Here is a 111,672-nt window from a genome sequence, read left to right on the forward strand (position 1 = left end):
CCGGCGAGGCCAAGGCCGTACCCCAGGCGCTGGCCATGCGCGCCAAGGAACGTCCGCTGCGTATCAGCCTGATGACCGGCGCCAGCCTCGGCAACGACCTCGACAAGCAGCTCACCGAGGCCGGCGTGCTCGCCCGGCGCATGCCGTTCCAGGTCGACAGCACCCTGCGCAAGGCGATCAACGCCGGCGAAGTGATGTTCATCGACCAGCACCTCTCGGAAACCGTCGAGCAGTTGCGCAACCACCAGCTGAAGCTGCCGGACATCGCCGTCATCGAAGCCGCCGCGATCACCGAGCAGGGCCACATCGTGCCGACCACCTCGGTGGGCAACTCGGCGAGCTTCGCGATCTTCGCCAAGCAGGTCATCGTCGAGATCAACCTGGCCCACAGCACCAACCTGGAAGGCCTGCACGACATCTATATCCCGACCTACCGGCCGACCCGCACGCCGATCCCGCTGACCCGCGTCGACGACCGCATCGGCAGCACGGCGATCCCGATCCCGCCGGAGAAGATCGTCGCCATCGTCATCAACGACCAGCCGGACTCGCCATCCACCGTGCTGCCGCCGGACGGCGAGACCCAGGCCATCGCCAACCACCTGATCGATTTCTTCAAGCGCGAGGTCGACGCCGGGCGCATGAGCAACAGCCTCGGCCCGCTGCAGGCCGGTATCGGCAGCATCGCCAACGCGGTGATGTGCGGCCTGATCGAGTCGCCGTTCGAGAACCTGACCATGTACTCCGAAGTGCTGCAGGACTCGACCTTCGACCTGATCGACGCCGGCAAGCTGCGCTTCGCCTCGGGCAGCTCGATCACCCTGTCGCCGCGGCGCAACGCCGACGTGTTCGGTAACCTGGAGCGCTACAAGGACAAGCTGGTGCTGCGCCCGCAGGAAATCTCCAACCACCCCGAGGTGGTCCGTCGCCTGGGCATCATCGGCATCAATACGGCGCTGGAGTTCGACATCTACGGCAACGTCAACTCGACCCACGTCGGCGGCACCAAGATGATGAACGGCATCGGCGGCTCCGGCGACTTCGCCCGCAACGCGCACCTGGCGATCTTCGTCACCAAGTCGATCGCCAAGGGCGGCAACATTTCCAGCGTGGTGCCGATGGTCAGCCACGTCGACCACACCGAGCACGACGTCGACATCCTCGTCACCGAGCAGGGCCTCGCCGACCTGCGCGGCCTGGCGCCTCGCGAACGGGCCCGGGTGATCATCGAGAACTGTGTCCACCCGTCCTACCAGGCACCGCTGCTGGACTACTTCGAGGCGGCTTGCGCGAAAGGCGGCCACACGCCGCATCTGTTGCGCGAGGCGCTGGCCTGGCACCTGAACCTGGAAGAACGCGGACACATGCTGGCCGGCTGAGACTGAACCGTTTCATCCGCAACTATTTCCAGCGCCCGGACGATTAATTCTTCCGGGCGTCTGGACAGGGCAGAAAAAACCACGTAAAAACATATTTCGGCGGCCTTTTCTCTTGCCGCCATCGCAACACGCCGGCTCGGCCCTTCCGCTTTTCCTGCTGTAACACTTCGTTGTTTCTTTCGGTAACGCACTATGACGGTGCAGAGCGGTACAGTTACGCACCGAAACAACCCATACAGTTCGGAAACACACCCCGGTGATCCAACGCAACTCTCCGCAACTGTTCCTATTCTTGTTGACCTGTTAGTCAGATCATATTGCTCAGTTAATCACTAGCAACCTGACTACCCACCACAAGTGGGAAGGATCGACACATCATGGAACGTACCCTCGGTTCCAACACTTTCGACATCGCTCGCTCCAACCGCCGCAGCAGCAGCCTGCTGGGCACCATGAAACTGTGGCAGCGCCGCATCCAGAGCCGTCGCCAGCTGGCCCGCCTGGACTCCCGCCTGCTCGCCGACGCCGGCATCAGCGAAGCCCAGCGCTACGCCGAGCTGAACAAGCCGTTCTGGCGCTAAGCGATACTGTAACGCCCCGGTTCGGCCCAGCCTGAACTGTACCGTAGGCCGCTCCTTACCGAGCGGCCTTCACGTATCTGGAAGAAGCCTTTTCCTCCAGCAGTTCACGGTACAGCTCGCTCCAGCGACGCCCCATCTCTTCGGCGGTGAACAGTTGCCGATAGCGGGCCTCCGCGTTCCTGCCCATTTCCTCCGCCTGCTGCGGATGCTCCCAGAGCCAGCGCATCGCTTGGCGAAACGCGGCCGGCTGGCTGGGCGGCACGACCAGGCCGGTCTCGCCATGGATATTGATGTAGCTGGTGCCGGTGCCGATCTCGCTGGAGATCATCGGCTTGCCGTACATCGCGCCCTCCAGCAGGGAGATGCCGAACGCCTCGGAACGCAGGTGCGACGGAAAGACCATGGCGTAGCTGAGTTGCAGCAGGGCGACCTTGTCCTCGTCGTCCACCCGCCCGAGGAAGTGCACGTTGCGCAACCCCAGCGCCGCGGCCTGGGCATACAGCTCGGCCTGCAACGGCCCGGCACCGACGATCACCACCGGGTAATCGGTGCCCTGCAACGCATCCAGCAGGATATGCAGGCCCTTGTAGTAGCGCATCACCCCGACGAACAGGAAGAACCGCGGCCCGAGTTTCTCTCGCCAGTGCTCCAGACGCTGTGTCGCAGGCTTCGGGTAGCCGCCCTTGTCCAGGCCGTAGGTGATCACCCGGGTCTTTTCTCGGTACTGGCGGAGCACGTCGCTGGTACTGAAGTAGTTGGGCGAGGCTGCGACGATGCGATCCACGCTGTCGAGGAAACGACTCATCAGCGGCCGGTACAGTTTCAACAGGACGCGCTGGCGGATGATGTCCGAATGGTAGGTGACCACGCTCGGCTTGTTCATACCGGTGAGGAAATGCACCAGGTCCATGAACGGCCAGGGGAAGTGGTAGTTGACCACGTCCGCCTCCGCCGCCAACTCGCGGAACTGCTTGAACACGCTCAGGGAAAACCCGGTGGAAGCGAGCTGCAGGTCGAGCCTGGCGCGATGCACCACATGTCCGCCGAAGGGCACGACAGGCGGATGCGGATCGCTGCTCAGGGTCAGGACGTGGTTGTCGATCCCCCACGACCCGCTGCTCTCGCAAAGCTGGAAGATCACCTGTTCGATCCCGCCTACCGTTTCGCTCAGGTAGGTCTTGTAGAAGTGCAGTACCCGCATTCAGCCCTCCACGGCACGACGATAGGCTGCAGCGGTGAGATTCGCGCAACGCTTCCAGGAAAACTGCTCCGCCCGTCGCAGGCCGGCTTCCCGGCAGCACTCCCAGTAGACGGTATCCTCGGTCATGCGGACCAGCATGTCAGATAGCCCATTGGCATCATCCGGGTCAATATAGCTGCCCGCCTCGCCGGCCACCTCCGGCATTGCGGAGAGTCGCGTGAGCAATACTGGCGTGCCGCTGGCCATGGCTTCCAGCACAGGCAGGCCGAAGCCTTCGTAGATCGAGGGGAAGACCAGCGCCCGAGCGCCCGACATCAACTCGGCGACCCGCTCGTCCGGCAGGTAGCCGAGCAGCCGCACCGTTCCCGAAGCCAGCGCCTGGCGCAGTTCGTCGTCGAGCGAGCGACTTTCCCATCCCGGCATGCCGACGATCATCAGCGGAAAACGCTGGCGGACCGCCGCCGGCAGTTGCCCATGGGCGCGCAGGGCCAGCGACAGGTTCTTGCGCGGTTCGAGGGTTCCTACGCAGAGGAAATACCCGCGCGGCACCAGGCCATGCGCGCGCAAGGGCTCGCGCAGGGACTCCCGGTCCCGCGGACGGAACCGCGCGGCATGGCCGAGGGGCGCCACCACGAAGCGCTCGCGCGGCAGGCCGAAATACGCCTGCGCCTCGTCGGCGATCGCCTGCGAGTCGGTCAGGATCAACCGCGCCTTTTCCATCCCGCGCGCCAGCCGGCGTTCTATTTCGCGCAAGCGGGCGGCGGGTTGCGTCGCCGGATAATGCAGGTGGGTCAGGTCGTGCAGGGTCATCAGCATCGGCCCGTCGAAGTCCAGCGGCCAGAGACTGGGCTCATGGTAGAGATCGACCGGCGGCCGACCGCTATCGAAACGCCGCTGCTCCAGCCAGCGTCGTGCCCGGTAGGCTCCGGGCAGGTTGCGCAGCCAGGGCGACAGACGCGAATAGCCGGGCAGCGCCGCCGCCGGCAGGTCGCCGCTCCAGCCCCAGCCATGGAACAGGGAAAACTCTAAGTCCGCGTGCGCCTGCAACGCACCCAGCAACTCGACCAGGTAATGTCCGATGCCGGTCCGCGGCGCCTGGAGAATCCGCGCGTTAACCGCAATCCGCATGTACTGCCTCGCCATGCGCCGGGGCCTTGCCGAGGGCGAGCAGGATCCGCGCGATCAGTTGCCGACTCGCCTCGTGCCAGCCGATCCAGCGCCATTCGCCGACCGGTCGCTCGGCCGGGAACTCGCCCGTGGCTTCGAAGCGGGTGACCAGGTTCGCCAGTGTCTGCGGATCGGCGAGGTCGAAGTAGGCCATGAATTCGCCGCCGATCTCGCGGAACACCGGGATGTCGCTGCCCATCGCCGGCAGGCCGCGCTGCATGGCCTCCACCAGCGGCAGGCCGAAACCTTCCACATAGGACGGGAAGACCAGCGATGCGGCATGGGAGTATGCGTACTCCAGGCTCTTGTCGGAGAGGTCGTTGAACATGAACAGGCGCTTGTTCAGCTCCGGATGCTGCCGCACCCGTTCCACCAGCGCCTCGCACTTCCAGCCGATGCGTCCGGCGATGCACAACCGCGCCTGCGAACCCTGGGCCCAGGCACGCTCGAAGGCATCCAGCAGGTAACCGTGGTTCTTCCGCGGCTCGATGGTGCTGACCATCAGGAATACCGGCGCCTTGGCCTTGAACATGCGCAGCAGATCGGGCTCGACGGAGGCGCCGTCCTCCACCAGGTCCAGCTCCGAACCCAGGTGGAAATAATCGAACCAGCGTTGCGCGACCTTCTCCGGGCCGATGCGCCGCAGCATCTCCGCGCGCACTTCGTCGCGGATGGTCTCGGAAATCGCGACGTAGCCGTCGGCGGTGGCCGCGATCCAGTCGAACCAGTGGTTGAACACCTTGACCAGTCCGGCATCGCAGAATTGCGGATGGGTCAGGGGAATCAGGTCGTAGATCACCGAGACGATGCCCACGCCCTCGCTCTTGAGGCGTTCCGCCAGCGGGAAGAAATCGGCGTGCCAGGAGGAGTCCAGCAAGACCAGTTGGTCGCCGGCCCGATGTTCGAGCGGGGTCGCGCGCACGGGTGCAGGCTGCTGCTTGCCGAGGATGCGGTCGAGCAGGCGCAGCGGAATGCTGAGGAAGGCGAAGGCGAACAGGCGGCAGGCTACATAGAGAAGGCGCCGGGCCCACGGCGAGGAACGGAACGGGCGGCGCTTTTCCAGGGTGCGCTGGCCCAGCCAGAAGTAGTTGGCGGCTCGCTCCACCAGGATGCGCAGGCGTACCAGCGGCGAATGCGGCCGCGGGTCCAGCGGCGCCAGGCTGTGGACCTGATACAGGGTGCCGTCGAGCATTGCCACCGGGATGCACTCCACCGTCTCGTCGGCTTCCGGCAACTCGCGGATGACGTTGCGCACCACCCGCTGAATACCGGAATTGACCTTGGGATGCTCGAACACATAGGTGCATTCGACCAACAGACGCGTCATGGAGTGCTCTCCGCGGAAGTGGGGTCCAGAGCCGCCTCGCCGGAGCGGCTGATATGGGTTTCGGCGCCCAGCCAGGAGCAACCGACGAAGTCTTCCTGGCGGTTGTTGATGACATGGAAGACCAGGCCGTAGTCGCGCCATTCGAAGTTGCGGTCCAGGTGCGAGTCCAGCCGCGACAGGCTCAGCGCCACCGAGTAGTGCCCCTTGCCCAGGCGCATGTCGAAGGCGAAGCGGTAGGTGATGCGCTCGCCGGCCTTCAGGTCGGTGAGCGCCTTGTCCAGGCGGTGGGTATTGATCCCGTACATCGGCTGGCCGAGGCGGTCCTTGATCATGAAGCCGAGGATCAGCCGCTCGATGTCCTGGCGAACCTCGACCTCGACTTCCAGCGTCACCGCCTGGCCTACCTCGACCACCTCCAGCGCGCGCTGCCGCTGGTCGACCATCCGTACGTCGAGGATCGCTGCCTCGCCGGTGCCGGAAATCGTCCGCACCTGGCCGTCGGCGAGCATTTCCTGGCGCACGGTCTGCCCCTCGCGCTCGGCGAGCAGGGCGTTGTAGTAGTCCATCACTTCTTCCGGCCGCCCGCGCATGGCCATCCGTCCCTGCTCCAGGAGGATCGCGGAGTCGCAGATGGACTGGATCGCCGAGCGGTCGTGGGAAACGATCAGCAGGGTGGTGCCGGCCTTGCGGAAACTGCGGATGCGCTCGAAGCTCTTGTGCTGGAAATAGGCATCGCCGACCGACAGGGCCTCGTCGACGATCAGGATGTCCGGCCGCCGGGCAGTCGCCACGCTGAACGCCAGGCGCATCTGCATGCCGCTGGAGTAGGTGCGCACCGGTTGCTCGATGGCCTCGCCGATTTCGGCGAAGGCCTCGATATCCGGCATCAGCGCCTGGATTTCCTCGACCTGCATGCCCAGCAGTTGCCCGGCCATGAAGACGTTCTGCCGGCCGGTGAAGTCCGGGTGGAAGCCCATGCCCAGCTCGAGCAGCGCGGCGACCCGGCCGGCCACGCGGATCTCGCCGCAGGTCGGCTGGGTGGTGCCGGCGATCATCTTCAGCAGGGTGCTCTTGCCGGCGCCGTTGACCCCGACGATGCCGACCGCTTCGCCCGGCTCGATGGTGAACTCGACCTCGCGCAGGATCCAGTGCAGGTGGTGGCGCGAAGGGCTGAAAGGCACCAGCCATTCGAACAACCGGCTCCAGCGATTGGGATACTGCTTGTAGGCCTTGCCGAGGCCGGATACGCGTATCTGTCCCATCAGAGTTCATCCACCATTTCGCCGACCCGCTGGCGGAACAGACGCAGGCCGAGCGCGCACAGCAGCAGCGCCAGCAGGGTGATCGGCAGCAATGAAGGCCAGTCCGGCCATTGCCCGTGGAGGAACAGCTGCTGGTAGCTGCGCATCAGCGCGGTCATCGGGTTGAGTTCGATCAGCGAGCGGATACCCTCGGGCAGGATGCCGATCGGATAGACGATCGGCGTCAGCCAGAACCAGAACTGCAGGCAGATGCCGAACAACTGGCCGACGTCGCGGAAGAACACGTTGAGCACCCCGAGGATCATCCCCAGTCCCGCCGCGAACAGCACCTGGATCGCCAGCAGCGGCACCAGCGCGAGCAATGCCGCGCCCGGCAGGCGCCCGCTGAGGGCGAGAAAGCCGAGGAACAAGGCGAGGATGATGGCGAAATTGACCCCGGCGTTGAGCAGTACGATGACCGGCAGGCAGATGCGCGGGAAGCTGATCTTCTTCAGCAGGTTGGCGTTCTCGATGAACATGCTCTGGCTGCGCGAGGTGATTTCCGCGAACAGGCCCCAGGTCAGCAGGCCGGCGCAGAGATAGACGCTGTAGGCCAGGCCGTCGTCGACCCCCGGCAGGCGCGCGCGCATCACCTGGGAGAAGATCACCGTGTAGACGACGATCATCGACAGCGGATTGAGCACCGTCCACAACGCGCCGAACAGCGACCCGCGGTAGCGTGACTGGAACTCGCGCTTGACGCTGCCGAGAACGAAGCCACGATAGCCCCACAAGGAACGAGACAAGCCAAGAAGCATCAGACCACCCTGCCGTACTGGTCCTCGAAGCGGACGATGTCGTCCTCTCCCAGATATTCGCCGCTCTGCACCTCGATCATCACCAGGTCGATGACCCCCGGGTTTTCCAGGCGATGCCGGTGGCCCGCGGGAATGTAGGTCGACTCGTTGCTGTTGACCAGCCGCGCGCCATCGCCATTGGTGACCCTGGCCATGCCTTGCACCACGATCCAGTGCTCGCTGCGGTGATGGTGCATCTGCAGCGACAAGCGCTCTCCCGGCCTGACCACGATTCGCTTGATCTTGAAGCGCGGCCCCTCCTCGAGGACGGTATAGCTGCCCCAGGGACGGTTGACGGTCCGATGCAGCCGATAGGCCTCGTGCCGCTCGTCCTTCAGCCGCTGCACCACCCTGCGCACCTCCTGGACCCGGTCGGCGCGGGCGATCAGCAGCGCATCGGAAGTATCCACCACGACCAGGTCGTCGACCCCGACCGTGGCGACCAGGCGCCCGTCGCTCTGCACGAAGGTGTTACGGGTGTCGACGAACAGGGTGTCGCCGCTGCCGCGATTGCCCTCTGCGTCCGCGTCGAGCAGCGCGCTCATCGCGCCCCAGGAACCGATATCGCTCCAGTCGAAGGCCGCCGGCACCACGGCGACCCGCGCGGAGCGCTCCATCAGCGCATAGTCGATGGAAATGTCCGGCAGCGCGGCGAAGGCTTCGCCCGCCAGCTCATGCTGGATGCCATCGGCCATCTTCACCGCCGCACTGGCGGCCAGGCAGGCCCTGGCCTGCTCCAGCAGGGCCGGGGCATGCTGCGCCAGTTCGTCGACCAGGGTCGAGGCCGTGAAACAGAACATCCCAGAGTTCCACAGGAAACCGCCACTTTCCACGTAGCGACGGGCGGTTTCCTCATCGGGTTTCTCGACGAAGCGGCGCACCTTGGCCGCCCCCTGCTCGTCCAGCCGGTCGCCCAGCTCGATATAGCCGAAACCGGTTTCCGCTGCGTCCGGCACCACGCCGAAGGTAACCAGGTGCCCGGCGACGGCGAGACGCGCGGCATGCCCCACCGCCTTGCGGAAGGCCTCCTCGTTGCGGATCAGGTGATCCGCCGGCATCACCACCAGTACCGCCGCGTCGCCATGTTCGGCTTGCAGCGCCAGGGCGGCGACGGCAATCGCCGGAGCGGTGTTGCGTCCGGTCGGTTCGAGGATGAAATGTCCCCGATGCCGCCCCAGGCGGGCCGCCTGGAACTGGTCCTTGCTCTGGAAGTAATGCTCGCGGTTGGTCACCGTGACGATTTCGCCATGCCCGGCCAGGAGCCCGGCGGCACGTCGGTAGGTCTTGCCCAGCAGGGTCTGGCCATCGGGCAGGCGCATGAACGGCTTCGGCTGTCCTTCGCGCGACACCGGCCAAAGGCGGGTACCGGCGCCACCGGAAAGCACCACGGGAATCAGCATGGCTTACTCCCGGGAAACGCGTCGCAGGTCCGCCTCGACCATCATCCGGATCAGCTCGTCCAGGCTGGTCCTGGGCTTCCAGCCGAGCACACGCTGGGCCTTGGCCGGATTACCCAGCAGCACGTCGACCTCGGCGGGCCGGAAGAACGCCGGGTCGATCTTGAGGAAGTCGCGGTAGTCCAGGCCCACATGCTCGAAAGCGATCTGGCACATGTCGCGCACGGTGGTAGTGACACCGGTGGCCACCACGTAGTCGTCGGCCTTGTCCTGCTGCAACATCAGCCACATGGCTTCGACGTAGTCCCCGGCAAAGCCCCAGTCGCGCTTGGCGTCGACGTTGCCCAGGCGCAATTCCTGCTGCTTGCCGAGCTTGATGCGGGCCACCGCGTCGGTAACCTTGCGCGTGACGAACTCGATGCCGCGCAGCGGCGATTCGTGGTTGAACAGGATGCCGCTGGAGGCGTGCAGGCCAAAGCTCTCGCGATAGTTGACGGTGATCCAGTGGCCATAGAGCTTGGCCACGCCGTAGGGGCTGCGCGGGTAGAACGGCGTGTTCTCGTCCTGGCGCTCGGCCTGGATCAGGCCGAACATCTCGCTGGTGGAGGCCTGGTAGAAGCGCGTTTCCGGGCTGAACTGGCGGATCGCCTCGAGCAGGTGGGTCACGCCCAGGCCGTCGACGACGCCGGTGGTCACCGGCTGGTTCCAGGAGGCCCCGACGAAGCTCTGTGCCGCCAGGTTGTAGACCTCCTGCGGCTGCGCCTTGATCACCGCGCGCTGCACCGAACAGGCATCGGCCATGTCGCCGTCCTCGTACTGGATATCGCCTTCGATCCCCAGTTCGCGCAGGCGCCAGCGCGTGTCGCTGCTGCGCCGCGCCACCAGGCCGTGGACCCGGTAGCCCTTCTCCAGCAGCAGCTTGGCCAGGTACGCTCCGTCCTGACCGGTGATCCCAGTTACCAGTGCACTTCTTGTCATTCTTCTCGTACCCGTGACTCCCAGTCGGACAGGATCGCCCGCAGGGACTGTTTTATGGTTATTTCAGGCTTCCAGCCCGTGGTGTCATGCAGTCGAGCATGGCTGCCGCGAACCCGCCGCTGTTCCGCCCGGCGCATCCTGGCAGGGTCCTGAACGATTTCCAGCTCGACCTGGGCGATGTCCGCCAGCAGTTCGATCAGCTCGCGAATCTTCTGCTCCTGCCCGGAACAGACGTTATAGACGGCGCCCGCCTCGCCGTGGGAGAGCAGGCGCAGATAGGCTGACAGCACGTCCTGGACATCGAGGAAATCACGGCTGACGTCGATGTCCCCCACTTCCAGCCGATTGGCCTGCAAGCCCTGCTTCATCCGGGCGATCTGCCGCGCGGCGCTGGCGATCACGAAGCTGTCCTTCTGCCCCGGCCCTATATGGTTGAACGGTCGCGCCACCAGCACCCGCCAGCCTTCGGTGATACCCCACTGCAGGCACAGCGACTCGGCCGCCAGCTTGCTGACCGCATAGGGATTGCGCGGGTGGGGGATGAGTTCCTCGTGGATCGGCAACGCCGCCTCGGCCACCTGGCCGTAGACGTCGCCGGAGCTGATGTACAGGAAGGTACCGGAGAAACCCCGCGCCTTAAGCGCCTGGAGCAGGTTCAGGGTGCCAAGGAGGTTGATCTGCAGGGTCCGCGCAGGATCGCGGAAGGCCTCCGGCACGTAGGTCTGCCCGGCCAGGTGGATGACCGCATCCGGCAGCTCCGGCCAGAGGTCGCCCAGCGAATCCGGCTCCAGCAGGTCGTAACGATGCGGTACGGGAAGGAGCGCCCACGGCGTGTGGGCCGCTGCCAGATAAGCTTGAAGATGCTTGCCTACGAAACCGGAGAGCCCGGTGACGAACAGACGCTGAGTCAAGGAAGCGGGCCTTTTATCTGATGCTACGCTCAGCGACGCTCTTCCTAGGAATACGACGTTCCAGAGGTCATGCCGGATAGCGTGTTGTTCTGATTATCGCGCTCCAATCTGTGCCAAGAATGCGCCGATTTCAACCGCTTATTCGTGACCGGTAGGTTCTCATTCGAACGGCATGACGTTTTCTCCGTCAGCCTTCACGTTTTTGCGAAAGGTATGTTTAGAATGCCTCTCGATTTCGTGCTTGACTGCCTCCTGTTCTGTTGATCGAACAGGTCGCGGTCGCGATAACAGAACAAGAACACGATGGGTCGACCAGTCCGCCGGGAAGGCTTCCGGACAACGAAGCAGCGCCTGGCCTCGCTCATCACCACCAAGCTGTCGAACGGGCAGTTTCATCACGAGATGCCATGAATTTCATCCTTTACTCGGATATCAACGAGCGCTCGATCGGCCACAACCTCGGTCGCCCCGAATACAGCTACTACTTCGTCCTCAAGGCCTACCGGCCAATCCTCGAATCGCTGGGACAGGTCCACCTGGTACAGAGCACGGACGAAGTCGACCCGCTCTACCGGCAACTGCATGAACAGGGCGAAGACTGCCTGTTCCTCTCCTTCACCCCGCCGCACAAGGCGGCGCGGGGCCTGCAATGCCCGATGCTGTGCGTGGTCGCCTGGGAGTTCGAGACGATTCCCGACGTGGCGTGGGACGGTGATCCGGCGCAGGACTGGAGCCAGGTCCTGGCCGGCCATGGCGCAGCCATCACCCTCTCCGAGCAGACTGCCCGCGCGGTTCGCCGGGTGCTGGGCGAAGATTTTCCGGTACTGGCGCTGCCGACGCCGATCTGGGAGGACTTCGCCGCGATCCGCCAGCAAGGCGAACGGAATCCGGTCAAGTCCGGCGAGACCCTGCAACTCAAGGGCTGCGTCATCGACAGCCGCCTGCTGGGCCTTTCCGCCGACGGCCTCATCGCACCGATCATGGAAGAGACCGAGGACGAGATCCTCGAGGTCCTCCCCGAGACGCCCGCCGAGCCCGAGCCCGAACCGGTCCCTGAGCCAGAACCAGAGCCAGAGCCGGTTCCTCTCGACTGGAGGCGCCGACTGGTCATCAGCAAGCACTACCTGCTGCTGTGGTACCGGGAAGCCGTCAGCGACCTGGTACCCATACCGGTACGCCGCTGGCTGTTCCGTCACCTGCGCCGGCCGCTGCCGCCCCCACCAACGGCGCTGGAAACGCTGCCGGAGCCATTGCCCCAGGCCATCGAGCCGATACCGCCCGCCGAGCCCGAGCATCCGCCGGCGCTGCTGCCGGACGTCGACCAGCACCAGCAGGTCGTCGTGGACGGGGTGGTCTACGTCTCGGTGTTCAATCCGCTGGACGGGCGCAAGAACTGGCATCACCTGATCACCGCCTTCTGCTGGGCATTCCGCGACACCAGCGATGCCACGCTGGTGCTGAAGATGACCCAGAGCGACCTGACGACCTACCACGTCGAACTGCTCACCCTGCTTTCCCAACTGTCGCCATTCGCCTGCCGGGTCATCGCCCTGCACGGCTATCTCGATGCCGCGGAGTACGCCCGCCTGTACGGAGCCGCCAGCTACTACGTGAACGCCTCGCGCTGCGAGGGCCTGTGCCTGCCGCTGATGGAATTCATGTCCTGCGGCACCCCGGCGATCGCTCCGGACCATTCGGCGATGGCCGACTACATGGACGCCCAGGTGGGCTTCGTGGTCCGCTCCAGCCAGGAGCCCGCGGCCTGGCCGCAGGATTCGCGCCGGTTGTACAGCACCCGGCGCTACCGGCCGAGCTGGGAGTCCCTGAAGGAGGCCTACCTGGAGAGCTACCGGGTAGCCCGGGAACAGCCGGAGCGCTATCGGCAACTGTCCGCCGCGGCCAACCAACGCATGCGCGGCTACTGCGCCGGCGACGTGGTCCGCCAGCGCCTGGAACCCTTCCTTTCCGCCCGCAAGGCAACCCCTGCGCCCGGCGTCGAACTGGCGGCCACCGCCACAGGCAACGTTCCATGCTGATCATCATTCACTCCGAGACCAACAAGACCACCATCCGGCAGAACCTCGGGCGCCCGGAGTACAGCTATTACTTCGTCCTCAAGGAATTCCGTCCGCTGCTGGAAGAGATCGGCCAGGTGGTCGAAGTCAGCGATCCCGACGAACTGGTGGACCGCCTCTACCACGACTGCCGCAAGCGCGGCGAACCCTGCGTCTTCCTCTCCTTCTCGCCGCCCCATCGCACGCCGATCCACCATGCCTGCCCGACCATCCCGGTGTTCGCCTGGGAGTTCAGCACCCTCCCCAGCGAAACCTGGCACGGCGAACCGCGCCACGACTGGCGACATGTGCTGCGCCACAGCGGACGGGCCATCACCCACTCCAGCTTCACGGTCGACGTGGTGCGCGCCGCCATGGGTCGCGACTACCCTGTACTGAGCGTGCCGGCGCCGGTCTGGGATCGCTTCGCCAACCGCGCCTCGCAGCAGGCGGGCCGTCCCGAAGCCCGGGATGTGCGCCTGCGCCTGGACGGCCTGCTGGTGGACAGCCGCCAGCTGGACCTGGCCGTCCATGCCGACCCCGAGCCGTCGGCGGAGGTCCTGGCCCTGCCGGACCGCGCGGCGAAACAGGTCGAGCTGAGCCTCGACGGGGTCATCTACACCTCGGTGTTCAACCCCTACGACGGGCGCAAGAACTGGCAGGACATGATCAGCGCGTTCTGCGCCACCTTCCGCGACGAGCCCGACGCCACCCTGGTGCTGAAACTGACCCACCACAACGTCGGCGAAGCGCTGGCCGACATGCTTCACCACCTGTACAAGAACCAGTCCTACCGCTGCCGCATCGTGCTGATCCACGGCTACCTCGCCGACCCGGACTACGAGCGGCTGGTCGAGGCCACCAGCTACGTGGTGAACACCTCCTACGGCGAAGGCCAATGCCTGCCGCTGATGGAATTCATGTCCAGCGGCAAGCCGGCCGTGGCTCCGCGCAATACCGCGATGATCGACTACATCGACGCCGACAACGCCTTCATCGTCGACTCCTCGGAAGAAGCCACCGCCTGGCCCCACGACCCGCGCGCGGCCTACCGCACGCTGCGCTACATCACCGACTGGGAGTCGCTGTGCCGGGCCTACCGGGCCAGTTTCGAGGTCGCTCGCCAGGAGCCGGAGCGCTACGCACGCATGTCCGCGCATGCCAGCGCCAGCCTCGAACGCTTCTGCAGCCGCAAGCTGGCCGTGGAGCGCCTGCGTCGCTTCCTCGACGAAGCGGCACAAGGCGACCCCGCCGCCTTGCAAAGCATCCCGGCATGATCCGCGCCCTGCTCCAACGCTGGCGTTCCCGTCCCGCTGCGGCGAGCGAACCGGTGTCGCCACGCATGTGCGGTCTGCGCGATGCGGTGCTGGATGGCTGGTTCCGCAGCGAAACCGGCGAACTGCTCGCCGGCTTCGCCATCGGCGCCCAGGACACCCTGCTCGATCTCGGCTGCGGCGAAGGCGTCGCCACCCTCTTCGCCGCCCGCCAGGGCGCTTCGGTGATCTTCACCGACAGCGAGGAGGACAAGGTGCGGAGCCTGGCGCAGCAGGTCGAGGCGGTGGCCCGGCGGCCCTTCACCGGCCTGGTCAGCGACAGCGACCCGCTGCCGCTGCGCGACGCCTGCGCCGACAAGCTGGTGTGCATGGAAGTGCTCGAACACGTGGCCAACCCAGCGCGGGTGATGGACGAACTCGTGCGTCTCGGACGCCCTGGCGCGCAGTACCTGCTGAGCGTGCCGGACCCGGTCGGCGAACACCTGCAGCAGGGCATCGCCCCGGCCGACTACTTCCGGGCGCCCAACCACATCCACATCTTTTCCCGCGACGACTTCGCGCGCCTGGTGCAGGACGCCGGGCTGGTCATCGAGCACCGCCAGGCCAGCGGCTTCTTCTGGGTGATGGGCATGATCTTCTTCTGGGCCAGCGAACGGGCCGCCGGCCGTGAGCTCGGCGGCGCCGTCCGCGACCGTATCCAGCCGCCCTACCCGGCGCTGATGGAAGACTGGGCACGGCTCTGGGAAAACCTCCTGGCCCGTCCCGACGGCCTGGAGATCAAGCACCTGCTCGACCATTTCATGCCCAAGAGCCAGGTGATCATCGCGCGCAAGCCGCTCGACCCCGGATCGTCGCGGACATGAGCGGCAAACGTATCCTCGACATCGAACTGTTGCGCGGGCTGGCCGTGCTCGGCGTGGTATTCCACCATCTGCACGGCAACCTGTTCAGCGGCTCCCCGGCACTGCTGGACGGCATCAACCAGCGCGTCCAGTTCTGGTGGGGCGTGGACCTGTTCTTCGCCATCTCCGGCTTCGTCATCGCCCGCACCCTCATCCCGCAACTGCGCGAGGCGCCCACACGCCAGGCATTCTGGGAACAGGCGCGGTACTTCTGGATCCGCCGCGCCTTCCGCCTGCTGCCCTCGGCCTGGCTGTGGCTGGCGCTGATCCTGGCCTGTTGCCTGCTGCTGAACCGCTCCGGAGCCTTCGGCAGCCTGTCGGCCAACCTCGCGGCGAGCCTCGCCGGTTTCCTCCAGGTCGCCAACTTCCGCTTCGCCGACAGTTTCTACCGCTACGAATACGGTGCCAGCTTCGTCTACTGGAGCCTTTCCCTGGAGGAACAGTTCTACCTCCTGCTGCCGCTGCTGATCCTCTGCCTGCGTCGCTACCTGGGCTGGGCCCTCCTGGCGCTGGTGCTGGTCCAGTTCTTCAGCCTGCGCACGCCGCTGCTGATGGTATTGCGCACCGACGCCCTGGCCATCGGCGTACTGCTCGCCCTCGCCTCCCTGCAGCCTGGCTATGCCCGCTGGAACCCCACCCTGCTGGGCCGCGCCTGGAGCGGGCCGTTGCTGCTGGCCGCCGTGGCCGCGGCCCTGGGCGTGCTGGCCAGCGAAGCGTACAGCCTGGTCACCGTGCGGATCGGCGCCATCGCGCTATTGTGCGGACTGCTGGTGTGGATAGCCTCCTACGACCGCGACTACCTGCTCTCCAACGGGCCGCTGAAGCGCTTGCTGGTCTGGGTCGGCGCGCGCTCCTATGCGATCTACCTGATCCACATCCCGGCGTTCTATCTCAGTCGCGAACTCTGCTTCCGCCTGGGCTGGGACGCCGGCGAGCGGCCCCTGTCGCTGCTCGCCATCAGCCTGGTCCTGATCGTCGTACTCAGCGAGCTCAACTACCGCTTCGTCGAGAGCCCCTGCCGCGACCTGGGCTCCCGCCTGGTCAAGCGCCTGAGCGCCGCCCGCCGCGTCGCCACCACTTCCGGAGCCACCTCATGCTGAACTTCCTCAAGAAGATCGTCTCGCCGCCCAGCCCCGTCGCCGAGCCCATCGCCGCGCCACCCGCCCCTGCGCCGGTCGACCCGTACATGCTCGGGTTGCGCGACGCGGTGCTCAGCGGCTGGTTCAACCAGGAGACCGACGAGCTGTTCAGCGGCTTTCCGATTTCCGCCGAGGACACCGTGCTCGACGTGGGGTGCGGCGACGGCGGCAACGTTCATTTCTGCGCCATGCGCGGCGCTCGCATCATCATCGCCGACATCGACGCGGAAAAGATCGCCAGGACCCGCGAGCGCCTGGCCGATACCCCGGCCCGCGAACTGGAATGCCTGGTCAGCGACTGCGACCCGCTGCCCCTGGCTGACGCCACGGCCACCCGGGTGGTCTCCACCGAGGTCATCGAGCACGTCGACGATCCGCGGCAGTTCCTCGCCGAGCTGGTACGGGTCGGCCAGCCCGGCGCACTCTATCTGCTCAGCGTGCCGCATCCCACGTCGGAAGACCTGCAGAAGGACTTCGCCGCCGACGAATACTTCCGCAAGCCCAACCACATCCGCGTGCTCGGCGAGGAGCAGTTCGCCGCACTGGTGCGCGAAGCCGGCCTGGAAATCCTCAGCCACAGCCGCTACGGCTTCTACTGGTCGCTGTGGATGCTGCTGTTCTGGGAGGCCAAGGTCGATTTCGGCAATCCCGACCATCCCCTCCTCGAACACTGGGCCAGGACCTGGCAGGCGCTGCTCGACTCGCCGCGCGGCCCGGCCATCAAGCAGGCCCTGGACGCCGTGGTCGCCAAGAGCCAGGTGATCATCGCGCGCAAGCCCGCCCAGGCGTAGAACCACCGGAACAGTTCCGCTACAGCCGGGCGGAACAGTTGCCGGGGCCACCGAACTGTTCCGTCCAACTCCCGCGTGGTTGCCCCTGAGCAAGCCAGCGGTCCCGGCGCATCATGAGGTTCCACACCCCGCCCCCATCCCCGGGATGGGAAGGAACGCACGATGAGGACATCCCCGCACCCGCACGCCGGGAGTTCCAGCGGTCTCCCGGCCGCCCATCCACATCTCGCCGCCCTGTTGGAAAAATTGAATTCCTGGCGACAAAACGCTCGATCGCGCAAGCATCTTGCGCAAATGTCCGAACACGACCTCGCCGACCTGGCAATCAGCCCGAGCGAACGCTACGTAGAGATTTCGAAACCTTTCTGGCGCTGAGCCGCTGGTGACGTGGCGCACAGTTGGTTAGTCTCAGCGTTGACACGGCCGCGCGGATGCGGCCGTCTACGCTGACTTCGTTCGGAGCAACTCACATGAAACGTCTGCGCCTGATCGGTGCCGCTGCCCTGCTCGCCTGCGCCTCCAGCGCGTTCGCCAGCAGCTTCGTGGTCACCACGGATACCCTGGTCCGCGCCACCGGCATGACCTCCAATGCCACTTCGGACATCACCAATTCCTTCCGCGACGACAAGATCGTCCTCGAAGCGCGCGACGACGCCGCCAGCTTCGTCGCCAGCCAGGGCGACATCCGCGGTTCGCACCTGGAAGCCGCACTGCGCCACATCCGTGGCAAGCTGCCGAGCCTGGCCGCCAACGACATGCAACTGGCCCAGGCGATCCTGACCATCTGAGTCGCCCGCCCCGCCGCCGCAGCCACCCGGCTGCGGCGATGACCTGGCCGACCGGCCACACTGGCTCCGCGCCGCACATTCCGTTAGCCTTGGCGGCTGTTCCAGTCCTATTCCGCCCAACCCCATGCGTTACCGGTTCTCGTTGCTCTTCTGTTGCCTGCTGGCGCCCGCTGCGCACGCCTTCGATACCACGACGGCGTTTACCGCGAAGTCCCTTTACGTCACCAGCAAGCTGACCAGCACGCCGTTCGAGAACAAATTGTTACGCGATGCCCGGGGCGATGCGGCCAGCTTCGTCGCCAGCGATGGCAGCATCCGTGGTGCGCGCCTGGAAGCGGCGCTGCGCTGGTTGCGTGTCGCGCACCCCGAGCTGGCGGCCAGCGATCAGGAACTGGCCGAAGCAATTCTTGCCCAATAGGCGATCACCACCGTTCCGGAGAACCTCCATGCGCCGTAGCTCCATGCGTCATAGCCCCCTGTTCGCCGCCCTGCTGCTGGCGCTCTGCGCCACGGCCGCGGAAGCACGCTCGGTGGTCGCGACCAGCAATATCATCGTCCGCGCCCTCGACCGCAGCATCGACTTCACTTCCGACACCACCACTTCCGTGCGCGACATGAAAGTGGTCACCGAGGCGCGCGACGACGCCGCCAGTTTCGTCGCCAGCGACGGCGCCATTCGCGGCGCCCAGCTGGAAGCCGCGATGCGGACCCTGCGCAGCCGTCTGCCGGAAGCCCGTGAAGCCTCCGACCAGGTACTTGCCGAAGCCATTCTCGCCCTGTGAGGAAGGCCTGCGCCTGGCTGCTGGCGCTGGCCCTCTGCGGAGCCGGCAACGCGACGGCGGCCCTGCGCCTGAAACTCGACGCGCCTGGGCTGGACCCTGCGCAGCGCGAGGCCAGCCAGCAACTCTTGGACGAAGCCGCGGACAAGTTGCCGCCGGCCTTCCGCGAACGCCTGGACCGCGAGATCGAGGTCGAGTGGCGCGACGACCTGCCCGCCAACGGCATGGGCCAGGCCCGTGGCCCGCAGCGCATCGCGCTGAACCGCAAGTACCTGGCCGATCTCACCGACGGCAGCGCCGCCAGCCGCCAGACCGGGCGCGTGCACGGCACCGAGCGGCGCGAGCTGCTGGCGACCCTGCTGCACGAGCTGACCCACGTCTACGATCGCGCGCGCCTGTGGTCGGCGGAGGAAAAACGCGAGATCCGCCGCTGCACGCGCCAGGAAGAAACCCTCGGCCGGATCGCCCAGCCCACCGATTGCCGCGGGCAGAGCGGTCGCCGCTTCACGCTCTCCGACGACCCGCGCCTGCTCGATCTCGCCGGCTGGCCGCAGCGCGCCGGCCAGCGCGGGCGGCGCGAGGCGCACAATGGCTTCGTACTGCGCAGCCCGGACGTCTACGAGCTGAGCAATCCGCGCGAGTTCGTCGCGGTGAACATGGAGTACTTCCTCCTCGATCCCAGCTACGCCTGCCGCCGCCCGGCGCTCTACCGCTACTACCAGCAACGCTTCGGCTGGGCGCCGGAACACAGCGCCTGTGCGCAGAGCTTCGCCTACCTCAACGCCGGCCGCGACTTCGGCCAGCAGCCGCTGGGCCAGCTCGACCCCGAGCGGGTCTACGAGGTCGACTACCTGCTGGCCGAGGCCAACGACAACCTGGTCAGCCGCTGGGGCCACACCATGCTCCGCCTGGTGATCTGCGCCCCCGGCCGGCCGCGTGGTCCGGACTGCCGGCTGGACCTCGACCAGCATCTGGTGCTGTCCTACCGCGCCTTCGTCGGCGACCTGCAATTGTCCAGCTGGGACGGCCTGACCGGCGCCTATCCGTCGCGCCTGTTCGTCCTGCCGCTGTCGCAGGTGATCGAGGAATACACCAAGGTCGAGCTGCGCAGCCTCGCCTCGGTGCCGCTGAAGCTGGACCGCGAGGAGGTCGCCAGCCTGGTCGAGCGCGCCGCGCAGAGTCACTGGAGCTACGACGGCCAGTACTACTTCATCTCCAACAATTGCGCGGTGGAAACCCTCAAGCTGCTGCGCAGCGGCATCCCCCGGCGACCGCTGCAAAGCCTGGACAGCATCACCCCCTACGGCGTGCTCGAGATGCTGGAGAACCGCAAGCTGGCCGATCCCAGTGTGCTCGACGACCCCAAGGAAGCCCTGCGCCTGGGCTACCGCTTCGACTCCTTCCGCGACCGCTACCAGGCGATGTTCGACGTGCTCAAGCAGCGCCTGCACATTCCCCAGGACAAGGTCGAGGACTGGCTGGCGCTGCCGGCCAGGGAGCGCCAGCCCTGGTTCGCCAAGGCCGACCTGCGCGCCAGCGCGGCGCTGCTGCTGCTCGAGCAGGCCTCGCTGCGGCGCCAGCTGCTGCTCGCCCAGGACGAGTTGAAGCGCCTGTACCTCGGCCATCTGGACAAGCCGGCCGGCGACCAGCGCCTGGAAGTGGCCGGCAAGACCTTCCAGCAGATCCTCGACGACAGCGGCTTCCTCAGTCGTCCGGCGGAACTCCTGGAGGGCGGCTACGGCCTGCCGCAGGCCGCCGAGTGGAAGCACCTGGAAGAGCAGACCCGCGAACGCCAGGCGCGCCTGCGCCGGCTCAGCGACGACCTCGACCGCGAGGTCCGCGCCCTGCTCGATCCCGAGCGCCGCGCCGAGCTGGAAGCCAACGAGGCCAACATCAAGGAGGTCGGCGCGCACCTGCGCGAGCTGCACAAGGCGGCCGGCGGGCTGATGCTGCCCTGAGGGAGGCGCCTGCAGGACGCATGGTCCCGAGCGCTCTTTCAGCGCCTCGCAGACGGCGGATAACGCTCTGCGTTATTCGCCCTACAGGTGCCACCTCCGGTCTTCGCTCACGGGTCGTCCGCTCCGGCGATGAACTCCTCGTCCTCTTCGGGCAACTGCGGGTCGAGGTGTAGCCATGGCAGGCGGCTGCCGACCCAGATGTGCCGGTTGGCGGGGGCGCGCTCGGGATGGTCGAGGCTGGCCACGGTGAAGTCCAGGGTATCGGCGCTGAGCCGGGTGAACAACGCCAGGTTGGCCCCGCAACGCGGGCAGAAGTAGCGCGTGCAGCTGGCCGACGAGGCATATTCCGCCGGTTCGCCCGCCAGCCAGCGGAACGCCGCGCGCGGCACCGTGGCCCAGGTGGTGACGATGCCGCCTGTGGTGCGCCGGCAGATCGAGCAGTGGCAGTGAGCGACATCGTCCAGCGGCGCGGCGACGGCGTAGCGCAGATAGCCGCAATGGCAACCGCCGGTATGGGTCTCGGGCATGGCGAATCCTCCTCGCGGGAGTGCCAGCATAAGCCGGACTTGCCCTGTGCCGCAGCCACCTCGCAAGATGAGCGGATTCCACTATCCGGGGGTGCCCGTGACCGCTCTGCTCTACTCCCTCTGGCCGCTGTTCGCCCTCATCGTCGGCGGTTACGCCCTGCGCCGCTGGGACTTTCCCGGCGAAGCCTTCTGGCCTGCCGCAGAACGCCTGAACTACTTCATCCTGTTTCCCGCGCTGCTGTTCAGCAACCTGGCGACCGCGCCGCTGGACGACCCCGGCCTGGCCCGCCAGGCCCTGGCCGTACTGCTCGGGCTCGGCGTCGCCTGGCTCGCCCTGCTGCTCTGCAAGCGCTGGCGCGGCTGGGACGCCGGGCGCTTCGGCGCCATCGCCCAGGGCGTATTGCGCTTCAACACCTATCTCGGCCTGGCCGCGGTCGGCAGCCTGTACGGCAAGCCGGGCCTGACCCTGGCCGCGCTGATGCTGGCGCTGATGGTGCCGACGGTGAACGTGATGTCGGTCTGGGCGCTGACCGCCGAGCGCGGCATCAGCCTGCGCGCGCTGCTGCTGCCGATCCTGAAGAACCCGCTGATCCTCGCCTGCCTCGCCGGCGCACTGGTCAACCTGGCCGGCGTCGGCCTGCCCGGCGGCAGCGATCGCCTGCTCAACCTGCTGGCGGTGGCCAGCCTGCCGCTGGGCCTGCTGTGCGTCGGCGCGGCGCTGAAACCCCAGGAACTCGGCGGCGAAGTCGCGGCCCTTGGCTGGAACTGCGCGGCGCGGCTGCTGGCGATGCCCCTGCTGGCCTTCGCCATCGCTCGCGGGCTGGGCCTGCCGAGCATGGAAAGCGCCGTGCTGGTACTGTTCTTCGCCCTGCCGACGGCGCCCACCGCCTATGTGCTGACCCGCCAACTGGGCGGCGACGGCCACCTGATGGCGGGCATCATTACCTTGCAAACGCTGCTTTCCGGCGCCACTCTGGTCGGCGTACTCCTCGTGCTGCAAGGAAGCCCATGACGACAGGACGCGTCGCCGCCGCCCTCACGGCGCTCTGCCTGCTCTGCCAACCGGCCTTCGGTTTCATCAAGGTGTTTCCCGAATTCGACGACGAACCCGGCGCCGCCACCTTCTTCTGGGCGGCCGTCACCACCGTCGGCCCGTTCATCGGCAGCACCGTCAGCGCACAGGAGTCCAGCGCTGACGAGGGCGACAAGCTCGTCCAGGCGCGGGACGACGCCGCCAGCTTCGTCGCCAGCGACGGTGCGATCCGTGGCGCGTACCTCCAGGCAGCCTTGCAGGTCCTGCGCCAAGCCCCGGAATACACCGGGTACAGCGACCTGCAACTGGCCGCGGCGCTCCTCGCGCGGCAGCCCTGATCGACCATATATCCGAAATTACCCGCACGTTTCCCGCCGTTATCCAGCGAAAGCTGCCTGAAAGCTTCCCGCCGTAGCATCCGCCCACCACCGGCAGAAGACCGGACACGACGGCGCGCCCACGAGACGCCCGCTTACCCGTACAAAAACAACAATGGTGATTGCCATGCCCCGTTCCGCACACGCCTACAGCCGCACTCCGTCCGCGCGACGCCACCCGCCCGCCGCCTGCTGACCGCACGCCGCACGCCCGTCCGCCGTCTTCCCCGGAGTGAACCCATGCTGACCCTGCTCGCCTTCGCCATGGTGGCGACCTTCATGTTCCTGATCATGACCAAGCGCCTGTCCGCGCTGATCGCGCTGATCCTGGTCCCGATCGCCTTCGCCCTGATCGGCGGTTTCGCCGCCGGCCTCGGCCCGATGATGCTCGACGGCATCCGCACCCTGGCGCCGACCGGCGTGATGCTGATGTTCGCGATCCTCTACTTCGCCATCATGATCGACTCCGGGCTGTTCGACCCGGCGGTGCGCAAGATCCTCCGGCTGGTCAAGGGCGACCCGCTGAAGGTCTCGCTGGGCACCGCGGCGCTGGCGATGATCGTCTCCCTCGACGGCGACGGCTCGACCACCTACATGATCTGCGTGGCCGCCGTACTGCCGTTGTACAGCCGCCTGGGCATGAGCCCGCTGGTGATGGCCTGCCTGATCATGCTCTCCAGCGGCGTGCTCAACATGACCCCCTGGGGTGGCCCCACCGCCCGCGCGGCGAGTGCCCTGCACGTCGACCCGGCGGATATCTTCGTGCCGATGATCCCGGCGATGATCGCCGGGCTGCTGGCGATCTTCGCCATCGCCTGGATCTACGGCAAGCGCGAGCGCGCCCGCCTCGGCGAGCTGCACCTGCCCACCGACCATGAGGACCTGGCGGAGATCAGCGTGTCGCAGTATCCGGAGGCGCGCCGGCCCAAGCTGCTGTGGTTCAACGCTATTCTCACCGTGGTCCTGATGGCGACCCTGATCGCCGGCCTGCTGCCGATGCCGGTGCTGTTCATGATCGCCTTCGGCATCGCCATGATCGTCAACTACCCGTGCATCCAGGAGCAGAAGAAGCGCATCGGCGCACACGCCGAGAACATTCTCGCAGTGGTCTCGCTGATCTTCGCCGCCGGGGTGTTCACCGGCATCCTCTCCGGAACCGGGATGGTCGACGCCATGTCCAAGAGCCTGCTGGCGGTGATCCCGCCGGCGCTGGGCCCATACCTGGCGACCATCACCGCGCTGGTGAGCATGCCGTTCACCTTCTTCATGTCCAACGACGCCTTCTACTACGGCGTCCTGCCGATCCTCACCCAGGCCGCCGCCGAATACGGCATCACCCCGGTGGAAATGGCCCGCGCCTCGATCGTCGGCCAGCCGGTGCACCTGCTCAGCCCGCTGGTGCCCTCCACCTACCTGCTGGTGGGGCTGGCCAAGATCGACTTCGGCGACCACCAGCGCTTCACCCTGAAATGGGCCGTGCTGGTGTGCCTGGCAATCCTCGCCATGGCCCTGCTGCTGGGCCTGTTCCCCCTGTTCAGTAACTGACCGAGACGAGTGACCGCTTCATGGAATGGCTGACCAGCCCGGAAATCTGGATTGCGTTCTTCACCCTGACCGCCCTGGAGATCGTCCTCGGCATCGACAACATCATCATGATCTCGATCCTGGTCGGGCGCATGCCGAAGCACCTGCAGCCACGCACCCGCTTCTTCGGCCTGGCCCTGGCGATGGTGACGCGGATCCTGCTGTTGCTGTCGATCACCTGGGTCATGCGCCTGACCGCCGACCTCTTCCACCTGTTCGGCCAGGGCATCTCCGGACGCGACCTGATCCTGTTCTTCGGCGGCCTGTTCCTGCTCTGGAAAAGCAGCTCGGAGATCTACCAGGGCCTGGAAGGCGAGGAAGAAAGCGGCGATGAACCGAAGGGGTCGGCGGGCGGCTTCATCGGCACCATCATCCAGATCGCGATCATCGACATCGTCTTTTCCCTGGACTCGGTGATCACCGCCGTCGGCATGGTCTCCCACGTGCCGGTGATGGTCGCGGCGATCATCGTCGCGGTACTGGTGATGATGCTCTGCGCCGGCGCCATCAGCGACTTCATCGACAAGCACCCGTCGCTGAAGATGCTCGCCCTGTCGTTCCTCATCGTGGTCGGCACGGTGCTGATCGCCGAAGCCTTCGAAGTCCATGTGCCGAAGGGCTACGTCTACTTCGCCATGGCCTTCTCCCTGGCCGTGGAGGCGCTGAACATCCGCATGCGCGGCGCCGCCGCGCGCAAGCGGGGCGAAGAGCCAGTGAAGCTGCGCAAGGAAGTGCTCGGCGACTGAGCCGCTCAGGCCGGCTCGAAACGCTCGCCGCGGAATACCCGGCGAGCCGCGCCGCGACTGATCCGACCGTGGGCCTGGCGGCGCTCCGCGCGCAGCGCGTCGGCCGCGCTGCTCGCCTGGTCCGCGAGGCGCCGGGCGATCAGCAGGATCGCCAGGCGTTTGTTGGCGTGCTGGCTACGCTGGCTCTGCACCCTGACGCTGATGCCGCTGGCCAGGTGGGTGGCGCGCACCGCCGAGTCGGTGGTGTTGACATGCTGGCCGCCGGGGCCGGAAGAGCGCAGGGTCTCGAAACGGATCTCGCCCTCCAGACTGGCCGGCGGCGCGGCGAAGCGCTCCGCGCCGATGAACCAGTTCTTGCGCGCATGCCTTGCCCGGTAGGGGCTGGGGCAGATCCATTGGATACCGCCGCACCAGCGCTCGGCGAGCGCTTCGGCGGCAGTGCCGCGCCGCCCCAGGAGCAGCGAACGCCAGGTGCGCGGACGCTCGCCGGCCACCTCCTCGATTACCTCGACCTCGACGCCGGCTTGCGCCGCCTCGAGGCACAGCCGCTCGAACGCCTTCGCCACCGCCAGGCAGCATTCCGCCGGCCCCTGGGCCGCGGAGAGTTGCAGCAGGATCATCGGCAGCACTCCCCACGGGTCTTGTAGGTCAGCACCGGCTTCAGGCGAGCGACCAGGCGCAGCAGGCCGGCTTCGAGCAGCGCGCCGACCACCGAGTCGATACCCTTGTAGGCTTCCGGCGCTTCCTCGTAGATCAGTTGGCGGTCGCCACAGATCACCCTGCTGCCAAGGCGCGTACGGCCCAACTGGTCGACGCTGAAGCGCGCCGCCAGACGCTCCCGACACTCGCCGCGCTGCCATTTGCGACCGGCGCCGTGGGCCAGGGAGAACAGGCTCTGCGCGCTCGGCACAGGCTCCACCAGGTAGCTGTAGTCGCCGCGCGAGCCGGGGATCACCAGCACGCCCTGGTCGGCCGGGGTGGCGCCCTTGCGGTGCAGCCAGCCGTCGACGCCATCGACCTGTGCCGGCGCCACCAGGTTGTGGTTGATGTCGAGCAGTTCCAGGCCGTCGCAGCGCAAGCGTTCGAGAATGCGCCGGGCGATGAGCTGGCGGTTACCCTCGGCGAAGCGCAGCGCATCGGCGTGGCGCGCCAGGTAGGCGGAAGCTTCCAGGCTGCCGTCGAGCAGGCCGGCGTGGCCATGCAGGCTGACCTGTTCTTGCAGGATCGCCTGGCCGAGACCGCGCGAGCCACTGTGCACCAGCAGTTGCAGGCGGCCGGCATCGAGGCCGAGGGCGTGCAGGGCGGCCTGGTCGAACACGGTCTCGACCTGCTGTAGCTCGGCGAAGTGGTTGCCGCCACCGATCGTGCCGAGCGCGCGCCAGTGCTCGCGGGCCGGTAGATCCAGGGCTTCGATGCAGTCGCTCCAGGTCTCGTCCAGCGGCAGGTCGAGATTGCCCAGGCGCTTTTCCAGTTTGTCCGCCGATAGCTTGCCGGGGGCCAGGCCGGTTTCCCACAGGGCCATGCCACAGCCGATGTCGTTGCCGACCAGCGCCGGATAGAAGCGACCGACGGAGAAGAACGCCGCGCCGACCGGATAGCCGCGGCCGGGATGCAGGTCCGGGAGACCGACGACGCGGCACATGCCGTCCAGTTCGGCGGTGGTTTGCAGTTGCTGGATCGCCTTGCCTTCGATCCAGGTGCTGTCCGAGGCGATCAGTGCGACGCCCGCGGACAAAGGCTTGATGTAGTTGCCCATAATCCAATCCATGTGATTGAAACGGTAGATCCGGGGGGCAGACCGAAGCCGAGCGGGCACTCGCGGAAGGGCGAAGGGCGTCTAACGGAGAAGTGAAAACCTGGGGAGCGGTGACCGCGGCAGCCGATGACCTCTCGCCGGAAGCTTGCGCGGACGCAAGGGCGGGAATCGTTCAGCGGTGCAGGGGGTCGAGCGGTAGGTTTCGGTGGCCGTTAGGCCAGGCGCAGCCTGCAAAGGGTAGAGAACTGAATCATCGATGTAACCTCCTTTGCGGTGCGTAAGTGGGGGAAATGAAGGGCGAATCCTAGGCGTTTCATTCCCACCGCGCAAGCCCCGGAAAGGCTTCGCGATGGAAATGAGCGGCGCATCACTGCGCCGAAAGAGCCTGCACGGCGCCGGGCACCTCGCTGTTCCAGCGCTGGTAGAGCGCCCGCAGCTCGCCGGACGCCGCCATCTGCCGTACCCGCGCGTCGTAGACCTCGCGCAGGAGCCGGCCGCTGGCGCTGTCGGCGAAGGTCATGAAGGACTCCTTGCCGGGCGGCAGTTGCGCGATCGGGTAGGCGTCGGCCGGCAGATGCGCTTCGCTGCGCTGCTTTTCCAGTTCGTCCGGCTCGTCGAGGAAGAAATCCAGCTCGCCGTTCTGGACCTGCTCGGTGCAACGCTCGGGGCGGACGCACTCGACCAGGGTGAAGTCGCGCTGCTCCGCGGGGATCAGGTTGTAGCTGTGGCGCCAGCCGACGCGCTTGCCGGTGAGGCTGGCGCGGCCGGAAAAGGGCGTCTTCGCCGCATGCATCACGCCGTGGTACTCGATGTCGATCGGCAACTGGGCGTACAGCTTGCCCTCAACGCCGGGGATCTCGCCCGGCACGCCATCGACCATGGAGCCCGCGGTCATCAGCTTGTTGGCGCGGTTCCAGGGCATGTTGATGAATTTCACGTCGAGCCCGTAGGGCGCATAGACCTGCTTCAGCAGGTCCCAGTACAGACCGCTGCCGTCGGCGTTGGTATAGCCTTCCCAGGCCGGCGCGGCGAAGGTCGCCTTGCGGATGTGCGCCTGCTCCAGGCTATCGCCCAGCGCATCGGCCTGAACCACCGGCGCTCCCCCTACCCCGAGCGCCAACACCGCTGCCGAGAGGCAGCCACTGATCCCCGAAAATCGCATCCGCACCACTCCTCTGTATCCCTCTAGACCGGGGCTTTTTAAAAGGTGCAAAGGATACCCTTCCTGTCGGCTAATTCCATGGCCTGTGGCGCAAACGCATGCATCGAACGGAAGGCGAAAAAATCCTCGCCGTTTCCCGGCGCGCACGCTTGAATGAAGGGTAGGCGCCCTGCCGCTCGGGCTGCCGAGACGAACTCCCGCGGGGGGCGCCTGTCCAAATATGACGTTCGTGTTACAACTCGCCTGAACGCTGCCTTTCCATCGTGGCCGTTGGCGCCGTTGTCCGGGCTCCGCGGCGCAACGCACGCGGAACCTGGCGCGAGGTTGGCCATTCGTCGTAGTGCCAGGGGGGCCACGCCATGCTGAAACTGCTCGACCTGCTCTCTGCCGTCGCCCTGCTGGTGTGGGGCACGCATATCGTCCGCACCGGAATCCTCCGGGTCTACGGCGCCGACCTGCGGCGCATCCTCAGTCGCAGCGTGGAAAAACGCCCGCTGGCGTTCGCCGCCGGCATCGGCGTCACCGCCCTGGTGCAAAGCAGCAACGCCACCGCCCTGCTGGCCACCTCCTTCGTCGCCCAGGGCCTGATGGCACTGGCGCCGGCCCTGGCGATCATGCTCGGCGCCGATGTCGGCACCGCGCTGATGGCGCGGGTGCTGACCCTCGACCTGTCGTGGCTTTCGCCATTGCTGATCTTCTTCGGCGTGATTTTCTTCCTCAGCCGCAAACAGACCCGCCTCGGCCAGCTCGGCCGGGTATTCATCGGCCTCGGCCTGATCATCCTGGCGCTCCAGCTGATCGTCGCCGCCGCCGAGCCGATGACCCAAGCCAAGGGCGTCAAGGTACTGTTTTCCAGCCTGACCGGCGACATCATGCTCGACGCGCTGACCGGCGCGTTGTTCGCCATGATTTCCTATTCCAGCCTGGCCGCCGTGCTGCTTACCGCGACCCTCGCCGCGTCCAAGGTGATCTCGCTGAAAGTCGCGCTGTGCCTGGTGGTCGGCGCCAACCTCGGCAGCGGCATCCTGGCCATGCTCAGCGCCACCGCGCAAAACGCCGCCGGTCGCCGGGTGGCCCTCGGCAGCCTGTTGTTCAAGGTCGCCGGCTGCCTGCTGGTGCTGCCCCTGGTGGGGCCGCTGGCGGACTGGATGGATCATTGGCAGTTCAGCACAGCCGAACTGGTGATCGCCTTCCACGTGCTCTACAACGCCGCGCGCTGCCTCGCCTGCCTGCCGCTGACCAACGCCATGGCCAGCTTCTGCACCCGTGTGATGCCCGACCGTGCCCTTCCCGACGACGTCGCCCGGCCGCGCCATCTCGACCCCGCCGCCCTCGACACGCCGAGCCTGGCGCTGGCCAACGCGGTGCGCGAGACCCTGCGCATGGGCGACACCGTCGAGCAGATGCTGAACAATCTGATGCAGATCATCCGCGGCGGCGATCCGCTGCTCGGCAAGGACATCCGCAAGCTCGACGACGACGTCGACGCCCTCTACACCGCGATCAAGCTGTATCTGGCAAGGATGCCGCGCGAGGACCTGTCCGAACGCGACAGCCGGCGCTGGGCGGAGATCATCGAGCTGGCGATCAACCTGGAGCAGGCCGGCGACATCATCGAGCACATGCTCGCCGCCGTGCAGGACAAGAAGACCTCGCGCAGCCGCTCGTTCTCCGACACCGGCCTGGAAGAGATCGGCACCTTGTACCAGCAGTTGGTCTCCAACCTGCGCCTGGGTCTCTCGGTGTTCCTCAACGGCGACCTCGACAGCGCCAAGCGCCTGCGCCGGGCCAAGCAGCGCTTCCGTCTGCAGGAACGGCGCTACGCCCATGCCCATGTCGACCGCCTGCACCAGCAGGTGGTACAGAGCATCGAGACCAGCTCGCTGCACCTGGACCTGATCAGCGACATGAAGCGTCTCAACTCGCTGTTCTGCGCCATCGCCTACGCCGTGCTGGACAATCCAGACGCGCCGAGCAGCGCGGCCGACGAGGGCACTCGGCGGGACGAGGACGACTGGGCCGACGAAGTCGACGACATGACCTCGGCGCCGCTGGCCGAGCCAGCGCTCGCCGAGGAGCGAGCGGAAACGCGCCGTTCGCGACATTAGCCGTTCTGCGGGTAGGTTCGTCATGAAGCATCCGCTATTCTCGGTATTTTCAGTTCCAGGCTCGGCCCATGCGTTCGTTGTCCACCCTGCTGCTGTTCTGCCTGCTCTGCCCCTGGTCGTACGCCGACCAGCGCAGCGAGGTCGAAGCCTTCCAGCTGGAAAACGGCATGGGCGTGCTGCTCAAGCCCACCGAGCAGCACCGACACGTCTCGATCCGGCTGGTGGTGGGGGTCGGTTTCGCCGACTTCTCGTGCCGTGAAAAGCAGCTGCCGCACCTGCTCGAGCACCTGTTCTTCAGCGGCCTGGACGGCGGCGACGAGGCCGACCTGGAAGCCCGCATGCAGGCCCTCGGCGGACAATGGAACGCCTACACCAGCGAAGGCGACACCACCTTCGTCATCGAGGCACCTGCCGCCACCCAGCGGCAGGTCCTAGACCTGCTGCTGGACACCATCACCCGCACCGAACTGGACGAGCCGCGCATCGCCGCCGCCAAGCGAGTGATCGAGCGCGAAGGCGGCGGCCATTACTCGCACCTGCAGCGCTGGCTCGACCGCGAGAACCTGGGCCGTGGCGCCATGGACCAACTGGCGGTGGAACTGGGCCTGGCCTGCTCCCAGCGCGCGCCGCTGGCGCCGCTTGGCGCGGAGCAGCTGGAGCGGCTGCGCAGCGACTGGTACGTACCGGGCAACATGACCCTGATCCTGGTCGGTGACCTCGATCCGCGCCTGCCGGCCTATCTGACCCGGACCTTCGGCACCCTGGAAGACCACGAGCTCCCCGAGCGCCGCGAGCTGCCGGCGGCCAACGGGCATGCCGAGGCCAGGCGCACCCTGATCACCCGGCCATTCGGCGAGGGTGCGATGCTGCACTGGATCTATCCGGAGCCGGACGACGCCGACCCGGACGCCATGGTCCTGCTCCAGGCCTATATGAACGACGCGCTGTACGCCGACCTGCGTGTGCGTCGCGGACTCACCTACGGGCCATCGACCGATCGCCAGGTGTTCGCCAACCAGGGCTTCTTCAGCCTCGACGCGGATGTCGAGCGCAGCGACCTACCCGCCACCGAGGCCGCCCTGCGCGAGTTGCTCGACGGCATCCGCCAGCATGGCCTGGACCCGGGGCGTTTCAAGCGGGTGCAATTCGCCGAGCGCGCCAGGCTGGCCTGGAGCACCCAGGGCAACGCGGCGCTGGCGGACTATTACTGGGGCTCGCTGGCCGACTACGAGGACGGCCATTTCCCCAATGAGGAGCGCCGCCTGGCGAAGGTCAGCCTGCAACAGGCGAACGCGCTGGCGAAGCGGCTGTTCGACGGCGAAGGCTACCTGCGCATCGAAAAGCCGCTATTCGACGACGACATGCTCTACCCATTGCTGCTCGCCGCCGGTCTCCTGGCCAGCGGCCTGCTCTGGTTCGGCCTGCGCCGCCGGCGCGCCTGAGCGGGCTACAGGGCCAGGCGGTGGATGACCTGGGTCGAGTCGTCCGGGTCGCGCTGGCCGACGAAGCCCAGTGCGCAACACAGGTCGCGCATCGCCCGGTTGGCCGCCGAGTCCACCGAATACATCTGGCGGAAGCCGTTGCGCCGCGCCACGTCGATCAGATGGCGCATCAGCACGGCGTCGAGGCCCAGCCCCTGGTAGTCGTCGGCGATGGTTACCGCGCATTCGCACTGCCCTTCCTCGCAACAGGCGGCGTAGCGGCTGATACCGACCTCGCGCAGCTCACCGTCCTCGTGCACCAGGGCAACGAAGGCCATGCTCTGCTGGTAGTCGATGTCCATCAGTTGGTCGAGCAGCGCCGGGCTGGCTTCCTTGATCTCGCCGAGGAAGCGGAAGTGGCGGGTCGCCGGGGACAGCCGGTTGATGAACTGGCGTTCGCGCTCCCGGTCCTCCTCGCGCAGGGGACGGATCAGCACGTGGCGGCCATCGTCGAGGGACTCGACCCAATGGTCGCCCTCCACCGCCGCGAACGCGGAAGACCGGCTGGCATTTTGTACATTGGACATGATGCGATCTCCAGGAAGGGAAGGAAGTCGGTACAACCACTTCCTTCCTGTCTACGCGGTTTGGCGCAGCTCCGGTTGATCGACATCAACGCCGCCGCCGCAGCCCCGGCGGGAGCCGACGCACGGCATGCGGCGAAACGCCTCAGGCGTTGGCCAGCTCGGCCTCGGCGATCTCCTTGCCGCGCCGGCGGAACAGCACCAGGGTGGCGAGCAGCCCCAGCAGCGCCGCGCCACTGAGCCAGATGCCCGGAGCCGCGCGGTTGTCCAGGGTGTGGATCAGCCAGGTGCAGACCGCCGGGGTGAAACCACCGAAGGTCGCCGTAGCCAGGCTGTAGGCGAGGGAGAAACCGGTGGTGCGCACGTCCGCCGGCATCACCTCGGTCAACGCCACCACCATCGCGCCGTTGTAGCTGCTGTAGAGGAACGACAGCCACAACTCGACGCCGAGCAGGCCGGCGAAACTCGGCTCGCGGACCAGCCAGGACAGCGCCGGGTAGGCGGTCAGCAGTGCCAGCGCGGAGGCACCCAGCAACAATGGCTTGCGCCCGATGCGGTCGGAGAACGCGCCCATCACCGGCAGCCAGATGAAGTTGGACAGGCCGATGCACATGGTCACCAGCAGGCTGTCGAGGTCCGACAGTTGCAACTCATTCTTGCCGAAGGTCGGCGTGTAGGCGGTGATCAGGTAGAACGATACGGTGGTCATCACCACCATCGCGGTACCGGCCAGCACTACGCCGAAGTTCTGCCCGATGGAGCGCAGCACCTGCGACAGCGACGGTCGGTGGGTGCGCGCCTCGAACTCCGGAGTTTCCTCCAGCGAGCGACGGATGACGAACAGCGCCGGAACGATCAGGCAGCCGATGAAGAACGGTACGCGCCAGCCCCATTCGCCCATGTCCTGCGGGCTCAGCCACTGGTTGAGGAGCACGCCGAGCAGGCCGGCGAAGACCACCGCGACCTGCTGGCTCGCCGACTGCCAACTGACGAAGAAGCCTTTGCGTCCTGGCGTGGCGATCTCCGACAGGTAGACCGAAACCCCTCCCAGCTCGACGCCGGCGGAAAAACCCTGCAGGAGCCGGCCGAACAGCACCAGCAACGGCGCCGCCACGCCCAGCGTGGCATAGCCGGGAACGAAGGCGATCAGCAGGGTGCCCATGGCCATCAGGCCGAGGGTGATGATCAGGCCCTGGCGGCGGCCGTGGCGATCGATGTAGGCGCCCAGGAACACCGCACCCAGCGGCCGCATCAGGAAGCCGGCGCCAAAGGTGGCGAGGGACAGCATCAGGGAGGCGAACGGGTTGTCGCCGGGGAAGAAGGTCTTGGCGATGGCGGTGGCGTAGAAGCCATACACCATGAAGTCGTACATCTCGAGGAAGTTGCCACTGACCACACGGAAAATGGCGACACCTTTGGATTTATTAGAGGCCATGGGACACACACTCAGGCAGACACGGGGAAGCGGTCCATGGCGGCGTCGATGGCCACGCAGGCGGGTACGTCATCCATCGACCGAGTTGTAACCATATGTGTAAAAACTCCTGTCGAACAATCTAAAATTGCCCGAAAGGTGCGAATGGAAGGGGTTTGAAAGACTGTCGAAAGCTTCGCGACCATCGGTCGGGAAAGCGACGCCTTTTTCCCTGGTCGACCTCCAGAAAGGAGAGCGGAGCCTCTGTCGGGCGAAGGAAACATTCGCCACGCGGCAGCTGTCCTTCGTTCATACCCAGGAAACCCGGCCGGGGTTATGCTGCGCGCCCCGGCCGGCTGGCCGAGCAGCTCCGATCGAGAACCCGCTGGTCCCCATGCCCAACCAACAACGCCCCGTCCTCAAGGCCCGCCTGGAGCAACTGATCGCCCTGGTCGGCGGCCTGATGGCCCGCTATCCGCGCACCATCGCCCTGTTCGGCTTCTGTTCGGGCGTGTTCAGTTTCATCATGGTCGACCGGCAGAAGGGCTTCGCCCAGGTGCTGGCGATCATCATGCTGGTCAGTTGGGTCTGGTTGATCCTCGAGAACCTCCTGCGGGAGACCTTCGCCCGCCGCTTCGGCTGGGAGATCCCGGCACCGCTGCTGCGCTACGCGACCCAACTGATCCACCAGGAAAGCCTGTTCTTCGTCCTGCCGTTCTTTCTCATCACCACCACCTGGAACAGCGGTCAGGCGCTGTTCACAGGGACGCTGGCCGCCGCGGCGCTGATCTCCATCACCGATCCGCTCTACTATCGCTGGCTGTCCAGGCGTCGCTGGGTGTTCCTCGCCTACCACACCCTGACCCTGTTCGCGGTGTTGCTGACCTCGCTGCCGATCCTGCTGCACCTGACCACCCCGGAAAGCTACCGGTTGTCGCTGGGCATCGCCGTCGTGCTGTCCTTCCCCAGCCTGCTCGTGACCTTCCCGCTACAGCACTGGTGGCGCGGCTTCCTGCTTCTCGGCCTGACCCTGGCAGTGGGCCTGGCCGGCTGGTTCGGCCGTACCTGGGTGCCGCCGGCCACCCTGTGGCTGACCGAAGTGGCGGTGAGCAGCCAGTTCGACGACCAGAGCCGCACGCCCGGCGACAGCCTGGAGCAGGTCGGCGCCAGCCAGTTGCGCAGCCAGGGCCTGTTCGCCTATACCGCGATCAACGCGCCGCGCGGCCTCGACGAGCGCATCTATCACGTGTGGATGTTCAACGGGAAGGAGTTCGACCGCATCGCCCTGGATATCCACGGCGGCCGCAAGGAGGGCTACCGGGCCTGGACCCACAAGCAGAACTTCCCCGGCGACCCGGTCGGCCACTGGCAGGTGAAGGTACTCACCGAGGCCGGACAGATGATCGGTACCCTGCGCTTCGACGTCACCCAGTGACGTCGAAGCCTGGCGACTTCAGGCGAAGAACCAGTAGCACACGCCGATGGAGGCGATGACCCCGGCCAGGTCCGCGGTCAGCGCGCAGCCCACCGCGTGGCGCGCGCGCTGCAGGCCGACCGAGCCGAAATAGACGGCGAGCACGTAGAAGGTGGTCTCGGTACTGCCCTGCACGGTGGCGGCGACCAGCGCCGGGAAACTGTCGACGCCGTGGGTCTGCATGGTCTCCAGCAGCATCGCCCGCGCCGCGCTGCCGGAGAACGGCTTGACCAGCGCGGTGGGCAGCGCCTCGACGAAGCGGCTGTCCCAGCCCAGCCCCTCGACCGCCCAGCGTATCCCGCCGAGTACCACTTCCAGCGCCCCGGAGGCGCGCAACACGCCAACCGCGCAAAGCATTGCGACCAGGTACGGCAACAGGTTCCTGGCGACGTCGAAACCTTCCTTCGCCCCCTCCACGAAGCTCTCGTAGACCGGCACCTTCTTCAGCGCGCCGACGATCAGGAACAGCACGATCAGGCTGAACAGCGTCAGGTTGCCCAGCAGCGAGGACAGCTGCGCCAGCGCGGTGGCCGAGAGCGTGCCGAGCACCGCCATGAAGCCGGCCAGCAGCAACGCGCCGGGGATCAGGTAGGCCAGCACCACCGGGTCCCACAAGCGCAGGCGCTGCATCAGCGCCACCGACAACAGGCCGGCCAGGGTCGAGGCGCTGGTGGCCAGGAGGATCGGCAGGAATACCAGGGTCGGATCGGCCGCGCCCTGCTGCGCGCGGTACATGAAGATAGTCACCGGCAGCAGGGTCAGGGACGAGGCGTTGATCACCAGGAAGAGGATCTGCGCATTGCTCGCGGTGGTGCTGCTGGGATTGAGCTCCTGCAACGCCTTCATCGCCTTCAGGCCGATCGGCGTGGCGGCGTTGTCCAGACCCAGGCCATTGGCGGCGAAGTTCAGGGTGATCAGGCCGATCGCCGGATGCCCCGGCGGCACTTCCGGCATCAGCCGGCGGAACAGCGGTCCGAGCAGCACCGCCAGGCGCTCCACCAGCCCGGCCTTCTCGGCGATGCGCAGGAAACCGAGCCAGAGCGTCAGGGTGCCGAACAGCAGGACCATCACCTCGACCGCCAGCTTGGCCATGGCGAACAGGCTCTCCACCATCGCCGCGAACACCGTCGCATCGCCGCCGATCAACCAGCGCGCCAGCGCACTCGCCGCCGCCACCAGGAAAAAACCCAACCACAAGCCGTTCAGCATTCAGAATCCCCCGCGTTGCGCGGATGATAGCGGCGCAGGCGGTGCCGGCGCCAGAAACGCCGAGGCCCCGGACGATGCCGGGGCCTCCTGGGCGGGAAGCCGCCTTATTCGAGGGTGGCCTGCTTGCCCTTGGCTTCGCCGACCGCCTGCCGCAGGTGCGGCAGCGAATCCCAGTAGCGCTGGCCCTTGGCCGCGTCGTACATGCCTTCCCACTTGGAGATGACCAGCACCGCGAGGGCATTGCCGATCACGTTGAGGGCGGTGCGCGCCATGTCCATGATGCGGTCCACGCCGGCGATGAAGGCCAGGCCCTCGAGCGGGATGCCGACGCTGCCCAGGGTGGCGAGCAGCACCACGAAGGATACGCCCGGCACGCCGGCGATACCCTTGGAGGTCACCATCAGGGTCAGCACCAGCATGATCTGCTGGCCGATGGACAGGTCGATGCCGTAGAGCTGCGCGATGAAGATCGCCGCGATGCTCTGGTACAGGGTCGAGCCATCGAGGTTGAAGGAGTAGCCGGTGGGCACCACGAAGCTGCTGATCGCCTTCGGCGCGCCGTAGGCTTCCATTTTCTCGATGATGCGCGGCAGCACGGTTTCCGAGCTGGCGGTGGAATAGGCGAGGACCAGGTCGTCCTTGAAGATGCGGATCAGGCGCATGATCGAGAAGCCGAACATCCGCGCGATCAGGCCCAGCACCACCAGGGCGAAGAAGACGATGGCCACGTAGACCAGGATCACCAGCTTGGCCAGCGGCAGCAGCGAGGCGAAGCCGAAGTTGGCGACGGTCACCGCGATCAGGGCGAAGACACCGATAGGGGCGTACTTCATGATCATGTGGGTGACCTTGAACATGGTCTCGGAAACGCCCTGGAACACCTTCACCAGCGGCTCGCGCAGATCGTTGGGCAGGCTCGACAGGCCGAGGCCGAACATCACCGAGAAGAAGATGATCGGCAGCATCTCGCCACGGGCGATGGCGGCGAAGACGTTGGAGGGAATCAGGTTGAGGATGGTCGCGATGAACGCATGGTCATGCTGCACTTCCTGGGTGGTCTTCTGGTACTGGGAAATGTCCACGGTACCCAGGGTGCTCATGTCGATGCCGGTGCCGGGCTGGAACAGGTTGGCCAGCAGCAGGCCGACGACGATGGCGACGGTGGTGACGATCTCGAAGTAGATGATGGTCTTCAGGCCGATGCGGCCAAGCTTCTTCGCGTCGCCGACGCCGGCGATGCCGACCACCAGCGAGGAAATCACGATCGGCACCACGATCATCTTGATCAGACGGATGAAGATGTCGCCGGCCGGTTGCAGCACGTTGGCGATCCACCAGGCCTTTTCGGCGCTGAAATGGTTGAGCACTGCGCCGACGGCGATACCGAGTGCCAGACCGATCACGATCTGCCAGGCGAGGCTTAGCTTGGCTTTACCCATGTTTCGTCACCCTTAATTCTTGTGGAAGTCGGGAGTCGCTCCAACGGGAGAGTCGCTCCCGACAGGCGAAAGGGCGCAATGATTCATGCGCTCCCCTACCCCGTCTAATGCCGTAAGTGACTGCCCCATGCCGAATCGGCATGAGAAATCACTAATGAAACGTCCGTCCCACAGGAAATTGCCCTTGATTTTCGTACAAGAACAGGGAGCGGAAGGCACTCCGTGCAAGGCCCGGGAGCCTCGTGCCCATCCTGGGAAGTTGAAAGTCGCTCATCATCGCTGCGATGCATGGTCGCAGGACACGCAAGGCCGTCCGGCACGCCATCGCCGGCTGTGGATAAGCGGCATTCTGTGGATAACCGCGCGGTAAAGCCCTTCTGGGAGGGCGCCTCGGAACGCGCGGGCGGTCGATTGTAAAACGACTCCGCCATCCACAGGCATTGATCGATATCAGGGAAGTTCGCGGAGTATCGCTCCGGAAGCCGACGCTCCGCCGGACGGCGGAGCATCGTACCCCTTCTATATATAGAAGCGCGCCGGAAGGCAGCGAGACATCGGTGGCTCCCCTCCGGCGCGTTTTCGCCTGGCCCGACCCCGAAGGAGGTACTCCCTGTACCCCTGGAACCCGCCGGATCGACCTCACCCAGCGCATCCCGGTCCCCTGGCCATGCCCCGCTGCGGGCGGGGCGGTGTCACGCAAGCCCGTTCCGCCTCAGTACCAGTTCGGATCGGCCTTGAGTTGTTCGTCGAGGATCTTCTGTACCGCCGGTTCCGGCTTGCCCAGCCAGCGGAAGCTGGCGTGCTTGCTCGGCGACTTGTCCTGCGGCAGCCCTTCGGGCACCTGCACGTAGAGCCCGTAGGCATGACTCTTGTCCCAATCGAAGGCGACCAGCAGGCGCTGGCCCTTGCAATCGGACTTCTCGCAGAGACCGCCAACCAGATACTTGTCGCCCTGGTCGTCGACGGCATGCATCGGCGTAGCGGTTCCCGAGAGATTCATCACCCAGTCGGGCAAGCGGCTCTCGTCTTCCACCAGGTTCTGCCAGGCCTTGCGGTATCCGGCATCGGTGCTCTGCAGTTCGTTCAAGCGGTATTCGCCGTCCCTGTCGGCCGCCACCGCCAGCGAACTGGCGGCGGCACCGAGCAGCAGTGCGTTCATCAGGTTACGCATGAGTCGCATCGCTTTCTCCTTGGCATCCGGTTAGCCGCGACGGCGTCCGAAGAAGAACGAGACCACGAAGAGCACCAGGAACAGCACGAAGAGGATCTTCGCGATTCCGGTGGCGGCACCTGCGATGCCACCAAACCCGAGGACGGCAGCGATGATGGCGATGATCAGAAAGGTGATAGCCCAACTAAGCATGATGTTTTCTCCTGTGTGCCTTCGGAACTGTCGGTACCGCCTCGGGGCCAGGCCCATCGGGGTAGCGAACCGGCCTGTGTCCATTTTTTCTTCAGGGAGACCGTGACTACCTCATTGCACGCCGCATGCCAGCCTTTCTGAAAAATAAAAACACTTTTAATTCAATAAGTTATAAAACAACCCAGGTAGTCTGCGCAGTTCATCCTGCACGACGCGACAAATTATTCCGGGCGTTTTGCACGATCGGCGCGGTACGCTGTCACATGCAACAGGGAAGCGACCCGGCACCTGCTACCCGGAGCCATCCGTGGAGCCGCCACGGCTTCCCGAAAACCCAAGAACAGCAACATCGGCAGGTTGCACGCCGCCCTGGCCGCCCGGATGGGCGGCGGGGCGCTCTGCAACTTGCATGGGCTTTCCGGGGACTAACCCAGAAGCCGAATGGCAGTGAATTCCCTAGAGGATAAAAAGCAACGATGGAAACCACTTCCGAAAAACAGGGGCGCATCCTGCTGGTCGATGACGAGTCGGCGATCCTGCGCACTTTCCGTTATTGCCTCGAAGACGAAGGCTACAGCGTGGCCACCGCCAGCAGCGCGCCGCAGGCGGAGGCCCTGTTGCAGCGCCAGGTATTCGACCTGTGCTTCCTCGACCTGCGCCTGGGCGAAGACAACGGGCTCGACGTTCTCGCCCAGATGCGCGTCCAGGCGCCATGGATGCGCGTGGTGATCGTCACCGCGCATTCGGCGGTGGATACCGCGGTCGACGCCATGCAGGCCGGCGCGGTGGATTACCTGGTCAAGCCCTGCAGCCCGGACCAACTGCGCCTGGCCGCCGCCAAGCAACTGGAGGTGCGCCAACTGACCGCGCGCCTGGAGGCCCTGGAGGACGAAGTGCGCCGCCAGGGCGACGGCCTGGAATCGCACAGCCCGGCCATGGCCGCGGTACTGGAGACCGCGCGCCAGGTAGCGGCGACCGACGCCAACATCCTCATCCTCGGCGAATCCGGCTCCGGCAAGGGCGAACTGGCACGCGCCATCCACACCTGGAGCAAACGCGCGAAGAAGCCCCAGGTCACCATCAACTGCCCGTCGCTGACCGCCGAACTGATGGAAAGCGAACTGTTCGGGCACAGTCGCGGCGCCTTCACCGGTGCCACCGAAAGCACCCTGGGCAGGGTCAGCCAGGCTGACGGCGGCACCCTGTTCCTCGACGAGATCGGCGACTTCCCGCTGACCTTGCAACCCAAGCTGCTGCGCTTCATCCAGGACAAGGAATACGAACGCGTCGGCGATCCGGTGACCCGCCGCGCCGACGTACGCATCCTTGCCGCGACCAACCGCGACCTGGGCGCGATGGTCGCCCAGGGCCAGTTCCGCGAGGACCTGCTCTACCGCCTCAACGTGATCGTGCTCAACCTGCCTCCCCTGCGCGAACGCGCCGAGGATATCCTCGGCCTGGCCGAACGTTTCCTCGCTCGCTTCGTCAAGGACTACGGCCGCCCCGCCCGCGGCTTCAGCGAAGCCGCCCGCGAGGCCATGCGGCAATACCCCTGGCCGGGCAACGTACGCGAGCTACGCAACGTGATCGAACGCGCCAGCATCATCTGCAACCAGGAACTGGTGGATGTCGACCACCTCGGTTTCAGCGCTGCGCAATCTGCCAGCAGCGCGCCGCGGATCGGCGAATCGCTGAGCCTGGAAGACCTGGAGAAAGCCCATATCACGGCGGTGATGGCCTCCAGCGCGACCCTCGACCAGGCCGCCAAGACCCTCGGTATCGATGCCTCGACCCTGTACCGGAAGCGCAAGCAGTACGGCCTATGAGCATGCCGCTGCCGATGAAGCTCCGGACCCGGTTGTTCCTCAGCATTTCCGCGCTGATCACCGTCTCGCTGTTCGGCCTGCTGCTCGGGCTGTTCAGCGTGATGCAGCTCGGCCGCGCCCAGGAACAACGGATGTCGCACCACTACGCGACCATCGAGGTGAGCCAGCAACTGCGCCAGTTGCTCGGCGACCAGTTGGTCATACTGCTCCGCGAAACCCCCGACGGGCAGGCCCTGGAGCGCTCGCAAAACGACTTCCGACGAGTCCTGGAACAGGGCCGGGCGAATACCGTCGACAGCGCCGAGCAGGCCGCCCTGGATGGCGTCCGCAACGCCTACCTGCAACTGCAGGCGCACACCCCGGCCCTGCTCGAGGCGCCCATGGCCGACAACGACGGCTTCAGCGAAGCCTTCAATGGCCTGCGCCTGCGCCTGCAGGACCTGCAGCAACTGGCGCTGGCCGGCATCAGCGAAGCCGAGACCAGCGCCCGCCATCGTGCCTACCTGGTCGCCGGCCTGCTTGGCCTGGTGGGCGTCGCCATCCTGCTGATCGGTTTCGTCACCGCCCACAGCATCGCCCGGCGCTTCGGCGCGCCGATCGAAACCCTGGCGCGGGCGGCGGACAGGATCGGCGAAGGCGATTTCGACGTGACCCTGCCGATGACCAACGTCGCCGAGGTCGGCCAGTTGACCCGGCGTTTCGGCCTGATGGCCGAGGCCCTGCGGCAGTATCGCAAGACCAGCGTCGAAGAGGTGCTTTCCGGCGAGCGGCGCCTGCAGGCGGTACTCGACAGCATCGACGACGGCCTGGTGATCTTCGACAACCAGGGACGCATCGAACACGCCAACCCGGTCGCGATCCGCCAGCTGTTCGTCTCCAACGACCCCCATGGCAAGCGGATCGACGAAATACTCAGCGATGTCGATGTCCAGGAGGCGGTGGAAAAGGCCCTGCTCGGCGAAGTCCAGGACGAGGCGATGCCCGACCTGGTGGTGGACGTCGCCGGCGAGTCGCGCCTGCTGGCCTGGTCGCTGTATCCGGTCACCCATCCCGGCGGGCATAGCGTCGGCGCGGTGCTGGTGGTCCGCGACGTGACCGAGCAGCGCGCCTTCGAACGGGTCCGCAGCGAATTCGTCCTGCGTGCCTCCCACGAACTGCGTACGCCGGTGACCGGCATGCAGATGGCCTTCAGCCTGCTCCGCGAACGCCTGGACTTCCCCGCGGAGTCACGGGAAGCGGACCTGATCCAGACGGTGGACGAAGAGATGTCGCGGCTGGTCCTGCTGATCAACGACCTGTTGAACTTCTCGCGCTACCAGACCGGCATGCAGAAGCTCGAACTGGCTTCCTGCGACCTCGTCGACCTGCTCACCCAGGCGCAGCAGCGTTTCATTCCCAAGGGCGAGGCCCGCCGGGTCTCGCTGCAACTGGAGCTGGGCGATGAGCTGCCGCGCCTGCAGCTCGATCGCCTGCAGATCGAGCGGGTGATCGACAACCTGCTGGAAAACGCCCTGCGCCATAGCAGCGAAGGCGGGCAGATCCACCTGCAGGCCCGGCGCCAGGGCGACCGGGTGCTGATCGCGGTGGAAGACAATGGCGAAGGCATTCCCTTCAGCCAGCAAGGACGGATCTTCGAGCCTTTCGTCCAGGTCGGACGCAAGAAGGGCGGCGCCGGCCTCGGCCTGGCGCTGTGCAAGGAAATCATCCAGCTGCATGGCGGGCGCATCGCGGTGCGCTCGCAACCGGGCCAGGGCGCGCGCTTCTACATGCTGCTGCCGGTGTGACCGGGGCCGCTCCCGGCAGGCTTTTCCACAGGCCTCAGGAAGTCGGCACCGCCAGCAGCAGGGCGGCGGTTTCCAGGTCCGGCTCGCCATCGAAGCGGGCCGGACGGTATTTCATCTGGAAAGCGCCGATGACGTCGCGGGTGTCCTTCTCCAGATCGCCGGTCTGCGGCACCAGGTAACCGTGCCGCGCCAACTGCTGCTGGAACCAGCGCACATCCGGCAGCTGGCCGTTCAGTTCGGCGAGCCGGCGCGCCAATTCGCCGGGCTTCGGCCAGGGCACCAGGCCGGCGTCGGCGAGGCGCTTCCAGGGGAACAGCGGACCCGGATCGACCTTGCGGCCCGGCGCGATATCGCTGTGTCCGATGATCCGGTCCGGGGTGATGCCGTGGCGCTTGGCGATGTCCTTCAGCAGGGGGATCAGCGCCTGGATCTGTGCTTCGCTGAACGGATACCAGACCCGCCCCTGGGGTGTATCGCGATAGCCCTGGTTGACGATCTCGATGCCGATCGAGGTGGCGTTCAGCCAGGTCCGGCCCTGCCATTCACTGACCCCGGCGTGCCAGGCGCGGCGGTTCTCATCCACCAGGCGGTAGACGGTGGCCGGCTCGTCGTCGCCGATCAGGTAGTGCGCGCTGACGCCGCCGTGGGTGAGGATGCCCAGCGAATGCGGCAGATCGGTGGAGGTGTAGTGGAGGACGATGAACTGGACGCGGCTGTCCTGGTTCGCCGAGGTGTAGTCGGTGTTCAGGCGCGGGCCGCTGGAGCAGCCGGCCAGTAGCGACAGGGTGAAAGCCAGTAGAACGAACGAACGCATGATGACTCCGAAAAAAATGGGCAGCGCGGTCAGGCGGCGATGTGCAACACGCTGCGCAGGTTGTCCAACAGCATATCGACGCTGAGCATGATCAGCAGCATGCCGGCCAGCCGCTCGATGGCGGTCAGCCCGCGCGGGCCGAGGAAACGCTGGAGGAACGCCGCCTGCAGCAGGATCAGCGCAGTAGCGGCCCAGGCCAGCACCACCGCCAGGTAAAGCTCCCACAGCGGACCGTCGAAGGTGGTGCGCAGGGTGATCAGCATCGCCAGCGCCGAGGGCCCGGCCACCGCCGGGGTGGCCAGGGGTACCAGCAGCGGCTCGCCGTCGGGCACTTCGCCGAGCAGCCCTTGGGGCGACGGGAAGATCAGGCGCATGGCGATCACGAACAGGATGATGCCACCCGCGATCCCGGTCGCCTCGCGGGACAGGCCGAGGCCGCTGAGGATGTGCTCGCCGAGGGTGAGGAAGAGCAGCAGCAGGCCCAGGGCGAAGGCCAGCTCGCGAAACGCCACGCGCAGGCGGCGCCCAGGTGCGACGCCTTTCAGCGCGGCGAGGAACACGGCGATGTTGCCGAAGGGGTCGGTGACCAGAAAGATCAGGACGGCGACGCCGAACATATCCATGGGAGTTTCCAGAGCGGGACAGCCGGTCATTCTACCGGGCGGGACCATTCTAGCGAGCCGCGGCAACACCTGCAGGCGAGCCCGTCCCGAGTCGTCGGAATGTGCGCTGGTCGCCCTTCAGGCCACTTCCAGGCGGTCCCGGCCGGCGCGCTTGGCTCGATACAGCGCCTGGTCGGCACGCTCGAAAACCGCTTCGCCGGCCTCGTTGCCTTCGAACGCGGTGATGCCGGCGGAACAGGTGATGCTCAGGGGCTCGCCCTTGAAATGGAACGGACAGGCGGCGATCGCCGCGCGCAGCCGTTCGAGCAGTTGCCGGCCGGCTTCCAGGGACGTGGCCGGGAGCAGGACGACGAACTCCTCGCCGCCGAAACGGGCGATGAAATCGGCCTGCCGCAACCGTTTGCGCAATTCGCCGGCAATGATCTTCAGCACCTTGTCCCCGGCCAGGTGGCCGAAGTCGTCGTTGATCCGCTTGAAGTGGTCGATGTCCAGCACCGCCAGCAGCAGATCGCCGCCGTCCCGGTGCCGGCGCGTCACTTCCTGTTCCAGGCGCTCGCTGAGCGCCGCGCGGTTGGGCAGGCCGGTCAGCGGATCGGTCAGGGCTTTCTGTCGCTGGTCCTCCAGGTGGCTGTGGAACGCCTTGGCATCCTGCTCCATGCTGTTGACCCGCTCCATCAGCGCCTGCAGGCGGCCGGACACCTCCTGTTCGTGCTCGGCCTGTTCGCGCTGGTGTTCGTCCATGGAGGCAAGCAGGCCGTTCAGCCGGCTGTCCACCGCCAGCTTGAGGCTGTTCAGGTCGGTCGCCTGCTGCACGCTGGCCTGCAGGCCACTGACCTGCTCACGCAGCGATTGGTCGAAGCCGCGCGCGTTGTCCAGCACGTCGGTATAGCCGGCGTGGGCGTCGCCCAGGTGGCCGAGGAAGCTTTCCAGGCGCTCGTTGAGTTGCCGCAGGTATTCCTCGAAGTCGCGCTGGCCACTGTCCGCCAGGGACAGCACCAGCACCGCCAGGTCGTCGAGTACCGGCACCAGCTCATACCAGTTCAGGCTGCCATCGATCCGCTCCCGCAGCGCCTCGGCCTGGGGCTGGTGGCTGCTCGGCAGGGACAGACCGTCGAGCAGCCGCAGCAGGCTGGCCTCGATGTGCGGCGCCACCGCGCTGTAGCCGGGCTCCGGTATCGGCGGCGGCAGTTCGTAGGCCTCGTCTACCGCCTGCCCGTCGAGGTTATCCACAGGAGTGGCCGGAGCTTCGGGCGCGCTTTCAACGTCCGCCGGCATTGCGGGCGACGGCTCCGCACCCGCTTCTTCCAGCGTCTCGCTAAAGCTCAGGCCGGCCGGTAGCGGCAGGCTGTCGAGCCAGATTTCCCGGGGCTCATCCAGCAGGATCTGGTTCGGCTCGCCACGCTCGGCGACCCCGACCCAACCCGCTGGCGCGCTTTCGATGGCGGCGACCGTGCGGGCGGGCAACGGCTGCGGCGGACCGCCTGGCGCCTCGTCGTGCTCGGCGACCGGCAGGGACGGCGCGGCCGCCGCCGGTTGGATCGGTGTATTGCTTGCCGCCACAACGGACGGCACCGATGCGCTCGGCTCCGCGGTGGTTTCCGACTCCTTGCCGCCGAACAGGCGTTGCAACAGGCTCGGGCGACCGTCTTCGGCATCGCCGCCCTTGCGCTCGGCCAGCGCCTGGCGTTGCAGCCTGCTCAGCTCGCTGAGCAGGATCGGAATCTCGCGCGACTGCCGGGCGCGCTCCTCGATATCGCGGGCGAACTGCTTCAGCGGCTTGCGCAGTTCCCGCGGCAGGTCCAGGGCCAGCAACTGCTGGGCCAGTTCGCCGAGAGCATCGATGTTCTGCTGGGTGCGTTGCTGGCGGCGCTGTTCGGAGTCGAGCACGGCCTTTTCCAGGCGCGGAATCAGGCCCGACAGGCCGGCGTCCATGTCGTCGCGACGGAGGATCTCGCGCAGCTCCTTCATGCACTGGTCGACCGCCTTGTCGCTGCCTTCGGCCGCCAGACTGCTACGCACCAGGCCGCGACGCAGCAGGTCGATCCGGGCATCCCAGCGCCGTTGCAGGCGCTCCTGCTGCTCGATGTTCTCCAGGTACTTGTCTTTCCAGCGCTGGACGTCGTCGCGACTCATGGCGGACTCCCGGCATCCCCGCGCACGACCAAGGCCTTGTCGCGCAGGTTGTCCGGCAGGCGAATCTCCACCGATACCGGCAGATGGTCGGAGATCGGCTGGTCGAGCACGTCGACCCGCTCGAGAGCGAGATCGGAACTGAGCAGGATATGATCAAGATTGCGCTGCGGCCGCCAGCTGGGAAACGTCGCCTCGACCTGCGGCGCCATCAGGCCGAGGTCGCGCAGGGGCGAGTTTTCCAGAAGATCGACGGCGTGGGTGTTCATGTCGCCCATCAGCACCTGGTGGCGGTAGTCGCCGATCAGCTCGCGGATATAGGCGAGCTGGCGGGTGCGGGTGCGAGCGCCGAGAGCGAGATGCATCATCACTACCACCAGCGCGTCGGCGCCTTCGCCAAAGCGCACGAAGATCGCGCCGCGTCCCGGCGGACCGGGCAACGGATGATCTTCCAGCAGGGTCGGCCGCCAGCGGCTGAGCAGGCCGTTGCTGTGCTGGGCGATACGCCCGAGGTTGCGGTTGAGCTGCTGGTACCAGTAGGGGAACGCCCCCAACTGGGCCAAGTGCTCGACCTGATTGACGTAGCCGGAACGCAGGCTGCCGCCGTCGGCTTCCTGGAGGGCGACGAGGTCGTAGTCGGCGAGCAGTTCGCCGATCCGCTTCAGGTTGGTCGCCCGCCCCGCGTGGGGCAGCAGGTGCTGCCAACCGCGGGTCAGGTAGTGGCGGTAGCGCTCGGTGCTGATACCGACCTGGATGTTGAAGCTGAGAAGGCGCAGGCGGCCGTCGTCGGGCAGCTCCCGCGAATCGTCACAGGAGGGGTTCACTCGCGGGTCGCAGCTGCCTGCGACCCGAGGTTCACGCTGCCAGCGGCGCAACATGCCGAATCACCTTGCCTACTTCTTGGCCGCTGCGCGCTCTTTCTCGATCAGGTAGTCGGCCAGCTTGAGGGTTTCCTCCGGACCACCGGCGGAGCCGATGTCGAAGCGGTATTTGCCATTGACCACCATGGTCGGTACGCCGGTGACCTGGTAGGCCATCGCCAGCTTCTTGGCCTTTTCCATCTGGCCCTTGATGGCAAAGGAATTATAGGTGCTCAGGAATTTTTCCTTGTCCACGCCCTTGCCGGCGAGGAAATCGGCCATTTCTTCCGGAGTGGCGAGCTTCTTGTGCTCCTTGTGGATCGCCTCGAACACGGCGTTGTGTACGTCATGCTCGACACCCATGCTTTCCAGGGTCAGGAACATCTGCCCATGGACGTTCCAGATACCGCCGAACAGGGCAGGCAGGCGCACGAAATGGACATCTGCCGGCAGCTTCTCGCTCCACGGCACGATGGTCGGCTCGAACGCGTAGCAATGCGGGCAGCCATACCAGAACAGTTCCACCACTTCGATCTTGCCCGGCTGGGACACCGGCACCGGGCTGCTCAGCTCGACGTATTCCTTGCCGGCGGTATAGTCGTCGGCCTGGGCGGCCATGCCGAACAGGCTGGCCATGGCCAGCATGGCGGTGAGAATCAGGTTACGCATCGTTCACTCCTAGGCGAGGTCAGTGCCGCTCTCCGGCCGGGTTCGGCCCGGTCAGTTCGACCGGGGGGAGCGGTCACGGGTTCCAGCATTGTAGCGATGGCGGACGCAAAAAAGGGCAGCCGAGGCCACCCTTTTTCATACATCTTTTTTGCCGTGCTACGCAGCGATCAGTGCAGACCCTGGATGTAGCTGGAAATCGCGGCGATGTCCTTGTTCGACAGCTTGGCGGCGATGGACTGCATGATCTTGGTGTCGCCGTCGTTGGTGCGGGTGCCTTCGCGGAAGTCGGTCAGCTGCTTGGCCACGTAGGTCGCGTGCTGGCCGCCCAGGTGCGGGAAACCGGCGGTTGCGATGCCGACGCCGCTCGGGGAATGGCAACCGGTGCAGGCCGGCATGCCTTCGGCGATCTTGCCGCCGCGGAACAGCGCTTCGCCCTGGGCCACCAGGTTCGGATCGGCCATGCCGACGCTCATCTTCTGGCTGGCGAAGTAGGCGGCGATGTCGGCCAGGTCCTGGTCGCTGAGGTTGGTCAGCAGCCCGGTCATTTCCAGCACGGTACGCTTGCCGTCCTTGATGTCATGCATCTGCTTGAGCAGGTAACGCTCGCCCTGGCCGGCCAGTTTCGGGAAGTTCGGCGCCGGGCTGTTGCCATCCGCACCGTGACAGGCGCCGCACACCGCGGCTTTCGCCTGGCCCGCGGCGGCATCGCCAGCGGCATGGGCAAGGCCGGTCAGACCCAGGGTCAACAGCAGACTCACGAGAAGTTTGTTCATCAGCTAATCCAATTACGGCTAAGGGTGAAAGATAGTGGGCTTCGGCTACTTCTTCACCATCCACTGGATGGTTGCCTGGTAGTCTTCGGCACTGCAGTCGGTGCACAGGCCGCGGGGCGGCATGGCGTTGAATCCGTTGGTCACATGCTGGACCAGGGTCGGCATGCCCTTGGCCAGCCGCGGCTCCCAGGCGGCATGGTCGCCCTTTTTCGGCGCCATCGGCAGCTGGCCGTCGTGACACGCGCCACAGGTCCGGTTGAACACTGCTTCCGGGTCCTGCGCCGCCTGCGCCGTAACGGCCACCGCAACGACTGTCGCTGCGAGCAGCAGTTTCTTCATGATCGTCCTCATCAGGGGGAACGCCCGCGTTCTACCGCGCGGAAAATGCTCTGTCCGTTCCCGCGCGCGCTCGACCCTGGGGGATAAAGCGCACACAAAATCCGCGGCATTATATACTTCCGATACCGAAACGGAAACGAAACAGCCCCCCGCGACACCGAGTCGCACCCCTGTGGATAACCCATGTCAGAGAAGAACCCCATCGTCGGCCTGTGCCAGAAGGCCAGCTTTCTCATCAGTGCCGCCCAGGTCGACCAGTGCCCCCCCGACGAAGGCCTGGAAGTCGCTTTCGCCGGGCGCTCCAATGCCGGCAAGTCGAGCGCGCTGAACACCCTCACTCACGCCAACCTGGCGCGCACCTCGAAAACCCCGGGACGTACCCAACTGCTCAATTTCTTCGTCCTGGACGACTCGCGGCGCCTGGTGGACCTGCCCGGCTACGGCTACGCGAAGGTGCCGATCCCCCTGAAGCAGCACTGGCAGCGCCACCTGGAAGCCTACCTGAGCAGCCGCGCAAGCCTGGCCGGGGTGTTCCTGATGATGGACATCCGCCACCCGCTCACCGACTTCGACCGACTGATGCTGGATTGGGCCCAGGCCAGCCAGCTACCGATCCATGTACTGATGACCAAGGCCGACAAGCTGGCCTTCGGCGCGGCCAAGAACGCCCTGCTCAAGGTACGCCGGGAAGTCCAGCAAGGCTGGGGCGACGTCGCCACCCTGCAACTGTTCTCCGCGCCCAAGCGCCAGGGCGTCGACGAGGCGCAAATGGTCCTGGCGCAATGGCTGGGCCTGCTGGACGAGGAACAAGAGGCGTTCGAGGAAGCCTGAATTCCAGGCAAAAAAAACCCCGAGCTTCGTATGGGGAGGGGGAAGTTCGGGGTTCAAGTCCGGACCGCTAGGGCGGGGTCCAGGAATCTGCCAACACTAAACACTGCAAAGGAGCATCGAAGGGCTCAAGAAGCCATTCGTGTGTTCTGACTGTCGGCAAAACGGGAAAGTTCAGCGCACCGCGAAAAACTTTTCCACGGCACCCTCACCGGGCACTCCGGACCTGCTCGCAAGGCCCGCCACACGGGCCTCGCAACCGTTCATCAGTGGGCTTCGTCCCAGTTCGAACCGACACCCGCCTCGACCACCAGCGGTACGTCCAGGGTCGCCGCTCCGCTCATCAGCGGGCGGATTCCCTCGCACACCTGCTCGACCAGCTCCTCGCGCACTTCCAGCACCAGTTCGTCGTGCACCTGGAGGATCACCCGGGCATCGAGGCCGCTTTCCTGCAGCCAGTTATCCACAGCGACCATGGCGCGCTTCATGATGTCCGCCGCGGTGCCCTGCATCGGCGCGTTGATCGCGGTGCGCTCGGCGGCCTTGCGCATGGCGCCGTTCTTCGAATGGATCTCCGGCAGGTACAGGCGACGGCCGAACAGGGTTTCGACGAAGCCCTGCTCCGCGGCCTGGGCGCGGGTCCGTTCCATGTACGCCAGGACGCCGGGGTAGCGGGCGAAGTAACGGTCGATGTAGGCCTGGGCCTCCTTGCGCTCGACGCCGATCTGCTTGGCCAGGCCGAAGGCGCTCATGCCGTAGATCAATCCGAAGTTGATCGCCTTGGCGCTGCGTCGCTGGTCGCCGCTGACGTCTTCCAGCGGCACGCCGAAGACTTCCGCCGCGGTGGCGCGGTGTACGTCCAGGTCGTGGCGGAAGGCATCCAGCAGGCCATCGTCCTTGGCCAGGTGGGCCATGATCCGCAGCTCGATCTGCGAGTAGTCCGCGGCCAATAGCTTGTAGCCCTGCGGCGCGACGAACGCCTGGCGGATGCGCCGGCCCTCCGCGGTACGGATCGGGATGTTCTGCAGGTTCGGGTCGCTCGACGACAGCCGCCCGGTAGCCGCCACCGCCTGGTGGTATGAGGTATGGATGCGTCCGGTACGCGGGTTGATCTGCTCGGGCAGGCGGTCGGTGTAGGTGCTCTTGAGCTTGCTCATGGAGCGGTACTGCATGATCACCTTGGGCAGCTCGAAGTCCTGCTCGGCCAGTTCGGCGAGCACTGCCTCGGCGGTGGACGGCTGGCCGGTCGCGGTCTTGCTCAGAACCGGCAGGCCGAGCTTGTCGTAGAGGATCGCGCCGAGCTGCTTGGGCGAACCGAGGTTGAATTCCTGCCCAGCCAGGTCGTATGCCTGGCGCTCCAGGGCGACCATCTTCTCGCCCAGTTCGCGGCTCTGGATGCCCAGCAGGTTGGCGTCGACCAGCGCGCCGTTGCGCTCGATCCGCGCCAGCACCGGTACCAGCGGCATCTCGATGTCGGTCAGGACCCTGGCCAGGGACGGGATCGCCTCCAGCTTCTGCCACAGGGCCTGGTGCAGGCGCAGGGTCACGTCGGCGTCCTCCGCCGCATAGGGCCCGGCCTGTTCGATGGCGATCTGGTCGAAGGTCAGTTGCTTGGCGCCCTTGCCGGCGATGTCCTCGAAACGGATGGTGCTGTGGCCGAGGTACTTCAGGGCCAGGCTGTCCATGTCGTGGCGAGTGGCGGTGGAGTCCAGCACATAGGACTCGAGCATGGTGTCGTAGGCTACGCCCCGCAGCGCGATGGGGGTGCTGGCATTGGCCAGGACATTGATGTCGTACTTGGCATGCTGGCCGACCTTGAGCTTCTTCGGATCCTCCAGCAGCGGTTTCAACGCACGCAGCACCGCGTCACGGTCCAGTTGCTCCGGAACGCCCATGTAGCTGTGGGCCAGCGGCACGTAGGCGGCCTCGCCCTCCTTCACGGCGAAGGACACCCCCACCACCTGCGCCTGCTGGGCGTCGATGCTGGTGGTCTCGGTATCGAAGGCGATCAGCTCGGCCTCCTCCAGCTTCTTCAGCCAGGCGTCGAATCCGGCCTGGTCGAGCACCACGTCGTAGTCGACCTCGGCCTGGATAGGCGTTTCCGCCTCGCCGTTCTCGCCGGCCTCCTTGGCCTCGCGCAGGAGGTCGTCCAGCCAGTTCTTGAACTCCAGCTCGCGGTACAGGGCGATCAGCGCTTCGCGCTGCGGCTCGCCGGGATACAGCTTGTCGATCTCCACGTCCAGTTCGACGTCGGTCTTGATGGTCGCCAGTTGATAGGACAGGAACGCCTGCTCGCGATTTTCCTCGAGCTTCGCCGGCAAGCCCTTGGCGCCGCGGATCGGTAGCTCGGGCACCTTGTCCAGGCTGGCGTAGAGCACCTCCAGGCCGCCACCGACACCGGTCAGCAGGCCCAGCGCGGTTTTCTCGCCGACACCCGGAACGCCGGGGATGTTGTCGACCTTGTCGCCCATCAGGGCGAGGAAATCGATGATCAGCTCAGGACCGACGCCGAATTTCTCTTTCACGCCATCCACGTCGAGGCGGCTACCGGTCATGGTGTTGACCAGCGTAATGTGCCCGTCGACCAGTTGCGCCATGTCCTTGTCGCCGGTGGAAATCACCACCGGGCGGTCAGCCGCGGCGCTGCTGCGCGCCAGGGTGCCGATCACGTCGTCGGCCTCGACCCCCTCCACGCACAGCAGCGGCAGGCCGAGGGCGCGGACGCTGGCATGCAGCGGCTCGACCTGGACCCGCAGGTCGTCGGGCATCGACGGCCGGTTGGCCTTGTACTCGGCGAACAGCTCGTCGCGGAAGGTCGGGCCCTTGGCGTCGAAGACCACCGCGAACGGGCTGTCCGGGTACTGCTTGCGCAGGCTCAGGAGCATGTTCAGCACGCCCTTCACCGCACCGGTGGGCTTGCCGGTCGAGGTGGTCAGCGGCGGCAGGGCATGGAAGGCGCGATACAGGTACGAGGAACCGTCCACCAGGACGAGGGGCGCTTGGCTCATGAGGGGAATCAACCTTTTCCGGAGACCAGGGCGTGTAGAATGAACCCTGGACGATTCGATAAAGGAGCAAGGTTACCATGCGTACGCTGAACCGCTTGATGCTCGCCGGACTGCTGGCGTTCGCCCCGCTCGTCGCGATGGCGGCGGACGACGACGCGCCCTCCGGCGAGCCCGACGTAACCATCCGCCAGGAGGGCGACAAGACCATCCAGGAATACCGCGTGAATGGCTTCCTCTACGCCATCAAGGTGGTTCCCAAGCATGGCAAACCCTATTTCCTGGTCCGCGCCGACGGCAGCGATGGCAACTTCATTCGCTCCGACCAGCCGGACAAGCTGATTCCACAATGGGAGATCTTCAGCTGGTGATGTGCATTTCCAACCTGGCGAGGCCGCGCTGACATGTCGGTGTTCACCCCACTCGAACGCTCGACCCTGGAAGCCTTCCTCGCCCCCTACGACCTGGGCCGCCTGCGGGATTTCCGTGGCATCGCCGAAGGCTCCGAGAACAGCAACTTCTTCGTCAGCCTGGAACACGGCGAGTTCGTCCTGACCCTGGTCGAGCGCGGCCCGGTGCAGGACCTGCCGTTCTTCATCGAACTGCTCGACGTGCTCCACGAGGACGGCCTGCCGGTGCCCTACGCCCTGCGCACCCGCGACGGCGAGGCCCTGCGCCGTCTCGAAGGCAAGCCGGCGCTGCTGCAACCGCGCCTGGCCGGCCGCCACGAGCGGCAGCCGAACGCCCACCACTGCCAGGAAGTGGGCGATCTGCTCGGCCACCTTCACGCCGCCACCCGCGGGCGCATCCTCGAACGCCCGAGCGACCGTGGCCTGCCCTGGATGCTGGAACAAGGTGCCAACCTCGCCCCGCGACTACCGGAACAGGCCCGCGCCCTGCTCGCCCCGGCCCTGGCGGAGATCGCCGCGCTGGATGCCGAGCGTCCAGCGCTGCCGCGCGCCAACCTGCATGCCGACCTGTTCCGCGACAACGTGCTGTTCGACGGCCCGCACCTGGCCGGCCTGATCGACTTCTACAACGCCTGCTCCGGCTGGATGCTCTACGACCTGGCGATCACCCTGAACGACTGGTGCTCCAATACCGACGGCAGCCTGGACCCGGCCCGCGCCCGCGCCCTGCTCGCCGCCTACGCCAACCGCCGGCCGTTCACCGCGCTGGAAGCCGAGCACTGGCCGAGCATGCTGCGGGTCGCCTGCGTGCGCTTCTGGCTGTCGCGACTGATCGCCGCCGAGGCGTTCGCCGGACAGGACGTGCTGATCCATGATCCGGCGGAGTTCGAGATACGCCTGGCGCAACGGCAGAACGTGGAGATTCATTTGCCGTTTGCGTTGTAGGCAGGAACCACAGGAGCACGGCCGTCCTGCGGCCGTTCGCCCTTCAAAAACCATGCGGTTCGGCGTCTCGGAGTGAGGCCGAGCCGACATCCTGTCGAGGCTTCGTCGTTCAGCCCACCCCCGGCCCGGCCATCCTGGCCGGTCGTTCGCCCTTCAAAACGCATGCGGTTTGGCGTCTGGGGTGAAGCCGAGCCGACATCCTGTCGAGGCTTCGTCGTTCAGCCCACCCCGGCCCGGCCATCCTGGCCGGTCGTTCGCCCTTCAAAACGCATGCGGTTCGGCGTCTTGGGTGAGGCCGAGCCGACATCCTGTCGAGGCCTCGTCGTTCAGCCCACCCCCGGCCCGGCCATCCTGGCCGGTCGTTCGCATTGAAAAACGCATGCGGTTCGGCGTCTTGGGTAAGGCCGAGCTGACATCCTGTCGAGGCTTCGTCGTTCAGCCCACCCCCAGCCCGGCCATCCTGGCCGGTCGTTCGCATTGAAAAACGCATGCGTTTTTCAAGTGCTCACCCACATTTCGAGTGTCCGCAGTTGAGGCAGGTGGCGCAGCCGTCCATCTGTACCACCGCCATGCTGTTGCACTTGCCGCACAGTTGCGCGCCGGCGGGGAAGCCTTCGCCCGGCTCGACCTTGCTGGTGCCCTGGGCGGCCTCGTAGGCGGCGCGTTTTTCCGCGAGGAAAAGGCGCTGTTCCTCGTCCAGTTCAGGGCCACGCAACAAGCCGATGGCCGTCAGGTGGCGCTCCAGCACGCCGCCGATCTCGGCGACGATGGAAGGCATGTAGATGCCGCCTTTCTTCAGGTAGCCCCCGCGCGGGTCGAATACCGCCTTGAGTTCCTCGACAAGGAAGGTACAGTCGCCGCCCTTGCGGAAAACCGCGGACATGATGCGGGTAAGTGCGACGATCCACTGGAAATGATCCATGTTCTTCGAGTTGATGAAGATCTCGAAGGGACGCCGCTGCTCGTGCGCCGTGCCCGCATTGAGGACCATGTCGTTGATGGTCACGTAGAGCGCGTGCTCGAACAGCGGCGACTTGATCTTGTAGGTGGCGCCGATCAGGGTATCCGGGCGCTCCAGGGTCTCGTCCATCTGCACCACCGACGCGGCTTCCGCGGCGGCGGCAAGGGCCTGCTCCTCGGCTTCGTTGACGACCTTGAAGCCCTTGATCTTCTGCGTGATCTTGACTGCTGACATATCGATTCCCCCGGCCTCAGTACTTGCCGTAATAGCCTTCTTTCAAGGCGTCGAAGAGGTTGGCGGCGGTATGGATCTCACCGTCGTACTCGACCTGCTCGTTGCCCTTGAACTCCACCACGCTGCCGTCCTCCAGTTCGAAGCGGTAGCGGGTCTTCTCCAGGTCGGACTCCTTGACCAGCACGCCCTGGAACGCCTCGGGATTGAAGCGGAAGGTGGTGCAGCCCTTGAGTCCCTGGTGCCAGGCGTAGCGGTAGATGTCCTTGAAGTCCTCGAACGGGTAGTCGGTGGGCACGTTGGCGGTCTTGGAGATCGACGAATCGACCCACTTCTGCGCCGCCGCCTGGATGTCCACGTGCTGCGCCGGGGTGACGCTGTCGGCGGTGATGAAGTAGTCCGGCAGGCGTCGCGCCGGGTCGTCGCTGTCCGGCAGGGCCTGGGCGTTGACCAGGGTCCGGTAGGCCAGCAGCTCGTAGCTGTAGACCTCGACCTTTTCCTTGGTCTTGCGGCCTTCGCGGATAAGGTTGCGCGAATAATGGTGGGCGAAGCTCGGCTCGATACCGTTGGAGGCATTGTTGGCCAGGCTCAGGCTGATGGTCCCGGTCGGCGCGATGGAGCTGTGGTGGGTGAAGCGCGCGCCGGTTTCAGCCAACGCCTCGATCAGTTCCGGAGCATGTTCGGCGACCCGCTGCATGTAGCGGGAATACTTGGCGTGAAGCACGCTGCCGCGGATGCGGTCGCCGGCCTTATAGCCATCGGCGGCCATTTCCGGACGCTTGCGAAGCATTTCCGCAGTGACTTCGTAGTCCTGCGCCAGGATCGGCGCCGGGCCCTTCTCCCTGGCCAGCTCCAGGGCCACTTCCCAGCCCACCAGGGCCATTTCCCGCGCCACTTCCTCGGTGAATACGCAGGCCTCGGGACTGCCGTAGCGCAGCTTGAGCAGGGTCAGGGTCGAGCCCAGGCCGAGGAAGCCCATGCCATGCCGGCGCTTGCCAAGGATTTCCTGGCGTTGCTGTTCCAGCGGCAGGCCGTTGATTTCCACCACGTTGTCGAGCATCCGGGTAAACACCCGCACCACTTCGCGGAAACGGTCCCAGTCGAAGCGCGCCTCGTCGCCAAATGGCTGCTCGACGAAGCAGGTGAGGTTGACCGAGCCGAGCAGACACGAGCCGTACGGCGGCAGAGGCTGCTCGCCGCAGGGGTTGGTGGCGCGGATCGCCTCGCACCACCAGTTGTTGTTCAGTTCGTTGACCCGGTCGATGAGGATGAAGCCCGGCTCCGCATAGTCGTAGGTGGAGACCATGATCATGTCCCACAGGTGGCGGGCGCGGACCTGGCCGTAGACCTTGCAGGCGACCAGCCCGTCGGCGCGCTGGACGTAGTCGTCCTGGATCGGCCATTCGCGCCAGACCACCGCGTTGGGGTCGTCGAGGTCGATCTCGTCGCGCTCCTTCACGTGCACCGGGAATACCAGCGGCCAGTCGGCGTCCTGTTCCACCGCCTGCATGAACTGGTCGGTGATCAGCAGGCTCAGGTTGAACTGGCGCAAGCGCCCGTCCTCGCGCTTGGCGCGGATGAATTCGCGGACGTCCGGGTGGCTGACATCGAAGGTGCCCATCTGCGCGCCGCGGCGGCCGCCGGCGGAGCTGACGGTGAAGCACATCTTGTCGTAGATGTCCATGAACGACAGCGGCCCGCTGGTGTAGGCACCGGCACCGGAAACGTAGGCGCCGCGCGGGCGCAGGGTGCTGAACTCATAGCCGATGCCGCAGCCGGCCTTGAGCGTCAGGCCGGCCTCGTGGACTTTCTCGAGGATGTTGTCCATGGAGTCCTGGATGGTTCCGGACACGGTGCAGTTGATAGTCGAGGTGGCCGGCTTGTGCCCCAGGGCGCCGGCGTTGGAGATGATCCGGCCGGCCGGGATGGCACCGTTGCGCAGGGCCCAGAGGAAGCGCCCGTACCAGTGTTCGCGGGAGGCCTTTTCCTCGACATCGGCAAGGGCGCGGGCGACGCGTTGCCAGGTACCGTCGACGCTGGCATCCACCGGCGTACCGTCCTTGCTCTTGAGCCGGTACTTCTTGTCCCAGATATCCTGCGACGCGTCCTGCAGGGCGATGGTCCCGCGTTCGGTGCGGGGACTGCGTGCGTCTGTCTTGGCCATCCGCTGATTAACCTCCCGATGGTTGTTGGGGCGTCCGAAGCCGGCCACCGTACGCAACATCTAGTTATCCGTACCTGACGGGAATCAATATCTTGTGTCAGGCAGCAACAGACAACCTTAGTCATCGGGACGCCGCGCGCAAGAGGGCGCGGCCATCGGTCACGGGTTTTCAGAGCTTTTCCAGACAGCCGGCAAATTCGCCTGCCAGGTTGTTCAGAAGATTCTCATAGCCGTTGGCGTCCACGCTCACGTTCACGCCCAGGTCGTCCAGTTCGGCCAGGCGCACCGGCAGGCCTTCGCTGAGGGTGTCGGCCAGCCGCGGTCGAAGCGGCGGCTCGCTGAAGATGCAGGCCGGACCGGCGGCCTTCAGCTGGGCGCGCATGGCGGCGACATGGCGTGCTCCCGGCTGGACCTCCGCGGATACCGCGAACACGCCGGTATGGCGCAATCCGTAGGCTTCCTCGAAATAGTCGAAGGCTTCATGGAAGACGAAGAAAGGCTTGCCGGCAAGCTTGCCCAGGCGTTCGCGGAGTTTGCCGTCGAGCCCGCCGAGGCGCTCCTCGAAGGCCTTCAGGTTGGCCCGGTAGCGCCCGCCGTTGGCCGGGTCGACCTGGGCCAGGTCCTCGGCCATCCGCGCGGCGATGGTGCGGGCGTTGGCCGGCAACAGCCAGAGGTGGGCGTCGAGCATGCCGGGACGATGGTCATGGTCGTGCTCGTCGTGCCCGGCATGCTCCTCTTCCTCGAAATTGACGAACTTGCGCAGGTGCATGCCCGGCAGGTCCTGCACCGCGACGCTGGCGCCCTGGCGGCCGGCGAGCACCTTGGGCAGGAAGTTCTCCAGGTCCGGGCCGATCCAGTAGAACAATTGCACCTCGCGCAGCCGCCGTACGTCGGAAGGACGCAGGGCGTACTGGTGCGGCGAGGCGCCCGGCGGCAGCAGTACGTCCGGCTGGCCGACGCCGTCCTGGATGGCCGCGGCGACCAGTTGCAGCGGTTTGATGCTGGTCAGCACGCTGACCTCGGCGCGCGCCGGCGAAGCCAGCAGGAACAGGGCGAAGCAGGCGGACAGCAGGGCAAAGGGACGCAGGGTCACGGCGGCACTCACATGAAAGGTGGTTAGCGGGTAATATAATAACGTCTCTACCCTCGAGCGTCGCAGCCCATGTACAAGATTGCGCCCAAGACCCCGCTGGCCTGCCAGCCCCATGACCACAGCCAGTGCGTCAGCACCGCGCTGGCCGAGGCCGATGCGCTGTGCGCGCGCCAGGGCGTACGCCTGACCGAATTGCGGCGGCGCGTGCTGGAGCTGGTCTGGCAGAGCCACAAGCCGCTGGGGGCCTACGATATCCTCGCGGTGCTCAGCGAAACCGACGGCCGCCGCGCCGCGCCGCCGACCGTCTACCGCGCGCTGGACTTCCTCCAGGAGAACGGCCTGGTGCACCGCATCGCCTCGCTCAACGCGTTCGTCGGCTGCAACAACCCGGAGCACAGCCACCAGGGCCAGTTCCTCATCTGCCGCACCTGCCACACCGCGATCGAGCTGGAACAGCCGGATATCAGCCGGGCCATCGTCGCCGGAGCGAACAGCGTCGGCTTCGCCGTTGAAAGCCAGACCGTCGAGGTGGTCGGCCTCTGCGGCACCTGCCGGGACCAGAAGGACGCCTGATGGACAACGCGCTGGTGCGGCTGACCCAGGTCGGCGTGTCCTTCAACGGCCAGGCGGTGCTGAGCGATGTCGACCTGGCCATCGAGCCCGGCCAGATCGTCACCCTGATCGGCCCCAACGGCGCCGGCAAGACCACCCTGGTACGCAGCGTGCTCGGCCTGCTCAAGCCGCACGTCGGCGAGGTCTGGCGACGGCCGCGGCTGACCATCGGCTACATGCCGCAGAAACTCCACGTCGACGCCACCCTGCCGCTCAGCGTACTGCGCTTCCTCCGCCTGGTACCCGGGGTCAGGCGCGAGCAGGCGCTGGCGGCGTTGCGCGAGGTCGGCGCGGCGCACGTGCTGGAGCGCCCGCTGCAAAGCATTTCCGGTGGCGAACTGCAACGCGTGCTGCTGGCCCGCGCTCTGCTGCGCAAGCCCGAGCTACTGGTGCTCGACGAGCCGGTGCAGGGCGTCGACGTCGCCGGCCAGGCCGAACTCTACCGCCTCATCGGCAAACTGCGCGACCGCTACGGCTGCGGTGTGCTGATGGTCTCCCACGACCTGCACCTGGTGATGAGCGCCACCGACCAGGTGGTCTGCCTGAACCGCCATGTCTGCTGCTCAGGGCACCCCGAGCAGGTCAGCGGCGACCCGGCCTTCGTCGAGCTGTTCGGCCAGGACGCTCGCAGCCTGGCGATCTACCACCACCATCACGACCACGCCCACGACCTCCACGGCGAGGTGGTCAAGGCCGGTCCCGGCGCCTTGCCTCCAGGCACCCGCTTCACTCCTGTCCACAAGCACGGCCCCGACTGCAACCATGGCTGACTTCCTGCTCAACGCCCTCCTCGCCGGCCTCGCCCTGGCCCTGGTGGCTGGCCCCCTGGGCTCCTTCGTGGTCTGGCGGCGGATGGCCTATTTCGGCGATACCCTGTCCCACGCCGCACTGCTCGGGGTAGCCCTGGGTTTCCTCCTCGATGTCAGCCCGACCCTGGCTGTGACCGTCGGCTGCGTGCTGCTCGCAGTGCTGCTGGTGACCCTGCAGCAGCGCCAGCCGCTGGCCGCCGACACCCTGCTGGGCATCCTCGCCCACAGCACCCTGTCGCTGGGCCTGGTCACCCTGAGCTTCATGAAGGAAGTGCGGGTCGACCTGATGGCTTACCTGTTCGGCGATCTGCTGGCGGTAAGCGCCAGCGACCTGCTGTGGATAATCGCCGGCAGCGCGCTGGTCCTGGCACTGATCTGCTTCCTCTGGCGGCCGCTGCTGGCGATCACCGTGCACGAGGAACTGGCGAAGGTGGAAGGCCTGCCGGTCGGAGCGATCCGCCTGGCGCTGATGTTGCTGATCGCCATCGTCATCGCCGTGGCGATGAAGATCGTCGGCGTACTGCTGATCACCTCGCTGCTGATCATTCCCGCCGCCGCCGCCCAGCGCCATGCCCGCAGTCCCGAGCAGATGGCGGTCGGCGCCAGCCTGCTGGGACTGGTCGCGGTGTGCGCCGGCCTGGCCCTGTCCTGGTTCAAGGATACCCCCGCCGGCCCCTCGATCGTGGTCAGCGCCGCCGGCCTGTTCCTGCTGAGTTTTGTCCTGCCCCGCCGCACGGTGTAGAATCTGGCGATTTTTTGACCAAACGAGAACCCGCAGGAATGATGTCGTCCTTCTTTCGCCTGCTGTCCGTCCTGGCGGCGGCGCTGCTGGTCAGCGCCTGCCAGGGCAATGCGTCGTCGCAACCGACGCCGGTGGTCGCGCCCCAGGCGCAGCCCGCCGATCCCTACGCCGAACTGCAGCAAACCCTGGCCGCCGGCAAGCTCGAACAGGCCGAGCAACAATGGCTGGCCCTGCGCAGCGCAGCCGCCGGCGACGAGCGAGTCGAAGCGTTCCGCCGCCAGTTGGCCGAGGCCTACATGCAGCGCGGGGAAACCGCGCTGCGTCAAGGAGACCTCAACACCGCCACCAGCGCCCTCGGCCATGCCCGCGGACTGATGCCCAAAGCGCCGGCGCTGACCGCCGGGCTGGACGGTGCGATCAACCGCGCCAAGGTCGATCCCGCCCGCGCCGAGCAGGCCCGACGCATGCAGCAGGCGGCCCAGCAGCAGATGCAGCAGATCATCCAGACGCCGCCCGGCGGCGAGCTGAAGCCGCTACCCGGCGCTCCCCACCTGATCGATCCGCAAGCGGCCAGCAGCGCCGTGCCCCTGCCGATGCTCGACGGCACCGGCCAGGGCGGCCTCGGTGCGGTGCTCGACGCGGTGGCCGCGGATGTCGTCGCCTACCGTTGCAGGGTGCATATCGAAGTGCGCCGGGACAGCGACTATCCGCTGGTTTCCGACCAGCTCCTGGCGCGGGTGAAGAAGCTCTCACCCGATTTCGACCTGCATCTCAGCCATGTCGTACAGGCCGACAAGCCAACCCGATTGATACTTACCCCCCGGAATTGAGACCGGTCCTGCCCCGGCCGCAGCAGAAAGCGCTTGTCGGGAGCGCACCAGACGCTTATTCCATTTCAATGATTTTTCATCACCAATAAATATTAATAATGCATAAGAAAGCAAGGTAAAATGCTCGGTTTAGCTGACCGCCCATGCTTCCCGCCAAGCCCGTGCTCCAGCCGTAACAGCATCGCCGCACCCACAAGGTTCGCCCAGTGATCGAATTCCACGACGTCCACAAGACCTATCGAGTTGCCGGTCGGGAAATCCCCGCCTTGCAACCGACCCGCCTGAACATCCAGGCCGGGCAGATTTTCGGCCTGATCGGCCATTCCGGTGCCGGCAAGAGCACCCTGCTGCGCCTGATCAACCGCCTCGAGGAGCCCAGCGGCGGCCGCATCCTGGTCGAGGGCGAAGACGTCACCGCCCTCGACGCCGAAGGCCTGCGCCGTTTCCGCCAGCGCGTCGGGATGATCTTCCAGCACTTCAACCTGCTGTCCTCGAAGACCGTCGCCGACAACATCGCCATGCCCCTGCGCCTGGCCGGCGGCTTCAGCCGTGCCGAAGTCGATGCGCGGGTCTCCGAGCTGCTCGCGCGGGTCGGCCTGTCCGACCACGCGCGCAAGTATCCGGCCCAGCTCTCCGGCGGACAGAAACAGCGCGTCGGCATCGCTCGCGCCCTGGCCTGCCGGCCGAGCATCCTGCTCTGCGACGAGGCCACCAGCGCCCTCGATCCGCAGACCACCGCCTCGGTCCTGCAACTGCTGGCGGAAATCAATCGCGAGCTGAAGCTGACCATCGTCCTCATCACCCACGAGATGGACGTGATTCGCCGTGTCTGCGACCAGGTCGCGGTCATGGACGGCGGCGCCATCGTCGAGCAGGGCGATGTCGCCGATGTCTTCCTCCATCCGCAGCACCCGACCACCCGCCGCTTCGTGTTCGAGGCCGAACGGGTCGACGAGGACGAGCGCCACGACGATTTCGCCCACGTGCCGGGTCTCATCCTGCGCCTGACCTTCCGCGGCGAAGCCACCTATGCGCCGCTGCTGGGCACCGTGGCGCGGCAGACCGGGGTCGACTACAGCATCCTTTCCGGACGCATCGACCGCATCAAGGACACGCCCTACGGCCAGCTGACCCTGGCCCTGGTCGGCGGTGACCTGGAAGCCGCCATGAGCCAGTTGAACGCCGCTGACGTACATGTGGAGGTACTGCGCTGATGGACTTCTTCGAAACCATGAGCTTCGCCAACATCGACTGGTACGAAATCTGGCTGGCCAGCGTCGACACCTTCTGGATGCTCGGCGGTTCGCTGCTATTCACGGTGGTCCTCGGCCTGCCCCTCGGCGTCCTGCTGTTCCTTACCGGGCCACGGCAGATGTTCGAGCAGAAGGCGGTCTACACCCTGCTCTCGCTAGTGGTGAACATCCTCCGTTCGTTGCCGTTCATCATCCTGCTGATCGTGATGATCCCGCTGACCGTACTGATCACCGGTACCTCGCTGGGCGTCGCCGGGGCCATCCCGCCGCTGGTGGTGGGTGCCACGCCGTTCTTCGCGCGCCTGGTGGAAACCGCGCTGCGCGAGGTCGACAAGGGCATCATCGAGGCAACCCAGGCGATGGGCGCCAGCACCCGGCAGATCATCTGGAACGCCCTGCTGCCGGAAGCCCGGCCGGGCATCATCGCCGCCATCACCGTCACCGCCATCACCCTGGTCTCGTACACCGCGATGGCCGGAGTGGTCGGCGCCGGCGGGCTGGGCGACCTGGCGATCCGCTTCGGCTATCAGCGCTTCCAGACCGACGTGATGGTGGTCACGGTGGTGATGCTGCTGATCCTCGTCCAGATTCTGCAAACCGTGGGCGACAAGCTGGTGGTGCACTTCTCGCGCAAGTAAGCTTGCCGGCCAAGCCCAAAACCCTGAGCGCCGCGGTTATCCACAGCCGCCAGGAACACCTCGAAAGGAGTTGAAGATGAAAAAACTGCTTGCTGCTTTCTCCGCTGTCGCGGCGCTCGGCCTCACCGCCGCCCAGGCCGCCGAGTCCCTCACCGTCGCGGCCACCCCGGTGCCGCACGCGGAGATCCTCAACGTGGTCAAGCCGCTGCTGGCCAAGGAAGGCGTGGACCTGAAGATCAAGGAGTTCACCGACTACGTGCAGCCGAACGTGCAGGTCTCGGAAAAGCGCCTGGACGCCAACTTCTTCCAGCACCAGCCGTACCTCGATGAGTTCAACAAGGCCAAGGGCACCGACCTGGTCGCCGTGACCGGCGTACACATCGAGCCGCTGGGCGCCTACTCGAGCAAGTACAAGAAGCTCGACGAACTGCCTTCCGGCGCTACCGTGGTGATTCCCAACGACGCCACCAACGGCGGCCGCGCCCTGCTCCTGCTGGACAAGGCCGGGGTGATCAAGCTCAAGGACAACAAGAGCATCACCGCCACGCCGAAGGACATCGTCGACAATCCGAAGAACATCAAGATCCGCGAACTGGAAGCCGCGACCCTGCCGCGCGTGCTGACCCAGGTCGACATGGCGCTGATCAATACCAACTACGCCCTGGAAGCCAAGCTGAACCCGACCAAGGATGCGCTGGCCATCGAAGGCAGCGACTCGCCCTACGTGAACATCCTCGTCGCGCGGCCGGACAACAAGGACAGCGACGCCATGCAGAAGCTGGCCAAGGCCCTGCACAGCGCCGAGGTCAAGCAGTTCATCCAGGAGAAATACAAAGGCGCGGTGGTACCGGCGTTCTGAGCCAAGCCGCGTAACCGCCCCTGGAAAAAGCCCGGTCTTCGACCGGGCTTTTTCGTTTCCGTCCCGGCCGTACGTCTGCCTGCCGTGCCACGACAGAGGTCATTCGGCCGTTTGCGGGAAATGTAGTGAAAAAAACATTCCGTCACATATTGAACAATCTGAAAAATTCACTACACAATCGACCCACCTTCGAGGATGCCCCATGCAAGAACTAAAACAACGCCTGGCCTCCCCGCCCGCCGAACTGACGCCCGCGGAGCGCAAGGTGGTGCGTGCCCTGCTCGATGACTACCCGCGCCTCGGCCTCGGTCCGATGACGCGCCTGGCCCGGCACGCCGGAGTCAGCGACCCGACGATCATGCGCCTGGTGAAAAAGCTCGGCTTCGCCGGCTACGGCGACTTCCAGGAAGCGCTGCTGGCCGACGTCGACGACCGCCTGCGCTCGCCGCGCACCCTGCTCGCCGAACGCCGCGAGCGGATGGGCCGCGACGACACCTGGGCGCGCTACCTCGACCAGGCTGGCCAGAGCCTGCAACAGACACTCGGCCTGACCCGCCCCGATGACATCCAGCGCCTCGCCGACTGGCTGCTCGACAGCCGCCTGCGCGTGCACTGCCACGGCGGACGCTTCAGCCGTTTCCTCGCCGGCTACCTGGTCACCCATCTGCGCCTGCTGCGCCCGCAGTGCCGATTGCTCGACGACGGCGCCCTGCTCCCCGACCAGCTCTACGACCTCGGCCGCCAGGACCTGCTGGTCCTGTTCGACTATCGCCGCTACCAGAGCCAGGCCCAGCACGTGGCCCAAGCCGCCAAGGCACGCGGCACACGGCTGGTGCTGTTCACCGACATCTACGCCTCGCCGCTGCGCGAACACGCCGACCTGATCGTCAGTTCGCCAGTGGAATCCGCCTCGCCCTTCGACTCGCTGGTGCCGGCCATGGCCCAGGTCGAGGCACTGGTAGCGACCCTGGTGGCGCGCATGGGCGCGCCGCTCGACGAACGCCTGGAGGGCATCGACCAGCTCCGCAACGCGTTCAGCAGTCATATTCTGGAGGAATGACCCGATGTTCAGCCTGCCCCACCACTCGCCGCGCGACCTGCCATTCGGCCGCCGGCAGACCGCCATCCTCTTCGTCGACATGCAGCGTGCCTGGGTCGAGCCGGGGCGCGACCCGCACGTCGATCCGCAGGCAGCCGGTTACTTCTACGAGCGCGTGCAGAACCAGGTGATCCCCAACCAGCAGCGCCTGCTCAGGGCCATGCGCGCAGTGGACGAGAACGTCCTGCACACCGTCATCGAGAGCCTCACCGCCGATGGTCGCGACCGCTCGCTGGATCACAAGCTGTCGGAGATGCACCTGCCCAAGGGCAGCCCGGACGCCAGGGTGATCGACGCCCTGGAGCCGACCGCCAACGAGATCGTGCTGCCGAAGACTTCTTCCGGCGTTTTCAACTCCACCGCCATCGACTACGTACTGCGCAACCTCGGCACCCGCCACCTGATCGTCTGCGGGGTGGTCACCGACCAGTGCGTGGACATGGCCGTGCGCGATGCCGCCGACCGCGGTTACCTGGTCACCCTGGTCGAGGATGCCTGCGCCACCCATACCCCGGAACGCCACCAGGCCTGCCTGGAAGCGATCAAGGGCTACTGCTGGATCAGCGACACCGAGACCGTCCTGCAACGCATCGCCGCCCTCGGCCGGAGCAACCTGTGAACCGCCTGCAGCCGGTACGCCTGGTCAGCTTCGTCACCACCGACCTGGCCGGCATCACCCGCGGGCGTTCGCTGCCCCTGGCGACCCTGGAGGAGCAATTGGCCAGCGGTTGCGGCTGGGTACCGGCGAACAGCTCGCTGACCCCGCAGGACCTGATCGACGAGAGCAGCCCCTGGGGCAGCCACGGCGACCTGCGCTTGCTGCCCGACCCGAACAGCCGGGTGCGCGTCGAGCAGGGTCCCGACGCCGCTGCGCCGGCGCTCGACTACCTGCACGGCAACCTGGTGGAAACCGACGGCACGCCGTGGCCGGCCTGCCCGCGCAGCCTGCTGCGGGCCGAGGTGGAACGCTATCGCGACAGCGGCCTGCAGGTCATCGCGGCGTTCGAACACGAATTCAGCCTGCTCGGCCTGCCCGGCGAGCGTCCGGCCGCGGCGTTTTCGCTGCAGGCCCAGCGTGCCGCCGGGCAGTTCCCCGGCTGGCTGGTCAGCGCCCTGGCCCAGGCTGGCACCGAGCCGGAGATGTTCCTCCCCGAATACGGCCAGCGCCAGTACGAGGTCACCTGCCGCCCGGCGCAGGGCGTGGCCGCCGCCGACCGCGCGGTGAACGTCCGCGAGGTCACTCGCGAAGTGGCGCGGCAGATGGGCCTGCGTACCTGCTTCGCACCGCTGCCGGCACCCGGCGCGGTGACCAACGGGGTGCACCTGCACCTGAGCCTGCAACATGCCGACGGCAGCCCGCTGCTGTACGAGCCCGGTCGACCCAACGATCTCTCCGAACTCGGCGAGCACTGGGCCGCCGGCGTGCTCGCGCACCTGCCAGCGCTGTGCGCGCTGACCGCGCCTACCGCCGCCTCCTACCTGCGCCTGAAACCCCACCACTGGAGCGCCGCCTACGCCTGCCTGGGACTGCGCAACCGCGAAGCGGCGCTGCGCATCTGCCCGGTGGTGAGCGTCGGCGGCAAGCCGCTGGGCAAGCAGTACAACCTGGAATTCCGGCCGATGGACGCCACCGCCTGTCCGCACCTGGCGATGGCCGCGGTGCTGATCGCCGGCCGCCTGGGCATCGAACGACGCCTGCCGCTGCGCGCCCTGGCCGATATCGATCCGCACGGCCTCAGCGACGAAGAGCGCCAGGCCCGCGGCATCCAGGCCCTGCCGGCGACCCTCGGCGATGCGCTCGACTGCCTGCAGCGCGACGAGACGCTCTGCGCCGAGCTGCCAAAGCCGCTGCTGGACACTTACCTCGCCATGAAGCGCCACGAACTGGCACTGACGGCGGGCCTTTCCGACGACGACCTGTGCCGCCACTATGCCGAGCTTTACTGACAACCCCGAACTCGGCATCTACCAGCTGCCACCCTACCGCCTGCTCAACCCCGAAGGGCGCAGCCCGGTGGTCCTGGTCTGCGAGCACGCCAGCCGGCACATCCCGCTGGAGTTGCAGCGCCTCGGCCTGGACCAGGCCGCGGCGGAAGAACACATCGCCTGGGATATCGGCGCCCTGGCGCTGGCCGAAGAGCTTTCCCGGCGGCTCGACGCGCCATTGCTGGCGGCCGGCTACTCGCGCCTGCTGATCGACCTGAACCGACCGCTGGAGGCACCCGACAGCATTCCGCCGCACAGCGAGATCTACCCGGTTCCCGGCAACCGCGAGCTGTCCGAGACGGTGCGCCGCTATCGCCAGGATTGCCTGTTCCATCCGTTCCACCAGCGCCTGACGCAACTGCTCGACGAGCGCCAGGCCGCCGGCGTGCCGACCCGCGTGGTCGGCGTGCACAGTTTTACCCCGGTGTACCACGGCAGACCCCGCCCGCTGGTTGCCGGGGTGCTTTATCGCAACGCCGGCGCCTACGCCAGGCGCATCCTCGACGGTTTGCGCCGGCACGGCCTGGAAGTCGCCGGCAACCAGCCCTATGCGATCGACCCGGCGGAAGACACTACCGTTCCGGTGCATGGCGACGCACGCGGTCTGGAAGCGGTGCTGCTGGAGATCCGCAACGATGGATTGCGCATGCCGGATGCGGTGTACGCCTGGGCCGAGCGTCTGTATCCCTGGCTCTGATGCGATGACCGGCGCCGCCGGTCGCCAACAACGAGAAAGAGGCCCGCTTCGCGTGCGGCGCCGATAACGACAATACGCTGCCTTTTCCCGAGGAGCCCGTCATGGCCATCGAACAGTTCGGATACCGGCAACAGCTGCGCCGCAGCCTGTCCCTGAGCGACCTGATCATCTACGGGATGATCTTCATGATCCCCATCGCCCCGTTCGGGGTCTACGGCTGGGTCCATGCCGACGCCCACGGCATGGTGCCGATGGCCTACCTGGTGGGCATGCTGGCGATGCTCTTCACCGCCCTCAGCTACGGAGCCATGGCCAAGGCCTTTCCGATTGCCGGCTCGGTGTATTCCTACGCCCAGCGCGGCATCCACCCCCATGTCGGCTTCATCGCCGGCTGGGTGCTGCTGCTCGACTACCTGCTGATCCCGCCGCTGCTCTACGTGTTCAGCGCGCTGGCGCTGAACCACTTGTTCCCGGCGATCCCCAAGCTGGCCTGGATGCTGCTGTTCCTGGTCTCGGCGACCCTGGTCAACCTGCGCGGCATCACCTTCGCCGCCCGCGCCAACCTGTTGTTCCTGATCGGAGAGCTGGTGGTGCTGGCGATCTTCCTGGTGGTCGGCTACCAGGCGCTGGAAGGCGGCCTGGGCAACGGCCGGCTGACCCTCGAACCGCTGTATCGCCCGGAAGCCTTCGATCTCGGCCTGGTGATGAAGGCCGCCTCGATCGCCGTACTGTCGTTCCTCGGCTTCGACGCCATCTCCACCCTCGCCGAGGAGGTCAAGGGCGATCCCGCCCGGCAGATCGGCCGCGCCGCGCTGATCGCGCTGTTCATCATGGGCGGCATCTTCATCGCGCAGACCTGGCTGGCCACCGACCTCGCCGCCGGGATGAACTTCAAGTCGGCGGACACCGCCTTCTACGAGATCGCCGAAGCGGCCGGTGGCCAGTGGCTGTCGATGCTGACCGCGGTAGCCACCGCGCTGGCCTGGGGTGTCACCGTGTCGATCACCTCGCAGGCAGCGGTCTCGCGCCTGCTCTACTCGATGGCCCGGGACGGCAGGCTGCCGCGCGCGCTGGCCAGGGTCCATCCGCGCTACCAGACGCCGCACGTCAGCCTGTACCTGGTGGCGGTGCTGTCGCTGGGAATCGGCTGGGCCTTCCTCGACGCACCGGACGTGCTCACCTCACTGGTGAACTTCGGTGCCCTCACCGGCTTCTGCCTGCTGCACCTGAGCGTGATCAACCACTACTACCGCCGCCAGCGCTCCGGCCAGTGGTTGCGGCATCTACTGTTCCCGCTGGTGGGCCTGGCGATCATCGCCTACGTGCTTTACAGCATGAGCCTCGACGCACAGTTGCTCGGACTGGCCTGGATCGCGGTGGGGCTGGTCTACCTGGCGTTGCTGCAACGCGGCGGGCGCCAGGCACCAACGGAGTTGGCGAAGGATCTCTGACGCCTCGCGAGGGCTGGTTCAGGCCGGCTCTTCGCCGACGAAATCGCTGCGGCTGAGGCCATGCCGCAGCATCTTTTCGTTGAGTGTCCGGCGCGGCAGTTGCAGCAACTCCATCACCGCCTTGATATCCCCGCGGCACTGGCCGAGCGCCTGGCGCAGGCACTCCGCCTCGAAGGCTTCCATGCGTTCCGCCAGCCCCGAGGTGAGGCCGCCGCCTTCCTCGGCGTCCCCACGCTCCAGGCCGAGGACATGACGCTCGGCGGCGTTGGCCAGCTCGCGTACATTGCCCGGCCAGTCGTGGGCCATCAGCCGCGCCAGTTCCGCCGGCGCGGCGGGCTGCGGCTCGCGGCCGAGGCGCTGGCTGGCAACGCTGGCGAAATGTTCGAAGAGCAGCGGGATGTCCTCGCGACGCTCGCGGATCGGCGGCAGGCGCAGCTCGGCGACGTTCAGGCGATACACCAGGTCCTCGCGGAAGCGTCCGGCACGTGCTTCGGCCAGCAGGTCGGGCTTGGTCGCGGCAATCACCCGCAGGTCGACGTGGATGCTCTGGTTCGAGCCGAGCCGCTCCAGTTGCTGCTCCTGCAGGACGCGCAGCAGCTTGACCTGCTGCGCCAACGGCATGCTTTCGATCTCGTCGAGGAACAGGGTGCCGCCATGGGCATGCTCGAGCTTGCCGATGCGCTTGCCCTGCGCGCCGGTGAACGCACCGCTCTCATGACCGAACAGCTCGCTCTCGAACAGTTGCTCGGGAATCGCCGCGCAGTTCAGCGCCACGAACGGCTTGTCGGCGCGCGGCCCGAAGTCGTGCAGGCAGCGGGCAACCAGTTCCTTGCCGCTGCCGGTCTCGCCACGGATCAGGACGTTCACCGGGGTCGGCGCCAGGGCCAGAACCTGCCGGCGCAACGCTTCCATCGGCTTGGACACGCCGAGCAGACGCGCATCGACCTGGTCCTTGAGACTGGCCTGCTCCTTCAGGCGCCGGTTCTCCAGCACCAGGCGGCGCTTTTCCAGCGCGCGCCGCAAACTGCCGAGCAGGCGCTCGGGCGTGAAGGGTTTCTCGATGAAGTCGTAGGCACCCTGGCGCATGGCCTCCACCGCCATCGGCACGTCGCCGTGCCCGGTGACCATGATCACCGGCAGGTCGCGATCGACCGCCTGCAGGTTGGCGAGCAGTTGCAGGCCGTCCATGCCGGGCATGCGCACATCGCTGATGACCACCCCGGCGAAGGACTTGTCCAACGCTCCCAGGCATTCCTCGGCGCGCAGGCACAGGCGCACCTCGAAGCCGGACAGCTCCAGCCATTGCTGCACCGCTTCGCGGATCGTCGCTTCGTCGTCGACGAAGATCACCTGGTCGCTCATGTCGTTACGCTCGTGTCATCGGGGGCCGCCGGCAGGATCAGGCTGAACACCGCTCCCGCCTCGGCATTGGCGACCTGCAGGCGGCCGCCGAGTTCGTGGACGATCCCATAGGATACCGCCAGGCCGAGGCCGAGTCCCTCTCCCACCGGCTTGGTGGTGAAGAACGGATCGAAGACGCTGCCCAGGTGCTCGGCGGGAATCCCGCCGCCGTTGTCGGCGACGCTCAGCACCCAGTCGCCGCCAAGCCGTTGCAGGGCCAGGCGGATCCATGGCCGCTCCTGGCCGGCAACGGCATCCAGGGCGTTGCGCAGCAGGTTGACCAGCACCTGTTCCAGGCGGATCGCGTCACCCATCACCCAGGCCGGCCAGAGCAGCGCCTGCTCGATCTCCACCCGTTCGGCGCGGATTCGCGGCAGCAACAACTGCTGCGCCTGTTCGACCACGTGACCCAACTCGATACGCTCGCGCAGGCCGCCGGCGCTCTTGCGCGCGAAGGTCTTCAGGTGGCCGGTGAGCGCGGCCATGCGTTCGAGCATCTGGTCGATGCGCGGCAACGCCTGGCGCGCCTCGTCGTGGCGTCCGGCGTCGAGCAGCAGGCGCAGGCTGGCCAGTTGCATGCGCTGGGCGGTGAGCGGCTGGTTGATCTCATGGGCCAGGGCTGCCGACATCTGCCCCAGGGCGGCCAGCTTGGCCGCCTGCACCAGGCCGTCCTGCGCGGTACGCAGGTCGGCGGTGCGCTGCTCGACCAGGCGCTCCAGCTCCTCCCGGCTACGTTGCCGCAGGCGGGCGATACGCCAGCGCTGGTGCAGGAACAAGCCGAGGAAGACCAGCGCCAGCCAAGTGCCGGCGGCGGCCAGGCGCGCGGTGGCGACGTCGTCCTGGATGCTCGCGGTGTCGCGCAGCAAGTGGAGGGTCCAGCCGTCGTTGGGCAGGTCCAGCGATTGCCAGAGGTAGTCCTTCTCGCCGTCGGCGCTTTCCACCCGCGCCAGACGGCTGTCTTCGCCGTAGCTGCGCAAGGTCTGGTGGCGCAGGGGTATCAGGGGCTGGCGATCGTATTGCCGGGTCTCCGCCAGTTCGAAGCGGTCCACGGTATCCAGCGGTTCCAGTTCGCGGTAGCGCCAACCGGCGTGGTTGGCGAGGAACACGATGCCCTTGGCGTCGCTGGCCAGGACCAGGTCGGGGGTCTGGTTCCACTGCCGTTCCAGATCGGGAAACTCCAGCTTGACCACGATTGCGCCCAGGAAGCTGCCGTCCTCGGCGCGCACCGCGTGGGACAGGAAATAACCGGGAATCCCGCTGATCACCCCGACCGCATAGAAACGTCCGGAGCCTTGGGCGATGGTCTGGCGGAAATAGGGACGGAAACCGTAATTGTGGCCCACGTAGCTGGTCGGCAGGTTCCAGTTGCTCGCCGCCACGGCCAGCCCGGTACGGTCGAGCAGCTCCAGGGTGGAGGAGCGGGCGGCCAGGTTGATGCTTTCCAGCTTGAGGTTGAGGCGCTGCTGCAACTCGCCGTCGATCGGCCCGGCCAGCGCCGCGCGCAGATCCGGATCCAGCGCCAGTACCGCCGGCAGGCTGCGGAAGCGTTCGATCAGGGTCTGCAGCGAGCCGGCGTAGAGGTCCAGCTGCTTGCGCACCTGTTCGCCCTCGGCGCGTAGCGCCTGCTGTCGCGCCTGGCGACCCGCCCAGTCCATGGACAGCAGCAGGCCGCCGAGCAGCGGCAGCAACAGCAGGAACAGGCGCAGCGGACGGGACAAGGACATCGGCGGATCGAAACGGCGGCGGGAAGCGGCGACGATAGCACGGCGCCCGGTTACACTGCGCGCCGTACGAGGAGTCTGCCCATGTCGCTATCCCCCTGGTCCCATTCTTGCTCGGCCGGTTTCACCCTGCGCGGCTGGCGCAGCGAACCGAGCGGCAAGCCGTTGCTGCATTTCCTCCATGGCAACGGCTTCTGCGGCCGCACCTACGAACCGATGCTGCGTCTGTTGGCGGAGGATTTCGACCTCTGGCTGTGCGACATCCAGGGCCACGGCGAAAGCGACCATGGCGGCCGCTTCCACGGCTGGAACCGCAACGCCGAGATGGCGGTGGAGGCCTTCGAGGCCGGGCGCGGTCCCTATGGCGATGTCCAGCGACTGGCCTGCGGGCACAGCTTCGGCGGCGTCCTCAGCAGCCTCGTCCTGGCCCGCCATCCCACCCTGTTCGCCCGCGCCGTGCTGCTCGACCCGGTACTGTTCACCCCGGCGATGATCGGCGTGATGGCACTTTCCGAGACCCTCGGCCTGCAATTGCGCGGCAGCCTGGCGAAGAAGGCGCGCCTGCGCCGCAGCCAGTGGCCCGATCGCGCAGCCGCCTACGCCGGCTTGCGCGGCCGCGGTATCTTCAAGGGCTGGACCGACGAGGCGCTGTGGGCCTACGTGGAATATGCGCTGAAGGAGAGCGACGGCGGAGTCGAGCTGAAGTGCCGGCCAAGCCGCGAAGCGGAGATCTTCAGTTCCTTCCCCAGGCGGCTGTGGCCGTCGCTGGGCAAGATCATCACGCCGACCCGCGTGCTCTACGGTGACCGCACCTACCCTTTCGTCGCCAAGTCGGTGGCGCGCTGGTGCTCGCTCAACCCCCAAGTCAGCGCCCACGCGGTGGTCGGCGGCCACTGCTTCATGCAGGAAGACCCGGCCGATGCCGCCGAACGCGTACGCGACTTTCTCCTGCCCAATCCATGAACGCTCCTTCCGTGGGGAATCCGGCGCTCATCCATCGGTCCCAGGGAGGATGACCCCACAGGACCGAGCCATGCGCCCTCTCCTCTTCAGTGCCCTTCTCCTGCTTTCCGGGCATACCCAGGCCAGCGAATGGAACGACAGCCAGGCCGTGGACAAGCTATTCGGCGCGGCCGGGGTGAAAGGCACCTTCGTCCTCTACGATGTGCAGCGGCAGCGCTATGTCGGCCATGACCGGGAGCGCGCGGAAACCCGCTTCGTTCCCGCTTCCACCTACAAGGTGGCGAACAGCCTGATCGGCTTATCCACAGGGGCGGTTAGATCCGCCGACGAGGTTCTTCCCTATGGCGGCAAGCCCCAGCGCTTCAAGGCCTGGGAGCACGACATGAGCCTGCGCGACGCGATCAAGGCATCGAACGTACCGGTCTACCAGGAACTGGCGCGGCGCATCGGCCTGGAGCGGATGCGCGCCAATGTCTCGCGCCTGGGTTACGGCAACGCGGAAATCGGCCAGGTTGTGGATAACTTCTGGTTGGTGGGACCGCTGAAGATCAGCGCGATGGAACAGACCCGCTTTCTGATCCGACTGGCGCAGGGAGAATTGCCATTCCCCGCCCCGGTGCAGTCCACCGTGCGCGCCATGACCCTGCTGGAAAGCGGCCCGGGCTGGGAGCTGCACGGCAAGACCGGCTGGTGCTTCGACTGCACGCCGGAGCTCGGCTGGTGGGTGGGCTGGGTGAAGCGCAACGAGCGGCTCTACGGCTTCGCCCTGAACATCGACATGCCCGGCGGCGAGGCCGACATCGGCAAGCGCGTCGAACTGGGCAAGGCCAGTCTCAAGGCTCTCGGGATACTGCCCTGACGCTCTGCCGCCTCAGTCGCCGACCTTTTTCTGCCGGGACTGCCGCCACTCGTCGAGGCGAATCACCTCGGCGCTATGCACCGGCGGGTTGTCGACCTCGGCGGCCGCCTCGAAGCGATGCGGGGCCAATTCGATGGCGCCGAGGTGATAGCCATACATGACGATGCGCCCGGCGTAGCGTTCCTCGCCGCTGACGGTGAATTCGAAACCGAACTCGCGGCTCAGCCGCCACTGACCACGGTGGTCACGGGCCAGGCGCAGGCGCCGGCGCGCGACATTCTCGTCGAGCAGTTCCACGCCCTGATTGGCGCAATGCTGCTTGGCCAGCAGCAACGCCCGCTCGCGCACGCCATGGGCGCGCCACCACCAGGCTGCGGCGGCGCCCAACAGGAGCATGACGAAAAGGTTACCCAGGGTCACGAGCGGAATCCGGTGTAGGGGGACGGCCAGCTTACCCGTTCTCCCGGCAGGCAGCGAGTGGGGGGTGTTTTCGCCATGTGAATTAGCCCCCATACTGCGCCGACTCAGCTGTAGGAAGTCGTCTCATGCCACGTACACCCCACCTGCTCGCCATCCAGTCCCATGTGGTCTTCGGCCACGCCGGCAATGCCGCGGCGGTGTTCCCGATGCAGCGCATCGGAATCAACGTCTGGCCGTTGAACACGGTGCAATTCTCCAACCACACCCAGTACGGTCAATGGACCGGGCAGGTGCTGCCGCCGGAGCAGATTCCGGCGCTGGTGGACGGTATTGCCGGCATCGGCGAACTGGGCAACTGCGACGCGGTGCTGTCCGGCTATCTCGGCAGCGCCGCCCAGGGCCGCGCCATTCTCGATGTGGTGGCACGGATCAAACAGGCCAACCCTCGGGCGTTGTACCTCTGCGACCCGGTCATGGGCCACCCGGAAAAAGGCTGCATCGTGGCCCCGGAAGTCAGCGACTTCCTGCTGGAAGAAGCCGCCGCGGTCGCCGACTACCTGTGCCCCAACCAGTTGGAGCTGGACAGCTTCTGCGACCGCCAGCCGAACTCCCTCGCCGACTGCGTGGAAATGGCACGGAGCCTGCTGGCACGCGGTCCCAGGGCAATCCTGGTAAAGCACCTGAACTATCCGGGCAAGTCCGGCGACACCTTCGAGATGCTGTTGGTGGCCGCCGATCAGGCCTGGCACCTGCAGCGCCCGCTGCTGGCCTTCCCGCGGCAACCGGTCGGAGTCGGCGACCTGGCCTCGGGGCTGTTCCTCTCTCGCCTGCTGCTCGGCGACGACCTGCGTAACGCCTTCGAATTCACCGGCGCCGCGGTCCATGAAGTGCTGCTGGAAACCCAGGCCTGCGGCAGCTACGAGCTGGAACTGGTGCGGGCGCAGGATCGGATCGCACACCCAAGGGTTCGTTTCGACGCAGTGCGCCTTTAGTCTCCGCCCCTGTGGGTGAAAATCATCCACAGGCGGCTCAAAGAACGTATTTCCCCAACATCAACCCACCGACCACCATCACCGCCATCAGCACGAAAGCCATGCCCAGACGCCGCTCTATCAGGGTCTTCAGGCGTGGGCCAGCCCAGAACAGCAAAGCGCAGGTAGCGGCGAAGCGCAGGCTGCGGGCGACAAGGCTGAGGCCGACGAACAGCCAGAGGTCGAGCTGGGTCACTCCGCTGGTAATGGTGATCACCTTGTACGGCAGCGGCGTGAAGCCGCCGCCCAGCAGCACCATCAGCCAGCCCAGTTCGTTGTAGCGTTCGGCGACCTGTTCGAAGTTCTCCAGCAAGCCATAGAACGCCAGGATCGGCATGGCCACGCTCTCGAACAGCAGCAAGCCGATGAAATAGCCGGCGATGCCGCCCAGCACCGAGCTGATCGCGCAGATCGCCGCGTAGCGCCAGGCCTTGGCCCGGTTGGCCAGGACCATCGGCACCAGCAAGGCGTCCGGCGGAATCGGGAAGAACGAGCTTTCGGCGAAGGTCACCCCGCCCAGGGCCAGCTCCGCGCGGGGATGGCCGGCCAGGCGCAGGGTCCAGTCGTAGAGACGGCGCAACATGTCAGGCCGACTGCGGCAGCGGTGCGTCGGCGCCGCGCTCGTCACGGTCGAGTCCCAGGCGATGGACCATGCCGCAGGCGATCTCGCGCTCGCCCATGATCACCAGGTTGGCGCCGTTCTGCTCCAGGTAGTCCACCTCGGCGTCGAAATGCGCCCGGGCGACGATGTCCAGCGGCGGGTTCACCGCGCGGGCGTGGCTGGCGATCTGCCCGGCCTCGAAGCCGTTGGGAATGGCGATCAGCAACCAGCGCGCCTCGGCGATGTTGGCCAGTTCCAGCACGCCGGGACTGGCGGCATTGCCGAGGACCACGCTGTAGCCCTGTTCGCGCAGTTCGTCGGCCTTGTCGCGCTTGTCCACCACTACCACGAAGGGCGTCCCGGCGGTGCGCAGGCGAGCGCTGACCAACCCGCCAACCCGGCCATGACCGATCAGCACCGCATGCTCGCGCTCCAGGATCGGCGGCGGCAGGTCCTGCGCCGGCATCTCGCGGACCCCGCCAGCGGCCTCCGCCAGGCGCTGCTCCTTGCGTTGCTGCAGGCGATCGATGGCGATGAACAGCAGCGGATTGACCAGGATCGACAGGATCGCCCCGGCCAGCACCAGGTCGCGGCTCTGCTCCGGCACCAGTTCGAGGCCAATGCCCAGGCCGATGAGAATGAAGGAAAACTCGCCGATCTGCGCCAGGCTGGCGGCGATCACCAGTGCGGTGCTGTTCGGATGGCCGAAAGCGCGGACGATCAGGTAGGCGGCCACCGACTTGCCGAAGACGATGACCAGGAAAGTGGCCAGGACCGTCAGTGGCTCCTGCAACAGGATCATCGGATTGAACAGCATCCCCACCGAGACGAAGAACAGCACCGCGAAAGCGTCGCGCAGCGGCAACGAGTTCTCCGCCGCCTCGTGGCTGAGCTCGGACTCGTTGAGAATCATCCCGGCGAAGAAGGCACCTAGCGCGAAGGACACCCCGAACAGCACCGCCGAGCCATAGGCGATGCCCAGGGCAATGGCCAGCACGGCCAGGGTGAAGAGCTCCCGCGAACCGCTGGCGGCGATCCTCTCCAGCACCCAGGGCACCACCCGGCGACCGCCGAAGATCATCAGGGCGACGAAGGCGGCGACCTTGCCCAGGGTAATCAGCAGCGGCCAGAGCAGACCGGCGTCGCCGCCGTCGGTCTTGCCGCCGAGGGTGCCGGCGAGCGCCGGCAGGAGCACCAGGGTCAGGACCATCGCCAGGTCCTCGACGATCAGCCAGCCGATGGCGATCCTGCCACGCTTGGTGTCCAGCAACTGGCGCTGCTCCAGGGCGCGCAACAGCACCACGGTACTGGCCACCGACAGGCTCAGGCCGAATACCAGGCCGCCGCCGAAGCTCCAGCCGAGCAGCTTGGCCAGGCCGATGCCAAGCAGCGTGGCGACGCCGATCTGCACCAGCGCCCCGGGAATGGCAATGGCCTTCACCGAGAGCAGGTCCTTGAGCGAGAAGTGCAGGCCGACGCCGAACATCAGCAGGATCACGCCGAGTTCGGCGATTTCCTGCGACAGCGCCTGGTCGGCGACATAACCGGGAGTGAACGGCCCGGCCAGGACGCCCGCGAGCAAGTAGCCGACCAGCGGCGAAATGCGCAGGCGATTGGCCAGGGCCCCGAAGAGGAAGGCGAGGACGAACCCCGCGGCGAGTGTAGTGAGTAACGGCGTATGGTGCATCAGGACTCCCGGCAACACGGGGAACGCGTCCTCCGCGGCCTGGCCGGCGGACGACGACGTTCGAAATGGATCACGGACCCGCGCCCGTGACGGCAAGGCGGAAAGGTTTTCCGCCAACGGAGCCGGGCAGAGCGACCGGCCCATGGCATTCGAGCGACCCGACGGCGGCTATGGTTCCTGGCGAAACCCGGCGCTATACCGACAGGTTAACCCGTTGACGTTGCTGGAGTTTTAACAGGCACGCCGGTTTCTTATCAAGAAATGTCAGGAATTGACGCCAGCAGAGGCAAACTTCTGCGTTTTCTTATGAAAAGCTGCGAAAATTCGCGAAACGGCATCAGGTCCGAAGCGGGCTCGACCGGACACCGGCAGCCTTCTTCAACCGTCTTCGCGAATCGCCTGGTAGCGGGCCTCCAGCTCCGCGCGCAGCTGGCGGCGTTGCTGGGCCTGGGCGAAGCGGCGCTTCTGCTCGGCGGTTTCCAGCTCCAGCGGACGGACGGCCACCGGCTTGCGCTCGTCATCCAGGGCGACCATGGTGAAGAAACAGCTGTTGGTATGACGCACGGACTGCTCGCGGATGTTTTCGGTGATGACCTTGACGCCGATCTCCATGGAAGTCCGCCCGGTGTAGTTGACCGAAGCGAGGAAGGTCACCAGTTCGCCGACATGCACCGGCTCGCGGAAGATCACCTGATCCACCGACAGGGTCACCACGTAGCGACCGGCATAGCGACTGGCGCATGCATAGGCGACTTCGTCGAGATACTTCAGGAGGGTACCACCATGGACATTGCCGGAGAAATTGGCCATGTCCGGGGTCATCAGCACGGTCATCGACAGTTGGTTGTTTCCGGGTTGCATAGCGCTTTTTCTCTCATCAGGACGGGCGGGGGACACCATAGACGCAAACGAAGACGGCAGCGGCCACAAATTTTCAATCGTCATGATCGAAATCGCGCCGGGTCGTGCAGACATCCGCGGGCTTTTCTAGACTGGCCCTTTTCCACCGGGAATCGCGCCAATGCCTGCCGCCATTCGCATCCTTCTCCTGGCCCTGGCCGTGCTTGCCGGCATCGGTGCCGCTGCCATCCAGGCCGAGGATACGCCCTGCGCCACAGCCGCGGAATGCAACACGCGCGGCACCCAGGCTTATCGACAGGGGAGTTATCCACAGGCGCTGGACGCCTTCGCCTGGCAATTGCGTCTGGCCGAGCGCCAGGAACAGGGCGGAGCCGACTCGGAACAGGCGCTGAACAATCTCGCGCTGACCAGCCTCAAGGCCGGACAACCGGGACGCGCCCGCGCCTGGATGAACCTGGCGCTGGATCGCGGCTACAGCGGCAAGGCCACGCGCCACAACCTGGAACAGGTTGCCCTGAAAGTCGACTATCCGTCCCTCCAGGGCCTCGCCGGGCACTACCTGCGCTACGCCGGGCAGGCCGAATGGGAAAGCCTGCAGATCGAACCGGTGAAGGGCGGCTACCAGGCGAGCTTCGCCCTGATGCGCATCGGCAATCCGGAGAAACTGTTGGAATATGGGCCCGCGGCGGTCGGCGAGTTGTCCGGTCGGCTGGAGGGGCAAGGCGCCCTCTACCGACTGCGCAGCGAAGGCCTGGGCGCCGGCTGCAGCCTGCTGGTATGGCAGGAAGGCATCGACCTGCGAGTGGTGGAGAGCCTTGGCGGGGACTGCCAGGGTTACGGCGGCATGGGCATCGCCGCCGCCGGTAACTGGGTGAAGATATCCAGTCAGGCCAGGGACGACTGAAACTTTTCCACAGGCCGCTCCAGCGGAGCGACCCGTGGAAAATCCACTCAGCGGCCAGCGGACAGGCCGAAGTCCACCGCCAGGTCGGCGCCCGTGATCGCTTCGGCCTGAGGGCCGCAGAGATACCAGACCAGCTCGGCGACTTCTTCCGGGCGGATGAAGCGTGCCGCCTTGCCCTGTGGATAATCCTTCAGCAGCGCGCGCTTGTAGCCATCCGGATTGCCCATCCCATAGCGTTCGGCCTGGTAGTCGAGCATCGGCGTGGCGATATCCGCCGGCGACACGGCGTTGACCCGCACGCCCTGCTCGGCCAGTTCCAGCGCCAGGGTCTTGCTCAGCATGGTCAGCGCCGCCTTGCTCGCGCAATACGCCGCCGAACCCCGGTAGGCCTGGCGTCCGGAGTCGCTGGAGATGTTGACGATGCTGCCCTGGTTTTCCTTCAGGTAGGGTATCGCGGCCTGACACATGTAGAAGGAGGCCTTGAGGTTGACTCCCAGGACCAGGTCGAAATCCTCCTCGGTGAAGTTTTCCACAGGCCCCTCGCGCCAGACGCCCGCGGCATTCACCAGGGCGTCGAGACGTCCGGTACGGGCGAGAATCTTCGACATCAGGGTATGGCAGTTATCCGCGCTGCGCAGGTCGGCGACCCCGCTGGCGTCCAACGGCACCTGCGCGTTCAGCGCGTGCAGGCCCTCCTTATCCACATCCGTGGCGGCGATGCGCCAATGACTCTGGGCGAAACGCTTGGCGATTGCCCGGCCCAAGCCGCCGGCTGCACCAGTGATAAGAACGACGGGCGTGCTCATCTGCTTTTCCTTACTCCTGTGCCGCGTGGAAAACACCGACGGCCAATCGGCCGCCCGCTTCAATGACTGACCGGCAACGCCGGCAGCCGTTCATTCAGGCCTGGTTGAGATACCAGCGCCAGTCCTGCTCGCCGACCTCGCCCATGAAGGCACGGTATTCGGCCTGCTTGATCGCCAGGTAGATCTTCAGGAAATCCTCGCCGAGCGCCTCGCGCGCCCAGGCCGAGCCCTCCAGCGCGCGCAGCGCGGTCAGCCAGTCGCTCGGCAACGCCTGGGTGGCTTGAGCGTAGCCGTTGCCAGTGATCGGCGCACCGGGGTCGAGTCGCTCGCGAATACCCAGGCGCACCGCCGCGAGCAACGCCGCCGCCGCCAGGTAGGGATTGGCGTCGGCGCCGCAGATGCGGTGCTCGATGTGCCGGCTGGACGGCGAGCCGCCGGGAACCCGCAGCGACACGGTGCGGTTGTTGATTCCCCAGGTCGGCGCCAGCGGCGCGTAGCTGTTCGCCTGGAAGCGGCGGAACGAGTTGGCGTTCGGACAGAACAGCGCCAAAGACTCCAGCAGGCACGCCTTCATTCCACCGATGGCCTGGCGCAGCAGCGGGGTCCCGGCCGGGTCCTCACTGGCGAACAGATTGTTGCCAGCGGCGTCGGCCAGGCTGACGTGCAGGTGCAGGCCGTTGCCGGAAAGATCGGCGAACGGCTTGGCCATGAAGCAGGCCTGCAACCCATGGCGATTCGCCACGCCCTTGACCAGGCGCTTGTAGCGCACGCCTTCGTCGATCGCCTGGAGCGTGTCGAAGCGATGCTGCAGGGTAATTTCCACCTGCCCCGGCGCGTACTCCGAAATCGCCGTGCGCGCCGGCAGGCCCTGGGCCTCGCAGGCGGCATACAAGTCATCGAGGAATGGCTGCAACTGCTCCAGCTCGTAGACGCCATAGACCTGGGTCGCCCGCGGCCGCTGGCCATTCATCTGCAACGCCGGCAACGGCCGGCCGTCGCTGTCGCGTTCGCGGTCGAGCAGGTAGAACTCCAGTTCCACCGCCATCACCGGGTGGAAACCCTCCGCCTGCAGGCTGTGGATAACCCGCTGCAGCACATGCCGGGGATCGCCCGCCGCGGCCGGTAGCCCGAACTCGGGATGCATGCTGACCTGCACCTGTCCGGTCGGTGACCGCCGCCAGGGTTGCAGGGTCAGGCTGCCGGGCAGCGGGAAGGTCCAGCAATCGGCATCGCCGACGTCCCAGACCAGGCCGGTCTCCTCGACGTCATCGCCATTGATGGTCAGGCCGAGGATGGTGCTCGGCAGCGGCCGCCCGCTTTCGTAGACCGCCAGCAGCTCGTCGCGATGCAGCAGCTTGCCGCGCGGCACGCCGTTGGCGTCGATCAGGAACAGCTCGATGCTGCGCACCTCGGGGTGTGCGGCGAGGAACTCGCGGGCTTCCCGCGGATCGGCGAAATGCATCTCAGGCCTCCCGCGCGCCGGGTATGGCGAGCAGCTCGCCGAGCGCCTCGTCGAGGCTGGAGAGCAGGCGGTCGACATCTTCTTCGCGAGTGTCCGGGCAACACAGGGTCATGTTGTGGAACGGCGTGATGAGGATGCCGCGGTTGATCAGATACAGGTGCAAGGCCATCTGCAGGCTGTCGTGGAACGCCGCCTCGGCGGCCGCGCCGTCGCGTGGGGGTTGCGGGCAGAACTGGAACTCGCTGCGCGCGCCGAGCTCGGTCACCGACCAGGCCAGGCCGTACTTGTGGATAATCCTGCGGAAGCCCTCGGCCAGACGCGCCGCCAGGGACAGCATGTGGGCGTAGGCGGTATCGGTCATCACCTCTTCCAGGTTGGCGCGCATACAGCGCATCGCCAGGGCGTTGGCCGACAGCGTGGTACCCATGCCGCTGTGGCCGTGGCCTTCGCTCTGCTCGCTGGCACGTGCCCTGGCCAGTTGCATGGCGCTGGCCATCGCCGCGCTGCAACCATACACCGAGCACGGTACGCCGCCGGCGATCGGCTTGCCGAGGGTGATGAAGTCCGGCTCGAGCTTCCAGGCGCGGGTACAGCCGCCAGGACCTGTGGAGATGGTGTGGGTCTCGTCGATGATCAGCAGCGTGCCGTGACGACGGGTCAGCTCGCGCAGCTTCTGGTGGAAGCCGGGTTGCGGCAGGACCATGCCGATGTTGGTCATCGCCGGCTCGCAGAGCACGGCGGCCACGTCTTCGCTGGCCAGCGCCCGCTCCAGGGCCTGGAGGTCGTTGAACGGCACCGCGCGGCTGAACTGGGTGAGGTCGTGGGCCTGGCCGAGCAGGCCGGAGCGATGCACGGTGCGGCCGTCGCGGCAGCGAACCAGGGTGTCGTCGACCGTGCCGTGGTAGCAACCGTCGAATACCAGCACCACCTTGCGACCGGTGATCGCACGCGCCCAGCGCAGGACGAAGCGGTTGGCGTCGGTAGCGGTGGTCGCTACCTGCCAGAACGGCAGGCCGAAGCGCTGCGCCAGCAGCTCGCCTGCGACGATGGCATCCTCCCCCGGAAGCATGGTGGTCAGGCCGTTCGCGCCCTGCTCGGCGAGCGCCCGGGCGATCGGCGCCGGAGAATGGCCGAACATGCTGCCGGTATCGCCCAGGCAGAAGTCCACGTAGGCGTGGCCGTCCACATCATGGAAACGCGCGCCGTGGGCACGCTCCACGAACAGCGGACAGGGTGTCGACCAATCGCTCATCCAGTGCATCGGTACGCCGTCGAACAAGGCGCGCCGGGCTCGCTCGGCGAGCGCGACGGACTGTGGATTCTGCGCAAGGAAACGTTGCTGCTCGCGGGCCATGAAGGTTTCCACGGCGGCTTCGGCGATGCCACTGGCGGTCATTTCGAACACCTCGTTTTTTATTTCGCACAACTTTCATTTGTGATCACAAAAAAGTCAATACAGTATTTGAAAGCACTGATAATCTGTTTTCCATGTCAATTTTGTGATCACAAAAATGAATGACTTTTCGAAGTGGACAGGTCAGGTCGCGCTCATCAGCGGCGCCGGCAGCGAACTCGGCATCGGTTTCGCCATTGCCCGGCGGCTGGCCCGCGAAGGCGTGCGCCTGCTGATCACCGCCAGCAGCGAGCGGATTAGGCAACGAGCGGAGGAACTGAGCGCATGTGGTCACGACGTGCGCGCCGCGAGCGCCGACCTGACCGACGAAGCCCAGGTGCAGGGCCTGCTGGACTGGGCCGAAGCCCAGTGGGGACGGGTCGACATCCTGGTGAACAATGCCGGCATGGCCCAGTTGGACAGCGCGGAGCCCTTCAGCGCAGTGGAAGCGACCTCGCTGCGGGATTGGCAACTGTCCCTGTCGCGCAACCTGACCAGCGCTTTCCTGCTCACCCGCGGCCTGCTGCCGGGCATGCGCGAGCGCGGCTACGGGCGGATCGTCAACGTCGCCTCCACCACCGGAACCCGCGGCAGCAACCCGGGCGAAGCCGCGTATAGCGCGGCCAAGGCCGGTCTGGTCGGCTGGAGCATGGGCCTGGCGCTGGAGGTGGCGAAGAGCGGCATCACGGTGAACAGCGTCGCGCCGGGCTGGATCGCCACCGCCTCGAGCACCGCCGAAGAACGCCAGGCCGCCCTGGCCAGCCCCAGCGGACGTGCCGGCCGGCCCGAAGAGGTGGCCGCCGCGGTGGCCTTCCTCGCCTCGCCCGAAGCCAGCTTCGTCAACGGCGAACTGCTGGTGGTGGATGGCGGCAACTGCCTGATCGAAAACAAACGGAGCTGAACATGCGCAACTGCAGCCTGACGCTTTCCCAGCTTCCGGCGCCACCGGCGACCCGGAGCTGACCATGGCCGAGAATCTCCAGGAACGACTCTACCAACGACTGCGGGAAGACTTGCTGGCCGGACGTTTCCAGCCCGGCGAGCGACTGAAGATCCGCGACCTGGCGAACCAGTGGGGCACCAGCCCGATGCCGGTTCGCGCCGCCCTGCAACGGCTGGTGGCGGAAGGGGCGCTGGAGGGCGAGGCACAACGCTCGCTCAGGGTGCCGCTGATGACCCGCGAGCGTTTCCTGCAGATCCTCCAGGTGCGCCTGTCCCTCGAAGGGCTGGCGGCCGAAAGCGCCAGCGGCCGGCTGGACGAGCAGGCACTGGAAGGACTCGAAGGTTGTCTGCGGCGAATGGAGGACGCCTTGCGCCGACGCGAGGTACAGGCCTACCTGGAAGCCAATAGCGAATTCCACCTGACGCTCTACCGCGCCTGCGGCAACCCGGTGCTGCTGCGTCTCATCGAGACGCTCTGGCTACAGGTCGGGCCGTTCTTCAACCGGCTGTTCACCGAGGCCGACCTCTCCCTACGTCTGAACGATTTCCACGAGGACGCCCTGGACGCGCTACGCCGCGGCGACGGCCCGGCCGCGCGCGCGGCGATCGAACAGGACCTGGCCTACTTCGGCCAGTACCTGCTGAACCTCCTGGAGCTGGAGGCCCGGCCACGAAAGCGACACCGTTCCGGCGAGCACGCCTGACGGGAGATAAGCGCCGCTACTGCGGGCGAATGGTGCGCACATTGTCCTTCTTGATCAGGATGGTGTCGCCATTCAGCTGTTCGAACTCGTAGTAGTCATTGTATTTGTCGTAATCCGACTGATCCTTGACCAGGACCTCGCTGCCATCTTGCAAAGTGACCACCGCCTGGTTGGCGCAACCCGCCAGGCTGGTCAGCAGCAATGCAGCGAACAGAGCTTTGAACTTCATAGAATCTCCACACGGGGCAGCGCACTTGCCTACATCCGGAGCGACAAGTGCGGAATTGCCCTTGTGACCGTCGCAATCGAGGGAAATTCCTTAGCGCAGCGGCGCTTTGTCGGAGACGAAGCGCCGACGGCGACGCGCAGGGCCTCCAGGCAGCCTCGCGCGACGTCGGGAAGTCAGCCGCAAAGGCGCGTTGCAGAGCCTTTGCGGCGGTTCAGGCTCAGCTCTCCAGCCAGACGTCGCGAGCCCAGACCCACACCGAATCCCAGCTTTCATCGGTGAGGTCGCCATCGGCCCAGAGCACCACCTCGCCGTCCTCCGCCACGCAGTAGTAGCTGCCGTCGTCCTCGCAAAGCGGGATCAGCTCGCGCGGAACGCCCAGGTCCCAGGCAGTGGCCGCCACTTCGGGCAGATAGGTGTGCGAGTGCGGATCGGTCACGGTCACCGGCTCCAGGCGGCCGTAGACCACATCGCTGACCAGCAGGAGGAATTCGCGGAACTCGGCGGGAATGCCGATCAGCAGCTCTTCCTCGATTTCCACCAGCAGTTCTTCTTCCGGCAGTTCCAGGGGCACCGGAACCGGTTCGTTGAGTTCACGCAGTTTTTCGATGACGTCTTCCACGACAGGCTCTCTCGCAACGGGTGGCGCGCTTTTTATACAGTAGCCGCACCGAGCGCAAGACAAGTGTCGCGGCTGGCCTTCGGCCATGGCGCCGGACGAATGGTCGGTCAACCCGCCAACGGAGATGAAAAAACCCCCGTTCCCTGGCGGAAGCGGGGGGTTCGGCGGCCCCCGAAGGGACCGCAACCACTCGGGATCAGTTCTGCCGGATACCGGCCACCAGCCATGGCTGGTTCTCGCCCTGGGCGCGCTCCATCCGCCAGCTTTCGCTGAAGGCTTCGCCCTGGTCGAAGCGCGAGGTCTTCGACACACCGCTGAAGGTCAGGGTGGCGATGGTCTTGTCGGCCTGGTCGTCGACGCCGTCCAGTTGCACGACCAGGTTGTCGATGTAGGTGGACTGGTAGGCGTCGCCGATCTCGGCGCGCTCCTGCTTCAGCCATTGCAACATCTGCGGGGTGACGAACTCGGCGATCTTGTCCATCTCGTTGGCATCCCAATGCTGCTGCAGGGACATGAAGTGTTCGCGAGCGGCACCGACGAAGCGCTCCTCGTTGAACCAGCTCGGCGCGTTGATCACCGGGCTCGGCGCAGCGGCAGCAGCGGCGGCGCCACCGAAGATCGGCGCCTGGGCCGGCATTTCGCGCTGCATCGGCGCGTGCCCGGCCATCGCAGGCTGGCCCTGGTTCTGCTGGCGCCGGCGAGCGGCGATGAAGCGGAAGGCAATGAAGGCCACCAGGGCGATCAACAGGATGTCGAGCATCTGGATGCCCTCGAAGCCGTCGCCCATGAACATGGAAGCGAGCAGGCCGCCCGCGGCGATACCGGCCAGCGGGCCGAGCCAGCGCGAAGCACCGCTGGCGGCAGCGGCGGGACGAGCGGCGTTGGGGGCGGCAGCAGTGGCGTTCGGCGCAGTGGCCGGCTGCGCCTGGCGGGTCTGGTGGCTGGGTGCCGAGCCGAGGCTCTTGCCGCCGCCGAAGCGCTTGGCATTGGCATCCAGGCTGACGGTCAGCGCCAGGCAGAAGGCGAGGGCGATGCTGAGAACACGCTGCATTGTAGTCTTTCTCTCTTGGGGGAATCGACGCGCGCCATGTTGCGGCGGTACGGGCGACAGGACCAGCCGGATTTTGTTTCGGGCTATTGCTCCCCGGCCGCCGTTTTTTCGCCCGCCGCGTCTGGCTCGCGGGTCGGCGCCAGGGTACACCTTCGTTGCCGGGGACGACAGGCATGCACGCGGATCGGCGCGCGAAGATCCGCCCGGCGACCCGGGAAGCACAACGCAGAGCCTCGCCGAAACGTCTGTTACAGTTTTTTTCAGCCCACCGATCAAGCACTTGCGGATGCTAGTCTGCGGGTCTGCGAGGCCGCCCGGTCGCCGCGTCTGCCGACCCATTCCCCGAGCGAGGACCGCCGCCATGCATGCCGTCGATTTCATCCAGGACCTCGCCGTGATCATGCTGGTGGCGGGTGTGGTCACTATCCTCTTCCACCGCCTGCGCCAACCGGTGGTCCTTGGCTACATCGTCGCCGGCTTCATCATCGGCCCGCACACCCCGCCCTTCGGACTGATCCACGACGAAGACACGATCAAGACCCTGGCCGAACTCGGGGTGATCTTCCTGATGTTCTGCCTCGGCCTGGAGTTCAGCCTGCGCAAGCTCTTCCAGGTCGGCGCCACGGCGTTCATCGCGGCGTTCCTGGAAATCGTCCTGATGATCTGGATCGGCTTCGAGATCGGTCGCTTCTTCGAGTGGAGCACCATGGACTCGCTGTTCCTCGGCGCGATCCTGGCGATCTCCTCCACCACCATCATCGTCAAGGCGCTCGGCGACCTGAAGATGAAGAACGAGCGCTTCGCCCAACTGATCTTCGGCGTGCTGATCGTCGAGGACATCCTCGGCATCGGCATCATCGCCCTGCTGTCGGGAATCGCCGTGAGCGGTTCGGTGGAAACCGGCGAGGTGTTCTCCACGGTCGGCAAGCTCAGCCTGTTCATGATCGTCGCGCTGGTCGTCGGCATCCTCCTGGTGCCACGCCTGCTGGCCTACGTGGCGAAGTTCGAGAGCAACGAGATGCTGCTGGTCACCGTGCTCGGCCTGTGCTTCGGCTTCTGCCTGCTGGTGGTGAAGCTGGAATACAGCATGGTGCTCGGCGCCTTCCTGATCGGCGCGATCATGGCCGAGTCGCGCCAGTTGGTGCAGATCGAACGATTGATCGAGCCGGTCCGTGACATGTTCAGTGCGATCTTCTTCGTCGCCATCGGCCTGCTGATCGACCCGAAGATCCTCGTCGAGTACGCCTGGCCGATCGCCCTGATCACCGTCGCGGTAGTGCTCGGCAAGATGTTCTCCTGCGGCATGGGTGCGTTCATCGCCGGCAACGACGGACGCACTTCGCTGCGGGTCGGCATGGGCCTGTCGCAGATCGGCGAGTTCTCCTTCATCATCGCCGCCCTGGGCATGACTCTGAAAGTCACCAGCGACTTCCTCTACCCGGTGGCGGTAGCGGTCTCGGCCATCACCACCCTGCTCACCCCGTACCTGATCCGCGCCGCCGACCCGCTCTCGCAGCACCTGGCCAACGCCATGCCGCAGCGCATGGCGAGGATCTTCGGCCACTACGGCGACTGGCTGCGCAGCATCCAGCCGCAGGGCGACCGTGCGGTGCTGGCGGCGATGATCCGGCGCATCTTGCTGCAGGTCGGGGTGAACCTGGCGCTGGTGATCGCGATCTTCCTCGCCGGCGGTTATTTCGCCGATACGCTTTCCGCCTGGATGAGCCAGTGGGTCGCCTACGACGGGCTACACAAGGCATTGATCTGGGGCGGCGCGCTGCTGGTCTCGCTGGCCTTCCTGATCGCCGCGTACCGCAAGCTCAAGGCCCTGTCGATGCTGCTGGCCGAACTCGGGGTCAAGCCGGAGAAAGCCGGACGCCATACGGCGCGGGTACGTCGGGTGATCTCCGAGATAATCCCGCTGCTGTCGCTGGCCGGCATGATGGTGCTGCTGGCGGCGCTCAGCTCGAGCATCCTGCCGCCGGGCGAGTTGCTGGTCGTAGTGGTGCTGGTCGCCGGCCTGGTGATCGCAGTGCTCTGGCGCTGGCTGATCCGCGTGCATTCGCGGATGCAGATCGCGCTGATGGAAACCCTCGACCAGGAAAAGGGCAGCCACTGAGAGCCAAGCGATCCCGGCCTGCCGTCGAATCGGCGGATAACCACGCTGCGGTTATTCGCCCTCGCCTGCACCTGGTGTCGCTATCGGACCCTTTGCCCTGAAGGATCGGCGGATTTCCGCTTATCCACTCTCCCGGTCGGCGGACTCCCGCTCGGCCAAGACCACCCCGCTCCTCTTCCAACCCAGTCCCCACGCGGCTTTCCCGCGTTGGCACGGCACCTGCTATCGAGCCATCCAATACGTCGCCCTCGCGATGTGCCGGTGTGCTGCGCCCTGATCAGCACATCCAAGACAACAACGAAAAGAGGAAACACGATGGAAAGCGCCAACGCCATTTCCGCGTCTGCCCAGCCCCGCACCACTTCGCAACGCATCAAGTCGATCTTCAGCGGTTCCGTCGGCAACCTGGTCGAGTGGTACGACTGGTACGTCTACGCCGCCTTCTCGCTGTACTTCGCAAAGGCATTCTTCCCCCAGGGCGACATGACCGCCCAACTGCTGAACACCGCAGCTATCTTCGCTGTGGGCTTCCTGATGCGCCCGATCGGTGGCTGGCTGATGGGTATCTATGCCGACCGCAAGGGCCGCAAGGCGGCGTTGCTGGCCTCGGTGCTGCTGATGTGCTTTGGCTCGCTGATCATCGCCCTGACCCCCAGCTATGAAACCATCGGCGTCGCCGCGCCGATCCTGCTGGTGGTCGCGCGCCTGCTCCAGGGCCTGTCGGTCGGCGGCGAATACGGCACCTCCGCCACCTACCTGAGCGAGATGGCGAACAAGGAACAGCGCGGGTTCTTCTCCAGCTTCCAGTACGTGACCCTGATTTCCGGCCAGCTCATCGCCCTGGCGGTGCTGATCGTCCTGCAACAGACCCTGACCGTAGAACAACTGGAAAGCTGGGGCTGGCGCGTCCCCTTCTTCATCGGCGCGCTGTGCGCAGTGGTGGCGATGTTCCTGCGTCGCGGCATGGAAGAGACCGAGTCCTTCTCGAAGAAGAAGGAAGAGCCGAAGGAAAGCCTGCTGCGCACCCTGCTGCGCCACCCGAAGGAAGTGCTGACCGTGGTCGGCCTGACCATGGGCGGCACCCTGGCCTTCTACACCTACACCACCTACATGCAGAAGTACCTGGTGAACACGGTAGGCATGAGCAAGACCGATTCGACCATGATCTCGGCTGCCACCCTGTTCCTCTTCATGCTGCTGCAGCCCATCGTCGGCGCCCTCTCCGACAAGATCGGCCGGCGGCCGATCCTGATCGCCTTCGGCGTACTCGGCACCGTCTTCACCTACCCGATCCTCAGCACACTGCACAGCGTCGACAGCTGGTGGGGAGCGTTCTTCCTGATCATGGCGGCGCTGGTGATCGTCAGCGGCTACACCTCGATCAATGCGGTGGTGAAGGCCGAACTGTTCCCCACCGAGATCCGCGCCCTGGGCGTCGGCCTGCCGTATGCCCTGACCGTGTCGATCTTCGGCGGCACCGCCGAATACGTTGCCTTGTGGTTCAAGAGCGTCGGCCTGGAGAGCGGCTTCTACTGGTACGTCACCGCCTGTATCGCCTGCTCGCTGCTGGTCTATGTGTTCATGAAGGACACCCAGAAGCACTCGAAGATCACGACCGATTGATTGAGCCTCGTGCTCATGGCCCCGACACACTCCGGGCCTTTTTATCCACAGGACGGCGACCTTCGGGTCGCCGTCCTGCTTTTTGGCGCGGCAACCGACTCCCCCACACCCGCCGACTGTTGGTCTACGGCACGGCATCCCGACCGGAGCCCTAGGGCGCGCAACGCCGGCGGCGTAATCCTCCGGTGTCCCTGCGTTCCACGGCGGATAACCGCAAGCGGTTATTCGCCCTGCGGCTCGTCATTCCGGCGGGGCTGGAACCTTGGCGCGCAAACGCCGATCTCCTCGCGTTCCCACGGTGGAACAGCGCAAGGGGCCTGCCGTCCCCAGGCAGCGAAGCCCCGTCTGCGAGACCTACCGGGAATAAAAAAACCGCGCTCGAAGGCGCGGCTCTTTTCGTTGTCAGAGAACCGCCTCAGCGGCGCTTCTCGATCTTGAAGAAGAACATCTTGGTCGCCTGGCGGGCGACAATCTTGCCACCACTGACACGCGGCTCGAAACGCCACTTGGCCATGGCCTGGCGCACTTCACGGTCGAACATGCGCGACGGCACCGACTCCAGCACCTGGATGTCGTCAATGCGGCCATCGCTGGTGATGGTGAACAGCACCTTCACCCGGCCTTCGATACCCCGGGCCTGGGCCATCCGGGGATAGATCGGAGGATCCATGCGCAACGGCTTGATGTCACTGTCGTTGAGGCTGCCGCTGGGCAGGCCGGCCGGACCTTGCGAGCCGCTGGGCGCGGTCTGCGCGCCGGGCGTGCTCTGCCCGACGGTAGGTGCGGGCGGCGGCGGGGCGGCGCTGGACGGGCTGGGCTGGCTGGATGCCTCCGTGCTCGGCTCGGGTTCCGGCTTGGGTTTGGGTTCCGGCTTCGGCTTGGCCTTGGGAATGGCGTTTTCCACCGGTTTGGGCTTGGGTTTCGGCTTGGGCTTGGGTTTTTCCACCGGCTTCGGCTTCGGCGGCTCCGGCTTGGGTTCCTCGATCTTCGGCGGCGTCGGCTCCGGCGCGGCAGCCGGCGGCTGCGGGGTCGGCTCGGCCTTCTTCTCGAGCTGGACGAAATTCACCTGCATGGTCTTCGGCAGTTCGCCGTGGCCAAGGTTGAGTTCGGCCGGGGTCGGCATCACCCACACCAGCGCACCGATGATCGCCACATGCATCGCCACCGCCGCGCCGGAGGACAACCACCAGCGCGACTTGGGCGGCTCGCCGGGGACGTCTTCGGGATCGCTGCCATGGGCGTAGGGGATCAGCACTTCCTCGACCGCCACTTCCTCGTCGCGGCGCGCGCCGGAGCAGTCCACCACGCGCAGGTTGGGTTCTCCGCGCTGGGCATTCACGCATGGCAGGGACTCGCTTTCGTCTCCCTGGGCGGGAGCGGTGGGGTGGTCTTCGGCGAGCGCGGCCAGCGAAAAACGGTCAGGCGACCGTGAAGGCTGTGGCGACATGAGGGCGACCTGCGGAGAAGTGAAAGGTAAGGAAGTAGAGTCTTCTGATAATTATTATCATTCAGTCGCGTCCTCAGGGCAACCTTGGCGGATCATTCCGCGACCATCCGACACGCCAGGAACGCCTCTTCGAGCGCCTCTTCATCCGCGCCTGCGGCGAGGATCAGTTCCAGCCGATTATCCCGCCGCCACGAGGACTTGCCCCAGTTATCCACAAACGGCGCGGCATTCGCTGCATACCAACCGTCCGCGCAATGCAGCACCGCCTTGGCCCGCCGCAGTCCGGACAAACGGTTCAGCCAGGCGTCCACTGCGGCCCGATCGAAACGCACCGACGGCGCCAGCCGCCAGCCGATGGCGAACTGGCCGTCCTGCTCGCGCACGGCGCGCAGCGGTCGCTCGGCGGGCAGCACCGTTCCCAACTGAGCAGGCGCCTCCGGCAGGGCCGCCCAGGTCGTCGCGCTACCTTCCCCGGCAACGCTGGTCGGCAGATCGCGCAATGCCAGGTGACCGCGCACGCTCCAGCGCAACGGCAGGACCGGCAGGCGCGCGCGCACAGCGCAGCGCTGCGTCGCGTCGAGCGTTTCGGATTTGTTCAGCAGCAACATGCCAGCCGCTTCCAGCGCCTGTTCCTGTGCCTCCGGCAGCGGTTGGCCGGAGGCCAGCGCGGCGGCATCCAGCACCACTACCAGGGGTTGCAGGGCCAGGACGCCGGACCAGGGAGGAGCCTGCAGCTGTTTCCACAGCGCCAGCGGATGTCCCAACCCGGAGGGTTCGATGAACAGCCGGTCCGGCCGTGCCCGACGCAACAAGCGACCGAGCCCCACCTGGAACGGCACGCCATTGACGCAGCAGAGGCACCCGCCCGCCACCTCGCCGATGGCCACGCCGTCGACGTCCGTGGCCAGCAGCGCGGCATCCAGGCCGATCTCGCCGAACTCGTTGACCAGCACCGCCCAGCGCTCGCCCGCCGGCTTCTGCGCCAGCAGCGAGCGGATCAGGCTGGTCTTGCCGGCCCCCAGGGGGCCGCCGATCAGGTGTGTGGGTATCTCTCGAAGCATCTGCGCAACCGGAATGTGAAAGCCTGTGGATCAATGCGGTCCTTGCCTGCGGGGAGCCAGGCCCCGTGCTAGAGTCGCGCCCGTCTGCAATGGAGTCCTCGCATGCGTCCGTTCCTGTTCTTCCTGTCCTGCCTGCCGGGCCTGGCCCTGGCCGAAGCCTGCATCGTCCATAGCCAGGCGAAGAATCTCGACGTGAAGGTCTGCCAGCAGAACCGCAGCATCCCGGCCAAGCTGTTCCGCGAAGGCTTCTGCCAGCCACAGCTGCAGGGCCAGAAGGTCGAGGTGACGTTCGCCGAGGAGTGTCCGACGGGCGCCTTCGGTGTCTGCCGCGACGCCAGGGTACCCAACGCGCCCTATCGGCAGGACATCTTCTACTACGGCATCGCGACCGACGCACGCTACCTGGAGCCGTTCTGCGCCAGCCAGAGCCAAGGTCGCTGGGAAGAGCCTAGCGCCGCGAAAAAGCCCTGAGCGCGTCATCAGCCTGTCACAGCGTCAGGGCTAAATGGGAGTCGGGTACCTCAGCACCCTTCGTCCCCATCCCCAAGGTAGGACGACTTTTTGGTGATAGGCCATCTGCGGATGGCCTTTTTTTATTCCTCGAAAGACACTTGTCCACAGGCTCAGGCAAGCCAGTCCAGGGTCAACAGCAGGCGCGCCAGCCCGGGCTCCGCTCGCGGCGAGCGATGCACCAGCCCGGCACCTTCGTTACCCTCCCAGCGTTCGCCCTTGAGCAGCGCCACGTCGCCCGTGGACAAGCTGTGTATAAGCTGTTCATCGACAACTTCCGCCTGCGCTCCGCCAAGCAGCCGACGGTCCAGGCCGGACTCGTCCAGCCATTCGCTGGCGGCGCCCTGGTAGGTGGTGACCAGCCGCAGCGGCACGTGGTCGACGTGGAAACGCGGGCACATCGGTTTATCCAGAACGCGCAGGCGCAGGCCGATACGCCGCGCCCCGGTCAGGCAGGAGAAGGCCTCGACCAGCCAGCCCAGGTCGTCGAGGAAATCGGTTTGTCCCGGCAGTTGCTGCGCGTCGAGCAGGCCGTCCAAGACGGGTAGCCGTTCCTCTTCCATCTCCAGCGTCTGGCTCAGCGCCAGTCCCGGCCGGTTGCGCACCAGGGCGGCGGCGAAGTCGCGCAGCGCCGGGCTCAACCGGCGTGTCCAGACCGCCAGGTTGACGCCCTCGCGAAGCACCTCGGCCAGCACCTGGGGGTCGTCATCGAACGCCTGGCACGGCAACGGTTTTTCCTGCGGCAGTGCGCTCATGCGGCGTGCCCCCAGTCCTCGAAGGGGTCGTCCAGGCCCTGCCAGCCGGGGATGCCCAGGTTCATCTCGGCGTCATCCAGCAGGCAGGCGTCCAGGGCTGCGCGCAGGGCCGCGAAGTCCAGGTTCTGACCGATGAAAACCAGCTCCTGGCGACAGTCGCCGACGCCTTCCTCCCAGTGCCGCATGATCGCCCGCAGGCCCTCTTCGTCCTGTGGCCACTGTCCGGTCGGCACGAAGCGCCACCAGCGGCCCGCCAGGCCGTAGCGCATCAGGCCGCCGGCCTGCGACCAGCTGCCGGCCTCGCGGGGCCGGCTGGCGAGCCAGAAGAAGCCCTTGGAGCGCAGCAGCCGCCCCTGCTTCAGCGGATTGTGCAGGAAGGCGTGGAAGCGCGCGGGGTGGAACGGCCGGCGCGCCCGGTAGGCCATGGAGGCGATGCCATATTCCTCGGTTTCCGGCAGGTGCTCGCCGCGCAGTTCCTTCAGCCAGCCCGGCGCGGACGCCGCGCGATCGAAATCGAAGCGACCGGTATCGAGGATCTTCGCCAGCGGCACCTGACCCATCACCATCGGCAGGATCTCCGCCTCGGCATTGAGCTGGCGCAGGATCGCCAGCAGTTCCTCGCGCTGCTCGCTGGAGATCAGGTCGATCTTGCTGACCAGGATCACGTCGGCGAATTCGACCTGGTCGATCAGCAGGTCGGTGATCGAGCGCTGATCCTCCTCACCGAGGGTTTCGCCACGACTGGCCAGGCTGGCGGCCTCCTGGTAGTCGCGGAGAAAATTCATCCCGTCGACCACCGTGACCATGGTATCCAGTCGCGCCACGTCGGACAGGCTGCGGTCCAGCTCGTCGCGGAAGGTGAAGGTCTCGGCCACCGGCATCGGTTCGGAAATCCCGGTGGACTCAATCAGCAGGTAGTCGAAGCGGCCTTCCCGGGCGAGACGGCCGACCTCTTCCAGCAGGTCTTCGCGCAGGGTGCAGCAGATACAGCCGTTGCTCATCTCCACCAGGCGTTCTTCAGCGCGGTTCAGGCTGACATCGCGCTGGACCTCGCTGCCATCGATATTGATTTCGCTCATATCGTTGACGATCACCGCAACCCGTCGGTTCTCGCGGTTCTTCAGCACATGGTTGAGCAGCGTGCTCTTGCCGGCGCCGAGAAAGCCGGACAGCACGGTGACAGGTAGGCGTTGGTTCACGGTTGGTAACCTCTTCAGTTGTGCCGCACGTGGCGTTCGCGCTTCTCCTGGCGCTCTTTCGCCTCGATGCAGAGGGTGGCGGTGGGACGCAACAGCAGGCGGCGCAGGCCGATCGGCTCGCCGGTTTCCTGGCACCAGCCGTAGTCGCCGCGGGCCAGGCGCTCCAGCGCTTCGTCGATCTTGTCGAGCAGCTTCTTCTCCCGCTCCAGCAGGCGAAGTTGCCATTGCCGCTGTTCCTCGCGGGAAGCCAGGTCGGCCTCGTCGCTGGGGCGTTCGAGATCGCGCAGCTCGCCGAATTCGCCTTCGATGCGCGCCTGAAGTTCCTGGCGCTGACGCAGCAACAGGTCGCGGAAGAAGTCCTGCTGGGTTTCGTCCATGTAGGCAGCGTCGGGCTGGGCAAGCAGTTCCTGTTCGGTCATGGGCTGAACCTGGGAAATTTAAAACGTTATACTATAACAATTAACACCACAATCGATGGCCCGCCAATCGCCTTCCGGCTACCCTGGGCCCACGTCATCCCGGGATCCACCGATGCGCCGCGTCCTCCGCCTTTACTGCCTGGCCCTCCTGCTGCTCGCTCCGGCGGCACAGGCGCAGGGCTTTCTTCCCGGCACCCGCCCGGCGGAATGCGCCTACCTGCGTACCGTTCTGGCCTGCATGGATCGGCTGGGCAACCACTACAGCGTCGCCACCGGCGGCAACGACACCTGGCTGCGCGGCTACGACGCGGCGAGCGGACGACGCTGGGCCCAGACCAATACGCGCTACGGGCGCCTGACCTTCTTCAGCGGCATCGCCAGCGATGGGGAAATCTGGGTCGGCCTCAGCCGCAACATCGGCTGGACCAGCATCAGCCGCCTGAGCAGTTCATCGGGCCAGCGCCAACGCCTGACCTGCGGGCGGGTCAGCGGCTGCAGCGAAGGCCCTAGCCGGGAGGCTGCGCGCTGAGCGCCGCCAGGTAGCTGCCGGCGGGAGGGCGTTGCCGGAAGTAGCCCTGCACGCCAGCGAAGATCGCCTCGGCCAGGCGCTGGCGATGGCGTTCGTCCATCAACCGGCGACAATCGCCGCGATTCGAGATGAAGCCGGTCTCCACCAGGATCGAAGGGATGTCCGGCGACTTGAGCACGGCGAAGCCGGCCTGCTCGACACGCTTCTGGTGCAGCGCGGTGACGTCCGACAACTGGCCGAGAACGCTGTGGCCGAGGTCCAGGCTGCTGGCGATGGTCGAACTCAGGGCCATGTCGAGGATCACCCCGGCGAGTACCTTGTCGCGGCCCTGTAGCGGCAGGTTGCCGCTGTTGCCGATCAGGTCGGCGCCGTTCTCGCGCTCGGCCATCCAGCGCGCCATGGTCGAGCTGGCGCCATGCTCGGAGAGGGCATATACCGACGCGCCGGAGGCGGTCAGTCGCGGCGCCGCGTCGGCGTGCACCGAAACGAACATGTCGGCGTTGTAGCGCCGGGCCACTTCCGGCCGCTTGCGCAGCGGGACGAACACATCGCCGTTGCGCACCAGGCGCGCCTTGAAGCCTTTCTCACGGTCGATCCGCCGCGCCAGCAGGCGGGCGATGGCCAGCGCCACGTCCTTTTCGCGCTCGCCCTTGCTACCGACCGCGCCGGGGTCCTTGCCGCCATGGCCGGCATCGACCACCACGAGGATGTCGCGGCCCGTCGAGGGTAGCGGGCGGGCCAGCGCCAGCATTGGCTCGGGGGGCGCCGCCAGCGCCTGTGGATATAGGTCTAGGACCAGGCGATGGCCCTTTCCCGCCTGCGGTTCCAGGGCGAAGCTGCGCGGCCTGACCGCTTGGCGCAGATCGAGGACGATGCGCGTCCCGCCGCCACCCAGTTGGCCACTGCGTATGGCGCGCACGGGGCCGTCCAGCGGTAGCTCGGAGAGCGTTGCGAGCAATTGCGCGTCGGGCAGGTCGAGGATCAACCGCTCGGGGGCCTGCAGGGAAAAGGTTCGATAACGCGGCGGGCCGTCCAGTTCCAGCACCAGGCGCCAGCTTTCCGAGGAATTCCAGGCCCGGGCCTGGCGGATTCGTACATTGGCGCTGGCGGCCAGGAACGGCTGGAGGGCCAGGCCGGCGAGCAGGCTTTGCAGGAGACGACGGCGCTTCATCGACGAAATACCCGATTGCAAGGGTCGGCATTAGCTAATACGTTATATTATAACATTCAAGCCATTTCCAGGCCTTGCCTACCCTTCTTCGAGTTCTCCATGAATGCCTTGACGCTTCCCGATATCGCCCGCCAGACCACCACCGCCGATCTTCCCCTGGACTGGGTCGGCATGCAGGGCATCGCCCTTCCCGTGCAGATCGGCGGGCAGAGGGTCGCCGCCGAAGCCGATGCCGGTGTCAGCCTGGACGACCCGCAGGCCCGCGGCATCCATATGTCGCGCCTCTACCTGGCGCTGGCCGAACTGGAACAGGGCGAGCTGGACCTTTCCTGCCTGCGCGCCGTCCTGCAACGCTTCCTCGACAGCCACGCCGGCCTGTCGCGTCGCGCCTACCTGCGCCTACGCCTCGCGCCGCTGCTGCGGCGTCCGGCGCTGGTCAGCCCGCTGAGCGGCTGGAAACGTTATCCACTGGTGCTGGACACGCGCCTGGAAGGCGATGACTTCCAGGCCGAAGTCCATCTCGAGCTGACCTACTCCTCGACCTGCCCCTGTTCGGCGGCACTGGCCCGGCAATTGATCCAGGAGCGCTTCGACCAGGACTTCGCCGGACAGCCGCTCGATCATGCCAGCGTGCTCGCCTGGCTCGGCAGCAGCGCCGGCATCGTCGCCACCCCGCACAGCCAGCGCAGCAGCGCGCACCTGCGCATCGGCCTGGCGGAAGACTGCATCGGACTGCCCCTGGAAGAGCTGGCGGATCTCGGCGAAAGCGCCCTCGGCACCGCGGTGCAGACTGCGGTGAAACGCGCCGACGAGCAGGCCTTCGCCCTCGCCAACGGGCAGAACCTGATGTTCTGCGAGGACGCGGTGCGCCGGCTGCACCGCGCCCTGCAGGGTTATCCACAGGCGAGCCGGTTCTCCATACGGGTCGTCCATGCGGAAAGCCTGCATGCCCATGACGCCGTCGCCGAAAGCCATTGGCAGCGAGGTGCAGCATGATCCGCAAGAATCCCTCCGGCGACCTGCCGGTGATCGACGAATCGGCCTATGTGGACAAGACCGCGATCATCTGCGGCAAGGTGATCATCCAGGCCAACGTCTTCGTCGGTCCCTACGCAGTGATCCGTGCCGACGAAGTCGACGCCGACGGCGGCATGCAACCGATCGTGATCGGCGCCAACTCGAACATCCAGGACGGCGTGGTGATCCATTCCAAGTCGGGTGCCGCGGTGACCATCGGCGAGCACAGCTCCATCGCCCACCGCTCCATCGTCCACGGTCCTTGCGAAGTCGGCGACCGGGTCTTCATCGGCTTCAACAGCGTGCTGTTCAACTGCCGGGTCGGCGATGGCTGCGTGGTCCGCCACAACGCGGTGGTCGACGGCTGCGACCTGCCAGCGGGTTTCTACGTACCGTCCACCGAGCGCATCGGTCCGCGCACCGACCTGGCGAGCATGCCGCGGGTCAGCGTTTCCGCCAGCGAGTTCTCGGAAGACGTGGCGCGCACCAACGTCGACCTGGTACGCGGCTACAAGTCGCTGCAGAACGAGTTCTGAACATGCAAAGCCTGCTGATCCGCAATGCCCGGATGGTCAACGAGGGGCAGGTACGCGAAGGCGATCTGCTGGTCCGCCACGGTCGCATCGAACGCATCGCCGGCTGCCTGGAAAACTGCGGCGCCAGCCGGGAGATCGATGCCGCCGGACGCTACCTGCTGCCGGGAATGATCGACGACCAGGTGCACTTCCGCGAGCCGGGTTATCCACAGAAGGGCTCGATCGCCAGCGAATCCCGCGCCGCCGTGGCGGGCGGCATCACCAGTTTCATGGACATGCCCAATACCCGCCCGGCGACGCTGAGCCTCGAAGCGCTGGCGGAAAAGAAGCGCCTCGCCGCCGCCCATAGCGTGGCCAACTACGGTTTCCACTTCGGCGTCAGCCGCGACAACCTCGACACCGTGGCCGCCCTCGATCCACGCGAGGTCGCCGCGGTGAAGGTGTTCATGGGCGCCTCCACCGGCGACATGCTGGTGGACGACCTGCCGACCCTGGAGCGCCTGTTCGCCAGCGTTCCGACCCTGCTGCTGAGCCATTGCGAAGACACGCCGCGGATCGAAGCCAACCTGGCGCGCTGGCGACAACGCTTCGGTGAACGTATTCCGGCAGCCGCCCACCCGCGCATTCGCGACGCCGAGGCTTGCTACCGTTCCACCGCCCTGGCGGTGGAACTGGCGCAACGACATGGCACGCTGCTGCATGTCCTGCACTTATCCACAGCGCGTGAACTGGCCCTGTTCGAGGACAAGCCGCTGTGCCAGAAACGCATCACCGCGGAAGTCTGCGTCCACCATCTGCTGTTCGACGACAGCGACTACGCCCGCCTCGGCCATCTGCTCAAGTGCAACCCGGCGATCAAGAGCCGCGAGGACCGCGACGCCCTGCGCAGGGCGCTGGCCGGCAACCGCCTGGACGTGATCGGCACCGACCACGCGCCGCACGCCTGGGCCGAGAAGCAGCAGGCTTATCCACAGGCGCCGGCCGGCCTGCCACTGGTCCAGCATGCGTTGCCGGCACTCCTGGAGCTGGTCCGCGAAGGCTGGCTGTCGCTGGCCACCCTGGTGGCGAAGACCAGCCACCGGGTCGCCGAACTGTTCGCCATCGCCGATCGCGGTTTCCTCCGCGAAGGTTACTGGGCCGACCTGGTGCTGGTCAGCGAACTGGAGCACCCGGCGCTGGCCAGCGCCATGCCGCTGCTGTCGCGCTGCAACTGGACGCCGTTCCGCCACCGGGCATTCCACCATCGGATCGATACCACCATCGTCTCCGGGCAACTCGCCTGGCACGCGGGACGCCTGTCCGACGATTGCCAGGGACTGCCCCTGCGGTTTTCCCGCTGAAGTCTTGTCCACAGCCTGCTGTGGATATCCGTTAGCCCACGGCCCTAGCGCAGGGCTTTCACCGCCGCGCCAAGGAAGGCATAGGTCTCCTCCTCGCGATCGTCCATCTCCGGCTTCGGCCAGGCGCTCCAGACCACCGCCACGATCTTCTCCTTGCGGTTGATGTAGAGGTACTGGCCGAAGATGCCCTGGGCTTCGAAGGCCCCGCCGTCATGCTCGGGCAGGGCCTTGGCGCCCACCGGGAAGGTCCACCACTGGTAGCCGTAGCCGAGCGCGTATTCGCCATCGTAGAGCTTGCCCGGGGCCAGGTGGGAAGAAGCCTCGACGCGACTGGCACGATCGACCCAACCTTCGGGGAGGATACGTTCGCCATCGATCACCCCGTCCTCGAGGACGAACTGGCCGAAGCGGCCATAGTCGCGCAGGGTCGCGCTCAAGCCGCTGCTGCCGATCTCTTGCCCGGCCGGCGATTCCAGTTGCCAGAAGCCGTCGCTCTCCATGCCCATTCGCGCCCAGATCCGCTCGGACAGGTAGTCGCTCACCGGAATGCGGGTCGCCGCGTGCAGCAGCTCGCTCTGCAGGTGCGACTCGCCGGTGCTGTAGGTGAAGTGGGTACCGCTCGGGTACTGCCGCGGCAGACTCGCCAGCAGCCGCAGGATGCCACCGGGACGTTCGGCGAGCTGGGCGTCGAACATCTGCCGGCGGTCGGACTTCGGATCGCGATAGGTCTCGTTCCAGCGGACCCCGGAACTCATCTGCAGGACCTGCTCCACCGTCACCCCCTGGTAGGCGGAGCCGGCCAGGCTCGGCAGGTACTTGTCCACAGGCTGGTCGAGAGCCAGCAGGCCCTGCTGCACGGCGGCGCCCACCAGGGTCGCGGAGATCGACTTGACCACCGAGAACGAGGTCCAGCGCGTGCGTTCGTCGTTGCCCAGGCCGTAGCGCTCCAGGGCGACCTTACCATCCTTGAGGACCAGCACCCCGCCAACGCGGTTGCGCCGCATGAAATCGTCGACGCCGTATTCCTCGCCGCCGATCCGGTAGCGCGGCGCGATGGCCACACCCGCCGGCAGCGGACGGACCTTGGTCCCCTTGTGGATAACCCGGGTCGGATAGACCTTGTCCATGTTCCGGTAGGTGTCCGGCTGGTATTCCGGGATCAGTTCATAGAGATCGGCGGCACGGCCGATCCGCGGGTTTTCCACAGCCGCGTCGGCGCCGGCCGAGCCGCTTGCCGAGACGAACAGCGCCAGCAGGGCCGGCCGGAAGACTGATATACAGCTACGCATGGACGTTTTCCTTATGACCGGAAGCAGCTCCGGCTTCGTCGTTTTTATGGATGTGGACTGGCGTCTCACGGTTATCCACAGGACGTTCAGTCGCTCGGGTCCCGTATCGGACACGCCCAGAGTTCGACCGCCGGGCGCTCAGGGTCCGGCGGACCGATCCAGCGCGCCAGCGCATCGCAGCGCCCCTGACGGCAGATCCGGTAGTCGCCGGCCTCCGGTGTGCGCCCCAGCCGCAACGGTTGCAGCGGCGGCACCCCACGGTGGTAATGCCAGGCGCCGTCACGCAGCACGGCGCCCTCGGGAATCTCCATCCCCGCCCCGCTGCCCCGCACCCGGGCCTCTTCCAGCAGCAGGCCGCGCTCACTCAGGCGATAGTCTTCTTCCCAGAGCACCTTCTCGACCGTGTGTTGCCAGGCCAGGGTGAACGACTGCAGCGGCAGCGTCGCCCAGACGCTGCCGGCCATGCCCAGACACAGCGCGATCACGCCACCGCCTCGCGCGCACGCTGGCGCCAGAGGTGCCAGCCGATCACCAGCGCGCCGAGGACGAAGCCCAGCTCGTCGCTGATCGGCAAGGCCAGGACCAGGCTGGCCCCCGCGGCGAACGCCACCAGGCGCTCCCACCAGGCCAGCGGCCCCTGCAGGTAGCCGATGGAAGCCATGCCCCACAGGCCGATGGCCAGCACCGCCTTGCAGGTGACATAGAGCGTCGCCCCCCAACCGCCTTCCTGCAGCATCAGCGCCGGGGAATACACCGCCATGAACGGCACCACGAAACCCGCCAGGGCGATGCGCACCGCCCAGAAGCTGATCTTCAATCCCCTTTCCTTGGCGATCGGCGCGGCCGCGAAACAGGCCAGCGCCACCGGAGGGGTGAGGTCGGCGAGGATGCCGAAGTAGAAGACGAACATGTGCGAGACGATCAGCGGCACCCCCAGTTCCAGCAGCGCCGGCGCGGCGATGGAGCTGGTGATGATGTAGTTGGGGATGGTCGGGATGCCCATTCCCAGGACCAGGCAGGTGACCATGGTCAGGACCAGCGACAGCAGCAGGTTCTCCCGTCCCAGGTCGAGCACGTAGCTGGCGAAGGTGGTGGCGATGCCGGTCAGCGAAATCACCCCGATGATGACTCCCACCAGGGTGCAGGCGATGCCCACCGGGATCGCATGTCGCGCACCTTCGGCGAGGGCGCGGACGCAGATGCGCAGGGTTTCCCGGCCGCCACGGACGAACCAGCAGGCCAGGGCCAGGGCCGCGATCACGACGAAGATCACTCCGATGCCGAGGCGGAAGAACCCCGCGCAGAGCAGCCCCAGCGCCACCCAGAAGGCGATGCGCAGGCCGAGCGAGGACACCCGCAGGATGATCGCCGAACCGAGGATGACGATGGCGGTCAGCGCCAGGCCGATGGTTCCGGAGAACAGCGGCGTGCGCCCGGAGAACAGCAGCGCGATCAGCACCAGCAACGGAATCAGCAGGAACCAGCGCTCGCGGACGGCACCCCAGGCGCTGGGACACTGATCGCGCGGCAGGCCCTTTAGATCGGCCCGGCGGGCCTCGAGGTGGACCATCCAGTACACCGAGCCGAAATACAGCAGGGCCGGGATCAGCGCCGCCTTGGCGATCTCCACGTAGGGGACGTTGATGGTCTCGGCCATGATGAACGCCACCGCCCCCATCACCGGCGGCATCAGTTGGCTGCCCATGCTCGCGGTCGCCTCGACGCCGCCGGCGAACGCCGGCTTGTAGCCGAAACGCTTCATCAGCGGGATGGTGAACTGTCCGGTAGTGACCACGTTGGCCACGCCGGAGCCGGTGATGGTGCCCATCAGCGCCGAGGAGAATACCGAGACCTTGGCCGGCCCGCCGACCCGGTGACCGAACAGGCCCATGGCGAAATCGGTGAACAGGCGGATCATGCCGGCCTGCTCGAGGAAGGCGCCGAACAGGATGAACAGATAGATGTAGGTGGCCGATACGTAGGTCGGCGTGCCGTAGAGACCTTCGGTACCGAACGACAGCTGGTTGACGATCTGGTCGAAGCCGTAGCCGCGGTGGGCCAGGTCGCCCGGCAGGTGTTCGCCGAACAGGCCATAGGCAAGAAACAGCGCGCAGATGATCGGCAAGGCGATGCCCATCACCCGTCGCGCCGCCTCGAAGACCAGGACGATCAGCACCACGCCGACGACCATGTCGGCCTGGGTCAGCTCTCCGGAGCGCTGGATCAGGTCGCCCTCGAAAACCCACTGGTAGACCGCCGTGCCCAGGCCGGCCATGCCCAGCAACCAGGCCAGCGGCTGCCAGGGGCGACCTATGCCGAAGGCGGGATAGCTGATGTACACCACCAGCAACAGCAGTCCGACGTGCATTGCCCGCAGGACCTGGGTGGAAATCAGGGGAAAGGCCGCGGTGACGACCTGGAACACGGAAAAGGCCAGGGCCACGGCGAACAACGCGCGCGGCCAGTTTTCCGCCTCAAGATGCAGCCCGTTCTGATGATCGCTCATGCATCGACTCCCTACAGCCGGAAACGCGGGGAACCCGGTCCGCCGCACGGACCGGGGCTACGGAGAAACGGGCCTCACTCGGGCAGTACGCCCTTCTCCTTGTAGAAGCGCTCGGCGCCGGGATGCAGCGGAATCGGCAGGTTCTTCGCCGCCTTGTCCAGGGCGATGTCCTTGGCGGCAGCATGGGCGGTGACCAGGCGCGGCAGGTTGTCGAACATCAGCTTGGTCATCTGGTAGGCGAGCTCGTCGCTGACCCCGGAGTGGCTGACCAGGATATTGTCGATCGCCACCGTCGGCACGTCCTGCTCCTGGCCGTCGTAGGTGCCGGCGGGAATGCTCGCGGCGTGGTAGGCCGGGCTGTCGATCTTCGCCACCACGTCCGCCGGGATCGCGACGAAGGTGATCGGCATGGTCGAGGCCAGGTCGCGGATGGCCGCCATGCCCAGGCCGGAGGATTGCAGCGTAGCGTCGAGCTGGCGGTTCTTGATCAGCTCCACCGACTCGGCGTAGGGCAGGTACTCCACCTTGCCCATGTCCTCGTAGCTCAGGCCGGCGGCCTTGAAGATCGCCCGGGCGTTCAGCTCGGTACCGCTCTTGGGCGCGCCCACCGAAATGCGCTTGCCTTTCAGGTCGGCCAGGGTCTTGATGCCCGAGGCTTGGCTGGCCACTACCTGGATATAGTTCGGATAGGTATTGCCGATAGCCCGCAGCTTCTTCAACGGCGCCTTGAAGCCGGCGTCGGCGACCCCGTTCCAGGCGTCGGCGACCGAGTCGCCCAGCGCCAGCGCCAGTTCTCCACGCCCGGCCTGCAACAGGTTGAGGTTCTCGACCGAAGCCTTGGTGGCCTGCACCGAGGTTTTCGCGCCCTGGATATCGTGCCCATAGATCTGCGAGAGGCCGACCCCTATGGGGTAATAGACCCCGCTGGTGCCGCCGGTGAGGATATTGATGAAGGTCGGCGCGGCAAAGACCGCGGTACTGAAGGTCACCGTTGCGGCAAGCGTGAAAAGACCGAAGCGTCTGCTCAGCGACATGGGAAGTCTCCTGTTCTTATCGTTGTTGTCGCGCTGTCGCGGAAGCGTCCCGGCTTCCTTCGACCGCGCAGGACTTCGTGCAGACTAGACCGCCCCGCCACGCAGGACAATCAGCAAGGACCGATTGCGCGACCGGCTCCGCAAGGGAGCCGGTCGCCGGCGTTCAGGCGTACAGGTCGCGCCGCGACCAGGGCAGCTCGTGGGAGCCATCCTCGTGGGGGCGAATGGCGAGGATCTGGTGCAGGTTGATCCAGCCGCGCTTGAAGCCGTAGGCGCATCCGGCCAGGTACAGCCGCCAGATCCGCAGGGTTTCCTCGGGCACCAGGCGAGCCGCCTCCTTCAGCCTGGCTTCCAGGTTGGCGCTCCAGAAGTCCAGGGTCCGGGCGTAGTGCAGACGCAGGCTTTCCACGTCGACTACTTCCAGCCCGGCTTCGCTCATCCGCGCCACCGCCAGCGACAGGTGCGGCAGCTCGCCGTGGGGAAACACGTAGCGATCGATGAAGTCGCCGGCCCCCTTGCCAACCGGGCGGCCGTCGGTGTAGCGCGAGGTGATGCCGTGGTTCATCACCAGGCCGCCGGGACGCACCGCATCGTACAGTTGCTGGAAGTACAGCCCCAGGTTGGCGTGCCCGACGTGCTCGAACATGCCGACGCTGACCACCTTGTCGAAGCGGCCATCGCGCGGCAGGTCGCGGTAATCCAGCAGCTTGAGGGTGACCCGGTCCTCCAGGCCTTCGGCCTTGACCCGCTCCCGGCCGAGCGCCAGCTGCTCCTTGCTCAATGTGATGCCGGTGACCTCGACGCCGAACTCGCGAGCGGCCAGGCGCGCCAGCCCCCCCCAACCGCAACCGACATCGAGCAGCTTCTCGCCCGGCTGCAAACGCAGCTTGCGGCACAGGTGACGGAGCTTGGCCAGTTGCGCGGTGGCGAGGTCTTCCTTGCCGGTCTCGAAATAAGCGCAGGAATAGACCATTTCCGGATCCAGCCAGAGCTGGTAGAAGTCGTTGGACAGGTCGTAGTGGTAATGGATGGCTTCGGCGTCGGTGTCCTTGTCATGGCTTTCGCGAACCGGCGGCGCGCCGCCATCGGGTTCGCCGAGCGCTTCGCTGAGGGCATCGCCGATACCGATGACCTGGCTGATCGGTCCTTCGATGTCGAGACGCTTCTCGACGTAGGCCTTGCCCAGCGCATCGAGGCTGGGATGGGTGATCTCGGTTAGCAGCGAGGGGTCGCGAATGACCATGGTTACCTGTGGATCCGGCCCCAGATCGAACGCCTGAGCATCGCCGATGCGGATCCGCAACGGCAGTTGCAGGGACAGCAACTCAGAGGGGAGCTGTGCAATCATGCCAAACCTCCTGGTCACAAGACGGGAACACTATAGTCCAGTACCTGATAGAGTTTTGCTATCGACTACTTAGCCTCCTATCTATCGATGCAAAACCCCTGAGCACTCCGATTCAGGTTAGCAGCCAGTCTGCCCATGGATAGTTGACAGTTCTGATATACAAACTTTCCCTTGCTGCAATAACGGAATGACGCATACACCCTGTCAAAGGAAGCGGAAGCGACATAAGGAATGCCGATGAACGAGACCGTATCCCTCGAAACACGCGAAGTACGCTTTCTCTCCGTGTTCGACTTCGACGGTACCCTGACATACCGAGACAGCTTCGTGCCCTTCCTGCGTTTCGCCTTCGGCAACCGGGTGTTCGTCCGCCGCATGCTGCGCATGGCAGGACCCAGCCTGGCCTATCTCTGCCGGCGTATCGACCGCGACGACCTGAAGGCGCGCCTGATCGCCACCTTCCTCACCGATGTGCCCGTACATGTGCTGGAAGAGCGGGCGCTGGCCTACCAGAACCGCTTCTGGGAAACACTGATGCGTCCCCACGCATTGACCGCGGTGGCCGACCAGGTCAGCAGCGGCAGCACCGTGACCATCTGTTCCGCCTCCCCTTCGCTGCTACTCAGGCCGTTCGCCGAGAAGCTCGGCGTGCACCTGATCGCCACCGAGCTGGAAGTGGTAGACGGCGTACTGACCGGCAGGATCGTCGGCCGCAACTGCCGGCGCGACGAGAAAGTCTGCCGCCTGGAGCGGCACTACGGTCCGCTGACCCAATACTCCCTGCGCGCCTGGGGCGACTCGCGCGGCGATACGGAACTGCTGGCGGCGGCGCTGGAGCGCTTCTGGAAACCGTTCCGCTGACCGGTTGCCGGACATGGTCTGATCCGAGTATCAATCCAAAGTGGGAGCGAACGTCGCCATATCCGGCAGGAGTGCAAAATTCGGCTAACGTTCCGGTAGGATAGTTTCTCCAGCACTCCCCAGCCCCGAGCGGATTCCGGGGAGAGCCGCTTGAGGCGATACGCCGAAGCCTTCTTCGAAATCGTGCACTGGCCCCCAGAATCTCCCTCCGTTCTCTTCTTTTCTCCCCGCCGTTCCCGCACCAGCCACACAACCATCCCCTCCATAGCCCGAGCGGTTCAGCCCTGGCGCCGGCTCCGCGAGCCGGCGCCCCCTTGGCGTTCGTCCGCTCATTCAGCCAAAGAGAACATCATGAACCAGAAAATTTCCCCGCCTTCACAGAAGCTCGACGGCTTGTTCCTGCTGGCCCTGTCGATGGCCGTGTTCTTCATCGGCGTGACCGAGTTCATGCTGTCCTCCATGCTCGGGCCGCTGGCGCAGGCGTTCCACACCACCACCAGCGGCGCCGCCTGGCTGATCTCCAGCTACGCGTTCTCCTATGCGATCGCCGCGCCGTTGCTGGGCTACTTCTCCGACCGCATGCAACGCAGGAAGCTGCTGCTGCTCGCCCTGATCCTCTTCGCCGTCGATACCCTGGCCATCGTCATCGCCCCGACCCTGGAAATTGCCGTTGTCCTGCGGGTAATCGGGGGCATCGCCTCGGCAATCATCATCCCGACCACCTTCGCCCTGGTCGCGGAGGTGGTCGCCCCGCAAAGACAGGCCGGTGCCATGGGCCAGGTGATGCTCGGCATGACCCTCGGCATTGCCGCCGGCCCGGCACTGGCCGGCCTCCTCTCGGACTTCTTCGGCTGGGCGACGCCCTTCCTGATGGTCTCGTGCGGTTGCGTGCTGGTCTTCCTGATGGCGCGCCAGCGCCTTCCCGTGCAAGCCGTGGCACCGCGCGCCGAGGGCCACGCGCTGGGCTGGTGCAGGCAATGGAGCATCCTCAGGCCACTGATCGCCAAGGGGGCCTGGAACGGCACCGGGGTCGCCGGCCTGCTTCTCTCGGGAGAGGTGCTGCGCCAGCGCTACGGCTTCAGCACCGCGCAGATAGGCGTCAGCATCGCCGCCTTCGGCGTGGGCCTGGCCGTGGGCAACCTCGCCGCGGGTTACCTGCGGCGCTACCTGAAGCGCGACGAAGACATGCTCCTGCTGGTGCTGGCGCTCCTGGTGCTATCGATGTCGACCTTCATGCTCCTGCCGCTACCGTTGCCCGTGGCGCTCTTCTGCCTGGGCGCCTGGGGCACCGCGCTGGGCCTGGGCGCGCCGGCGGGCACGGTGGTACTCGCCTCGCGCTCCGGGCCGGACAAGGGCATGGTGCTGTCGTTCGCCGAGACGTTCAACAACATCGCCATTCTCGCCAGCGTGCCCCTGGCTGTGCGACTGCTGGAGCTGAAGGGGCCGCCCACCACCCTGTGGGTATTGGGCATCGGCCTGGGGATCGGCGCCTGGTTCACCGTGCTGGACTGGTTCGCCAGCCGCAGGAGCGACGAGGCGCTGCCGTTGCGCGATTGACGGCGGGCGTCGCGATCGCCGGGGCCGCATGCCTGCCCCGGCTTCTCGGGTACGCGGCCGGCGTTACTCGACGGTGACCGACTTGGCCAGGTTGCGCGGCTGGTCGACGTCGGTGCCCTTGAGCACGGCGACATGGTACGAGAGCAATTGCAACGGGATGGTGTAAAGGATCGGCGAGAGCACGTCGCCGATGTGCGGCATGCCCACCACATGGGTGCCCTCGCCGGCCTCGATGCCCGCGCCTTCGTCGGCGAACACCACCAGTTCGCCGCCGCGGGCGCGGACTTCCTGCAGGTTCGACTTGAGCTTCTCCACCAGCTCGTTGTTCGGCGCCACGGTAACCACCGGCATGTCGCTGTCCACCAGCGCCAGCGGGCCATGCTTGAGTTCGCCGGCCGGGTAGGCTTCGGCATGGATATAGGAAATTTCCTTGAGCTTCAGCGCGCCTTCCAGGGCCACCGGGAACTGCGCGCCACGGCCGAGGAACAGGGTGTGGTGCTTCTCGGCGAATAGCTCGGAAACCTTCTCCACCGTCCGGTTCATCGCCAGCGCCTCGCCCAGCCGGGTCGGCAGGCGACGCAGTTCGTCCACCAGCTCGGCTTCGACGCCATCGGCCAGGCGCTTCTGCACCTGGCCGATGCCCAGGGTCAGCAGCAGCAGGGCGACCAACTGGGTGGTGAAGGCCTTGGTCGAGGCCACGCCGATTTCCGGGCCGGCCTGGGTCAGCAGGGTCAGGTCGGATTCGCGCACCAGCGAACTGGTGGCAACGTTGCAGATCGCCACGCTGGAGAGGAAGCCCAGCTCCTTGGCGTTGCGCAGGGCAGCCAGGGTGTCGGCGGTCTCACCGGACTGGGAGATGGTGACGAACAGGCAATCCGGCTGCACCGCGACCTTGCGGTAGCGGAACTCGCTGGCAACCTCCACCTGGCAGGGAATCCCGGTCAGGCTTTCCAGCCAGTAACGGGCGACCATGCCGGCGTGGTAGCTGGTACCGCAGGCGACGATCTGCACGTTGCGAACCTTGGCGAACAGCTCCGCCGCCTGCGGGCCGAAGCTTTCCACCATTACCTGGTTCTGCCCGAGGCGGCCTTCCAGGGTGCGCTGCACGACGCTGGGCTGCTCGTGGATTTCCTTGAGCATGAAGTGCCGGTACTCGCCCTTGTCGGCGGCTTCGGCGCCTTCGTGGTACTGCACGGTCTCGCGCTGCACGTCGTTGCCCTGGACATCCCACAGGCGCACGCTGTCGCGACGGATCTCGGCGATGTCGCCTTCTTCCAGGTAGATGAAGCGATCGGTCACCTGGCGCAGCGCCAGTTGGTCGGAAGCGAGGAAGTTCTCGCCAAGCCCGAGGCCGATCACCAGCGGGCTGCCGCTGCGGGCGGCGACGATGCGGTCCGGCTGCGCCGCGCTGATCACTGCCAGGCCATAGGCCCCGTGCAATTCCTTGACCGCGTCCTTCAGCGCCAGGGTCAGGTCGCCGATGGACTGCAGCTTGTGATGCAGCAGGTGGACGATGACCTCGGTGTCGGTCTGCGAGGTGAACACGTAGCCCAGGCCCTTGAGCCGCTCACGGAGAGGTTCGTGGTTCTCGATGATGCCGTTGTGCACCACCGCCAGTTCGTCGCTGGAGAAATGCGGGTGGGCGTTGCCTTCGGTTGGCGCGCCGTGGGTCGCCCAGCGGGTATGGGCGATGCCCAGGCGGCCGAGCAGCGGCGTACCGGCCAGGCCTTCCTCCAGGCTGGCGACCTTGCCGACCCGGCGGCAGCGCTGCAGCCTGCCTTCGTTATCGAAGACCGCCACGCCGGCGCTGTCGTAGCCGCGATACTCGAGGCGCTTGAGGCCTTCGATGAGGATGGGGGTGATGTTGCGCTCGGCGATCGCGCCTACGATTCCACACATGGGGTCTTTCTCCTTTCAGGGCTCGACCGGGGCGCAGATCAGCGTGACGCCCCGGGCGGTTATCTTTTCGCGCGCGGAAGGTTCCAGGCGCTCGTCGGTAATCAGGGTATGGATGCTGCTCCAGGGCAATTCCTGGTTGGGAATGCGCCGACCGACCTTGTCGGCCTCGGCCATGACGATCACCTCGCGGGCGACCTCGGCCATCACCCGGCTCAGGCCCAGCAATTCGTTGAACGTGGTCGTCCCGCGTTCGAGATCGATGCCGTCGGCACCGATGAATAGTTGGTCGAAGTCATAGGAACGCAGCACCTGCTCGGCAACCTGCCCCTGGAACGACTCGGAATGCGGATCCCAGGTCCCCCCGGTCATCAGCAGCACCGGCTCGTGCTCCAGTTCGCGCAGGGCGTTGACCACGTTCAGTGAGTTGGTCATCACCACCAGGCCCG

The 111,672-nt window shown here is 66.3% G+C and carries 105 protein-coding genes (2 of these 105 cut by a window edge); 51 read left to right on the top strand and 54 right to left on the bottom strand.

The genetic code is table 11. The features are described from left to right. Nucleotides 1–1,379, top strand: partial view of an acetyl-CoA hydrolase/transferase family protein gene (locus tag ACM0M4_RS30350; protein ID WP_003096875.1) — the 3' portion only. Its footprint begins 115 nt before the window's first position; only the last 1,379 of its 1,494 coding nucleotides appear in the window; its start codon lies beyond the left edge, outside the window; its stop codon occupies nt 1,377–1,379. A gap of 377 nt (nt 1,380–1,756) precedes the next feature. Beyond that, nucleotides 1,757–1,960, top strand: coding sequence for a DUF1127 domain-containing protein (locus tag ACM0M4_RS30355; RefSeq protein ID WP_003096877.1), 204 nt, complete (start codon nt 1,757–1,759; stop codon nt 1,958–1,960). Nucleotides 1,961–2,015: 55 nt separating this feature from the next. Here ACM0M4_RS30355 and wbpZ read toward each other — a convergent pair whose 3' ends face one another. From wbpZ to rmd, 8 genes are read right to left on the bottom strand one after another with little or no spacing between them, the layout of a single operon-like run. Continuing rightward, nucleotides 2,016–3,161, bottom strand: coding sequence for a D-rhamnosyltransferase WbpZ (gene wbpZ / locus ACM0M4_RS30360; protein ID WP_054375665.1), 1,146 nt, complete (start codon nt 3,159–3,161; stop codon nt 2,016–2,018). Further along, the gene (locus ACM0M4_RS30365; protein WP_003122346.1) at nt 3,162–4,289 is read right to left on the bottom strand and encodes a glycosyltransferase family 4 protein; all 1,128 of its coding nucleotides are present in this window, start codon (nt 4,287–4,289) and stop codon (nt 3,162–3,164) included. It lies immediately after the preceding gene. Continuing rightward, nucleotides 4,273–5,655 (bottom strand): glycosyltransferase family 4 protein, encoded by a 1,383-nt coding sequence (locus ACM0M4_RS30370; protein WP_003096882.1) that lies wholly within the window; start codon nt 5,653–5,655, stop codon nt 4,273–4,275. The genes ACM0M4_RS30365 and ACM0M4_RS30370 overlap by 17 nt, the downstream gene beginning before the upstream one ends. Next, entirely contained in the window at nt 5,652–6,917 is a 1,266-nt protein-coding gene (locus tag ACM0M4_RS30375) for an ABC transporter ATP-binding protein (protein ID WP_003102571.1), read from the bottom strand. Before ACM0M4_RS30375 ends, ACM0M4_RS30370 begins: the two co-directional genes overlap by 4 nt. Beyond that, nucleotides 6,917–7,714 carry an ABC transporter permease gene (locus ACM0M4_RS30380; RefSeq protein WP_003096887.1) on the bottom strand — a complete coding sequence of 266 codons (798 nt, stop codon included), beginning with the start codon at nt 7,712–7,714 and terminating at the stop codon, nt 6,917–6,919. The genes ACM0M4_RS30375 and ACM0M4_RS30380 overlap by 1 nt, the downstream gene beginning before the upstream one ends. Beyond that, nucleotides 7,714–9,153, bottom strand: a complete 1,440-nt coding sequence (locus tag ACM0M4_RS30385; protein ID WP_023131414.1) for a mannose-1-phosphate guanylyltransferase/mannose-6-phosphate isomerase — start codon at nt 9,151–9,153, stop codon at nt 7,714–7,716. The genes ACM0M4_RS30380 and ACM0M4_RS30385 overlap by 1 nt, the downstream gene beginning before the upstream one ends. A gap of 3 nt (nt 9,154–9,156) precedes the next feature. Then, entirely contained in the window at nt 9,157–10,128 is a 972-nt protein-coding gene (gene gmd / locus ACM0M4_RS30390; RefSeq protein WP_003096890.1) for a GDP-mannose 4,6-dehydratase, read from the bottom strand. Further along, nucleotides 10,125–11,039, bottom strand: coding sequence for a GDP-6-deoxy-D-mannose reductase (gene rmd, locus ACM0M4_RS30395; protein WP_003114107.1), 915 nt, complete (start codon nt 11,037–11,039; stop codon nt 10,125–10,127). The genes gmd and rmd overlap by 4 nt, the downstream gene beginning before the upstream one ends. A gap of 407 nt (nt 11,040–11,446) precedes the next feature. Here rmd and ACM0M4_RS30400 point away from each other — a divergent pair, with 407 nt between their 5' ends. From ACM0M4_RS30400 to ACM0M4_RS30445, 10 genes are all read left to right on the top strand, one after another. Beyond that, nucleotides 11,447–13,075: a glycosyltransferase gene (locus ACM0M4_RS30400; protein ID WP_004351836.1), complete on the top strand. Its 1,629-nt coding sequence runs from the start codon at nt 11,447–11,449 to the stop codon at nt 13,073–13,075. Then, complete coding sequence (locus ACM0M4_RS30405) at nt 13,069–14,370, top strand: glycosyltransferase (RefSeq protein WP_003125903.1); 1,302 nt, start codon at nt 13,069–13,071, stop codon at nt 14,368–14,370. The genes ACM0M4_RS30400 and ACM0M4_RS30405 overlap by 7 nt, the downstream gene beginning before the upstream one ends. Beyond that, nucleotides 14,367–15,230, top strand: a complete 864-nt coding sequence (locus ACM0M4_RS30410; RefSeq protein ID WP_009316023.1) for a class I SAM-dependent methyltransferase — start codon at nt 14,367–14,369, stop codon at nt 15,228–15,230. The genes ACM0M4_RS30405 and ACM0M4_RS30410 overlap by 4 nt, the downstream gene beginning before the upstream one ends. After that, complete coding sequence (locus ACM0M4_RS30415; RefSeq protein ID WP_003146824.1) at nt 15,227–16,369, top strand: acyltransferase family protein; 1,143 nt, start codon at nt 15,227–15,229, stop codon at nt 16,367–16,369. Before ACM0M4_RS30410 ends, ACM0M4_RS30415 begins: the two co-directional genes overlap by 4 nt. Next, nucleotides 16,363–17,199: a class I SAM-dependent methyltransferase gene (locus ACM0M4_RS30420; protein WP_003118464.1), complete on the top strand. Its 837-nt coding sequence runs from the start codon at nt 16,363–16,365 to the stop codon at nt 17,197–17,199. The genes ACM0M4_RS30415 and ACM0M4_RS30420 overlap by 7 nt, the downstream gene beginning before the upstream one ends. Before the next feature lie 162 nt (nt 17,200–17,361). Further along, the gene (locus ACM0M4_RS30425; protein WP_003096905.1) at nt 17,362–17,574 is read left to right on the top strand and encodes a DUF1127 domain-containing protein; all 213 of its coding nucleotides are present in this window, start codon (nt 17,362–17,364) and stop codon (nt 17,572–17,574) included. A gap of 95 nt (nt 17,575–17,669) precedes the next feature. Next, on the top strand, nt 17,670–17,987 hold the full coding sequence (locus ACM0M4_RS30430; RefSeq protein WP_003096907.1) for a DUF2388 domain-containing protein: 318 nt from the start codon (nt 17,670–17,672) through the stop codon (nt 17,985–17,987). Nucleotides 17,988–18,111: 124 nt separating this feature from the next. Next, nucleotides 18,112–18,405, top strand: a complete 294-nt coding sequence (locus ACM0M4_RS30435; RefSeq protein WP_003096909.1) for a DUF2388 domain-containing protein — start codon at nt 18,112–18,114, stop codon at nt 18,403–18,405. Nucleotides 18,406–18,448: 43 nt separating this feature from the next. After that, a complete protein-coding gene (locus ACM0M4_RS30440) occupies nt 18,449–18,769 on the top strand; it encodes a DUF2388 domain-containing protein (RefSeq protein ID WP_003114112.1) in 321 nt (106 codons plus the stop codon). Then, nucleotides 18,766–20,724, top strand: coding sequence for a DUF4105 domain-containing protein (locus ACM0M4_RS30445; protein ID WP_003110363.1), 1,959 nt, complete (start codon nt 18,766–18,768; stop codon nt 20,722–20,724). The genes ACM0M4_RS30440 and ACM0M4_RS30445 overlap by 4 nt, the downstream gene beginning before the upstream one ends. A 107-nt stretch (nt 20,725–20,831) precedes the next feature. Here ACM0M4_RS30445 and ACM0M4_RS30450 read toward each other — a convergent pair whose 3' ends face one another. Then, the gene (locus ACM0M4_RS30450; protein ID WP_003102545.1) at nt 20,832–21,251 is read right to left on the bottom strand and encodes a GFA family protein; all 420 of its coding nucleotides are present in this window, start codon (nt 21,249–21,251) and stop codon (nt 20,832–20,834) included. Between the two features lie 67 nt (nt 21,252–21,318). Here ACM0M4_RS30450 and ACM0M4_RS30455 point away from each other — a divergent pair, with 67 nt between their 5' ends. From ACM0M4_RS30455 to ACM0M4_RS30470, 4 genes are all read left to right on the top strand, one after another. Beyond that, nucleotides 21,319–22,263 (top strand): AEC family transporter, encoded by a 945-nt coding sequence (locus tag ACM0M4_RS30455; RefSeq protein WP_003096914.1) that lies wholly within the window; start codon nt 21,319–21,321, stop codon nt 22,261–22,263. Next, on the top strand, nt 22,260–22,622 hold the full coding sequence (locus ACM0M4_RS30460; RefSeq protein WP_033999531.1) for a DUF2388 domain-containing protein: 363 nt from the start codon (nt 22,260–22,262) through the stop codon (nt 22,620–22,622). The genes ACM0M4_RS30455 and ACM0M4_RS30460 overlap by 4 nt, the downstream gene beginning before the upstream one ends. Nucleotides 22,623–22,901: 279 nt before the next feature. Beyond that, nucleotides 22,902–24,206 (top strand): CitMHS family transporter, encoded by a 1,305-nt coding sequence (locus ACM0M4_RS30465; RefSeq protein WP_003096918.1) that lies wholly within the window; start codon nt 22,902–22,904, stop codon nt 24,204–24,206. 20 nt (nt 24,207–24,226) lie between these two features. Then, on the top strand, nt 24,227–24,991 hold the full coding sequence (locus ACM0M4_RS30470) for a TerC family protein (protein WP_003096920.1): 765 nt from the start codon (nt 24,227–24,229) through the stop codon (nt 24,989–24,991). A gap of 5 nt (nt 24,992–24,996) precedes the next feature. Here ACM0M4_RS30470 and prfH read toward each other — a convergent pair whose 3' ends face one another. From prfH to ACM0M4_RS30485, 3 genes are all read right to left on the bottom strand, one after another. Continuing rightward, nucleotides 24,997–25,611: a peptide chain release factor H gene (gene prfH / locus ACM0M4_RS30475; RefSeq protein ID WP_033999533.1), complete on the bottom strand. Its 615-nt coding sequence runs from the start codon at nt 25,609–25,611 to the stop codon at nt 24,997–24,999. After that, nucleotides 25,608–26,747, bottom strand: coding sequence for an RNA ligase RtcB family protein (locus tag ACM0M4_RS30480; RefSeq protein ID WP_003121369.1), 1,140 nt, complete (start codon nt 26,745–26,747; stop codon nt 25,608–25,610). Before ACM0M4_RS30480 ends, prfH begins: the two co-directional genes overlap by 4 nt. A 367-nt stretch (nt 26,748–27,114) precedes the next feature. Then, entirely contained in the window at nt 27,115–27,915 is an 801-nt protein-coding gene (locus tag ACM0M4_RS30485; RefSeq protein WP_003121370.1) for a substrate-binding periplasmic protein, read from the bottom strand. Nucleotides 27,916–28,268: 353 nt separating this feature from the next. On the opposite strand from ACM0M4_RS30485, the gene ACM0M4_RS30490 reads away from it, so the two are divergent. Both ACM0M4_RS30490 and ACM0M4_RS30495 read left to right on the top strand, forming a co-directional pair. Next, nucleotides 28,269–30,017 (top strand): Na/Pi cotransporter family protein, encoded by a 1,749-nt coding sequence (locus ACM0M4_RS30490; protein ID WP_003096931.1) that lies wholly within the window; start codon nt 28,269–28,271, stop codon nt 30,015–30,017. A gap of 68 nt (nt 30,018–30,085) precedes the next feature. Then, nucleotides 30,086–31,459, top strand: a complete 1,374-nt coding sequence (locus ACM0M4_RS30495) for a M16 family metallopeptidase (protein WP_003096933.1) — start codon at nt 30,086–30,088, stop codon at nt 31,457–31,459. 5 nt (nt 31,460–31,464) lie between these two features. Here the strand turns inward: ACM0M4_RS30495 and ACM0M4_RS30500 are convergent, their stop codons facing one another. Further along, a complete protein-coding gene (locus ACM0M4_RS30500; protein WP_003096934.1) occupies nt 31,465–32,025 on the bottom strand; it encodes a GNAT family N-acetyltransferase in 561 nt (186 codons plus the stop codon). Nucleotides 32,026–32,167: 142 nt separating this feature from the next. Beyond that, the gene (locus tag ACM0M4_RS30505; RefSeq protein ID WP_003096941.1) at nt 32,168–33,457 is read right to left on the bottom strand and encodes an MFS transporter; all 1,290 of its coding nucleotides are present in this window, start codon (nt 33,455–33,457) and stop codon (nt 32,168–32,170) included. 373 nt (nt 33,458–33,830) lie between these two features. Between ACM0M4_RS30505 and ACM0M4_RS30510 the strand changes: the two genes are divergently transcribed. Then, entirely contained in the window at nt 33,831–34,871 is a 1,041-nt protein-coding gene (locus tag ACM0M4_RS30510; protein WP_003458299.1) for a DUF5924 family protein, read from the top strand. An 18-nt stretch (nt 34,872–34,889) separates the two neighbouring features. On the opposite strand, the gene ACM0M4_RS30515 is transcribed toward ACM0M4_RS30510, so the two are convergent. The 4 genes from ACM0M4_RS30515 to ACM0M4_RS30530 form a co-directional block, all read right to left on the bottom strand. Then, nucleotides 34,890–36,119 (bottom strand): nucleoside recognition domain-containing protein, encoded by a 1,230-nt coding sequence (locus ACM0M4_RS30515; protein ID WP_054375664.1) that lies wholly within the window; start codon nt 36,117–36,119, stop codon nt 34,890–34,892. A gap of 104 nt (nt 36,120–36,223) precedes the next feature. Then, on the bottom strand, nt 36,224–37,558 hold the full coding sequence (gltP, locus tag ACM0M4_RS30520) for a glutamate/aspartate:proton symporter GltP (RefSeq protein ID WP_003096956.1): 1,335 nt from the start codon (nt 37,556–37,558) through the stop codon (nt 36,224–36,226). Between the two features lie 712 nt (nt 37,559–38,270). Beyond that, nucleotides 38,271–38,738 carry an inhibitor of vertebrate lysozyme family protein gene (locus tag ACM0M4_RS30525; RefSeq protein WP_003114119.1) on the bottom strand — a complete coding sequence of 156 codons (468 nt, stop codon included), beginning with the start codon at nt 38,736–38,738 and terminating at the stop codon, nt 38,271–38,273. A gap of 21 nt (nt 38,739–38,759) precedes the next feature. Beyond that, entirely contained in the window at nt 38,760–38,921 is a 162-nt protein-coding gene (locus ACM0M4_RS30530; protein ID WP_003096961.1) for a DUF1328 domain-containing protein, read from the bottom strand. Nucleotides 38,922–39,397: 476 nt separating this feature from the next. Between ACM0M4_RS30530 and algB the strand changes: the two genes are divergently transcribed. Both algB and ACM0M4_RS30540 read left to right on the top strand, forming a co-directional pair. Further along, nucleotides 39,398–40,747, top strand: coding sequence for a sigma-54-dependent response regulator transcription factor AlgB (algB, locus tag ACM0M4_RS30535; RefSeq protein ID WP_003102840.1), 1,350 nt, complete (start codon nt 39,398–39,400; stop codon nt 40,745–40,747). Further along, a complete protein-coding gene (locus ACM0M4_RS30540; RefSeq protein WP_003458303.1) occupies nt 40,744–42,531 on the top strand; it encodes a KinB sensor domain-containing domain in 1,788 nt (595 codons plus the stop codon). The genes algB and ACM0M4_RS30540 overlap by 4 nt, the downstream gene beginning before the upstream one ends. Nucleotides 42,532–42,565: 34 nt before the next feature. Here the strand turns inward: ACM0M4_RS30540 and ampDh2 are convergent, their stop codons facing one another. From ampDh2 to ACM0M4_RS30575, 7 genes are all read right to left on the bottom strand, one after another. Continuing rightward, nucleotides 42,566–43,345, bottom strand: a complete 780-nt coding sequence (ampDh2, locus tag ACM0M4_RS30545) for an N-acetylmuramoyl-L-alanine amidase AmpDh2 (protein ID WP_054375663.1) — start codon at nt 43,343–43,345, stop codon at nt 42,566–42,568. Nucleotides 43,346–43,374: 29 nt separating this feature from the next. Continuing rightward, nucleotides 43,375–43,968 (bottom strand): MarC family protein, encoded by a 594-nt coding sequence (locus ACM0M4_RS30550; RefSeq protein ID WP_003102836.1) that lies wholly within the window; start codon nt 43,966–43,968, stop codon nt 43,375–43,377. A 117-nt stretch (nt 43,969–44,085) separates the two neighbouring features. Next, nucleotides 44,086–46,101, bottom strand: a complete 2,016-nt coding sequence (gene dgcP, locus ACM0M4_RS30555; protein ID WP_017148697.1) for a diguanylate cyclase DgcP — start codon at nt 46,099–46,101, stop codon at nt 44,086–44,088. Further along, nucleotides 46,098–46,976 carry an endonuclease/exonuclease/phosphatase family protein gene (locus ACM0M4_RS30560; RefSeq protein ID WP_003096975.1) on the bottom strand — a complete coding sequence of 293 codons (879 nt, stop codon included), beginning with the start codon at nt 46,974–46,976 and terminating at the stop codon, nt 46,098–46,100. The genes dgcP and ACM0M4_RS30560 overlap by 4 nt, the downstream gene beginning before the upstream one ends. Before the next feature lie 15 nt (nt 46,977–46,991). Beyond that, nucleotides 46,992–47,627, bottom strand: a complete 636-nt coding sequence (gene dsbA, locus ACM0M4_RS30565; RefSeq protein WP_003096976.1) for a thiol:disulfide interchange protein DsbA — start codon at nt 47,625–47,627, stop codon at nt 46,992–46,994. Between the two features lie 167 nt (nt 47,628–47,794). Continuing rightward, nucleotides 47,795–48,400 (bottom strand): c-type cytochrome, encoded by a 606-nt coding sequence (locus ACM0M4_RS30570; RefSeq protein WP_003102831.1) that lies wholly within the window; start codon nt 48,398–48,400, stop codon nt 47,795–47,797. Between the two features lie 45 nt (nt 48,401–48,445). Then, a complete protein-coding gene (locus ACM0M4_RS30575) occupies nt 48,446–48,739 on the bottom strand; it encodes a c-type cytochrome (protein WP_003096979.1) in 294 nt (97 codons plus the stop codon). Between the two features lie 183 nt (nt 48,740–48,922). Here ACM0M4_RS30575 and yihA point away from each other — a divergent pair, with 183 nt between their 5' ends. Continuing rightward, nucleotides 48,923–49,570, top strand: coding sequence for a ribosome biogenesis GTP-binding protein YihA/YsxC (yihA, locus tag ACM0M4_RS30580; RefSeq protein WP_003118456.1), 648 nt, complete (start codon nt 48,923–48,925; stop codon nt 49,568–49,570). Nucleotides 49,571–49,833: 263 nt separating this feature from the next. Here yihA and polA read toward each other — a convergent pair whose 3' ends face one another. Further along, nucleotides 49,834–52,575: a DNA polymerase I gene (gene polA, locus ACM0M4_RS30585; RefSeq protein WP_003118455.1), complete on the bottom strand. Its 2,742-nt coding sequence runs from the start codon at nt 52,573–52,575 to the stop codon at nt 49,834–49,836. A 77-nt stretch (nt 52,576–52,652) separates the two neighbouring features. Here polA and ACM0M4_RS30590 point away from each other — a divergent pair, with 77 nt between their 5' ends. Together ACM0M4_RS30590 and ACM0M4_RS30595 are read left to right on the top strand one after the other, a co-directional pair. Next, nucleotides 52,653–52,943: a DUF2782 domain-containing protein gene (locus ACM0M4_RS30590; RefSeq protein ID WP_003096984.1), complete on the top strand. Its 291-nt coding sequence runs from the start codon at nt 52,653–52,655 to the stop codon at nt 52,941–52,943. Between the two features lie 33 nt (nt 52,944–52,976). After that, nucleotides 52,977–53,927 carry a homoserine kinase gene (locus ACM0M4_RS30595; RefSeq protein ID WP_003114124.1) on the top strand — a complete coding sequence of 317 codons (951 nt, stop codon included), beginning with the start codon at nt 52,977–52,979 and terminating at the stop codon, nt 53,925–53,927. A 505-nt stretch (nt 53,928–54,432) separates the two neighbouring features. Here ACM0M4_RS30595 and ACM0M4_RS30600 read toward each other — a convergent pair. From ACM0M4_RS30600 to ACM0M4_RS30610, 3 genes are all read right to left on the bottom strand, one after another. Beyond that, nucleotides 54,433–55,122: a hypothetical protein gene (locus ACM0M4_RS30600; RefSeq protein WP_003096987.1), complete on the bottom strand. Its 690-nt coding sequence runs from the start codon at nt 55,120–55,122 to the stop codon at nt 54,433–54,435. Nucleotides 55,123–55,138: 16 nt separating this feature from the next. Further along, entirely contained in the window at nt 55,139–57,343 is a 2,205-nt protein-coding gene (locus ACM0M4_RS30605; RefSeq protein ID WP_003146829.1) for an adenosylcobalamin-dependent ribonucleoside-diphosphate reductase, read from the bottom strand. Between the two features lie 109 nt (nt 57,344–57,452). Then, a complete protein-coding gene (locus ACM0M4_RS30610) occupies nt 57,453–58,376 on the bottom strand; it encodes a zinc ABC transporter substrate-binding protein (RefSeq protein WP_023129368.1) in 924 nt (307 codons plus the stop codon). Between the two features lie 69 nt (nt 58,377–58,445). Here ACM0M4_RS30610 and zur point away from each other — a divergent pair, with 69 nt between their 5' ends. The 12 genes from zur (at nt 58,446) to ACM0M4_RS30670 (ending at nt 69,352) form a co-directional block, all read left to right on the top strand. After that, nucleotides 58,446–58,949 (top strand): zinc uptake transcriptional repressor Zur, encoded by a 504-nt coding sequence (gene zur, locus ACM0M4_RS30615; RefSeq protein ID WP_003096992.1) that lies wholly within the window; start codon nt 58,446–58,448, stop codon nt 58,947–58,949. Next, nucleotides 58,949–59,758 (top strand): zinc ABC transporter ATP-binding protein ZnuC, encoded by an 810-nt coding sequence (gene znuC / locus ACM0M4_RS30620; protein ID WP_003099732.1) that lies wholly within the window; start codon nt 58,949–58,951, stop codon nt 59,756–59,758. The genes zur and znuC overlap by 1 nt, the downstream gene beginning before the upstream one ends. Next, nucleotides 59,751–60,539, top strand: a complete 789-nt coding sequence (gene znuB / locus ACM0M4_RS30625) for a zinc ABC transporter permease subunit ZnuB (RefSeq protein WP_003096998.1) — start codon at nt 59,751–59,753, stop codon at nt 60,537–60,539. Before znuC ends, znuB begins: the two co-directional genes overlap by 8 nt. A gap of 41 nt (nt 60,540–60,580) precedes the next feature. Next, complete coding sequence (locus ACM0M4_RS30630; RefSeq protein ID WP_003122325.1) at nt 60,581–61,369, top strand: PA5502 family lipoprotein; 789 nt, start codon at nt 60,581–60,583, stop codon at nt 61,367–61,369. Between the two features lie 206 nt (nt 61,370–61,575). Beyond that, complete coding sequence (locus ACM0M4_RS30635; protein ID WP_003097002.1) at nt 61,576–62,583, top strand: methionine ABC transporter ATP-binding protein; 1,008 nt, start codon at nt 61,576–61,578, stop codon at nt 62,581–62,583. Continuing rightward, the gene (locus tag ACM0M4_RS30640; RefSeq protein ID WP_003097004.1) at nt 62,583–63,260 is read left to right on the top strand and encodes a methionine ABC transporter permease; all 678 of its coding nucleotides are present in this window, start codon (nt 62,583–62,585) and stop codon (nt 63,258–63,260) included. The genes ACM0M4_RS30635 and ACM0M4_RS30640 overlap by 1 nt, the downstream gene beginning before the upstream one ends. A gap of 76 nt (nt 63,261–63,336) precedes the next feature. After that, nucleotides 63,337–64,119: a MetQ/NlpA family ABC transporter substrate-binding protein gene (locus ACM0M4_RS30645; RefSeq protein ID WP_003097007.1), complete on the top strand. Its 783-nt coding sequence runs from the start codon at nt 63,337–63,339 to the stop codon at nt 64,117–64,119. Between the two features lie 202 nt (nt 64,120–64,321). Then, nucleotides 64,322–65,179, top strand: coding sequence for a transcriptional repressor QapR (qapR, locus tag ACM0M4_RS30650; RefSeq protein ID WP_003099726.1), 858 nt, complete (start codon nt 64,322–64,324; stop codon nt 65,177–65,179). 4 nt (nt 65,180–65,183) lie between these two features. Next, nucleotides 65,184–65,837, top strand: coding sequence for an isochorismatase family cysteine hydrolase (locus ACM0M4_RS30655; protein WP_003099724.1), 654 nt, complete (start codon nt 65,184–65,186; stop codon nt 65,835–65,837). Continuing rightward, nucleotides 65,834–67,165 (top strand): glutamine synthetase family protein, encoded by a 1,332-nt coding sequence (locus ACM0M4_RS30660; RefSeq protein WP_003121385.1) that lies wholly within the window; start codon nt 65,834–65,836, stop codon nt 67,163–67,165. Before ACM0M4_RS30655 ends, ACM0M4_RS30660 begins: the two co-directional genes overlap by 4 nt. A 67-nt stretch (nt 67,166–67,232) precedes the next feature. After that, on the top strand, nt 67,233–67,901 hold the full coding sequence (locus ACM0M4_RS30665) for an N-formylglutamate amidohydrolase (protein ID WP_221345570.1): 669 nt from the start codon (nt 67,233–67,235) through the stop codon (nt 67,899–67,901). A 101-nt stretch (nt 67,902–68,002) separates the two neighbouring features. Further along, complete coding sequence (locus ACM0M4_RS30670; RefSeq protein WP_003099715.1) at nt 68,003–69,352, top strand: APC family permease; 1,350 nt, start codon at nt 68,003–68,005, stop codon at nt 69,350–69,352. An 18-nt stretch (nt 69,353–69,370) separates the two neighbouring features. Here ACM0M4_RS30670 and ACM0M4_RS30675 read toward each other — a convergent pair whose 3' ends face one another. Both ACM0M4_RS30675 and ACM0M4_RS30680 read right to left on the bottom strand, forming a co-directional pair. Continuing rightward, nucleotides 69,371–70,714, bottom strand: coding sequence for a sigma-54-dependent transcriptional regulator (locus ACM0M4_RS30675; protein WP_003099712.1), 1,344 nt, complete (start codon nt 70,712–70,714; stop codon nt 69,371–69,373). After that, nucleotides 70,711–72,477 (bottom strand): sensor histidine kinase, encoded by a 1,767-nt coding sequence (locus ACM0M4_RS30680; RefSeq protein WP_023129367.1) that lies wholly within the window; start codon nt 72,475–72,477, stop codon nt 70,711–70,713. The genes ACM0M4_RS30675 and ACM0M4_RS30680 overlap by 4 nt, the downstream gene beginning before the upstream one ends. Nucleotides 72,478–72,558: 81 nt before the next feature. Here ACM0M4_RS30680 and poxA point away from each other — a divergent pair, with 81 nt between their 5' ends. Further along, nucleotides 72,559–73,437 carry an alpha/beta hydrolase PoxA gene (gene poxA, locus ACM0M4_RS30685; RefSeq protein WP_023131422.1) on the top strand — a complete coding sequence of 293 codons (879 nt, stop codon included), beginning with the start codon at nt 72,559–72,561 and terminating at the stop codon, nt 73,435–73,437. Nucleotides 73,438–73,507: 70 nt separating this feature from the next. Then, entirely contained in the window at nt 73,508–74,296 is a 789-nt protein-coding gene (locus ACM0M4_RS30690; protein ID WP_034081711.1) for an OXA-50 family oxacillin-hydrolyzing class D beta-lactamase OXA-937, read from the top strand. 12 nt (nt 74,297–74,308) lie between these two features. Here the strand turns inward: ACM0M4_RS30690 and ACM0M4_RS30695 are convergent, their stop codons facing one another. Next, complete coding sequence (locus tag ACM0M4_RS30695) at nt 74,309–74,809, bottom strand: DUF3301 domain-containing protein (RefSeq protein ID WP_079741896.1); 501 nt, start codon at nt 74,807–74,809, stop codon at nt 74,309–74,311. 32 nt (nt 74,810–74,841) lie between these two features. On the opposite strand from ACM0M4_RS30695, the gene pdxY reads away from it, so the two are divergent. Continuing rightward, nucleotides 74,842–75,708: a pyridoxal kinase PdxY gene (gene pdxY, locus ACM0M4_RS30700; protein ID WP_009316037.1), complete on the top strand. Its 867-nt coding sequence runs from the start codon at nt 74,842–74,844 to the stop codon at nt 75,706–75,708. 37 nt (nt 75,709–75,745) lie between these two features. On the opposite strand, the gene ACM0M4_RS30705 is transcribed toward pdxY, so the two are convergent. The 3 genes from ACM0M4_RS30705 to ACM0M4_RS30715 form a co-directional block, all read right to left on the bottom strand. After that, entirely contained in the window at nt 75,746–76,330 is a 585-nt protein-coding gene (locus ACM0M4_RS30705) for a YqaA family protein (RefSeq protein ID WP_003114135.1), read from the bottom strand. A 1-nt stretch (nt 76,331) separates the two neighbouring features. Next, nucleotides 76,332–78,035 carry a YbaL family putative K(+) efflux transporter gene (ybaL, locus tag ACM0M4_RS30710; RefSeq protein ID WP_003114136.1) on the bottom strand — a complete coding sequence of 568 codons (1,704 nt, stop codon included), beginning with the start codon at nt 78,033–78,035 and terminating at the stop codon, nt 76,332–76,334. A gap of 378 nt (nt 78,036–78,413) precedes the next feature. Next, nucleotides 78,414–78,896: an acyl-CoA thioesterase gene (locus ACM0M4_RS30715; RefSeq protein WP_003097040.1), complete on the bottom strand. Its 483-nt coding sequence runs from the start codon at nt 78,894–78,896 to the stop codon at nt 78,414–78,416. Nucleotides 78,897–79,056: 160 nt separating this feature from the next. Here ACM0M4_RS30715 and ACM0M4_RS30720 point away from each other — a divergent pair, with 160 nt between their 5' ends. Beyond that, nucleotides 79,057–79,800, top strand: coding sequence for a hypothetical protein (locus tag ACM0M4_RS30720; protein ID WP_023129365.1), 744 nt, complete (start codon nt 79,057–79,059; stop codon nt 79,798–79,800). Between the two features lie 47 nt (nt 79,801–79,847). Here the strand turns inward: ACM0M4_RS30720 and ACM0M4_RS30725 are convergent, their stop codons facing one another. From ACM0M4_RS30725 to ACM0M4_RS30735, 3 genes are all read right to left on the bottom strand, one after another. Further along, on the bottom strand, nt 79,848–80,606 hold the full coding sequence (locus tag ACM0M4_RS30725) for an SDR family NAD(P)-dependent oxidoreductase (protein ID WP_003097046.1): 759 nt from the start codon (nt 80,604–80,606) through the stop codon (nt 79,848–79,850). A gap of 94 nt (nt 80,607–80,700) precedes the next feature. Continuing rightward, entirely contained in the window at nt 80,701–82,068 is a 1,368-nt protein-coding gene (locus ACM0M4_RS30730) for a glutamine synthetase family protein (protein WP_023129364.1), read from the bottom strand. 1 nt (nt 82,069) lies between these two features. Continuing rightward, nucleotides 82,070–83,464 (bottom strand): aspartate aminotransferase family protein, encoded by a 1,395-nt coding sequence (locus tag ACM0M4_RS30735; protein ID WP_010792435.1) that lies wholly within the window; start codon nt 83,462–83,464, stop codon nt 82,070–82,072. Nucleotides 83,465–83,579: 115 nt separating this feature from the next. Here ACM0M4_RS30735 and ACM0M4_RS30740 point away from each other — a divergent pair, with 115 nt between their 5' ends. Next, the gene (locus ACM0M4_RS30740) at nt 83,580–84,362 is read left to right on the top strand and encodes an SDR family NAD(P)-dependent oxidoreductase (RefSeq protein ID WP_003099690.1); all 783 of its coding nucleotides are present in this window, start codon (nt 83,580–83,582) and stop codon (nt 84,360–84,362) included. Nucleotides 84,363–84,426: 64 nt separating this feature from the next. Continuing rightward, nucleotides 84,427–85,107: a GntR family transcriptional regulator gene (locus tag ACM0M4_RS30745; protein WP_003097059.1), complete on the top strand. Its 681-nt coding sequence runs from the start codon at nt 84,427–84,429 to the stop codon at nt 85,105–85,107. Between the two features lie 16 nt (nt 85,108–85,123). Here the strand turns inward: ACM0M4_RS30745 and ACM0M4_RS30750 are convergent, their stop codons facing one another. The 3 genes from ACM0M4_RS30750 to ACM0M4_RS30760 form a co-directional block, all read right to left on the bottom strand. After that, entirely contained in the window at nt 85,124–85,336 is a 213-nt protein-coding gene (locus ACM0M4_RS30750; RefSeq protein WP_003097061.1) for a YgdI/YgdR family lipoprotein, read from the bottom strand. A gap of 217 nt (nt 85,337–85,553) precedes the next feature. Further along, nucleotides 85,554–85,955, bottom strand: coding sequence for an SMI1/KNR4 family protein (locus ACM0M4_RS30755; protein ID WP_003099687.1), 402 nt, complete (start codon nt 85,953–85,955; stop codon nt 85,554–85,556). 196 nt (nt 85,956–86,151) lie between these two features. Further along, nucleotides 86,152–87,006 carry a Tim44 domain-containing protein gene (locus ACM0M4_RS30760; RefSeq protein WP_003099685.1) on the bottom strand — a complete coding sequence of 285 codons (855 nt, stop codon included), beginning with the start codon at nt 87,004–87,006 and terminating at the stop codon, nt 86,152–86,154. A 361-nt stretch (nt 87,007–87,367) separates the two neighbouring features. Between ACM0M4_RS30760 and ACM0M4_RS30765 the strand changes: the two genes are divergently transcribed. Continuing rightward, nucleotides 87,368–89,125, top strand: a complete 1,758-nt coding sequence (locus tag ACM0M4_RS30765) for a cation:proton antiporter (RefSeq protein WP_003099684.1) — start codon at nt 87,368–87,370, stop codon at nt 89,123–89,125. Nucleotides 89,126–89,440: 315 nt separating this feature from the next. Beyond that, the gene (locus tag ACM0M4_RS30770) at nt 89,441–90,748 is read left to right on the top strand and encodes an MFS transporter (RefSeq protein ID WP_003097074.1); all 1,308 of its coding nucleotides are present in this window, start codon (nt 89,441–89,443) and stop codon (nt 90,746–90,748) included. A gap of 415 nt (nt 90,749–91,163) precedes the next feature. On the opposite strand, the gene tonB1 is transcribed toward ACM0M4_RS30770, so the two are convergent. Further along, on the bottom strand, nt 91,164–92,195 hold the full coding sequence (tonB1, locus tag ACM0M4_RS30775) for an energy transducer TonB1 (protein ID WP_023129363.1): 1,032 nt from the start codon (nt 92,193–92,195) through the stop codon (nt 91,164–91,166). A gap of 92 nt (nt 92,196–92,287) precedes the next feature. Further along, nucleotides 92,288–93,256 carry a CobW family GTP-binding protein gene (locus ACM0M4_RS30780; RefSeq protein ID WP_003099680.1) on the bottom strand — a complete coding sequence of 323 codons (969 nt, stop codon included), beginning with the start codon at nt 93,254–93,256 and terminating at the stop codon, nt 92,288–92,290. Between the two features lie 102 nt (nt 93,257–93,358). Here ACM0M4_RS30780 and ACM0M4_RS30785 point away from each other — a divergent pair, with 102 nt between their 5' ends. Next, the gene (locus ACM0M4_RS30785) at nt 93,359–93,727 is read left to right on the top strand and encodes a hypothetical protein (protein WP_003099679.1); all 369 of its coding nucleotides are present in this window, start codon (nt 93,359–93,361) and stop codon (nt 93,725–93,727) included. A gap of 152 nt (nt 93,728–93,879) precedes the next feature. On the opposite strand, the gene ACM0M4_RS30790 is transcribed toward ACM0M4_RS30785, so the two are convergent. The 3 genes from ACM0M4_RS30790 to dksA are packed head-to-tail and all read right to left on the bottom strand — an operon-like array spanning nt 93,880 to nt 96,139. Beyond that, a complete protein-coding gene (locus tag ACM0M4_RS30790) occupies nt 93,880–94,521 on the bottom strand; it encodes a DUF1826 domain-containing protein (protein ID WP_003099676.1) in 642 nt (213 codons plus the stop codon). After that, nucleotides 94,518–95,720, bottom strand: coding sequence for a zinc metallochaperone GTPase ZigA (gene zigA, locus ACM0M4_RS30795; RefSeq protein WP_003099674.1), 1,203 nt, complete (start codon nt 95,718–95,720; stop codon nt 94,518–94,520). Before zigA ends, ACM0M4_RS30790 begins: the two co-directional genes overlap by 4 nt. Nucleotides 95,721–95,734: 14 nt before the next feature. Then, nucleotides 95,735–96,139 (bottom strand): RNA polymerase-binding protein DksA, encoded by a 405-nt coding sequence (gene dksA, locus ACM0M4_RS30800; protein WP_015649887.1) that lies wholly within the window; start codon nt 96,137–96,139, stop codon nt 95,735–95,737. 112 nt (nt 96,140–96,251) lie between these two features. Here dksA and ACM0M4_RS30805 point away from each other — a divergent pair, with 112 nt between their 5' ends. Next, a complete protein-coding gene (locus ACM0M4_RS30805) occupies nt 96,252–96,668 on the top strand; it encodes a hypothetical protein (protein WP_003099671.1) in 417 nt (138 codons plus the stop codon). Here the strand turns inward: ACM0M4_RS30805 and ACM0M4_RS30810 are convergent. Continuing rightward, entirely contained in the window at nt 96,646–97,839 is a 1,194-nt protein-coding gene (locus ACM0M4_RS30810) for an N-acetylmuramoyl-L-alanine amidase (RefSeq protein WP_003114144.1), read from the bottom strand. The two genes, ACM0M4_RS30805 and ACM0M4_RS30810, sit on opposite strands and share 23 nt — an antisense overlap. Before the next feature lie 99 nt (nt 97,840–97,938). Here ACM0M4_RS30810 and folE2 point away from each other — a divergent pair, with 99 nt between their 5' ends. From folE2 to ACM0M4_RS30825, 3 genes are read left to right on the top strand one after another with little or no spacing between them, the layout of a single operon-like run. After that, nucleotides 97,939–98,835, top strand: coding sequence for a GTP cyclohydrolase FolE2 (gene folE2, locus ACM0M4_RS30815; RefSeq protein ID WP_003099665.1), 897 nt, complete (start codon nt 97,939–97,941; stop codon nt 98,833–98,835). Continuing rightward, nucleotides 98,832–99,392 carry a hypothetical protein gene (locus ACM0M4_RS30820; RefSeq protein ID WP_003099663.1) on the top strand — a complete coding sequence of 187 codons (561 nt, stop codon included), beginning with the start codon at nt 98,832–98,834 and terminating at the stop codon, nt 99,390–99,392. Before folE2 ends, ACM0M4_RS30820 begins: the two co-directional genes overlap by 4 nt. Nucleotides 99,393–99,394: 2 nt before the next feature. Continuing rightward, entirely contained in the window at nt 99,395–100,732 is a 1,338-nt protein-coding gene (locus ACM0M4_RS30825; protein ID WP_003097095.1) for a dihydroorotase, read from the top strand. 44 nt (nt 100,733–100,776) lie between these two features. On the opposite strand, the gene ACM0M4_RS30830 is transcribed toward ACM0M4_RS30825, so the two are convergent. The 5 genes from ACM0M4_RS30830 to cfaB all read right to left on the bottom strand — a co-directional run bounded on the left by ACM0M4_RS30830 (nt 100,777) and on the right by cfaB (nt 106,909). Beyond that, the gene (locus ACM0M4_RS30830; RefSeq protein ID WP_023129362.1) at nt 100,777–102,021 is read right to left on the bottom strand and encodes a serine hydrolase domain-containing protein; all 1,245 of its coding nucleotides are present in this window, start codon (nt 102,019–102,021) and stop codon (nt 100,777–100,779) included. A gap of 86 nt (nt 102,022–102,107) precedes the next feature. Further along, nucleotides 102,108–102,506, bottom strand: coding sequence for a DUF1850 domain-containing protein (locus ACM0M4_RS30835; protein WP_003099655.1), 399 nt, complete (start codon nt 102,504–102,506; stop codon nt 102,108–102,110). Next, nucleotides 102,503–104,527: a TRAP transporter permease gene (locus ACM0M4_RS30840; RefSeq protein ID WP_003099653.1), complete on the bottom strand. Its 2,025-nt coding sequence runs from the start codon at nt 104,525–104,527 to the stop codon at nt 102,503–102,505. Before ACM0M4_RS30840 ends, ACM0M4_RS30835 begins: the two co-directional genes overlap by 4 nt. Nucleotides 104,528–104,601: 74 nt before the next feature. Continuing rightward, nucleotides 104,602–105,561 (bottom strand): TAXI family TRAP transporter solute-binding subunit, encoded by a 960-nt coding sequence (locus ACM0M4_RS30845; RefSeq protein ID WP_003097103.1) that lies wholly within the window; start codon nt 105,559–105,561, stop codon nt 104,602–104,604. 163 nt (nt 105,562–105,724) lie between these two features. Then, nucleotides 105,725–106,909: a C17 cyclopropane fatty acid synthase CfaB gene (gene cfaB / locus ACM0M4_RS30850; protein ID WP_003099645.1), complete on the bottom strand. Its 1,185-nt coding sequence runs from the start codon at nt 106,907–106,909 to the stop codon at nt 105,725–105,727. Between the two features lie 237 nt (nt 106,910–107,146). Between cfaB and ACM0M4_RS30855 the strand changes: the two genes are divergently transcribed. Both ACM0M4_RS30855 and ACM0M4_RS30860 read left to right on the top strand, forming a co-directional pair. Next, nucleotides 107,147–107,770 (top strand): HAD-IB family phosphatase, encoded by a 624-nt coding sequence (locus ACM0M4_RS30855; RefSeq protein WP_003099642.1) that lies wholly within the window; start codon nt 107,147–107,149, stop codon nt 107,768–107,770. Between the two features lie 351 nt (nt 107,771–108,121). Beyond that, a complete protein-coding gene (locus tag ACM0M4_RS30860; protein ID WP_023129361.1) occupies nt 108,122–109,327 on the top strand; it encodes an MFS transporter in 1,206 nt (401 codons plus the stop codon). Nucleotides 109,328–109,390: 63 nt separating this feature from the next. On the opposite strand, the gene glmS is transcribed toward ACM0M4_RS30860, so the two are convergent. Both glmS and ACM0M4_RS30870 read right to left on the bottom strand, forming a co-directional pair. Then, nucleotides 109,391–111,226 (bottom strand): glutamine--fructose-6-phosphate transaminase (isomerizing), encoded by a 1,836-nt coding sequence (gene glmS, locus ACM0M4_RS30865; RefSeq protein ID WP_003097120.1) that lies wholly within the window; start codon nt 111,224–111,226, stop codon nt 109,391–109,393. 15 nt (nt 111,227–111,241) lie between these two features. Continuing rightward, nucleotides 111,242–111,672: the 3' portion of a DeoR/GlpR family DNA-binding transcription regulator gene (locus ACM0M4_RS30870; protein ID WP_009316056.1), read on the bottom strand. Its footprint extends 343 nt past the window's final position; the window shows 431 of its 774 coding nt (coding positions 344–774); its start codon lies off the right edge, out of view; its stop codon occupies nt 111,242–111,244.

Source organism: Pseudomonas sp. 18-147, assembly GCF_051048045.1.
GTDB lineage: Bacteria > Pseudomonadota > Gammaproteobacteria > Pseudomonadales > Pseudomonadaceae > Pseudomonas > Pseudomonas aeruginosa.

What these genes read in the sequence shown, in the direction of transcription:
- ACM0M4_RS30355 (WP_003096877.1), top strand. Translation starts at nt 1,757, where the DNA reads ATGGAACGTACCCTCGGTTCCAACACTTTCGACATCGCTCGCTCCAAC.
- wbpZ (WP_054375665.1), bottom strand. Translation starts at nt 3,161, where the DNA reads ATGCGGGTACTGCACTTCTACAAGACCTACCTGAGCGAAACGGTAGGC.
- ACM0M4_RS30365 (WP_003122346.1), bottom strand. Translation starts at nt 4,289, where the DNA reads ATGCGGATTGCGGTTAACGCGCGGATTCTCCAGGCGCCGCGGACCGGC.
- ACM0M4_RS30370 (WP_003096882.1), bottom strand. Translation starts at nt 5,655, where the DNA reads ATGACGCGTCTGTTGGTCGAATGCACCTATGTGTTCGAGCATCCCAAG.
- ACM0M4_RS30375 (WP_003102571.1), bottom strand. Translation starts at nt 6,917, where the DNA reads ATGGGACAGATACGCGTATCCGGCCTCGGCAAGGCCTACAAGCAGTAT.
- ACM0M4_RS30380 (WP_003096887.1), bottom strand. Translation starts at nt 7,714, where the DNA reads ATGCTTCTTGGCTTGTCTCGTTCCTTGTGGGGCTATCGTGGCTTCGTT.
- ACM0M4_RS30385 (WP_023131414.1), bottom strand. Translation starts at nt 9,153, where the DNA reads ATGCTGATTCCCGTGGTGCTTTCCGGTGGCGCCGGTACCCGCCTTTGG.
- gmd (WP_003096890.1), bottom strand. Translation starts at nt 10,128, where the DNA reads ATGACAAGAAGTGCACTGGTAACTGGGATCACCGGTCAGGACGGAGCG.
- ACM0M4_RS30400 (WP_004351836.1), top strand. Translation starts at nt 11,447, where the DNA reads ATGAATTTCATCCTTTACTCGGATATCAACGAGCGCTCGATCGGCCAC.
- ACM0M4_RS30405 (WP_003125903.1), top strand. Translation starts at nt 13,069, where the DNA reads ATGCTGATCATCATTCACTCCGAGACCAACAAGACCACCATCCGGCAG.
- ACM0M4_RS30410 (WP_009316023.1), top strand. Translation starts at nt 14,367, where the DNA reads ATGATCCGCGCCCTGCTCCAACGCTGGCGTTCCCGTCCCGCTGCGGCG.
- ACM0M4_RS30415 (WP_003146824.1), top strand. Translation starts at nt 15,227, where the DNA reads ATGAGCGGCAAACGTATCCTCGACATCGAACTGTTGCGCGGGCTGGCC.
- ACM0M4_RS30420 (WP_003118464.1), top strand. Translation starts at nt 16,363, where the DNA reads ATGCTGAACTTCCTCAAGAAGATCGTCTCGCCGCCCAGCCCCGTCGCC.
- ACM0M4_RS30425 (WP_003096905.1), top strand. Translation starts at nt 17,362, where the DNA reads ATGAGGACATCCCCGCACCCGCACGCCGGGAGTTCCAGCGGTCTCCCG.
- ACM0M4_RS30430 (WP_003096907.1), top strand. Translation starts at nt 17,670, where the DNA reads ATGAAACGTCTGCGCCTGATCGGTGCCGCTGCCCTGCTCGCCTGCGCC.
- ACM0M4_RS30435 (WP_003096909.1), top strand. Translation starts at nt 18,112, where the DNA reads ATGCGTTACCGGTTCTCGTTGCTCTTCTGTTGCCTGCTGGCGCCCGCT.
- ACM0M4_RS30440 (WP_003114112.1), top strand. Translation starts at nt 18,449, where the DNA reads ATGCGTCATAGCCCCCTGTTCGCCGCCCTGCTGCTGGCGCTCTGCGCC.
- ACM0M4_RS30450 (WP_003102545.1), bottom strand. Translation starts at nt 21,251, where the DNA reads ATGCCCGAGACCCATACCGGCGGTTGCCATTGCGGCTATCTGCGCTAC.
- ACM0M4_RS30455 (WP_003096914.1), top strand. Translation starts at nt 21,319, where the DNA reads ATGAGCGGATTCCACTATCCGGGGGTGCCCGTGACCGCTCTGCTCTAC.
- ACM0M4_RS30460 (WP_033999531.1), top strand. Translation starts at nt 22,260, where the DNA reads ATGACGACAGGACGCGTCGCCGCCGCCCTCACGGCGCTCTGCCTGCTC.
- ACM0M4_RS30465 (WP_003096918.1), top strand. Translation starts at nt 22,902, where the DNA reads ATGCTGACCCTGCTCGCCTTCGCCATGGTGGCGACCTTCATGTTCCTG.
- ACM0M4_RS30470 (WP_003096920.1), top strand. Translation starts at nt 24,227, where the DNA reads ATGGAATGGCTGACCAGCCCGGAAATCTGGATTGCGTTCTTCACCCTG.
- prfH (WP_033999533.1), bottom strand. Translation starts at nt 25,611, where the DNA reads ATGATCCTGCTGCAACTCTCCGCGGCCCAGGGGCCGGCGGAATGCTGC.
- ACM0M4_RS30480 (WP_003121369.1), bottom strand. Translation starts at nt 26,747, where the DNA reads ATGGGCAACTACATCAAGCCTTTGTCCGCGGGCGTCGCACTGATCGCC.
- ACM0M4_RS30490 (WP_003096931.1), top strand. Translation starts at nt 28,269, where the DNA reads ATGCTGAAACTGCTCGACCTGCTCTCTGCCGTCGCCCTGCTGGTGTGG.
- ACM0M4_RS30495 (WP_003096933.1), top strand. Translation starts at nt 30,086, where the DNA reads ATGCGTTCGTTGTCCACCCTGCTGCTGTTCTGCCTGCTCTGCCCCTGG.
- ACM0M4_RS30500 (WP_003096934.1), bottom strand. Translation starts at nt 32,025, where the DNA reads ATGTCCAATGTACAAAATGCCAGCCGGTCTTCCGCGTTCGCGGCGGTG.
- ACM0M4_RS30505 (WP_003096941.1), bottom strand. Translation starts at nt 33,457, where the DNA reads ATGGCCTCTAATAAATCCAAAGGTGTCGCCATTTTCCGTGTGGTCAGT.
- ACM0M4_RS30510 (WP_003458299.1), top strand. Translation starts at nt 33,831, where the DNA reads ATGCCCAACCAACAACGCCCCGTCCTCAAGGCCCGCCTGGAGCAACTG.
- ACM0M4_RS30515 (WP_054375664.1), bottom strand. Translation starts at nt 36,119, where the DNA reads ATGCTGAACGGCTTGTGGTTGGGTTTTTTCCTGGTGGCGGCGGCGAGT.
- gltP (WP_003096956.1), bottom strand. Translation starts at nt 37,558, where the DNA reads ATGGGTAAAGCCAAGCTAAGCCTCGCCTGGCAGATCGTGATCGGTCTG.
- ACM0M4_RS30525 (WP_003114119.1), bottom strand. Translation starts at nt 38,738, where the DNA reads ATGCGACTCATGCGTAACCTGATGAACGCACTGCTGCTCGGTGCCGCC.
- ACM0M4_RS30530 (WP_003096961.1), bottom strand. Translation starts at nt 38,921, where the DNA reads ATGCTTAGTTGGGCTATCACCTTTCTGATCATCGCCATCATCGCTGCC.
- algB (WP_003102840.1), top strand. Translation starts at nt 39,398, where the DNA reads ATGGAAACCACTTCCGAAAAACAGGGGCGCATCCTGCTGGTCGATGAC.
- ACM0M4_RS30540 (WP_003458303.1), top strand. Translation starts at nt 40,744, where the DNA reads ATGAGCATGCCGCTGCCGATGAAGCTCCGGACCCGGTTGTTCCTCAGC.
- ampDh2 (WP_054375663.1), bottom strand. Translation starts at nt 43,345, where the DNA reads ATGCGTTCGTTCGTTCTACTGGCTTTCACCCTGTCGCTACTGGCCGGC.
- ACM0M4_RS30550 (WP_003102836.1), bottom strand. Translation starts at nt 43,968, where the DNA reads ATGGATATGTTCGGCGTCGCCGTCCTGATCTTTCTGGTCACCGACCCC.
- dgcP (WP_017148697.1), bottom strand. Translation starts at nt 46,101, where the DNA reads ATGAGTCGCGACGACGTCCAGCGCTGGAAAGACAAGTACCTGGAGAAC.
- ACM0M4_RS30560 (WP_003096975.1), bottom strand. Translation starts at nt 46,976, where the DNA reads ATGTTGCGCCGCTGGCAGCGTGAACCTCGGGTCGCAGGCAGCTGCGAC.
- dsbA (WP_003096976.1), bottom strand. Translation starts at nt 47,627, where the DNA reads ATGCGTAACCTGATTCTCACCGCCATGCTGGCCATGGCCAGCCTGTTC.
- ACM0M4_RS30570 (WP_003102831.1), bottom strand. Translation starts at nt 48,400, where the DNA reads ATGAACAAACTTCTCGTGAGTCTGCTGTTGACCCTGGGTCTGACCGGC.
- ACM0M4_RS30575 (WP_003096979.1), bottom strand. Translation starts at nt 48,739, where the DNA reads ATGAAGAAACTGCTGCTCGCAGCGACAGTCGTTGCGGTGGCCGTTACG.
- yihA (WP_003118456.1), top strand. Translation starts at nt 48,923, where the DNA reads ATGTCAGAGAAGAACCCCATCGTCGGCCTGTGCCAGAAGGCCAGCTTT.
- polA (WP_003118455.1), bottom strand. Translation starts at nt 52,575, where the DNA reads ATGAGCCAAGCGCCCCTCGTCCTGGTGGACGGTTCCTCGTACCTGTAT.
- ACM0M4_RS30590 (WP_003096984.1), top strand. Translation starts at nt 52,653, where the DNA reads ATGCGTACGCTGAACCGCTTGATGCTCGCCGGACTGCTGGCGTTCGCC.
- ACM0M4_RS30595 (WP_003114124.1), top strand. Translation starts at nt 52,977, where the DNA reads ATGTCGGTGTTCACCCCACTCGAACGCTCGACCCTGGAAGCCTTCCTC.
- ACM0M4_RS30600 (WP_003096987.1), bottom strand. Translation starts at nt 55,122, where the DNA reads ATGTCAGCAGTCAAGATCACGCAGAAGATCAAGGGCTTCAAGGTCGTC.
- ACM0M4_RS30605 (WP_003146829.1), bottom strand. Translation starts at nt 57,343, where the DNA reads ATGTTGCGTACGGTGGCCGGCTTCGGACGCCCCAACAACCATCGGGAG.
- zur (WP_003096992.1), top strand. Translation starts at nt 58,446, where the DNA reads ATGTACAAGATTGCGCCCAAGACCCCGCTGGCCTGCCAGCCCCATGAC.
- znuC (WP_003099732.1), top strand. Translation starts at nt 58,949, where the DNA reads ATGGACAACGCGCTGGTGCGGCTGACCCAGGTCGGCGTGTCCTTCAAC.
- znuB (WP_003096998.1), top strand. Translation starts at nt 59,751, where the DNA reads ATGGCTGACTTCCTGCTCAACGCCCTCCTCGCCGGCCTCGCCCTGGCC.
- ACM0M4_RS30630 (WP_003122325.1), top strand. Translation starts at nt 60,581, where the DNA reads ATGTCGTCCTTCTTTCGCCTGCTGTCCGTCCTGGCGGCGGCGCTGCTG.
- ACM0M4_RS30640 (WP_003097004.1), top strand. Translation starts at nt 62,583, where the DNA reads ATGGACTTCTTCGAAACCATGAGCTTCGCCAACATCGACTGGTACGAA.
- ACM0M4_RS30645 (WP_003097007.1), top strand. Translation starts at nt 63,337, where the DNA reads ATGAAAAAACTGCTTGCTGCTTTCTCCGCTGTCGCGGCGCTCGGCCTC.
- qapR (WP_003099726.1), top strand. Translation starts at nt 64,322, where the DNA reads ATGCAAGAACTAAAACAACGCCTGGCCTCCCCGCCCGCCGAACTGACG.
- ACM0M4_RS30655 (WP_003099724.1), top strand. Translation starts at nt 65,184, where the DNA reads ATGTTCAGCCTGCCCCACCACTCGCCGCGCGACCTGCCATTCGGCCGC.
- ACM0M4_RS30670 (WP_003099715.1), top strand. Translation starts at nt 68,003, where the DNA reads ATGGCCATCGAACAGTTCGGATACCGGCAACAGCTGCGCCGCAGCCTG.
- ACM0M4_RS30675 (WP_003099712.1), bottom strand. Translation starts at nt 70,714, where the DNA reads ATGAGCGACCAGGTGATCTTCGTCGACGACGAAGCGACGATCCGCGAA.
- ACM0M4_RS30680 (WP_023129367.1), bottom strand. Translation starts at nt 72,477, where the DNA reads ATGTCCTTGTCCCGTCCGCTGCGCCTGTTCCTGCTGTTGCTGCCGCTG.
- poxA (WP_023131422.1), top strand. Translation starts at nt 72,559, where the DNA reads ATGTCGCTATCCCCCTGGTCCCATTCTTGCTCGGCCGGTTTCACCCTG.
- ACM0M4_RS30690 (WP_034081711.1), top strand. Translation starts at nt 73,508, where the DNA reads ATGCGCCCTCTCCTCTTCAGTGCCCTTCTCCTGCTTTCCGGGCATACC.
- ACM0M4_RS30695 (WP_079741896.1), bottom strand. Translation starts at nt 74,809, where the DNA reads ATGGGGGCTAATTCACATGGCGAAAACACCCCCCACTCGCTGCCTGCC.
- pdxY (WP_009316037.1), top strand. Translation starts at nt 74,842, where the DNA reads ATGCCACGTACACCCCACCTGCTCGCCATCCAGTCCCATGTGGTCTTC.
- ACM0M4_RS30705 (WP_003114135.1), bottom strand. Translation starts at nt 76,330, where the DNA reads ATGTTGCGCCGTCTCTACGACTGGACCCTGCGCCTGGCCGGCCATCCC.
- ybaL (WP_003114136.1), bottom strand. Translation starts at nt 78,035, where the DNA reads ATGCACCATACGCCGTTACTCACTACACTCGCCGCGGGGTTCGTCCTC.
- ACM0M4_RS30715 (WP_003097040.1), bottom strand. Translation starts at nt 78,896, where the DNA reads ATGCAACCCGGAAACAACCAACTGTCGATGACCGTGCTGATGACCCCG.
- ACM0M4_RS30720 (WP_023129365.1), top strand. Translation starts at nt 79,057, where the DNA reads ATGCCTGCCGCCATTCGCATCCTTCTCCTGGCCCTGGCCGTGCTTGCC.
- ACM0M4_RS30725 (WP_003097046.1), bottom strand. Translation starts at nt 80,606, where the DNA reads ATGAGCACGCCCGTCGTTCTTATCACTGGTGCAGCCGGCGGCTTGGGC.
- ACM0M4_RS30730 (WP_023129364.1), bottom strand. Translation starts at nt 82,068, where the DNA reads ATGCATTTCGCCGATCCGCGGGAAGCCCGCGAGTTCCTCGCCGCACAC.
- ACM0M4_RS30735 (WP_010792435.1), bottom strand. Translation starts at nt 83,464, where the DNA reads ATGACCGCCAGTGGCATCGCCGAAGCCGCCGTGGAAACCTTCATGGCC.
- ACM0M4_RS30740 (WP_003099690.1), top strand. Translation starts at nt 83,580, where the DNA reads ATGAATGACTTTTCGAAGTGGACAGGTCAGGTCGCGCTCATCAGCGGC.
- ACM0M4_RS30745 (WP_003097059.1), top strand. Translation starts at nt 84,427, where the DNA reads ATGGCCGAGAATCTCCAGGAACGACTCTACCAACGACTGCGGGAAGAC.
- ACM0M4_RS30750 (WP_003097061.1), bottom strand. Translation starts at nt 85,336, where the DNA reads ATGAAGTTCAAAGCTCTGTTCGCTGCATTGCTGCTGACCAGCCTGGCG.
- ACM0M4_RS30760 (WP_003099685.1), bottom strand. Translation starts at nt 87,006, where the DNA reads ATGCAGCGTGTTCTCAGCATCGCCCTCGCCTTCTGCCTGGCGCTGACC.
- ACM0M4_RS30765 (WP_003099684.1), top strand. Translation starts at nt 87,368, where the DNA reads ATGCATGCCGTCGATTTCATCCAGGACCTCGCCGTGATCATGCTGGTG.
- ACM0M4_RS30770 (WP_003097074.1), top strand. Translation starts at nt 89,441, where the DNA reads ATGGAAAGCGCCAACGCCATTTCCGCGTCTGCCCAGCCCCGCACCACT.
- tonB1 (WP_023129363.1), bottom strand. Translation starts at nt 92,195, where the DNA reads ATGTCGCCACAGCCTTCACGGTCGCCTGACCGTTTTTCGCTGGCCGCG.
- ACM0M4_RS30780 (WP_003099680.1), bottom strand. Translation starts at nt 93,256, where the DNA reads ATGCTTCGAGAGATACCCACACACCTGATCGGCGGCCCCCTGGGGGCC.
- ACM0M4_RS30785 (WP_003099679.1), top strand. Translation starts at nt 93,359, where the DNA reads ATGCGTCCGTTCCTGTTCTTCCTGTCCTGCCTGCCGGGCCTGGCCCTG.
- ACM0M4_RS30790 (WP_003099676.1), bottom strand. Translation starts at nt 94,521, where the DNA reads ATGAGCGCACTGCCGCAGGAAAAACCGTTGCCGTGCCAGGCGTTCGAT.
- dksA (WP_015649887.1), bottom strand. Translation starts at nt 96,139, where the DNA reads ATGACCGAACAGGAACTGCTTGCCCAGCCCGACGCTGCCTACATGGAC.
- ACM0M4_RS30805 (WP_003099671.1), top strand. Translation starts at nt 96,252, where the DNA reads ATGCGCCGCGTCCTCCGCCTTTACTGCCTGGCCCTCCTGCTGCTCGCT.
- ACM0M4_RS30810 (WP_003114144.1), bottom strand. Translation starts at nt 97,839, where the DNA reads ATGAAGCGCCGTCGTCTCCTGCAAAGCCTGCTCGCCGGCCTGGCCCTC.
- folE2 (WP_003099665.1), top strand. Translation starts at nt 97,939, where the DNA reads ATGAATGCCTTGACGCTTCCCGATATCGCCCGCCAGACCACCACCGCC.
- ACM0M4_RS30820 (WP_003099663.1), top strand. Translation starts at nt 98,832, where the DNA reads ATGATCCGCAAGAATCCCTCCGGCGACCTGCCGGTGATCGACGAATCG.
- ACM0M4_RS30825 (WP_003097095.1), top strand. Translation starts at nt 99,395, where the DNA reads ATGCAAAGCCTGCTGATCCGCAATGCCCGGATGGTCAACGAGGGGCAG.
- ACM0M4_RS30830 (WP_023129362.1), bottom strand. Translation starts at nt 102,021, where the DNA reads ATGCGTAGCTGTATATCAGTCTTCCGGCCGGCCCTGCTGGCGCTGTTC.
- ACM0M4_RS30840 (WP_003099653.1), bottom strand. Translation starts at nt 104,527, where the DNA reads ATGAGCGATCATCAGAACGGGCTGCATCTTGAGGCGGAAAACTGGCCG.
- ACM0M4_RS30845 (WP_003097103.1), bottom strand. Translation starts at nt 105,561, where the DNA reads ATGTCGCTGAGCAGACGCTTCGGTCTTTTCACGCTTGCCGCAACGGTG.
- cfaB (WP_003099645.1), bottom strand. Translation starts at nt 106,909, where the DNA reads ATGATTGCACAGCTCCCCTCTGAGTTGCTGTCCCTGCAACTGCCGTTG.
- ACM0M4_RS30855 (WP_003099642.1), top strand. Translation starts at nt 107,147, where the DNA reads ATGAACGAGACCGTATCCCTCGAAACACGCGAAGTACGCTTTCTCTCC.
- ACM0M4_RS30860 (WP_023129361.1), top strand. Translation starts at nt 108,122, where the DNA reads ATGAACCAGAAAATTTCCCCGCCTTCACAGAAGCTCGACGGCTTGTTC.
- glmS (WP_003097120.1), bottom strand. Translation starts at nt 111,226, where the DNA reads ATGTGTGGAATCGTAGGCGCGATCGCCGAGCGCAACATCACCCCCATC.